Here is a 115,343-nt window from a genome sequence, read left to right on the forward strand (position 1 = left end):
TGTGACGCTAATACTGCATAATTTCAGCCCAAAAGCGTTTGGATTCCAAGTTTTCACAACTGATAAAAAAACCGACCCACATCTGCGGAATGTGGGATTTAAACTTACCATTAATTTTCCATTTACCATTTTTCCATCCTACCAATCCGCCCACAATTATTACAGCTAAAAGACTGAACAACAAGCTTGTTACGCCTGGATGCAGCCGATCGCCCTTTTGAGGTATCTTGATAACGAGGGGTTTGTCAATATCATTGGTAATCGCAGAGGAGACAATTCCTCCCGCCCCCAAGCCAGCACCTAATATTTGAATGGTTTTTTCTAAAGAGCGATCGCGTTCTGCTTGCTCAATCTCCACCCGTCCTCGGATAGCATTTAAAGCTTTTTCTAGTAAATCCGATCCATTGGCAAAATAGTCCAAGTCTGCTTGAATTTGCTCTGCAAAAATATGAGCTTTTTCATCTGCAAAAATTTCAAGAAAACTTAAATCTTCTTGTGGGTATTTTTTTTGGAGCAGCTTTAGCTCTCTTTCATAATTTTGAAGATTGATTTTAAGAGGGAGGCGGTAGTTATCCAAGTTTCTGATTAACTCAACGTAACTAAGATTAAGGCTAGGAATGCGGTTGAGTGCCTTTTTTAAGTCTTCTAAATTACTCGCATCTAAGGTTTTACGATCTGGCAAACTTTCAACAATAGCTATTTCTGCTTTTACTTCTTTATAGCTATTGGATAGGACTTTATAAACAGAGCGACTTAATTTATATGCCTGAGTAATTTTATGGCGATAGCAAAAAATATCAACTAAATTAGGGTATTCTTCTTGTAATTTTCTGTCTGTTTCAGGAGTCACGAATATCCAAACTAAAACGTGACAATAATTTTCTAACTCATCGGCAATACCATACTCAAAAATGGGACTACCAAATAATTCACCCGATCGGTAAAATGGAGGAGTGTCTAACTTGTCTGGAATAAAAGCTCTCAAACATCCATCTGCCAAAGATTTCAGCTTTTTTTTGTCTTCTCTTGAGTTCCAAAATTGCCAAGTTTTCTCTGGAGTGTACCAAAGAGTTAACAATAAAGTTTGACCGAGAGAAGAATTAACTTGGCTTGGCATCCAGCAGTCGCTGGGATGCAATCGTTTAAAAAAGTCTATATCTACGTCAGAAGTTTTGATTCCCTGTTCGTTTTTTTCGGGACGGCGGACATTTAATGCTAAGGCAAATGTGTCGTGAATTCGGACGGGATACGCAATGCCTGCGATCGGGGAATCTGACCATTTTTCAAAGAAAATGGAGGCATCGTCTTCGGTTTGTTGAGCAGAAAGTTCAACTCGATATCCGGGTTTGTCTTGGATATCAATTGTTTGATTAATCCCGAATTCTTTTAAGATATTTTCGCCTTTCTCAAATAGTTCTTTGAGATTATCTTTTTGAGGTTCAGATTCTTTTCGCAAATGATATGCAAACAAATGAACATTCGGCGCATAGATTTTGGAAGGAGACATAAAAGCTATTTCCCCTTTTCGATTTCTTTGAGTTTTTGTTTGACTTCTTTACTTAATTCTTGAAAGACGTTACTGACTCCTGCTTTAGGTTGTTGAGCTTTAACCTTAGTAACTTCTTTGTTATTTGGTACAAAGTTCCTAAGCTGTTCTCTGATATCTTTGTGTTTTCGTAACCATGTATTCAGAGTTTCCTCTATATTTTGCGAAGGTTCGCTGCTAACAGATTCTAAGGCTTGCTCCAATTCTCTTAAACAGTCTATTTCAATTGATTCGCTTTTCACAAAGTTTGGAAAAGCTAATAATAGAGGATTTGTAGTCATAATTTTTAGTTTCCTATAGCGCAAAATGCAGCCCAGTAAAATGGGCTTTCAAATGGTTTTTCGTCAGAATCGTAACTTCCAAGGAAACCTTTGATATCTTGGGTTGACTTTGAATCTAATTTTAATTCGCCAATCCATTCTAGTAATTTAGATTGGGTAGCATCTCGCAGCCAAATTTGGGCCGTATTGAGGGCTACTGCCATATCAGCGGTTGCCAGATTTTCGTAGCATTTAATCATTAGATAGGCAGTGGCGAAGTCATCGACTGACCACAAACTGGAGAGAACCCCCTGACTACCAGCATACAAAAAGCCTGTAGCCAAGCCAATACAGTCATCACTCTGCTTTGTTGTGTCTGTCAACCCCGTTTCGCAAGCGGAGAGGGTGACGAGGCGACATTTAGGTAAGTTCAGTGTAGCAAAGATGTCTTGCAGAGTTAGGCATTTGGCGGGGTTGGCTTGTCCCCCGGAACGCAATCGGAGGGATTTTTGCCCGGTGGGGGTGGGTGAGTCTGTTGATTCGATCGCTCCTGCTAAGATTAGGGATGAAATTAGGGGTGTCTGGAAATCAAAGGAACCGTGACAGGAAAAGTGGACGTAGTGCGCTTGGGCGAGGGTTTCCAGGTTGTCGATGAGGGCGGTTTTGGTGGCTTGTTGTTTGCTTAAAATGTCGGCGGGTGTAAAGTCGCGTTTGATGACTTCTACTTCTATATCCGTGTATTTAAGGTCTTCGGTAGGGTTTTGGATAGCAAAGAGGGTGCGGGTATCGGCGGGTGGGCGTTGTCGTTGCTGTACCCGTTGCAGGAGTTGACAACTGGGGGCGTATCGCACGCCTTTTTTGAAGCAATCTAGCAGACAAGGATTAGCGGGGGGTTGGAGATGCGGAGTTTCTTGGTTAAATCGCTTCCAAGTTTGTTGGCTAACAGATAGGGCATGAAGGGGGAATAGATGCAGGTAGCGGTGGGGAACTAAAAGTAGGGAGTCACAATTGGCTAGGGCGGGATGATTGAGAATTTCCTCAAGGCGCAATATTTGGGAAAGATTACTCAGCCACTCGGAAAGATTATCTTGCCAGGTTTCGGTGTTGTTAAATAAGGCTTCGAGATACTGTTTATTCCACACTTCCAGATTTTCTAATTCTGCTTTGTCAAACTGCACAACTTCCAAACTTGACTGAGTGACGATGAAAATTTGGAAACTGTCCGTGCCGATATACCACTCTAAAATAGCGGTGTGGGAGTCAATCAAATCGCGGATTTCGGCAACGGTAATAGGTTTGACTTCTTGAGTGAGGGTGAAGGCGGGATCTAGTTCCTGACACTGGGCGAAAACTACGTCGAGTTGACGCTGATATTCTTGCAGGAGTTCGCGCTGTTGGGCGATATACTCGCGGGTGTAGCTGGATGTTTCGCTGCTACGAAATCCCTGGAAACTGTCGCGATTAAAAGTGCTGTTATTATCTACTTGCGCTAATTGCCGTATTGATGAAATGGTACTTCTTAGCCTGCGTAATTCCTGTTTGAGTGAATCGCTAGCGTCTTTTGGGTAAAGTTCGGAATTTGCTAGCAGTTCGACTAAGTTGCGGGATTTGCTGCGTTCGACGGTTTCGAGAGCTTTTTCAATTTGTCCGTCATTGATGCAGGCTTGCACCATTTTGATGTAGACATCTATGGCATCCGATTGGATTTCTTGACGGGCTGCTTCGTTGGTTGCCCATTCGCGACGTTTTTCTACTGCTTCTATGGCTTTTTCATAACCTTGTATAGCTACTGTCCAGTTTTGAGTAATAAAAGCAGTGTCACCTAACAATAGAGCAGAGCCAAAACATTCTCTGGGTAACAATGCAGGAGTGAAAATTTCTAGAGACAATTGCAAACATTCAGTAGCAGATTTAATTTCACCCTTTTCTTTGTAAATAAATCCTAAAGTACGTTGAGTAAATGCCCATTCATAAGGATTTTTTTCACGAAGGAAAACTTGTAAAGCCTCTTGGCTATGAGTGAGTGCTATTTCTAAGTAATCTAGTCTTTCACCATTACTTATGAAGAGATAAATGGCTGCTAGGTTATGTTGGATATTTGCCCAATCTAGGGGAAACTCTTCACGGGTAACAACTTGTAAGGCAGATTGGCAATATTTAATTGCTATTTCCCCATTATACGCCTTATTTTTCGATTTTTTTATGGAGTTCTCTACTAAGTTATTTTGAATCATTGCCCATTGTCGGGGAAATGCCTCACGGCTATAAACTTCTAAGGCATCTTGATAATTGGCAAACGCCAACTCTTGATTATATGCTTTTTTCCCTCTAATCCTTTGAGCGTAAGCCATTGCCAGATTATTTTTAGTTCTTGCCCAATCTTCAGGAAACTCTTCAGGGGTGAAAACTTCTAAGGCATTGTGATAAAATGCTAATCCTTGTTTGATATTTTCTGTTTCATCGCCGAAAATTCTATCCCTATAAGCATTGCCCAAATTATGCTGATTTCTTGCCCAGTTTAAAGGAAATACCTCACGGCTATAAATTTTTTGCGTCATCTCAAGACCTGTAATAGAAATTTCTATGTTCTGGGCTCTGTTGCCTAAAGGGAACTCTTTGATTAAGCTACTAAAATTGCTAACAATATCAGTAATTATTAAAGCTTCTGGATAATCTTCTGTGTCTATAATTGCTGTTGTCCAGTCTCGCCATAAGATCCTAAACTCCTCATTTAGTTTGTCTTGATTTGCTGCTAATATTGGGTAAAATCCTTGGGGAGTATCATTGCCTTCTAAAATTGCTTGTAAGATTTCCAACCAAAAATCTAAATAGGTTTGTGAAGTTTTATTTGCTGCATCATTGTTCATAGCTATTTCCATTGCGTATAACCTTCAAAGTATCAGCCCTGATTTCTGCAAACTTCCACTCAGTCTCTTTTTTCGAGGTCAAACTACACAAACAAAGTCTGCCTACGGGGACTAAGAGATAACAAAATATTGCAACTTGTCAATATTTTTCTTAGTTTCTATACTGTAAACACTCTATTTAGCTGTTAGGCTTTCGATCGCATTTCTGTTTCGCTCGCACCAGCTCGCACCATAATTGTCCGAACAAGAGAACCAAATATCCTCCACCCGACAAGACTTAGGCTGGCGTGCCGTGTCGCTAACAGCAAATCATCAAGGCGTATCTGTATAATGCCATCAAATATGACAGTATTGCCCACAATATTGCGAGAGTCCCCTGGTAATGGTGGAAGATACATTCGCTTAGTCGATTTGAACTTTAGCAGTTCACCGAGGAGTTGCTTTGCATCAGGATCGTCAGAAAAAATTGGTTGCAATCGCAGCAGTGAGGCATAATCGCGGCGGCCCTGAACAAGGTCACAGGTTGAGCTTGCGACAGCAAACTTCATGTTAGTAATACGTTCTCCCAAGAAGTAGCCAGCGTCACTACTAATAATATCTCCCCGCAAAAGCGCGAAGGCATCCTCATCGTCGCCAACCAAACCTCTTGCTAGCATATCCCGATACTCAATGGGCTGACGCACCAGCGCTCCCTCTGCTCCGAAAACTTTCTGACGGTCTTTTGTCTTACCAAGTCGATCGGCAAAGTCCTGAATAATTGTGAAAACTCGATCATCGTGAGAAAGTTCGCGTAGCTGATTTTCAAGAGTTTCGAGATTATTAGGCTCATTATTTGCTACAGCCATCACGATCGATCTATCCTATTGTCGATCGCATTCTTAGATTCCAGAGGACGCTCAATTTCATCAGGATCGAGCATCACTTCATCATCTTCATCCAAGTCGAAATTCTCTGGAACTAATCGATCGAAGCTATTGCGGGTTGGAAGTTCAGGCAGATCTCCCAGCATCGCAACTGCTTCAGCAAGTAGATTCAGATTCTCTGGATCGGGGTGTTTTTGTGCCGCCCGCACAGCCAAGATGACGATACGCAATCCTCCCCTTAGCCGATCGACATCACGAGCTAGTCCATACATTGCTTGAAAGTCATTTTCCTCAATAATGCGGTACTGTCCTGTTTTTGTCTGGAGGGTAGCAATGACACCATTGGCGATCGAACTCAGTGCTTCTGCGCCCTTCAAACGAAACTTCTCAAATGATGTCCAATTTGCACCGCTTCGCAACCTAAATTTTTTATTTGTAATTTGCATAGTTTCACCTCTTTACTATATCCTAACGTAAATTCAACGAAAAAACAACGGCTTGCGAGAATATTTCGTGACAGGCGAAGAGATGGGGAAAAGCCGGTTTCTTGGATGGTGCGCGAGTGGCCAGAAACGGGTTTTTCGCTATGTTTTTATTTCTTGCAAAATGCGACTATTCAAACGCTCATACTCATCCTCTAGCAGCCACATTTTAGCAGATTCGTAATTGTCACTAGAAAAAATAACTTGATAGTTTTGTGCCGGGTTATGGATGCAAAATATCCCTGATTTTTCCTTAACTAACATCAGGATATAAGGAGGAGATATCAGAGTATCAGCCCAGATTTCCGCAAACTCCCACTCAGTTTCTTGCATGGTAAATTCCACTCATACTCACCAAATTGTCTGAATAGTGGTTAACGCTTGAATTTTCGCGTCGCGGGTGACTAACGGAAGACTTAAAGATAAAGCAGTGGCTGCAATAATCCTATCTGGCATATCTGGCACCACATCGCGGGGAATCTGACGCAGAGTTTGCGCTGTTATTACATCCAAGGGGGCGATGGCTAAACCAGTCCCCGGATCGGATAAGGCATTGATTAACTGCTCAAATGCCTCTTCGGGCAATCTATATCTTTCCACTAAATACCCTAATTCTACCACAGAAATTGCGGACACATAAATCGAATTCCCTCCTGCTAATGCTGTATCCAAAGCAGTCATTGCTGCTGGCGATAATCGAGCATTCTCCCGCAAATACCAGATAATTGTATGAGTGTCGGCGACAACGGCTGTCATTAAATATCGCCTCTAGGAAAATTTCCCCACATTTCTTTTCTAGCTTGGGCAATATCTTCTTCGGTGATATCCATATCTAAATTAGCCCACATTCCTTTGACGCTTTTCAGAGGTCGCTTGAGAATGTTTTTTTGATGAAGAAATTCAGCAAAGTCTAAAACTTCTTGCTGCTGATTCGGGGGTAATTCCCGCAATTTATCTAAAACTGCTTGCTCTAAATCCATTGTCTTTTTTGCTCGGTTTTTGGTGTAGTTGACATAACTTTGATTTTGCTCTGTTCTATTTTCATTATATACCTATCTTTTATACTTTGGATCTTAACCGCAGATGTCGGCGGATAAACGCTGATAAACGCTGATGAGGAGACATCATTTGATTAGTTCTTCAAGGGATGGAAAGAGCAATTTTTCGGCGCTCACTATTTCGCAATCGCAAGGTTGTTGAATTGCGGATATTGCTGATACTTTTCCCAGCAGCAATTGGATGCTTTCAATTAGCAATGGTAGGGTTAATAAAATGATTGATACCGAGACTAGCAAGCTAATCAAGCCATCCGCCCAATTCCAGTGCAGCCAAGCCACGGCGATCGCAGCTAAAATTACTCCAGCCGACGAAAATATATCGGCAACGGCGTGCAAAAAGGCGCTTTTGAGGTTCAAGTCGCCGTGACAGCAGGAGTGCAAGCAGCAAGCATTGATTGAGTTGATGCTTAAACCGACTATTGCGGTAATTAACATCGGGAGTCCTTCTACTTCCGGGGTTGGGGACAGCAAGCGGGCGATCGACTCTGCTGCAATCCAAAGCGCGATCGCTACTAAACTGATACTATTAACTAAGGCTGCTATGATTTCTCCCCGTGCAGGAATTGCCGATCGCGCGATCGCACAATCCACCGATTTACTGCTTTTTAGTGACGAATACCAAGTCGCAGTTAATGCGATCGCTAAAGCTGCTACATCAGACAAAACATGACCGGCATCTGCCAATAGGGATAAACTGTGAGAGCTCGTGGCGGCGATTAACTCTGCTACGAAAAAGCTACTAAGCAGTACCAAAGCTGTTTGTAAAAGTCGCACTTTGGCAATTCTGGGATTGGGATTGTCGCATTGTGCGAGATTCTTGGTGTTTTCAGGGTTAAAATTGTCCCCAACTGGAAATATCATGCAGCAATCCTTACAGCTAAACTCGATTTTCAATCAAACATTAGATGACTCATTATACGCCAAGTCCCGACCCGGAACCGCCGCATCCGATCGCAAATTCCCCAAATCCTGAAATCAACGATCGTCCAATTGGCGACAACCAACCAAATATTTTAACAGGCGAATCTTTAATTGATTTGCGGCTGTACAACCAGTCAAATTTCGATCGCGGAAGACCTGGTTGGCTAATTTTGCTGTGGTGGTTGGTGCAGGCGATCGCATTTCCCCTCACTCCACACCCTTGTAATAGCATCAGAAGCGGCTTGCTGCGGTTATTTGGTGCAAAAATAGGTCGCGGTGCGGTGATTCGCCCTACGGCTCGTTTTACCTATCCCTGGAAAATTGAAATCGGTGATTGCAGTTGGATTGGCGATGATGTTGTATTGTACAGTTTGGATCGAATTGCGATCGGCAAACACTGCGTCATTTCTCAAAAAAGCTACCTCTGCACCGGCACTCACGACCCCCAAGACCCAGCCTTTAGCTTAATCACAGCACCTGTTATCATTAATCATGGCGTTTGGATTGCCGCCGACTGCTTCATTGGCCCCGGTGTCGAAATCGGTGCAAATGCTTTAATTGGAGCTCGCAGCAGCGTCTTTAAAAATATGCCAGCCGGCTTTGTTTGCACGGGAACACCCTGTCATCCCCGCTATCGGCGAGAAATTCAAAAAAGTTCGTAGTGAGGACTTCAGTCCTTTCTTCTGCACTTCGTCAAGAAATAATCGAGAAATATTAAAGCCTTTGGTACAGCCATATATTTACTTAATTTACTACAAAATGACTGTAAATACAATCCCCCAAGAATTACTGACAAATATCTCCCAAGTCTTTACATCTACCTTATTTAAAATCGGGGATAATCCTGTATCGCTGCGGTCACTTGGGGAACTGATTGTATTGTTCGTGGTTGTCCTCGTTATATCGCGAGCTTTTACGGATTTTCTGAAGGAACGCTTGCTCGTGCGATTGGGAATTGACGAGGGAAACCGGGAAGCAATTGCCGTAATCTTGCGCTATTTGATAGTGGCTTTGGGAGTTATTGCTGCCATTCAAAGCATCGGCTTTAACCTCGCTTCTTTGGCAGTTGTCGCGGGGGGATTGGGAGTCGGAATTGGCTTCGGAATACAGGATTTAACAACTAATTTTGTCAGCGGCTTAACGCTGCTTTTAGACAGGCCTGTGAAAGTCGGGGACTTTGTGGAATTAGAAGGATTGATGGGAATTGTCAAAAAAATATCGATTCGCTCGACGATTATTACAACTAACGACGACTCCAGCGTTATAGTTCCCAACAGTACCATGATTAGCAACAAAATTGTTAACTGGAGTTACGACAACCCGCTACTATGTCTGCGACTATCCATAGAAGTAGCGGAGAATAGCAATCCGCTGTTAGTGACAGAAACTTTGTTAAATATTGCTTACGCAGAAGCAGGGGTTTTGTACGAACCGCATCCGAAAGTATTGTTTGTTGAGTTTGGGGATGATAGTTTTAAATTTGAGCTGTTAGTTTGGACCGATCGGCCGACGGAAAGAGAAGTAATTAAAAGTTCGTTGAATTTTGCGATCGAGTACAATTTCCGCCAGCAGGGAATCGATTTTCCGTTCAACGACCGAGAAATTTATTTGAAAAATCCCGAGGTTTTGTTGTCGGTGTTAAATCAAAAGGAAACTGCAATCGCTAGGAACAAAATACCTAAACAAAGCCCAAAAATGCCAATACTGGGAGAGGAAGCCAAAAAGCAACCGTCACTTAGCGGTTTGCTGCGAGAGGTGCAATACTTTGAAACTCTGACGGATCTAGAATTGCGGCAATTGATAGAAGTTGGATACCGCCAACGGCTGCGGCCGCAAGAATTCTTGTTTCGCGAAAATGACCCCGGAGATGCTTTTTACTTGATACTTTCAGGTTCCGTCGAAGTTTTTGTCGAAGCTATTGACAAACACCTAAATAACCTCGGTACGGGTCAGTTTTTGGGGGAACTTTCTTTGATGTTGGGAATCCCCAGAACTGCTTCGGTGAGGGCTTTGGAAGAAACAATTTTGTTTGCAATCAATAAGGAAGGTTTCCAGAAAGTTTTAACTGAACGACCGGATTTATCCGAACAGATTATCCAAGAAATAGTCAAACACAAAGAAGAGTTAAGCGAGAGACAGCAACTATTGCGAGAGATGGAATTAGTAGAGGCAGCGGAAGAGGATGAAAATCCTGTAGAATGGGTGAGGCAACGGCTGAAGAAATTATTTAGTGTTTGAAGTTAAAATTAACCTAAATAAATATCGCACATCTGCTATTATTAACGGATAAAGTTAATCGTAATTGCTATGACGCGATTTATTCACGATCGCTTTGCTAAAGAATTTCTGGAAGAATTGCTGTCGCCGATCGGTACGGTGAATGTCGGTCGCGATGTGACAAGCGAAGTCCGAGAAATCGATGTTTACTTCACTCCTGGTACCCCAATTCCCGAATACTCCGAAAATCTAGGATTGTTGGGAAAAATGGCTGGTACAACTGCTATTTTTGAACCGTTTCGCAATCCAGTAAATGTGGTCGAGGCGATTAGCTGTATCATTAAGCTGTGGAATTTGCGAGGTGAATTGCAGCGGGGGGCTAAAAGAAAAAATACTCCCTCTGATGATGCTGAGTTGAAGCATTGGTAGAGGGTTTTGGTGCGATACCGAACTCGCAAAATTGGGTTGAAGGAATTTATTTTTTGCCGGGGCATTGGGAATCGGCAATTGTGGTGATTCACCAGTTGCCAGAAACTCCCGAAACTCTGTGGTTGAGGATTTTGGGCAAAGGGAAAGTGCAGGAAAGGGCGATCGCCCAAATGAGCGTTTTAGCAACGGACGATCCGTTGCGGATTACTGCGCTAGAATTATTGTATCGGTTACAGTCAAATTTAGTAGCTGATATCCCACAGAAATTAGAGCCAGAAGAGCGGGAGTTAATTATGGCGATTGCACCACTTTTTCGAGAACAAATACAAGCTGCACAGCAACAAGCTAGGGAAGAAGGATTAGAACAAGGGCTAGAACGAGGGCTAGAACGAGGACTGGAACAAGGGCTAGAACGAGGGCTAGAACGAGGCAGACAAGAACAACAGCGGTTAATCTTGGAAAATTTTCTGCGAGTTCGCTTTGGAGAATTAAGCCCGAAAATGACGGTTTTTCTATCTCCAATATCCAAGTTGTTTGCTGCGGATTTTACGATTTTGTTGCTGGCAATATCGATGCTGACAGTCGATGAATCGGGGCGGGAAGAAGCGGTCAAGTTGTTAGCTGAAAGTGTCTTAAAAATGTTTGTTACTAACTTGGAGGAGATTCGGCCCCAGGCTGTGACTAATTTATTGGCTTTGCCGATCGCAGAATTGACATTGTTTGTAGAACAACTGCCACAGTTATCGGATGCTGAATTGAGGGAAAGGTTGGTTGACAGTTGACAGTTGACAGTTGACAGTTGACAGTTGACAGTTGACAGCAAAGTTTGAAAGCTCAAATGATGGGGGAAAGGGAGAGGGAAAGCGACGGGAGCATCTCTTTTTTGAAAAAAGCATTTTTATTATAGTGCGAGCGTCCCCGCTCGCGATCGGTGCAAGGCTAGCGAGCGGGGACGCTCGCACTATGAAATGCTAAACTGAGATACTCCCAAAACGACTACTCAAAACCTCAAAAATTAACCCCATCACCCATCTTCCCATCAACATTCGATCGCACTAGGAATTTAACTCCGCAGGCAAAATCAAGTGCAGCAGAGCATCGATCGCTCGATCGCGATCCATGGGCATAATATCTTTACCGTGCATCATCTCCTGGGTTAACTGGAAATATACCAGAGAGCCAATAAAAATCCGCGCCGTCGCCTCCGGATCGGACAATTTTAACTCTGGATGCAATGTTAAATATTCAGTCAGCCGATCGATACCCGGTTTAGCTAAGTTTCTCACAAAAGTCTGCGCTAGCTGCGGAAAACGCCCCGACTCCGCAATCACTAGCCTGACGAAATTGAGAAATTCGGGTTCGTGCGTCGCCTGATCCAATATAGTTGTGGCAATGAATCGCAGCGCTACGGCGGGTTCTTCATCCAGAATTGTAAAATGGACTTTTTTTCGCGCCAGCCACTGCACCAAGGCTGCAAACAATCCCTCCTTATCTTGAAAGTAGCTGTAAACCGTGGCTTTGGAAACTCCCCCCGTCTTCGCTACCTTGTCCATACTCGTGCCCGCGTAGCCGTGGGTTAAAAATTCTTGCATCGCACCTTTGAGGATTTGCTCGCTTTTATCACCTGCTGTTGCGTCTGGTTCGATTGGTTTTGTCCTAGCCATCTCTGGTTTCTGTAATTTTTGCTTCGGGTATTGACATCATTATACTGAACGGTTTAGTATTCAAATAGAAACTAAACCGTTTAGTTTTTACCTACCCAAATCATGAGGTGTGTCATGGTACACCGATTAACAGCAGAAAGCTTATCCTCCAATTCACCCTTAGTTAAACAACTCCTAGTTGTAGCAGCGTTCTTCACTCTGGCGGCTGGGGGAACTACAGGCTACACGATCTGGCGATCGCGCATTCCCGATCCCAACGCAGCCACCGCAGCCGCCACCGTCACAGCATCCCAATTAACCAGTGTGACAGCCTTGGGGCGATTGGAACCGAGGGGAGAAGTGATTAAAGTTTCGGGATCTGGGGCGGCGGATGGAAACAGGATCGATCGACTCCTGGTAAAAGAAGGAGACATGGTGAAAACAGGTGAAACGATCGCAATTTTGGACAATCGCGATCGCCAGCAAGCAGCCTTTGAGCAAGCACAAGAACAAGTGCGCGTTACCCAGGCAAATCTAGCAAAAGTGAAAGCTGGAGCCAAAAACGGCGAAATTCAAGCCCAGAAAGCCAGTATTGCCCGCTTAGAAGCCGATCGCAGCAACGAGATCGCAGCGCAACAGGCGATCGTTGCTCGCTTAGAAGTCGATCGCAGCACCGAAATTACAGCCCAACAAGCCACCATTGCGCGCTTGCAAGCTGAACAGCAAGGGGAAATTCAAACCCAACAAGCAGCAATTGCGCGCATAGAAGCCGAACTCCGCAACGCCATAAACGAACAGCGACGCTACTCGCAACTGTACCAACAGGGAGCAATTTCTGCCTCAACTAGCGACAGCAAAAGCCTCGCCGCCGAAACAGCCCAACAGCAACTCAACGAAGGAAAGGCAAAACTCAACCAAATTCGCCAATCCCGCCAGCAGCAGATTAACGAAGCCCAAGCCAAACTGAATCAAATTCAGCAATCTCGCCAACAACAAATTAACGAAGCGCAAGCCAAACTCAGCCAAATTCAGGAATCTCGACAGCAGCAAATCGACGAAGCCGAAGCAAATCTCGATCGCATCGCCGAAGTGCGCCCCGTTGACATAGAAGCAGCCGCCGCCGAAGTCGGTTCCGCCCAAGCCGCCGCCAAACAAGCGAAAGCCAATCTAGCTCTAGCTTACATCCGCGCTCCCAGAGATGCTCAAGTCCTGAAAATTCACACGTATCCTGGGGAAAAAGTGGGCAACGATGGCATTGTCGAACTCGGACAAACTCGCGAAATGCTGGCGGTGGCTGAAATCTATCAAAGCGATGTGGACAAAGTACGGATTGGACAGCCAGCCAACATTACTAGCGATTCTTTCCAGGGGGAATTGCAGGGAAAAGTAGAATATATCGGTTTGCAGGTGCAGCGGCAAAACATTGTTAACACCGATCCTTCTGCGAATATTGATGCTCGAATTGTGGAAGTGAAAGTGCGTTTAGATGCAGCTTCTAGTCAAAAAGTAGCGGGACTGACCAATTTGCAAGTCAAGGTTGCGATCGGCGGGAATTAAGAATTAAGATTTTTTTAACCGCAGAGAGCGCAGAGGACACAGAGAAAACAGAGGAAGAGAAGAGAGATATGATTGGACTAATTAAACCTTTACAACAGTTAAGAAACAGAACTCCTCTCGGATGGTTGCAACTGAGTCACGACAAAGGACGAATGGCGGTTGCAGTTGCAGGAATTGCCTTTGCTGACGTTTTGATGTTCATGCAGTTGGGATTTCAAAATGCGCTTTACAGTAGCAATACGCGCCTGCACCAAACTTTGCAAACAGACTTAGTTTTGATGAATCCCCAAGGCCGGAATTTGCTGAATTTATCTTCTTTTCCAAGACGCAGATTATATCAGGCGATGAATGTACATGGTGTGAAATCAGCCGATCCACTTTACGTGAAAATTGCCAACTGGAAAAATCCCGAAACTAGGCAGGAAACGTCGATTATGGTGTTGGGATTTAATCCCGATCGCCCTGCATTTGACCTGCCAGAAGTCAACAAAAATTTGAACTTGATTAAATTGCCGGATACTGTGTTATTTGACCGAGCTTCAAGGGGAGATTATCAAGGGTCTATCGCCCAAATTAATCAGGGACAATCTGTTAAAACTGAGATCGATCGGCGCACAATTGCGATCGGCGGTTTATTTACAGTTGGAGCATCTTTTGCCGCTGACGGAGCTTTAATCACCAGCGATCAAAATTATCTACGCCTGTTTCCCCGACAGGATTCTGCAAGCGTAAATGCCGGATTAATTCAACTGCAACCCGGTGCTGACTCGCTGCAAGTCCAACAAGTTTTAAAAGCATATTTGCCGTCGGATGTCAAGGTTTTGACCAAACAAGAATTTATCGAGTTAGAGAAAAATTATTGGGCTAAAAATACTGCGATCGGCTTTGTCTTTAACTTGGGTGTAGCGATGGGTTTCGTAGTAGGAGTAATTATCGTTTATCAAGTTCTGTCAACCGATGTCAGCGACCATATGGCAGAATACGCTACTTTCAAAGCAATGGGCTACCGCAATATTTACTTGCTCGGCATTGTTTTTGAAGAAGCTATTATTCTTTCTGTCCTCGGTTTTTTACCTGGAGTAGGAGTCTCTGTAGCACTATATCATGTGACTCGTCAAGCTACAAATTTACCCTTATACATGACCATAGGTCGAGCATTAGCAGTATTAATTTTGAACATGGTTATGTGCAGTATTTCAGGAGCTATTGCCACTCGTAAACTGCAAGCAGCCGACCCCGCCGACATTTTTTAATCCCAATTATTCATCTCTCTCTGATCTTTCTCTGTGTTCTCTGCGCCCTCTGTGGTTAAAAAAATCCGAATCCTTAACTTATGAAATCCACTCTTGTTAACCCCACAACCACCAACCTACAGATTTCCGAGCCTGTAATTTCCATGCACAAACTCGACCACTACTTTGGTCAAGGTCAACTGCAAAAACAGGTACTTTTTGATATCAACCTAGAAATATATGCAGGTGAAATTGTCCTGATGACCGGGCCTTCCGGTTCGGGAAAAACCACGCTTTTGACATTGATTGGCGGATTGCGATCGGGTCAATCTGGCAGTCTGAAAATTCTCGGTCAAGAGATGTGCAATGCCAGCCAAGATAAATTAGTAAAGACGCGGCGTAACATTGGCTATATTTTCCAAGCCCACAACTTGCACCGCAGTTTGACGGCGCTGCAAAATGTCCAAATGGGTTTGGAAGTTCACGGCAATTTGTCCCGTGTCGAAATGCGCGATCGCTCTGGGCAAATGCTAGAATTAGTAGGACTAGAAGATAGGCTGAACTATTATCCCGATGACTTGTCGGGCGGACAAAAACAAAGAATTGCGATCGCCCGTGCCTTAGTTAGTCGCCCACAAATTGTTTTGGCTGACGAACCGACAGCAGCCCTAGACAGCAAATCCGGGCGCGAAGTGGTGGTGTTGATGCAGCAACTTGCCAAAGAACAAGGTTGTACGATTTTGTTAGTTACCCACGATAACCGTATTTTGGATATTGCCGATCGCATCGTTCATATGGAAGATGGAAAATTAGCTTAAATTTATATTGGGAATGGGTAATTGGGCAATTAGATTAACAGAAGCTTTAGTCGTGCTATGGTATGTACTAGAACTATGCGTCTAGCTCTAGATGGAAAAACAGGAATTTCTCGACCTGCTTGAGCAGGGTGTAGATAGCTGGAACTTTTGGCGAGAAAAAAATCTGGATGTAGAGGTAGATCTCAGCCAGATTAGCTTCAGTGAAGACTTCAGCGGAATTAACTTTAGTGGGGTTAACCTCAGCGGTTCTGACTTGAGCGAGCTAGATCTCAGCAGGGCTAACTTCAATGGTGCTAACCTCAGCGGAGCTAACCTTAGCGAAGCTCAACTCATTGATACTGACCTCGGCGAAGCCGATCTAAGCAAGGCTAACCTTAGCGAAGCTTACCTTACCGATGCTAATCTGTATGGTGCTAACCTCGTGGGAGCTAATCTTACAAAGGCTCATCTAGGTAATGCTAACTTCCGTGATGCCGATCTCAGTGGGGCTAATCTCAGTGAAGCTTACCTTCTTGGAACTGACCTTCGTGAAGCTAACCTCGGTAAGGCTAACCTAAAATCTGCTGAGCTTATCGAGGCTAATCTTAGTGGGGCTAATCTTAGTGGAGCTTACCTCAATGGAGCTAATCTTAGTGGAACTGACTTCAGCAGGGCTAACCTCCGTAAGGCAGATCTGGGGTACAATGGGTATGATTTTGAGGGAATTAATACTAATGTGATTGAGAGTAACCTCAGTGGGGTCGATCTACATGGAGCTAACCTTACTGGAGCTAATCTTAGCGGGACTGAATTCTATGGAGCTAATCTGATCAGGGCTAATCTTTCAAAAACTCAAGCAGCAAATGCTCAATTCGCTTTTGCCAAGTTTACTGGAGCCTGTATTGAAGGTTGGCAATATAATCACGCTACAAATTTCAATGGAGTAATTTGTGAGTTTGTTTATTCGGATTCTAACAGACGAGAACCCTATCCCGTAGGAAGGAGATTTACTCCCGGAGAATTTACCAAAGTGTTTCAAAAAACTTTTGAAACAATTGATATAGTTATCTGCAATACCATTGATATAGAAGCTTTTGTTTACTCATTTAAAGCCATACAAGCTGAATACGAAGACGCTAGAATAGATATCCAGAGCACAGAAGAGAAAGGGGAGGATATTTATGTAGTTAAGGTGAGTATGTCTCCTGATGTAGATCGGGAGGAAATTCATACTGAATTTATGAAAGTTCATGAATTGATACGGGAAGCTATAGAAGAAAAATATAGAACAGAGATTCGTGTTAAAGAAACTCAAATCGTACAGTATCAGCAGGAAACTCAAACTTTAAGAGAAAATATTAATAATCTACATAACATACTTCAAGGGCAAACAGAGGTACAAAAACTCATGGCAGAAACTCCTAAATACGATCTTCGTGGTTCAAAGTTCGGTGGCGGCTTCGCTGGAGATGGAGGAACACAGATAGGTGGAATTTTAAATGATTATTCATCTAAGCAAAGCCTGGATGAAGCAGCAGCAGAAATTCAACAGCTTTTGAAGCAACTAGAAGAAACTAATCCTACTACAACTGAAACAGAAAAAATGATAGTTGCAGGAAAGGCTGCTGATGAAATAAAGAATAATCCCAGTTTGAAAGCACGAGTGATTGGCGCGCTAAAATCAGGAGGTACTGAAGCATTTAAAGAGGCGGTCGATAACCCGCTAGTTAATGTTTTGGTAGCAATTATTGAGGGATGGATGCAAGCAGATTAGAAACCGGGTTTTTGACCACCCATGCGTAAGTCATGTGCACAAACTCCAACTGCCAACTATCAACTATCAACTGTCAACTATCAACTATTAGATGCACCCAGCATTTCTAAAGTAGCTTTTTGGGCTGTAGTTAATCCTGTTACCCCTGCGATCTTCATCCCTTCATAAAGCCTGGTAGCCCTGAAGATTTTGATGCGATCGCCTGTTTTGACATCCCATAACCTTACCGTTTGGTCTTGAGAACCGCTAACCAAGCTTTCACCATCGGGGCTAAAGGCAACTGAACGTACCTCATTAGTATGTCCGGTGTAAGTTCCAATACACTCACCGCTGCGACCATCCCACAGTTTTACCTTGTGGTCTAAGCTGCCACTAGCAATGGTTTTACCTTGAGGACTAAACGCAATTGAATAGACCCCATTAGTGTGTCCGGTGAGGGTTTGAAGACACTCACCGCTACTGACATCCCACAGTTTTACCCTACGATCGAAGCTACCACTAGCAATTGTTTGACCATCGGGACTAAAAGCAACTGAGTAAACTCGATTGGTATGTCCGACGAGGGTTTTGAGACATTCCCCCGTACTGGCATCCCATAGCTTCACGGTACGATCGCCACTGCTACTAGCTAGAATTTGTCCGTCGGGACTCCAAGCTACTGACCAAATCCAAGTCAGATGTCCGACAAGGGTTTTCAGGCATTGTCCCGCGATCGCAGACCACAGCTTTACCGTACGATCGCCACTGCCACTGGCTATAATTTGACCATCGGGACTAAAAGCAACAGCATAGACCCAATTTTCATGTCCGCTCGCAGTTCTCAGACATTGACCCGTCTTCATATCCCACAGCTTCACAGTGCGATCGCCGCTACCACTAGCTAGAAGTTGTCCATCAGGACTCCAGGCGATCGCATAAACCTGTTTCGTATGTCCAGAGACGATTTGACGGCATTGTCCGGTTTCAGCATCCCACAGCCTCACCGCTGAATCAAAACTGCCACTAGCGATCGTGCGATCGATCGGAGATGTTGCACCATTCTCAATAAGCCTTTGATGAACAGGCAAGATGTCTGTTTCACAAGAAAATTCACTCTTTGTGGAACAGGCATCTTGCCTGTTACTGACATTGGTACAAGATGTCAGATCGATCGGACTCCAAGGAACTGAATAGATCCGATTGGTATGTCCGGCAAGGGTTTTGAAGCATTGTCCGGTTTCAGCATCCCACAGTCTCACAGTTTGATCGGGACTCCCGCTGACAATAGTTTTAGCGTCACTACTCAAGGCAACTGACCAAATTGCTTGATTGTGTCCGGCAAAGGTTTTGAGACAGATGCCGGTGGCGACATCCCACAGCTTGATTGTTCGATCGCCGCTGCTACTAATTAATGTTTGACCATCTCGACTGAGGGCGAGTGACATCACCCAATTTTGATGTCCGGTGAAGGTTTTGAGACATTTACCCGTACTGACTTCCCATTGCTTAACCAGGCGATCGGGACTACAACTAAATAGAGTTTGACCATCGGGACTAAAAGCGATCGCCAGTATCCAATTAGTATGTCCGGTACAAGTGTGGAGACATTGACCTGTATTGATATTCCACAACTTAATGGTTTGGTCGCCACTACCACTAGCTACGATTTGACCATCTCGACTGAGGGCGATCGCAAATACTTCTTTACTATGTCCGATGAAAGTTTTGAGACATTCACCTGTGTTGATATCCCACAACTTAATGGTTTCGTCGCTACTACCGCTAACTACTGTTTGACCGTCAGGACTAAAAGCAACTGAGTAGACCTCACCGTCATGTCCAGTACAAGTTTTGAGGCATTGTCCCGTTTGCACCGACCATAATTTTACAGTGCGATCGGCACTGCCACTGACTAAAGTTTCACCATTGGAATTGAAGGCAACTGAACGCACCCAATTAGTGTGTCCTTGAAAACTCAAAAGTTGCTGTCCTGTTTGCAACTGCCACAGACAAATTTTGCAATTATTATCCCCCGTAGCTAACAGTCGATCGTCCTGACTCAAAGCTACAGACCACACCTCATCTAAAGTCTCAGAAAACACCGATCGAGATAAATCAGAATCGGCAAAATTGACCTCTTGTAAATTCATGCCCTGGAGGTTAGCTTGCCATACAGTGAGACGAGAAAAGTCGCAGCCACTAACATCAACCTGTAACTGACGCAGCAAATTTAGAATATTGCCACCCGCATATCCAGTTTCTTGGGCAGATTTCCCCCGCAGCGTCGAGACAATAGCAGCCAGAGAATCTTCTAAAATTGAGGGACAACCTAAAATCGTATCCGCTCAATAAATCGGGGTAGACTACCGTGTTGAGAACGATTTTGCGATGTTTCAGGCTCGTCAGTGAGCGATTTACCCAGATTTATTGGGCGGATACGAGCTTTTTTAGGATTTTCGATCGCGACGCACCGTACAGCTAATGTTGCATAATTTTTGAGAATTAGTAAACTAATAATATTATTGCCGATCGACGAGCGGACATGACATGATATAATAAATAACTAAGAATAAATAACAAATAACCAATAACCAAGAACCAATAACTTCTAATTTTCCAAAAATAGACAGCACCCATAACTCCCCAAATTTCAATTTTGGAACTCAAAATTTAATCCAAAATCACAAAGTCCAACTCGTTCAAAGACTATTGACTAATTGTTAACAGCCAGCCCTTGGCGGTAAATCCCCAAATTCTTCTCATACATTGCTTCGAGTTTGGGCAGCGACGAGTCCACGGAACCGCCAAAACGCCGAAAAGAAGGCCAGATGTAGGCGAGTTTTCTGATTGCTGGCTCCAATCTACCCGCTTCTATATCTTCTAAAGCATCTTTTTCTCGGATCAACTCTACAGCTACAAAGTCTTGATTTTGTGGGCTGAAATCGGTGATGCTAAATTTTTTAGCAAATCTATCCCAAGTTGTGCTGAGAAACTGATATCGCCCCGCAGCGTCGGAACATAGCTTTTTCCCGTAGCGGCGGCCGCATCTCATTTCTCTGGGATGGTCGCTGAAACTGGCAAATTTGGTGCCTGTGTACTGGGTGCGGTAGCCGTCGGAACCAGCGGTGCCTTCGGCTGTGGCTATGGTGTCGAGAAATGCTTTTACCCGATCGCGCTCAATGTTATCCTCTTGATTCTCGTTATTTTTTCCTTTGTCTGGTGGGTCGTCAGTTGCAACTTTCGGCAGCGCTTCTGAGGCCGAAGCCGGCGAGCTTTCTGCCGAGGCAGTCAGGCGTTTTGGAGGCGGCGAGATTTCTGCTGAGACAGTTTGGCTCCAGAGTTTCGGGGTAATTCTACCCAAAAAAAAGCACAAACAAATGCACAAACTCCACCCCAGCTTTAAACGGAGGCGTTTGGACTGTTTGCTGCGCTGCCGCACCGGCCACGCATACAGGGGGATAACTGCGGGCAAGATTCCGGTTTGCTGGCCGAAGGCGAACAGCGATTTTACAGCTAGCAAGGTTTGCTTGTAGAAACGGGGTGGAACTCTGCGAACCCTCATTGCTGCGGCGAAAGTCTGGACATCTGTCAGAGTCACTTCTGCGAGCGGTTTGTCTACAAACAGCCGAAAACCGTTGGCGGCCTGCCAGCTAAAGTGCTTGCTGGGGGTAGATTTGCGGTTTACCCACAGACGAATTAGCTCTTGGTCGGACATACGAAGCAGATGGCTTCCCAGATGTTCTGATGCGTACAAGAGTACCTCCTCATATCACTTCTAGTTGAAGGTTCCCAGTTTATAGATGAGATGGATAGGGATCGAGGGAAACAGGCTTCAACCATACTAAGTGATACTACTAAGCGCTCACGGGGTCAAGTTTCATCGCCGCTTTTTCGAGCAGTTGAGTGTAAAGTTGACCGAGTTGGGAGGCCACACCGTCCCAACTGAAATAGGTTTGGACGCGCACTCGGCCTGCTTGTCCGAGTTGCTGGCGCCATACTGAGTCAACTAACAGCCGATCGATCGCACTTGCAAACAGTGCTTCATTTTTCGGCGGCGCCAGCAAACCGGTTTGTCGCGGCACTACGGTATATTTCAGCCCCCCCACGTCGGAGGCGACTACGGGCGTGCCGCAGGCCATCGCTTCAATGGCGACTAAACCGAAGGGTTCGTAGTGGCTGGGAATGACGCAGACATCGGCGGCTGCGTAGTAGGCGGGGAGAATGTCTCGGCTCAAGCCGCCGGGAAAGCTGGTAATGTCGCTCAAGCCTAATTCTTCAACGATGCTGCCGATTCGATCGCGCTCTTTACCGTCGCTTTCCCCCTCGCGCCAGCCGCCGCCAATTATCAGTTTTAAATCGCCTTTACCCCGCAGCGCTGACAGACTGACGGCGCGGACTAAGGTTTCGATGCCCTTGCGGGGGTCAAAACGGCCGACGTACAGCACGACTTTGGTTTCGGGGCCTATTTCCAACTGGCGGCGGGCGGCCGATCGCGCGATCGACCCAAACTGCTGAATGTCGGTACCGCAGGGAATGATGTCTGTATTGCCTTTTGAGGAAACCAGAGACCTCATGTGTTCTTTTTCTTGGGGACTGGTAGCTACCACGCGATCGGCTGTTTCCAGAAGTGTTTTTTCCACGTGCAGCCTGGTTTTGGCAATCATCGGAATTGTCGAAACCGACTTGTATTTAACTGCTGCCAAAGAATGATAAGTGTGAACTTGTCGCAGGGGTTGGGATTTTTTTAACGCCATTCCCACCCAAGAAGACAGCCAGTAATTCGTGTGAACTAAGGGATATTGAAAGCCTGAATCTAACTGAAACTTCTGAAATTCGCGAACAAAAATTGGCAAATATCCGTAAAGTTCGTCGCGGGGAATAAATTCTTGCGGCCCTGCTACGAGGCGAATTGTCCGGCAATTGGGGCTGTGCTGGACAATACTTGCTTGTTCGCGATCGGATGAGCGGGTGAACATATCAACTTGCCACCCCTGTTGCGCCAGAGCTTCCCCTACTTGACGCACGTAAACATTTTGCCCGCCCGCTTCTTCTTTGCCAATTTCCACAGCCGGATCGCCGTGTACCGAGATCAGGGCCATGGGTTTTTTTGTTAATGAAATCATGATTGTTTACCAAAATTTTAAAAAAATGCAGCCGATTAATGTGCGATTTTGGCTACTGCGCGGGGAATGCAAGGTAACTGCTAATTTTTATTAAAGTCAAAATTCGCGAGGGTTAAATCATCCCTCAGGGATAAGTTGCAGGGGGAAAATTGACATAGGACTTCCTTCTGCTGACAGAGACCAGCAGCAGCTAAAACTCTAGATAATCTAATAAATGGAAATGAACGAGGGTGAAGAGAATTTCCCGGATTTGAGCCGGGATCAAACTCGAACCTGCTTTCAGCTTGCTGTTCGAGATGATCCCGCCAGTCGCAGGTAAAATTTTCCCGATCGGGATAAATAGTTTTAGCTGTGGAGAAAGCAGAAGCAAATCTTCCCAAAGACAGAATTTTACAGGGTGCGCGAAAAGAAAGCTAAATTATTGCCTTCAAAATTTTTCTTTCCTTCCGCCTTCCGCCTTTCGCCTTCTACCTCCTTCCTGATGACTAATGACTAATGACTAATGACTGATGACTTCTTCTATCAAAGCCGGGGATAGACTTTAACCTCAAATTTCCCAATTGTCAAATGTTAAGAATTTTTTCGATGTTTTCGCGCGGAAGATTCCCCGTTTTGGCTGTTGAGGAGATTCTTTCGCGAACTTCGCATTCTGGAACCGTATCGGTTAGCCCAAACTTGGGTAAACTCGGCACCTAAGAAGAGAATTTGAGCCGAATAATTAATCCAAAGCAGGATAATCACGAAGGAACCCGCAGCACCGTAGGTAGAGGCAATACCGCTACCTCCGAGGTAAGCTCCAATTAGGGATTTGCCGATCGTAAACAGCATTGAGGTGATGGCGGCGCCGATCCAAACATCATTCCAGGCAAGATCGACATCGGGCAAAAGTTTGTAAATTAAGGCAAAAAGCAGCGTAACTACGCCAAACGAGATAGCAAAGTCCACAATCTGCCAAATACCAACAGGTAACTGCAACCAGCCGTTCAACCAATAGCTGACGGCAGCTAAAATGGCGCTAAGGACTAAAGATACTAGCAGTAAAAAACCGATGCCTAAAATCATCGCAAAAGACAATACGCGGTCTTGCAAAAATCCCCAAATGCCGCGTCCCGGAGGCGGTGAAACATTCCAAATAGTATTGAGAGCTTCTTTGAGGTTAGTAAATACGTTGGAAGCGCCCCACAAAAGTGTAGCGAGACCAACTATAGTAGCAATCATTCCCGACTTGGGTTCGGAAGCTTTAAGGATTAGTTCTTGGACAGTTTGAGCGCCATCTTTGCCGATTAAACTTTGGAGTTGGGCGACGATTTGACCTTGGGCTGCGTCTGCACCAAAGACTAAACCGACGATCGCAATTACGATAATCAGCAGCGGGGCGAGGGAGAAAACTGTGTAATAAGCTAGGGCGGCAGCTAGGGTTGGTGCTTTATCTTCTTGCCATTCAGTAAAAGTTTGTTTTAGCAGCGATACGACTGTTTTTAAGTTCACGACATTTGGTTTCCTTATACTTATCTTTCACCAATGAATCGTAATATGTTATGAGTTTTTTCTCGTCGGCCAGAAGATAGATTTATGGATGGCAAATTGCTTGTTTTATCTATTTGTAGGGTGTGCAATGCACACCTTACGAAGACCCGTAGTGCGGATATCCGATATGTGGAGCCGTCAATCTATCTGAATTGCAAGCTAAGATGAAATGATTAACCTAAACATCTATCAGATTAGATATCTATCTTGAATAACCTTACTTGTCTGGAAATAGAAGTCGCCGAAACACTGCTGAGATTAGCAATGTTGCTGGGCTTAACACTTTTAATCGCGTTTTTTGTGGCGTCAGAACTAGCATTAGTATCAGCCGATCGCCATCAAATCCGCCAACTCGCCCAGTTGTCCGACTCTCCAAAAACCGCCAAAACCGCCGAACTCGTCCATCAAGCGCAGAACAACATACCGCATTACCTGTCGGTGACTCAAACAGGCACAACCGCAGGAAGTCTGCTGTTGGGTTGGTTGGGCGAGGGTGCGACTGTACACTGGATCGAGCCCTGGATCGACAAATTGCCGATCGGTCATTTTCCCGCGATGCTGACGGCGCACTCGATCGCAGTTCCCGTAGCTTTCATCTTCGTAACTTACATCGAGATAGTATTAGGAGAACTCATCCCCAAAGTATTAGCAACCCACGCCCCAGAACGCACCGCTTTGCTGCTGATGCCCGCCCTCGAACTCTGCTCAAAAATACTGTGGCCGCTGCTAGCAATTCTCAACGGTACAGTGCGGCTGCTGACAGGTTGGATTACCAGTAAACAGTCGGAACCGCTGTTACCATCTTCCGAAGCAACTCTGATAGAAAAAGACGCTCATTCAGCACTAATTTCCGGCGTCTGGGAAGTAACAGCAGTCAACGAAAAACTCGGGTTAAACCTGCCGATTAACGAAGCTTACCAAACAATCGCCGGATTCGCGATCCACACTTTCGGTAAAATGCCAAATAAAGGCGATCGATTCTTGTGGGGAGAATTAGAAATAGAAGCAGCAGACGTAGTAGAAGGCAGTTTAGAAACAGTGCTGCTGCGCCAAGTAACACGCCCCTTATTTGAGCCGCAACATCCAGAACTCGTATTGAATTGAATTACTACCAATAGCGACAATGATTTCTCAACTCTTACTCTTCTCTTCCCTTCTATTCTCTTGCTTCGTGTCCTTCGCGTCTTCGCGGTTCATTTAAATCCTGAGATTTGAGATTAACCCATAATCCCAAATCTCACAAATTGCGACCTCAATCACCCAACAGCCACCTTAACCCCAACAAACTCCTCATAATCCTCAAACAACCATTCAGGCAAACAACTATCCGCATCCTGAACTTGCAACTGTCCAGCGCGACAAAACAGCCTCGCCGCCAACAAATAATTCACAGCCTTAGGCATTCCAAACCCTTTACTCAACTCAGCAACCAACGAATTCAAAACAGCACGTTCAGCATCAATCAGCGGCTCGTTAATAAACCCGCTCGCGAGCATTGTCTTGTAACCCTTGCCCAAATCGCTCCGGTACAAAAGTTCAAGTTGTTCGCCGGAAACCCTCAGCCACACATCAGCAATTTGCTTGCGAATTTCCTGCAAATCTGCTATTACCAATTCCGCCGTCGGGTCAATTTCATAAAGATTCACGGCGGCAGTTAATTGATTGAGAAACTGCGGCAGATAATCTTGGTTGACAATCGTTTGTTGATTGTCCGCGAAGGGGATTTCAAACACCTTTTCGTAATCCTCAATCAACCACTGCGGCAAGCGGGTGCGAGCGTCGGAAACCCGCATTTTTCCAGGGAAAAAATACAGCATTCCACCCAACAGAGCATTGATAGCTTGAGGATGCACCAACCCTTTGCTAATTTCGGTCAATTGCTGCAAAAAGTTTTGTTCAATTTCAGTCATTGATTCTGCTTGCAAGCCGCAGCTAAGTATTGCTTGATATCCTTTGCGAACTTCCCCTCGGTAAACATTTTCCAGTTTTTCTGTGGGAACAATCAGCCAAAAATCAGCCAGTTGTTTGCGGATTTGGCGGAGTTCCAAAACTACCGATGCGTCCGACGGATCTATCCGGTAAAGATTGACGCATCCTAATAGTTGATTTGCAAATTGTGGGGATTGAATGTATTTAGCGAGCAAGTCAGAACTTGACTCATTATCGACAGTATCTTCTGTTTCAAAAACTTGTTCGTAATCGCCGATTAACCAGTGCGGCAAGCGGTTTCGAGCGTCGGGAATTCGCATGGTTCCCGGCGGGAAATACAGCATTGCTGCGAGCAAGGCGTTGACAGCTTTAGGATGCACTAATCCTTTGCTAATCTGGGTTAGTTGCTGCAAAAATATTTGTTCGCCTTCCATCATCGCTTGATGTTGAAAGTAGCTGTGCAGCAGCATTTGATAGTTTTTTCCGGCAGCACTTTTATAGGTGGATTCCAGGTTTTCGGTGGGGACGTTTAGCCAGAAATCAGCGATTTGTTTGCGGATTTGGCGGAGTTCGGATATTGCTGAGATGTTTGATGAGTTTCTTTGGTAAAGCTGGACGTTATGCAAGAGTTTCTCACCCAAGTCTGGCTGTTTGGGAATGCTATCCTGCAAGCTGCGGGAGGCTTCTAGGTGGCTAGTTTGCCAGTTGCTAAAGAGTTTTTGGAATAATTTGCCGATCGCCCCCGAATATGCAACACTGTCAAAACAGGCGGGATTGGCTTGCATTTTTTGCTGAATTTCCTGGCGTTTTTGCTGCCGCAGTTGCGGGTTTGCGGCGAGATTGACGGCTAGCTGAATGTAGGATGCCTCGTCACGGGCGATTAAATCGGGCATCAAGAGCGATCGTACCACAGCCGCTCCCATGCGCGATCGTAAAGTATCACCATCCCTGACAACAGTTGGCAATCCCACCTCCAGCGGATCCACAAGAGAAGTAGTCCCCGCATAGGGGAAAGAATCCAAATAAACATCACCCAACTTCAAAACTTCCTTAACATCCGCACGGTTAGGAAAAGCCTTCACCACCCGCAAACGCTGACTTTCAACCCCATACTTAGCCAAAATTCCTTGCATATTATTCACAAAAGCCGCCCCTGGATAATAATTAGTCCAGCTAGGGCCAAAAGGCATTAAAAACAGCAGAGAATTAGGAACCGCCGCCAGAATCTTCGCCCAAGTTTCCCTTAACTCCGGCAGCAACTTATACAAATTAGCGCTGGAAACAAACACAACCGACTCCTCAGAAATCCCCAGACTATTTCTAGTCAGTTGAACATTAGGAGTATAGGGTTCGAGGGTATAGCTAAAACAGCAACCCAAGCCATCAACAGTTGCTAATTCCTCGCGATAATGCGCGCGTCCCTCCATAGCAGGTTCCATCAACTTGCCAGCAATATAATAGTCAACGTGGCGCATTCCCGTAGTCACAGGAGAATTAAAACAAGTAGTTTGTACCCGCGCCAATCGATGCAGCGCCAGCAAACTAATCGGATGAGTGACAGCAGTAATATTCGTAGCAACCAACAGAATATCTAAGTCATCAGCGCGGATAGCCTGAACTTGGCTTGGCAAATCACTCGGCAATTGCACCAGCCTGTCAGCCCGACTCTGGCAATACTGTTCTAGTTTATTGCCATCCAGATTGATAGCATACAAAATAATCTCAAACTGTTCTCGATTCAGATATTCAAAAGCAGGCAAAGTCGCGAAAGTTTCCGTCATCGCCCCGAAATGCTTAGTCAGAACTCCGACGCGAATTTTCTGTCTGTTTGCAGGCCTTGCCGGAAAAATGCAATCAATGGCAGCCCCGCGATTTTTCATCGCGAATTCAATAATTTCTGCCCGTTTGGTGTAGACTTGCTTGAGGTTTTCGCTATTGAAATACAAAGGGATAAAGTTAGCGGTTTGAGTGAAAAACCAGGCGATGTCCTGCCAAATTTGTGAATTTTGGTTTTGGAATATATTGCGGTGCACGTAACTAACCCATCCCTGCACGTAGCGGCAATAATTGTCAGCCTCTCCTAGTTCTTGAAAGAGCGTCGGCGCGGCAAACATAAACTTGAGATAGTCGTTAACAAACCAATTGGGTATAGCTGCATTTTCATACTTTAGCAATAACTGATCGGCACGACGGTAGAGAGCGGCTGCTAGTAAGTAGCCAACATCTTTCAGAGTTTTAATTCCCCGGGATAGATGTGTTTCTAGTTGACAGACTAAACTCTGTTCAGTATCTGTTATTGCTTCATATTTGATAGTGCTGTTTAGCAGCATTTGATGTGCCTTGCCTGCCTCGCCGGAGTAGGCAGTTTCTAGTTGTTCTGCGGGTAGATTCAGCCAATAATCGGCAAGTTGTCGGCGGCTGTGGCGGATGTGAGCGAGAGCAACTTGATTAGTTTGGTCTTTTTGGTATTCTCCCAAGTATTGAGGAAGGGAAGCTAAAAATTCTTCAGGTTTATTAAGCTGAGCTAATTCATCAGCAATCAAGTTGCCGTGTTGCTGAAAAATTTGTTCTGACCAATGCACTTCTTCTGGTTTGTAAAGTTGAGAGTGCAGGCGAACAATTGTAGCTCTCATCAAGTCTAATTTTGCGCGTTCTCCCGCCATTTTTTGGGTTCTGCTAGAGCCGTCGCCGTGTTGCCTGTAGTAGAGATAAGGCTGAGCTAAACGATGCCCCAGCCAGCCTTTTTCATAGGCAGAAATCCAAAATTCCCAATCTTCGCATCCCAGCTTCATCACTTTTTTCAAGCCGCCTACTTGCTCGTAAATTTCTCTTCTAAACAAAGAAGTAGCGGGGGCTTGATTGTCTCTCAAAAATTTATGGGGTTCAAAGTCGCCGTGGTTTACTAAATCGCAGTTTGCTCCGAAGTGCTGCACATCTGTATAGACAAAACCCACCTCCGGTTTCGCGGATAAAACTTCTACGCACTCCTCTAAAAACTTGCGATGAATTTTATCGTCAGCATCTAGGAATAAAATGAATTTTCCTGAGGAATTTTCAACACCAATATTTCTGGAATCAGCGGGCCCCGTGTTGGGTTTGTCGATGAGGCGCAGCGCTTTTTGAGAATACAATTGAATTAAATAATTTGCGAAGTTGCTGGTATCATCGGTGCTGCCGTCGTTGACAATGATGCACTCCCAATTTTGATAGGTTTGATTGGCAACACTTTCAACAGCTTCTCTGAGTAGATTGGCGTGGTTGTAGCAGGGGATGATGATGCTGACGAGTGCTGGTTCGGGGGTGCGGTAGGGCATGGCGTTTAGCTGTGACGGAGAGATTGCAACGGGGACGGTAGTGGTGGGTTTGATACCTCGGCGGATGATGCCGTATTCATTCCATATCTTAAGCGTTTCTTGTTGCGATCGCCCTGAACCGTGTTCTAAACCTTGTTGATTGGCGCAGTACAAACCGAGAATATCTGAGAGACGCACAATATTTTCGGTTTTGCCAATCCGCAGCCAAAATTCGTAATCGCCAGCCGCAGTCAATTCTGCTCGGAAATAGCCGTGTTTGTCGTGCAGCGATTTTCTCCACATCGGTTGAGAACCTGTAATGCAGCGGCGTTCCAGTTCGCTATAGGAAAATTCCGGCCAATTCCACCGCTTTTCGGCTTGGGTTTTGGCAAAAGTATCGTTAACTGCCGCGGTAATTAATTGGTCAGCATAAACCAGACTTACTTCGGCGTTTTCATCCAAGTATTTCGCCATGATTTCTAGAGCGTCTGGGCGGTGTCTGTCATCGGTGTTAGCATTAGTAATGTAAGCTCCGCGCGACATCTTGATGCCTCTGTTCCAGGCGGCATATAAGGTCTCGCGTTCAGGGGTGCGATCGCACACAATGTTCGGATATTTTGCTTGAAATTCCCGCACCACAGACTGTTCATTTTGTTGGGAAGCGCTGTCAATGACTATGATTTCCAGTTCGCCTTGTTTGTACAGCGTTTGATCTACCAAGTCTTGCAAGCAGCCGCGAATAAATTTTTCGGAATTGTAAGTAGAAACGATCGCAGATACTTTAAAAACCGACTGGACAGGCTGCAATGCGTCATAATTGGCTGATACGCTCTGCAAGCTTGCTTCAGCTTGTGGTTGAATGGAACGATCGGCTACTTGAACCAAAACAGAGCTAACAGTTGCAGCCATTTTCGACCAGGAAAACATCTTAGCTTGCTCTAACCCCGCCGCAATTAATGAGTTGCGGACAGCAGGCTTCTGTATTTCCCGCAAAGCATTGACAAGCCCGGTGACATCATCACCGCCTACATAAACCGCAGCTTGTCCTGCTACTTCTGGAATCGAACCGTTTGGACAAGTGATGACTGGACAACCGCAAGCCATGGCCTCGATGACTGGCAATCCAAAGCCTTCATATTTCGACGGATAAACTAATACCGCAGCACCCGAATAAGCAACTCTCATTTCGCTGTCACTGAGTTGCACCGTGCGGACAGCGATTCCAGAACAATACAATTGCAGTTCTGGTTCTAATACAGATTTGCCGCCTGTGCAGACTATATCAAAGTCAAACTTATTGGCAAGTTGAGAAAAGGCTTTGAAGAATAATATCCCATTCTTGTAACCGTGCCAGCCTACCCTCTCGCCTACCAAAAGAAAATAGGGTTTAGCAATACTGTACTTTGACTTAAAACCTGCGATTTCTTCGCTGTCGGCTGGCGAGAAATTGGCGTCAATTCCGCAGTGCGCTACAGCGACAGAAGCTGAGGATATCTGCGGAAAAATCTTAACTAAATCGCGGGCTGTATTTGCTGAAATGGCGATATAGGCTGAGGCGTGGCGGATACCGCAATGCTTTTCTCTCCACTCAGAATGAGCAATATTTTGTCCCATCAACTCGGGAATCATGTCATAGGCCATGAATACCGATCGCGTTGACAAGGGCGTTGTATAATACGTAGAAATAAATAAGTCTGCATTTTCTTCATCGCAGATTTGCTGTAGCATTTGGCGGTCTGCATCGGTTTTGTTGTAGTCGTAGCGGGCGACATTCTGGTACTGGATGCCGGGAATTTTGGGGGCTGTTCCCGCTCTGTCAAGAACTATAATTTGTTTAGCAAAACCATTTTCTGCCCAATTTTCTAGCAGCGATGTCCAGACGCGACCAATGCCGGTACTGTTGAGCTGATAAAATACGCCGTCAATCACAATCTTTTTTAAATTTTTAGGAGATAGGGCTGCTGGATTTTTCATTGATTTGCGGTTTTCTCTCTCTGCAATTTTTCTCAGAGCTTTATCGTAATCCTGTTGGAGTAATGAGGCTTTTTTCAATTCCGGCTCTTGACAATATGATAAGCTTTGAAAAAGTTGATGCGGGATTTCCTTGTCTGTCAAGAGGTGCAAAGAATCGCCGTTAGAGTAAAATTTTAAATTGAATCTTTCGGCAATTATAGAGAGTGCCTTGCTGGTATAAATAGAAATGTGCTGACCTTCATCTAGGGCATAGTACCACCATTCGCTGGGATGGGGATTGTTGGCTGGCAGCAGTCTGGTACTGAATAAAATATTGCGAGAATATTTGAAGATTTTTTCGATATCCGACAGCGGCTTAACAAAATGCTCAAATACTTCAAATGCTGTGACTAATTCGTAGGGATAGTTGCTGTTCTCGTCTGCCTCAAAGCCTTGTGAAAATATATTTTTGCAATATTTGTCGTGCCATAAGAAATCAAATCCTAAATCTCTCATCATCCGCACAAATACACCGTAGCCGCCCCCGTAGTCTAAAAATTTAGCGCGGTGATTAAACAAATTAAAAATAATATTATTGGCTGCGGTGGAGAACATCGTACTTCTCGATAACATTCCCACGTCGCTGCTAGCTATGGCTTCTGAATAAGCCTCTTCAAGCCAGTACGGTTCCTCGGTTTGAACAAATCCGCAATTTGAGCATTGAAAATACTCAACGTTATATTTTTTTAGTACCGTAGCCACAGCCAAGCTGTTTGTTGGGGAATCACAAATATTGCACTTCATTTTGATTATCTAAATTTACAAGGTTATTCAAGTGACTGTCTGTATTGGAATTTGGAATGCGGAATATATCTCTCTCTTAACTCAATCTCTAATATTCCTAAGTGATGGTAGTGCGCTAGGCTAGACTGTTTTAATGCTGAGGCTTGAAATCTTCGGACGGTTTTTCAAGGGTCGATCGTTATATATACAGAAGAGTGAATAAACAGGAACATCCTACACCAATGCAGCCCTGACTCAGAGATATTATCAGGAGTCCGCCCCCTCAAGATTACTTCGACTAAAGGCTTGACAATTTTTACTTTATACTATATGCAACTCCTAAGGACACCACTCCCATCTCCTGACGAAGTGAAGGAACGTTCGGTTTCCACGACCTCAGAGGAGCGATCGCCCTTGCCGGGATTCCTCACAACACAAAAACAGGTTATTGAGAAAATGGGTTGAAAGCCCTTGTGATTACCCACATCTCCTGAAACCTTTTCAGCGTAAAGGTATTAGACCAGCTATTATCATTAGTCAAGCACTATTGATAATAAAAAACAATGAATAACGAGAGAATAGGGGGTTTCAAAATTTGCTTTTTGAGAAATTTAGCAGATTTAAAAATGTGGGTAATGACAAGAGTTTAAAGTCCCGTCCTTTGTTAGACGGCTTTTATAGGTTGAGCTACCTTAAGAAACATCCTGGTATTTCTTAAACTAGCTATATACTAGAAGTTGGAGGAAATGCAAGTGCTTAATCTAACTTACGAATTCAAACTTAAGCCAACATCAGAGCAAGTATTTATTTTCACGGACTGGCTTGAACAGTGTCGCCGTGTCTATAACCACGCGCTGACTGAACGCAAAGATTGGTTTAAGTCCCGTAGTTGCCAAATTAACGCTTGCTCCCTCCGGTCTGAATACACAATCCCCGCCGAGACCAAACGACCAACTTATGCAAGTCAATGCAAGTCGCTAACCGCTAATCGAAAGACTAACTCAAACTTGCAACGGGTACAGTCTCAAGTCCTACAACAAACACTCTTGAGACTTGAGAAAGCATTTGTGAGTATGTGGGAGCAAAAACATGGATTTCCCCGATTTAAGAAGCCGGGAACTATGCGCTCTTTCGTGTTTCCCCAGTTGCGAAAAAACGTCGTTCAGGGCAGCACTATCAAACTACCTATGGTTGGCTGGGTTAAGTTTCGCCAGTCCCGTGAAATACCTGATGGTGCAACCCTACGCCAAGTTCGCATAGTCCGACGCGCCAGCGGTTGGTTTGCCATGTTGACGTTGCAGTGGGACGTAGTAATCCCTGATGTCATGCCTCATGGTGAAGGCATTGGAGTTGATGTTGGCATTAGCCATTTTGCTGCGGCTTCTAACGGTATATTGTTCCCTAATCCACGACCTTTTAAGAAACTCGAACGCAAGCTTAAATTGCTGCAACGGAGTGTATCAAGAAAGGTCAAGGGCTCAAGTAACCGTAAAAAAACTCAGGTCAAAGTCAGTAAATTGCATGAGCGAATTGCCAATGTCAGGAAAAACTATCACTGGCTTGTAGCCCACAATCTTTGTGACTTGGCGCGGATGATATTTTTAGAAGACTTAAACCTGAAGAGACTGGCGCGTGGCTTTTTAGGGAAGCACTGCCTAGATGCTGGATGGGGTCAGTTTTTCCAGATACTAGAGCAGTGTTGCCGTAAGCGCGGGGTGTTCTTCCTTTATGTGGACAGCAAGAAAACAAGTCAGATATGCCCTAATTGCCTCACTGAAACGGGTAAAAAGGAATTATCTGAACGGGTTCACTCATGCCAGTATTGCGGCTACACGACGGATAGAGATGTCGCAGCCGCTCAAGTGGTTCTCATTCGAGGGCTTGCAGCCGTGGGACACACGGTGAAGATGCTTTCTGAGGGTAAAGCGGTAGCGCTCCCTTTGACGAAAGAATCCCCTGGCTTTTAGGCGGGGGATTGTCAAAATTACGTTAAGATTGATTAAGATAAATAAAAAATCCCAAATCACAGGGACTAAATAATTAGGAGGATCGACCTCGGTGGATAAACGCTGGAGAAACGCTGGACTGTACGCACTGCTGGCTATTGTAGTCATTGCCTTAGCAACCGCATTTTTTGACAAACAGCCCCCAAGTCGGGAAGTTTGGAAGTACAGCCAATTCATTCAGGAAGTCGAAGGCAACAGAGTAGACAAAATAAATATCAGTTCCGATCGCAGCAAAGCTCTCGTAACCGCTCAGGACGGCAGCAAGGTAATCGTCAACCTGCCTAACGACCCCGAACTGATTAACATCCTGACCAAAAATAAGGTAGATATTTCAGTTCTGCCGCAAAACGACGAAGGCTTCTGGGTAAAAGCCCTCAGCAGCCTGTTCTTCCCGATCCTGCTCTTGGTGGGACTGTTTTTCCTGGTGCGGCGCGCCCAAAACGGGCCCGGCAATCAAGCCATGAACTTCGGCAAATCGAAAGCTAGAGTCCAAATGGAGCCTCAAACTCAGGTGACTTTCGGCGATGTAGCCGGCATCGAACAAGCCAAGCTAGAACTCGCTGAAGTCGTGGACTTCCTGAAAAATGCCGATCGCTTCACCGCAGTCGGAGCAAAAATTCCCAAAGGCGTGCTGCTAGTCGGCCCTCCCGGAACAGGTAAAACCTTGCTCGCCAAAGCAGTCGCCGGAGAAGCTGGCGTTCCTTTCTTCAGCATTTCCGGTTCGGAATTTGTGGAAATGTTCGTAGGTGTGGGTGCTTCCCGCGTCCGCGACTTGTTTGAACAAGCTAAAACAAACGCTCCTTGTATCGTATTTATCGATGAAATTGACGCCGTAGGCCGCCAGCGCGGAGCTGGTTTGGGCGGTGGTAACGACGAACGGGAACAAACCCTGAACCAGTTGCTGACCGAAATGGACGGTTTTGAAGGCAATACTGGCATCATTTTGATTGCTGCTACGAACCGCCCCGACGTGCTGGATGCTGCGCTGCTGCGTCCGGGTCGCTTCGATCGCCAAGTTGTGGTCGATCGCCCCGACTTCGGAGGCCGCCTCGAAATTCTCAACGTTCACGCCCGCGGCAAAACCTTGTCGAAAGACGTGGATTTGGAAAAAATCGCCCGCCGGACACCGGGTTTCACCGGTGCGGATTTGGCAAACCTGCTCAACGAAGCAGCAATTTTGGCCGCCCGCCGCAATTTGACCGAAGTCTCGATGGATGAAGTCAACGATGCGATCGACCGCGTGCTCGCCGGCCCGGAAAAGAAAGACCGCGTGATGAGCGAAAAACGCAAAACCTTAGTAGCTTACCACGAAGCCGGTCACGCTTTAGTCGGCGCTCTGATGCCCGACTACGACCCCGTACAGAAAATCAGCATTATCCCCCGCGGCCGCGCTGGCGGTTTGACTTGGTTCACACCTAGCGAAGATCGCATGGATTCTGGCTTGTATTCTCGCTCTTACTTGCAAAATCAAATGGCGGTAGCCTTGGGCGGCCGCATTGCTGAAGAGATTGTCTTCGGCGAGGAAGAAGTCACGACTGGCGCTTCCAATGACTTGCAACAAGTGGCAAGAGTAGCGCGGCAAATGGTGACTCGCTTCGGAATGAGCGATCGGCTAGGCCCTGTAGCCCTGGGTCGCCAGCAAGGGAATATGTTCATGGGTCGCGATATCATGGCCGAACGGGACTTTTCTGAAGAAACCGCAGCTACGATCGATGATGAAGTCCGCTTGTTGGTAGAAGAAGCTTATCGGCGCGCTAAAGACGTGCTGGTTGGCAACCGCCACGTGCTGAACGCCCTGGCAGATATGCTAGTTGACAAGGAAACTGTCGATGCTGATGAATTGCAAAATTTGTTAGCTAACAGCGATGTCAAGATGGCGACAATTGCCTAATTGATTTTAGATTTGGGATTTGGGATTTTAGATTTAATCTAAACCTGAAAATCGGTAATTGGGGTGTTTCTGGGATTGTCTGGAATCGCCCCGATTTTTTATAGTAGGGTGCGTCGCTGCGACAATTCTCGATATTTGAAATTATGCGATCGCGACGCACCCTACCGCTACCTACTAAATATTGATTGTCATGCCTTATTTTGGCTGGCGAGCTTTGGCAACAACGGCACTGCTCATACTTTTTACCATTAGCAATAACAAGCACGACAAACCCAGAGCTACTAAATCGTTAAGCAAGAACAGCCATAAAGGCTCTATTTCTGGACTCTCCCTCTGGATTCTTGAATATTCGCGGTTCAATATATTTGAGGTAATAGTTAAAGCATATAACCCTCCGTTCAGGGGATTTATATACTCGGCACACTTTGCTGATTCTCCCCCTTCCTGATTAAATCTGTTGGCAAATGTTGAGAGTGTATTCCAAATTCCCCAAATGCTGTATATAGGTATTATAAATCTTGCCACCGCTCCTCCTGGGGTGATAGGATAATCATTGAAAAGAACCTTGAGATCGACGTGCAGGCGATAGAGCCAGACTAGCAAAAGCACGATCAAAATCAAGGCGACAGGAATTGTAACAATCAACAAAATCTGCTGCAAACCTTGAAGCGGCGCTTCCATCGTTGGTGCAATTGCTGTCAGCGAAGTTAAAAGCAGGGAAACAATGTTTAACGATACGTTAGCCCAAGCGAACTGCATTAATAATCGACTAACTCGGTGGGACTTGAGAGGAGTAGCTGCATCTGAATTATTCATGAGGTCTCCCAGAAAATTTGCCGCAGGAGGCTGCACCTACAGCAGACACTACAATATTAGTTTACTTTTTTTTGTAGAGAGAAGCAACGTGGAGATGCTGTTAAACTTAGCCGTAGGGTGCGTCGCCACCGACAATCCTCAAAAAAGATGGACAATCTCATAGCGACGCACCTGTTTCATCGCTATCAGTAAATAGTAGGGTGCGTCGCTGCGACAATTCTCGATATTTGAAATTATCCGATGTCGGTTAAAAATTGAACGCCGCGCATATTGTAGTTTGGCATATATCAAAGTTTGTAATGTGTACTAAAATTATATTCTAGTCAGAATGATACCAATTTCCCAAAAAAGGCAACTGTACGCGCGTGAGCCAAACCATACCATAATAATTATTAGTGATTTCCAATTCTTCAATTCTTCAATTCTTCAATTCTTCAATTCTTCAATTCTTCAATCGCATGAATCATCAATCATGGTTGACACTACTAAAAAAACACCGGGCGATCGCAGTTATCCGTTCCTCCGAAAAGGAACTCGCTCGGCAGATGGCATCAGCGGTAGCAGCAGGCGGAATTCAGTTTATTGAAATTACTTGGAACACCCACAAAGCTGCTGAATTAATTGCCGAACTCCGCTCCGAATTTCCTACTTTTAGTATTGGCACCGGTACTTTATTAAACTTAGAACAGTTGCACCAAGCAATAGACTGCGGCGCTCAATTTCTGTTTACTCCCCACACGGATGTAACCATGATTAAAACAGCAGTTGACGCCGGAGTGCCGATCGTCCCCGGTGCTTTTTCTCCCACAGAAATTATGACGGCGTGGCAAGCAGGTGCTACCTGCGTGAAAGTTTTTCCGATCGCGGGTTTGGGAGGCGCTGCTTACCTGAAAAGCCTCTCTGGCCCTCTGGGCGACATTCCTTTGATTCCCACGGGCGGGGTGACGCTGGAAAATGCCAAGGTATTTATTGACGCTGGGGCGATCGCTGTTGGTTTAGCCGGAGACTTATTTCCCAAACACTTAGTGAAAAATCGAGATTGGGGGGCGATCGTCCAAATTGCCCGAACTCTCACCCAAAACTTAACAACTTGTTAAGCCCTGTTTCCAATCTTAAATCTACAATCTAAAATAGTACAACAAGGTGTGAAAGTCTACCAATCTAAAATCTAAAATCTAAAATCTAAAATCTAAAATCTAAAATCGTCTTGGGTGTGAGGAATGAACAAAATTATCAACTCAACTTACTTGCGCCGCGCAGGAACTTTCTGTGCAGGCTTTGCCCTAACAGTTGCTGCCTTCTGCGGCGGTTCAATGACCGCATTTGCCGGCGAACAGCGCAACATAATTGCCAATAGAATCATGCAGTTGCAGCAATCCAGTCAGCGCTGGATTGAAATTGATTTGTCAAGACAAAAACTCATAGCTTGGGAAGGAAATAAACCAGTTTATGCGGTAACTATTTCCAGCGGCAAATCATCGACTCCCACCCGCACGGGAACCTTTGCCATCCAAACCAAACATCGCGTTACTAGAATGACTGGGGATGACTACGACGTGCCCGACGTTCCCTATACAATGTATTACGACGGCGGCAATGCAATTCACGGCGCTTACTGGCACAATTTGTTTGGCAATCCCGTCACTCACGGCTGCACAAATGTAGCTGTAAATCACGCTAAATGGCTGTTCAATTGGGCCTCGGTGGGGACGGCGGTAGTGGTGCACAAATCGGAGATTTAACTAATAGGTTCGTAGTGAGGACTTTAGTCCTCAGAAAAGAAAGGACTGAAGTCCTCACTACGAACCTGTAATTAGAAATACACCTTAGAAAAGAAAGGACTGAAGTCCTCACTACGAACCTATAATTAGAAATACACCTTAACTTAACTGCACCACTGGTCTATCCTCTAACAACGTTTCATTGGTCAACAAATCTTCAACAGTAATCCGCAAAAATCGCTGTTCGTCAACGCGGAAGAAAATTTTGACGCGATCGCTCCCCGGATACCCAGGCGGCGTCAATTGCGCGATACTGCGAGCTCCGTCTTTGTCATTTAGCGGCTGTACGGATCTTTCCCCGGCGAGTTGGCGAGTAATTAACCTGTCGCCGTCAAAATAGATCTCCGTCCCGCCAGTTTCCGCTCCCAATTCGCCGATAATTAATTCTATACTCGGCTGATTTTCTAAAGAAGCTCCCAAAACTAATTCTACCGGTTCGGTCATCGGATAAGACTGACCGGATTTGATTAAACTGTGCCAACTGTGGCAATTTTCGCGGCGGTTCCAGTAGCGAATGCCGTAACTGTGATAGAGAAAATCTTTGATTTCTATGCCTTGACTTAATTGTAGAGCACCTTGGGCGATCGCCTCAAAGGGCTTGTCGCACCGAATTTTTGCCCGATCGAAATATTGCTGCACCCAACGCTGCACCGCCGGAATTTGGACAGTCCCACCAACCAGCAAAACCGCATTAATGTCGCCAATTTCTAAGCCTTGGCGCCGCGCTTGCTGCAATACTTGATTCATGCACTCGTCGAGGTTGTCAAAAAACTGATGTTCGGCGAGGATAGATTCAAAGCCATCTCGGTCTAATTCTAATTCGTAACTATCAAAAGTTTCATCATCAAAATAAACCTCAACAGCCTTATTTAGCAAAGATAACTGAATCTTTAACCGTTCTGCCAATCTCGTCGTAATCGGAGATTTTGCCAAGTTTTTCGTTTTAACAAAATAGTCAACCAACCAATTATCAATATCAGAACCGCCTAAATTTTGTCCGGCTTTAGCCAAAACCCTGGCAACTTTTGTCTTTTGTGCAGAAGATTCAGCTAACAACTTTTCGCCCCATTTCAGCAAAAACCCCAAAGGCTTTTTGTTGGCATTAACGTCGAGGCGCACCAATGAAATATCGAGAGTACCGCCGCCGAAATCAATCACTAACAGAATTTCGCGATCGGCTAAACCGTAACCCAAAGCAGCAGCCGTAGGTTCATCCAACATCCGCACCTGTTCTACTTGCAGAGATTCAGAAACTTTACCCAACCAATGGCGGTAAGCTTCAAAACTATCTACCGGCACAGTAAAAACCAAAGAATCTACCGACAAAGGCTGTTCGCGAATTGAACTGACAATTTGGCTCAAATACCACTCGCCGACTCGTTCAAAATCAACAATTTGCCCGTCAAGTTCCGGCACAAAACCCTGCACGGAAGTGCCAATTCCCCGCTTGAAATTGCGGAAAAACCGAGAATCTCCACTCAGATCGAGGCCTTTGTCGCGGACTTGCTGACCTAGTATGACTTTACTTTGAGCAGCGTCCTCAACGTAGAGCAAACTGGGAATTAGGGGCGGATTTTGCACCGAGATTGCCGACAATCCCGGTAATTTCAAAGTTTCCGGCTGCTGGAGGGCCTGATTCCAGCGAGCGACGACGGTGTTGCTAGTTCCAAAATCGATTGCGATCGCCATTGGGCCAAAATACACAGCTACTAGGGATTAAATCATATTATGATATTTAGAGCAGCAAATGCAAACATACAATCAAAATGTTCTTGCACGAACATTTTGTTGTTGCCGAAACGGCTTGAATCGCTGATTATTCAATTTTGTGCAACTGCATATTTTGGGATGTTATACCAATTTCCCAAATTTATCCAAAGCCGTAGTTGTAGGGTGTGCCGCCATCAACCATCCTCAAAAAAGAGCGAAAATCTCATGGATCCGCACCAATCAACAATATTTGAGCAAGCAACCCGGACAAACGATTTTCCATTTTTCGATTTGAGATTGAAGAATTGGAAATTACTGACTGCATAAGGATTTCGGGCTTGCCTACAGTTGCATTTTTTTGTGAAACTGGTATCACCTGTCATCAGCTACCAAGCTTTGAGCTTCGATCTCAATCCAATTTTTTAATGGAGCGTCAAAAATGCTGGAAATTGGCGATCGCAAAACAGCACTCTTAGCTCTCACACTGCTCGTCCCCGCTGCGAGTATTGGTATAATAGCAGGCTTGTATATTGCCCCCGGAAGCTGGGGACAAACAGTATCAGCCTTGTGTCAACTTTGGTTGCTCCTTTTGCCGATCGCCTGGTGTGTTTTAGTCGATCGGCAAAAACTGCATTTATCCCTCCCCAAGCACCGAGAATTGCGGGCTGGAGCCATTTGGGGAATAGTTATGTTTGCGGTAATTGTGGGTATCTACAGCCTTTTCGGCCAGCACTGGATCGACCCTGTAGCAGCCAAAGAAAAAGCTCGCCAATTGGGAACGAACAGCCAAAATATTTACTTAATTGTTGAAGCATATTTTGTGCTAGTTAACTCGCTGATAGAAGAATTTACTTGGCGGTGGTTTGTCTGCAACAAATGCCAGATTCTGACACCGGGAAAACCAGCAATATTTCTCAGTTCGCTATTTTTCACCCTCCACCACATTTTTGTAATCGCAGCCTACAGCGACTGGCGCGCTGTGATTTTAGGCTCATTCGCCGTCTTCACCGCCGGGATAATTTGGTCGCACTGTTATCTAACTTACCGTTCGCTGTGGCCTAGTTATATCAGCCATGCGATCGCCGATTTAGCCCTGGCAATTATTGCTTGGCAAATCCTCTTTAACTAGCCACTTTTTTAGCAACTATAGCCCAATACCCTTGGGCTAACACTTTTTGTCCGCAGCCATGGGGATCCAAAGCAATCTCCGTGTCTATTTTTCACATCGTTATGACTGCGGGGATCTCTTAACTCAACCGTATTCGACGCTGCTGGGATTTTAACTGATGCTGCACAACAATTGAAAGTTCATTTGTTCCCACCGAGAGATGCTTTGTGTGAATACATCTGTTTGAAATTAGAGATTTTGTTGCGCTGGCGATCGCATAATGTTTGCTGTGTAAAAACTGGCAAACTATATCGTTGTCACCATCAGCAGCACAACTCCCAAAATTACACCAATCGTGATTCAGAATCGCTAACTAAGGAATGAAAATTAAATAACTTATAGCACTTCTCAAAAAGGTTCGCGGACGTAGTTGGGCTTGGGCCCTCTTGGTTTAGTGGTTATAATAAGCTGTCAGCCATACCTCATCTTTCTGAAAACCGCTATACCTTTTTTATTGTGATTGTGGGATGGGCGTCGGGCCCGTCCTTTAAAGACGGGCTCTCCCGCCCATCCCACAAATATGTCTAAATTATTTAATTCGCGATCCTCAGGACAAATGATTCTTTCATAACAGGATTTTTTTGTAAGCAAACTCGTTTGATACATACCGCTAAGCTCGGCATACTACTTAAGAGTCAAGGTTGCCACGATCTATATCACTGTACCCTGAGAATTTATTTGATATTTACGCGGTCATTAGGTAATTGGGGGAACTTGTTTTTTACGGTAATTACTTAGACACCAGTTCCGCACGCTACATACTCGGTGGAGAAGTGGCAGTCACTTTTGGGGATACTTTCAGGCGATCGCCGGCCCTTAAAAAATTCAAAACTCAGGCAGTTAATTAAATTGATACCAATGAAACTATATATTCTGTAGCGATTGGAAAACCTACCTTTTTCAGCAGTCCCGGACGCATCGAAAGGTTTTTTCAGACATTTACGACAACAAAGAGCCAGGAATAGTTAAAAAACCAGGTTTTTCCTGATTAGCCTATCCATGACTGTCATTCCCGCGATCCCTTTCTGGATTAGCTCGCGTCCGTGCAGGTATTTGAGCAAATCACATCTCTGAATCCCGAAAGAAAACCATATTTTTTAATAAGCTATACGGAGCGTACAGTCACTTAAAAACCCGAGTAAAACCTCCTGATTTCTAGGGATGATAGCTATCGGAAATCAACATTTTATAACTAATAATTTAATTTAATAAATTTTTAGGAGAAAGTTTTCCCGACGGCGATTGTCAATCTCCGAAATATTGTGACGCTGGCTACCTTTCCCCAACACTAAAGTTGGGTGAGTTTCGGTTTACCGTACCTCTCTCTCGGTAAGGCAAGTGATGTTATGTTAGGCAGGAAGTGTTGTAGAGCTTCGTGTGTGGCGCGAAAAAAGCTGATGTTAGATCGGGTATCTGTCTTGAGAAGTAACTTTCGCAGACCGGAAAAAATATCCCTCCCGGAACTGTTTTAGGCTCGGATCCATCATTACTATAAATTGAATGACAGCGAAATTGTGGCTCGATAATGGGGTGTTGCGAACAGTCGCTAGGTTTGATTCTATGTCCACACCGGGAAAGCGGTAATTAATATTCACCCGCCCCTCTTTCCTGTCGGCTCTCACAAAGCGCGCTCATCGCAGCGTCGAAACCGAGTCGGATTCTCCAGCGGGAGTTAAACATGAAAATCACCTTTGTTCTTCCTACTCTGTGTCTGACTGGTGGAATACGAGTAGTATCTGTTTTCGCAGAACTTTTGAAACAACGAGGACACTCCGTGTTCGTCATCTCTGTACCCCACGCCCAAGCGAGTCTGCGCCAGCAAGTCAAGTCGCTGCTGCGGGGACGGGGTTGGATTTCGACACCTGAAAACGAGCCATCATTTTTCGATAATCTGAGTGTAGAACACAAAATTACGGATCGCTACCGGCCGGTAGAGGACAAAGATGTACCTGATGCTGACGTAGTAGTTGCCACATGGTGGGAAACCGCCGAGTGGGTAGCCAAACTCTCCCCGAGCAAAGGAGCTAAAGCTTATTTTATCCAGCACCACGAAGTTTTTGACTATCTACCTGAAGGTAGAGTCGAAGCAACCTGGATGCTGCCCATGCACAAAATTACGATCTCTGACTGGTTAGTTAAGCTAGCTCGGACTAAATACGGCGATCGCCAAGTTTCCTCAGCTCCTCCGAGCGTTGACACCAAGCAATTTTATGCCTGCCCCCGCCACAAACAATCGGTTCCTACCATTGGCATGATGTACTCTACAATTTACTGGAAAGGAACCGACATCGCGCTCAAAGCTTTTTCCCTAGCCGCTGAAAAAATCCCCAACCTGCGTCTGGTTGCCTTCGGTACAGAGGCCCCATCCTCGGAATTGCCGCTACCAGCCAATGCCGAGTATGTAATTAGACCAGACCAAGACAAACTCAAAGATTATTACAGTAAATGCGATGCCTGGCTGCTGGCGAGTCGCTCTGAAGGCTTCGGCTTGCCAATTATCGAAGCGATGGCGTGCCGCACTCCCGTCATCAGTACCCCAGCAGGCGCTGCTCCTGAAATTTTGAGTGGCGGTACTGGCATACTTGTAAGACCAGAAGATCCCGAAGAAATGGCAAAAGCCATAGAATCTATCTGTCAGTTGTCCAATGCCCAGTGGCAAGCCATGTCCGAAGCTGCCTATGCTAAGGTCACCAATTATACTTGGGAAGATGCCACGGATTATTTTGAAGCAGGATTGAAAGTTGCTGTAGAGAAATCTCAACAGCGTGAAGTTAACATAGTTTCCTGTTCTCCCTACTATGGCTCCCCAGCACTATGCGGAGGTCTCAGCGGCGCTGGAAAGAGTTAAGCTTTGATGTGTTAGCAGCAATTTGAAATTCTGCGCTAGCTATCCAAGCGATCGCGGGATTTTCCGTAGGAACTCAATGATCGTTTGGTGGGGTGCTTCTGCCAAAACTCAAATCGCCCGTGTCCTGTTTTCTACCCAGCAGTCTCGACACGAAGTCTGACCGCATGGATATAATAGTGGTTCAATGTTACCGCAGGCAAAAATCTCCAGCCCAGTGCAAGGGAGGTTTTAAAGCTAGCGCCGTTACAGGTTAGACTTGTCTATTCCTCACACATCTGGCAATTTCTAATTGCCAAAAGTGCCTGACGACAAAGTAGGAGAGGCAAGAACTCAAGTGACGAGACCCTCCAGCAGCAAGCAGCATCATTCAAAACAGCCAACCACAGGCTCGCAAGTGCGAAGTATCTGTTATGTGATGGAGATTTATTATAAACCAGCGTTCATCTTCAGCATCTACTCATGAAAATTACTTTTGTCCTTCCTACCCTTGCCCTTACAGGTGGCATGAGGGTTTTATCTATCTACACAGAAATTCTCCAACAGCGAGGACACAAAATATGTCTCGTCTCTACACCCCACGGACGACCAACTTTAATGCAACAATTGCGCTCTGTGGTCAGAGGTAAGGGCTGGGAACCCGCTCCGGTGAAAGAATGGTGTTATTTTGATAATGTAAAGGATCTCGAAAGTCGAGTGATCGAAACCTACCGTCCAGTTACCGACAGTGACGTACCTGATGCCGATATTATCATGGCTACTTGGTGGGAAACTGCCGAGTGGGTGTCTAAACTGTCCCCGAGCAAAGGAGCGAAAGTATATTTTCTTCAACACTACGAGGCTTTTGACTACACACCAAAAGATCGAGTAGATGCAACTTGGCGGCTGCCGATGCACAAAATTGCGGTCGCTAAGTGGCTGGAAGACAAGGCTAGGGATGAATTTGAGAATTTGTCTGTATCTCTGGTGCCTCCAACTGTAGACACCAGACAGTTTTACGACCCTCTCTCGCGATCGGGGCAGCGGCGGGGCAAGCAGTCAGTTCCCACAGTCGGGATGTACTATTCTCTAGCTCCTTGGAAAGGCTTTGCTCTTGCCATTGAAGCTTTCAAGCTAGCGGCCCAAAGAATCCCCAACCTTCGTTTAGTTGCCTTTGGTTCCGGCGAAACCGCTCCTCCGGATTTGTTGAAGGATAATATTGAGTATTATAGGATACCTAGTCAAGACGAACTCAAAGAACTTTACAGCAAGTGCGATGCTTGGCTGTTTGCCAGCAGCACCGAAGGCTTCGGCTTGCCAATTTTAGAAGCGATGGCTTGTGGCACTCCAGTCATCGGCACTCCTGCTGGCGCGGCTCCGGAACTCCTAGCTGGCGGGGGTGGAATACTTGTCAAGCCAGGAGACCCGAAGGATATGGCACTCGCGATCGAGCAGATTTGTCAGTTATCTGATGCCGAATGGCGGGCCATGTCGGAGACTGCTTTGGACACGGTGATACATTATACCTGGGAGGATGCAACCGATCTCTTCGAGGCTGCACTGTACACCGCACTCGAACGTCAGCCACAATTAACGGACAAGCTGCACCAATAGAGATCTATTTACTAAGATCGGGCAAAGAGGCGATCGTAAGAGCGAGAATTCAGATCCGGGAAATAAAGTAGTTTTTCTAGCATTTTACTGCCACAAAAAACCTATGGCTGCATTAATCCCAATTACGATGTTCGGTTTGATCCCGATCGTTCTTTACTTGTTTGTGAGGTTTCCGACTCAGCGGGCGGTAATTATCACTTTTGTGGCAGCGTGGCTGTTTTTACCACAAGTTTCTTATCCCATCCCCATATTTCCGGCGTATACCAAAGTTTCGGCATCTTGCTACGCCATTTTCCTGGGTGTTATTATCTACGATACTGAGCGCTTCACCAAATTTAAGCCTGGTTGGCTGGACGTGCCAATGGTAATTTTATGTTTGTCTCCAATTGTTTCACAAGTTACTAATGGCGGTAGCCCGATTTCTCCGACTTTCAACCAAATCGTTACTTGGGGTCTGCCTTATTTTTTTGGACGGTTGTATATGGGTAGTTTAGACGGGCTGCGACAATTGGCGATCGGGATTTTTGCAGGTGGTTTAGCCTACGTTCCTTTTACTTTATTTGAAGGGGTTAGGGGCCCACTTCTGCACCAAATGGTTTACGGCGTCAACGCCTTTGAGGACTGGGGTCAAGCAAGGCGCTTGGGGGGGTGGAGACCGGTAGTATTTATGCAGCACGGTTTGATGGTGGGCGTGTGGATGATGACAGCAGCCTTAATCGCAGTTTGGCTCTGGCAAACTGGGACGCTCAAAAAGTTTCAGGGCAAAAAGATTAAGACTCTAGCAATTGTATTAACAATCGCTTTTTTTCTGTGCCGTTCTACAGGCGCTTATAGTTTATTTTTTTTCGCATTGGTCATATTATTTTGTGCCAAGTGGTTTCGGACTTCTTTACCACTACTATTCGTAATTGGATATATAGCGTTTTATCTGTATGTAGCTGCATCGGGTCAATTTTCCAGCCAAGACGTGATGAGTGTAATCAATCCCATATTTGGTGAAGAACGGGCCGCCTCTCTGAAGTTTAGATTTGACATGGAAGAGATATTAGGAGATAAAGCGCGACAAAGATTTCTTTTTGGCTGGGGGGATGGTGGCGGAAACCGCGTGTACGACGGGTACGGTAAAGATATCTCGGTCACCGACAGCTTGTGGATTATTGCATTTGGCATCAACGGTGCAGTCGGTTTAGTTAGTTTATTTTCTTCATTTTTACTTCCTGTTGTCGCATTTACGTTCAAGTATCCGGCCAGAACCTGGTCTCATCCGAAAGTAGCGCCCGCTGCGGCCCTGGGAGTAGCCGTAACTATGTATATGTTTGACTGTGTTTTGAACGCTATGGCTAACCCGATTTTTGCAGTCATTGCGGGAGGAATATCGGGTCTGGTTTTAAAAGCTCCAGAAAGTCTCAAGGCCAAGAAAACCAGTTCGCCACCAAGAAGACAGTCGCTGGTTCACCAAAAATCAGGATGATTTTCAAGCTGTGAGCGCGCTCACAGCTTGAAAATCTATTGCATTATCTAGATACAAAAATTCAAAAATCTACTACCTTTGTATTAAATCTAGTTAGGAAGTTGCAATTTCTTTCTCAGTTTGCTCAAAATTAATGTAAAAAATAAAATATTGACTGCATTAATTGGCAAGGTTTCAAATATTAGCACGGGATTGTGTTTTCATTAAAACTGTGTTGCGAGTTGTAAACCAACTTAGCTTTATACATTTTTTCCTAAAAGCAGCAGATTCTTTACACAATCTTTAAACATTCTGACTGGACAGGTGGGGTGTAGGGCGATATACTGAAAAAAGTATATTCACCCCACCCCCAAGTAGTGAAAACACTGTTGCTGTAGTGTGGGTTTATGGTTTGAGTTGTAGTTGAATATCAAGGCTGGATGGGAATAACAAAATGAAAACAGTTAATTTATTGAATGTAGCGATAGATAACTTTACAATTACAGAGTTGTTTGAAAAACTAGACGACGAAGGCGGTGTGGTATTTACACCCAATGTAGACCACTTAATTAAGCTGCAATATGACCGCGAGTTTTATGAAGCTTACAATACATCTAGTTATAGAGTCTGCGACAGTCAAATCTTGATGTATGCCTCAAAATTTTTGGGTACTCCTCTCAAGGAAAAGATTTCTGGTTCTGACTTGTTTCCGGCATTTTATATGTATCACAAGGATAACGAGGACGTTAAAATATTTTTGCTAGGAGCGGCTGAAGGAATTGCTAGGAAAGCTCAGGAAAAAATCAATCAAAAAATTGGTAGAGAAATAGTTGTTGAAGCACTTTCTCCTTCTTTTGGGTTTGAAAAAAATGAGGAGGAGTGTGAAGCAATAATTGACACGATCAATAAATCAGGAGCTACAGTTTTGGCTATAGGAGTGGGAGCGCCGAAGCAAGAGAAGTGGCTGGTTAAATACAGGAGTAAATTCACACACGTGAAAGTTTTCTTGGCCGTAGGTGCAACCATTGATTTTGAAGCTGGTTGCAAAGCAAGATCTCCGAAATGGATGAGCGAAGTCGGCATAGAATGGGCGTACCGACTGTTAAGCGAGCCGAGAAGGTTGTGGAGGAGATATTTGATAGAAGGTCTGCCGTTTTTCCGATTAATAGTAGAACAAAAATTAGGGTTTTATAAAATGCCTTTCGTTGACAGTTAAACCACGAAGCTAGAAGGGGAAGGCGGTTCCGACCAGACAGATGGAAGCTGTGGAAAGCCCGATCGCACTTTCTGGCAATAATATTCATTTTTGGTTTCAACTCCCGGTAAAATCGGAAAGAAACCTTTGTTGCAAATCCCTAACTCGGGATTTAAATCATGAATCTGCCTTCTTTCTTGTGGTTGTGGAAAATAGCGGCGTGGTCAATGGGTGCGTCGCTTTTGGCTTACCTGTTGTTGGCCGTTACTGGAACCTGGATGTTTGCCGCCCGCAGCACGAAACAGCCTCGCCCAAAATGGCTGCGTCCCTTTCATTTGGTGACTGGTGCGGGGATGGCGACTCTGGTAATTTTACTGCTCTTAATTGGCGTAGTCGGTACGCTGGGATATTACGGCAATTTGGGTCACTCGGCTCATTTATCGGCGGGGTTAGCTGTGGTGGCTTTGGTTTTGGTTTCTGTGGGAAGCGGGCTGCAAATTGGCCCTAAAAATCCTTGGGCGCGTCCGCTACACATTGGCACTAATTTGGTTTTGTTTGCGGGATTTGCGATTGTTTTGTTAACCGGATGGACAATCGTACAAAAGTATTTGCCGAAAGTTTAACTTTGGTAGTGAGGACTTCAGTCCTCTTCAAATGAGAGAGGACTGAAGTCCTCACTACGAACCTGCTACTTTAGCTGTGAATTCTAAAATATGCTGCGCGGTAATCTGCGGTTTTTCTAAGTGGGGAACGTGTCCGCAGTCGGGTATCCAAATAAGTTGAGAATTTGCGATCGCACTTTTAAACTTTTCTGCATCCGCAGTCCCCAATATTCTATCTTGTTTTCCCCACAAAATCAAGGTCTGCTGCTGAATTTGCGCTAGTTTTGCCCCAAAACCTCCGTAACCGCCGCTTTTGGTAAACGCAATTAAAGCTTGATTCCAGTTGGGCATTTCTAAGTGCAAAGCAGCGCAAGTTTGAGCGTCAACAGAAGCCAAAGTTTTGTCGTAATAAGCATTGACGCTAATTTTTTGGCGAATTTTAGGGTTTCGCAAAAATGAAGTTGCCAGATATCCTAAAGGAGGAATTAAAAATTTGCCCTTATTAGATGTTACCGCAAAACCTGCACTATCTATTAAGACTAATTTTTTGACAGCTTCGGGATGAGCGAGGGTGAAATCTATTGCTGCTGCACCTCCCATCGAGGCACCGACTAAGATTACAGGCTGGGAAATTAGCGTTTTCCAGAAATAGTATAGGTGAGTGCCAATGGCCATCGCGCTGAATGGCAAATCCGGCGCTCTTTCTGTAAAGCCAAAACCCAACAAATCAAGCGCCCAAGTCTCATTGTTTTCGGCAAGCAGCGGCAACAGGCGGCGGTATTCAAACACGGAACTGTCGAAGCCGTGAATTAACAAGATCGGCGTATTTCCGCTGCCTTGGCACACGTAGCTTGTGGCAATTGGCCCCTCTGTTAGGGGAGTTGTAATTTCCTCGTGTTGAATGCTTTGGGCTAAGGCAATTGAGGTAGATTCTGTCAGTTGTGCGATCGATTTTGGCAGAAAACTTGCTGGCATAATTCTTGATAAATTGTGAATTCGTAGTGGCGGTGCCCCCGCGATCGCCCTAACACTTAATTATATATTGCTCGATCGCCTCCTATTTGAGGATTTAGGGCGATCGACCGCTTAAAATGCGATCGCTATTTAGTATCGCTTTGCCCCGCTAAGGCTGAGTTTGTTAACCCGAGGTCAAAATATTTGACAATTGTTGCTAATAATTCTTTTTAGTCTACTATACTTAAGGGCAGTAAGTCTTGCTTGGTTGGGGTTAAAGCGCAAATCGGCATCTAGCGCAAGATAGATTAAAACTAGGAACCGGCCAAAAACTCGTCTAATGTCTGGGCGCGGGGAATAGCGGCCTCGGAAATATTAAAGGGGAAAGAGTTCGCTAAAACGGGGAATTTAGCCCTGTCTGCGACTGCGAGCCGATCGTATTGAGAATTAATCTCAAGTTTCTCGCACAAGCAAGCCAAACAACTTGTTACTAAAGTCGATCGACCACTAAAACAGATGAAACAACAATACAGCCAACAGAACCAAGAGTCAAACCCCCCACAGTTCAAGGGTTTTACCTTTTACGGCGAGACACCTGAAGCCTCGAAAACCGAAGACAGCAGCACAGAAGCTCAGATTGAAGCTCAACCAGACTCAGCTAAGAGTAAATCATTCCCGCTAGCAATGGCAAGCATGGGCGAAAAACTGCGGATAGTCAAACTCAAGGGTTCAGATGGCACAGTGCGCCGCCTCATCGGTATGGGATTTGTCCCCGGCATCGAAATTCAAATCATCAGCAATTCTGACGGTTCCGTGATTGTAGCAATGGGCGACAACCGCATCGGTTTAGGGGCTGGTATGGCACAGAAAATTATGTGTACTAATTAGGGGAATTGGGAGAGCGGAGGCATTGGGAAGAAGGCCAAACAGGTCATTGGGAAGAAGGCCAAACAGGTCATTGGACATAAAAAAAGTTATTACCAATTACCAATTACCAATTACCAATTACCAATTACCAATTACCAATTACCAATTACCAATTATCAATTGAAAAAATGAACGAGAAGAAACAACTGGGAGATTTAGCTGTTGGCAGCACCGGTAGAGTAGTTGGCTATGAGAAAACAGCCCGCGCTTACAAAGGTAAATTGTTAGCAATGGGATTGACGCCGGGAACTGAATTTACTGTCACTCGCCACGCACCCCTAGGAGATCCCGTAGAAATCCTAGTCCGGGGTTTCAAACTCAGTTTACGGAAAGATGAAGCAAAAACCCTATTTGTAGAGGAGGTGAAATAATGGCCAAGCAAATTATTGGATTGGTGGGCAATCCCAACTGTGGCAAAACCACCTTATTTAATGCTTTGACAGGTGCTAACCAGCGAGTGGGAAATTGGCCGGGAGTAACAGTGGAACGTAAAGAGGGAAAATACACTCACGATGGTTTAGCAATTACTATTGTTGACTTGCCGGGAGTTTATTCTCTTGATGCCGAAGACGGAGATACTGGCCTTGACGAATTGGTAGCGCGAGATTATTTGCTAGGTGGCGAAGCTGATGTGATTGTTAATATTGTTGATGCTTCCAACTTAGAGCGCAATTTGTATCTCACTACCCAAATTTTGGAGATGCGGGTGCCGATGATACTAGCGCTAAACATGATGGATGTTGCCAAAGAACGGGATATCCGAATTAATGTTAGCAAATTCGCAGAACGCCTCGGCTGTATTGTAGTCCCGATGAGTGCTTCGTCAAATGACGGAGTGCCTCTGTTGCGCGATGCTGTTAATAAAGCGCTACAAAAGCCGATCGCACCATCTGCATACGTAGCTTATCCGGCTGTCATCGAAGATGCGATCGCCCAATTAGTACCACACATCGAAAAAAACAGCCCAAACCGCTGTGTAGATGCCCGCTGGACAGCACTGAAACTCCTAGAATACCAGGATGAAGTCGCCCCGGAACTCGCCGATACAGAACTCGAAAAAATAGTCGTTCCCCACCGTCGCCGAGTCCACGAAACCCTTGATGATGACCTCGATATTATCATCGCCGACAGCCGCTACACATACATCCGCACCCTAACCCAAGGCGTCGCCGAAAGTTCCAGGGAAGTCAAAACTAACGTTTCCGACAAAATCGACCAAGTTGTGCTCAACCGCTTCGCAGGCATTCCAATATTCTTGATAGTGATGTACTTAATGTTCACCATTTCGATTAACGTTGGAGGCGTGTTGATCGACTTTTTTGACATCTTTTTTGGGACAGTTTTTGTAGATGGTTTCGCTAAGCTTTTAGAAAGCATCAATTCCCCCGGATGGTTAATCGGACTGCTGGCCAAAGGTGCCGGTGGCGGTATTCAAACTACAGCTACTTTTATTCCCCAAATTGGGATGATGTTCTTATGTTTGTCTGCCCTCGAAGACTCCGGCTACATGGCACGGGCTGCCTTTGTCATGGACAGATTAATGCGATTTGTCGGACTTCCCGGCAAGTCCTTTGTGCCGATGATGGTGGGTTTTGGGTGCAATATTCCCGGAATTATGGCGACGCGGACATTAGAAAATAAGCGCGATCGCATGATGACAATTATGATGAATCCATTCATGTCTTGTAGTGCCAGATTAGCAGTTTACGCCTTATTTTGCGGCGCATTCTTCCAAGTCGGCGGGCAGAATATGGTGTTAGGACTTTACCTGTTAGGAATTTTAGCCGCAGTTTTCACTGGACTAATCTTAAAAAACACCATTTTGCAAGGAGAAGCTGCACCTTTTGTGATGGAATTGCCACCCTACCACATTCCCAAACTTAAAGGCGTGCTGCTGCGGACTTGGGACAGATTGCAAGCTTTTATCAAAAAGGCCGGAATTGCGATCGTAATTATGGTAATTATCCTCGGATTCATGAACTCCGTCGGCACCGATGGTTCCTTTGGCAAAGAAAACACCAAAGATTCAATTCTTAGTGCAGTTTCCCGCACAGTAACACCCGTCTTTACTCCGATGGGAATTACTCAAGAAAACTGGCCAGCAACCGTCGGTTTACTAACAGGAGTATTTGCCAAAGAAGTAATGGTCGGCACCTTAGACTCCCTCTACACAGAACTAGCAGACGAACAAAAAGCAGCAACAGGTGCAGAACCTGAAAAAGTAGAAGAGTTTAGTTTTTGGGGTGGCATGAGCAAAGCATATCTCAGCATTCCAGAGAATCTAGCAAAACTTCCCGGTCAACTTTTCGATCCCCTCGGTTTAAGTTCCGCCAATATTACAGACCAAAAAGCAGCAGAAGAGGAGCAAGGTATTTCTGACAGTACCTACGGACAAATGTCTCAACGGTTTGGTTCCAATCAAGCCGCCTTTGCCTACTTGCTGTTTGTATTGCTGTACTTTCCTTGCGTTTCCGCAACAGCAGCACTTTACCGCGAAACTAATTTAGGTTGGACAATATTCGCCGGTGCTTGGACTACTGGTTTAGCTTACTGGGCGGCAGTGCTCTATTATCAAATTGCGACATACGCAGAGCATCCAGAATCTTCACTTATTTGGGTAGTGAGATTGGTAATAGCTATGGCCCTGACACTTGTGGGATTAAAAATGGCTGGTGCAATACGCCCCAAGCGTCGCGAAGCAATAAGTCAATAGTTAGTATTCATTAGTTGTAGGGTGCGGATACATCGAAAATTCCTAAAGAAAGATCGCAATCTCACATATCCGCACCTTACAAAATAGATTGACTCGGACAAGCGAAGTTCTAGCTGAGAGAGCCTAAGAAATCAGTAATGATATTACCAATAAATCAATCGTACATATCGTACATTTTGATTGTCTGTTGGGTGGGGCGGGTTTACACTATTATTTATTTTTGCCATAAATTGTCTGTGAACCCGCCCCTACACACCATAAAATTATTCACCAATGAATTCAGAAAAAAAACATCCCAAGATTCTGTAGGGGCGGGTTCACCAACCATCTACAGAAAAGACAAAAAATCTCATAAACCCGCCCCAATCCCAATACTTAACACTATTTATGCGCCGGAGATCCCCCTCGCATCCCCCTCCCGGGGGACGCAAGAGAGCATTCTTGTCCCACCCCCTACTCCCCTTTTTGAAGGGGAGTAGGGGTCGAGTAGGGGGCAAGCTAAGGGGGGATCTCTTAAGTAAACCGTATTGGCCCCAATCCGACCACTATTCACATCAACATCTTACGACAAGAAAGGATAAAAACCATGATTTTAAGCGAAATCCAACAGTTTATTGCTGAAAATAAAAGAGCTTCTCTCGCCGATTTGAAACTCCATTTTCGCATGGACGGCGATGCTTTGCGCGGAATGCTAAACCGCCTCATCCGCAAAGGCCGCATCAGTAAAATGGCAGAAGCGAAAAAGTGTGGCGGATGTCACAGTTGCAGCGACGATGCTACGGAGATTTATGTGTGGGTAAATGCCGATAAATCAGCACCCGTAGAGGAACCAGTTTCTGCAAATTGCCATTAATCTCATGTTCGCTCAATTACCCGGAATCAACAAGGTTCGTAGTGAGGACTTTAGTCCTAAGATAAGGACTAAAGTCCTCACTACGAACAGCAATCGCCCTCAGTCCCTCTCCTTCCCTTTTCCTCTTTCTTATCCTCTCTAACTCTGCGCCCTCTGCGGCCTATGCGGTTAATTAAAAAAAATATTGTTGCCAAATTCAAGAAAATTAGGATACCATTTAATTAAATATCTGAATGTATGTTCAGTGATTGTGATAATCATTCTAAAATCTCAAAAGGATACTGAATAATGACTCAAACTCCTTCCCTCAAAACCCTACAAACTAAGATTGGCGGAATGGACTGCGGCAACTGTGCCAAAACCGTAGAAGCAGGCTTGCAAAATTTGCCCGGACTTACTGACATCAATGTAGTTTTTGCCACAGAAAGTTTGCGGTTAAATTACGACCCCGAACAAGTAACAGAAAAGGCTATTTTCGATCGCATTAAAAACCTAGGCTACACTATCGAACAGCCCACCGCAGGAGTATCCTCGAAGGAGGACTGTTGTTCGGGTGAACACCATCATCACCAGCATTCTACAGTCCAGAAAACTCAAAAACCCGATCCAACAAACTGGAAATTCTGGATTCGCAATCGCCGGGGACAAAGTGTAATCTTAGCAGGAATAGGATTGATTCTGGGATTGCTAACTCAGAATTTAGCCCTGGCAATTTGGATATCGCGGGCGTTTTACGGTATCGGTATTATTATAGCTGGATATCCGATCGCCCGCGCCGGCCTCATGGAGTTGCGGTTGCGCCGCGCCGACATGAATCTGTTGATGACAATTTCGGTAATTGGCGCGGTAGCTTTAGGCGATTGGTTTGAAGCGGCGTTAGTTGTATTCCTGTTTAGTCTGGGAACAACTTTGCAAACTTTTACCTTCAGCCGCACTCGCCATGCTATTGCTAGTTTGATGGACATAACACCACAGACGGCAACTGTCAAGCGCGACAATAACCGTGAAGTGACGCTGCGGGTTGAGGAAATTCAAGTAGGAGAAATTCTGACAATTCGCCCCGGACAAAGGGTAGCATTAGATGGAGTTGTTGTATCGGGGAATTCGGCGATCGACCAATCGCCAATTACGGGAGAATCTATCCCGGAAGATAAGGAAACGGGCGATCGCGTTTTTGCCGGAACCTTAAATCAAACTGGCTTTTTGGAAGTCCAAGTTACCCACACTGCGAATGATACCACGGTTGCGAAAATTGTTCACTTAGTCGAGTCAGCGCAATCGAGCCGCGCACCAACTCAGCAGTGGGTGGACAAGTTTGCAGAGATTTACACTCCAATTGTAATTGTAAGCGCGATCGCCCTTACAGTAATTGGGCCCTTAATTTTTGGTCAACCATTCAGCATCTGGTGCTACCGCGCCCTGGTAATGTTAGTCATAGCCTGTCCCTGCGCCTTAGTAATTTCCACTCCGGTTTCCATTGTCAGCGCCATCGGTGCAGCCACCAGTCAAGGCGTGTTATTTAAGGGCGGAAACGGCTTAGAAAATGCGGGAAAAATCAAGAGTCTGGCTTTTGATAAAACCGGTACTTTGACTGAAGGTAAACCTGTTGTGCAAAAGGTTTACGACTTGGGAGAATTGAGCGCCAGCACGGTATTGTTAATTGCAGCTTCTTTGGAACAAAAATCGGAACATCCTTTAGCTAAGGCAATTATTACCAAAGCTAAGCAAGAAGAAATTGAGTTAGAAACTCCTGAAAACTTTACGGCTTATCCGGGTAAAGGTATTGCGGCGAAATTTGGCAATAATCGGTATTTTGTCGGAAATCGCCGCTTATTTGCCGGCGAAAATATCGAACTGTCAAAATCAGCAGTCTCTCTGCTAGATGATATCGAAAAATTAGGGCAAACTCCTGTTTTAGTCGGCAGCAGGATCGGTTTGTTGGGAGTGATTGCTTTGGCTGACGGCTTGCGACTGGAAGCTGCCGAAGCCGTACATTTGCTGAAACAGATGGGTTTGAACAATTTAGTGATGCTCACGGGCGATCGCACTTTTGTAGCTCAGCAAATAGCTCAACAACTCAACCTATCTGAGTATAAAGCAGAATTGCTGCCATTCGACAAACTCCAAGCAATTCAACAATTGCGAAACTTGGGAAGCGCAGGAATGGTGGGCGACGGAATTAACGATGCCCCCGCTTTAGCAGCCGCCGATATCAGCTTTGCAGTTGGCGGCATTGATATAGCACTAGAAACCGCCGATGTGGTGTTAGTTGGTAGCGACTTGAGAAAACTCGCCTATGCAGTCGATTTGAGCCGCCGTACTGTAGCTGTAATTCAGCAGAATGTGATTTTTTCGCTAGTAACAAAAGCGCTGTTTTTGTTGTTGGGAACCTTTGGGTTTGTAGGATTAGCCGTGGCAGTTTTAGCAGACACGGGAACTTCATTAATTGTTACCGCAAATGGGATGCGGCTGTTTCGGTCAAAATAGTAGCCGTAGGGTGCGGATCCATCGAAAACCCCTAAATTCGATCGACAATCGAGCGAGCGACGCATCTGGGAAAATAGCTATAGATGATAGATGCACTGATTGATAAGCTGTACCACATTTCTTGCTCTCTCCTCTCTTGCTCTGCGCCCTCTGCGCCCTCTGCGGTTAATAAAAAAAAATCTCATTCACAAATAAAATACGATTGCAATAAATTCATGAATCTCTCTCGACTTCGGCAGCAACCAGAGCCTTATTTGATGAGTGTTTTACTGGTAAATAGATGGCAAATTCAGCACCATGACCTATTTCCGAATTCACTTCTATTCTACCCTGATGCTTATCAATAATTTGGTAGGAAATCGACAACCCTAAACCTGTCCCTTTCCCTACGGGTTTAGTCGTAAAGAATGGGTCAAATAGCCTGTTCATAACATCGGGGTCAATCCCTGCACCGTTATCTCTAATCTTGATAACTACTTGATTTTTCCCTGCTATTTCTGTGGAAATTTCAATCTGCTTGTTCCGCAGATTTGTATTGCTCAGCAACGCATCTGCAGCATTGGCTGTGATATTCATAAATACCTGGTTTAGTTGCGATGGATAGCACTCGACTAAAGGCAGTTTTCCGTAATTTTTAGTCACAGTAATGCTTGTTTTAATTTTGCTGTTCAAAATTAACAGTGTGCTGTCTATTCCTTCGTGAATGTCAACTGCTTTCATGTCGGCTTCGTCTAACCTGGAGAAGTTGCGTAGCGACACGACAATTTGCTGAATTCTCTCGGTTCCCATTTTCATTGAAGACAGCAATTTTGATAAATCTTCTGTTATAAATTCGAGTTCAATTTCTTCAATATAGTCTTGAATCGACGTGCTGGGATTCGGATATTCTACTTGATAAAGTTCTACAAGTTCGACCAAAGATTTGGTGTACTGATTGGCATGACAGAGGTTGCCATAAATAAAGTTGACTGGGTTGTTAATTTCGTGAGCGATGCCGGCCATCATCAGCCCCAAACCAGACATTTTTTCGGCTTGAATTAGTTGGGATTGAGCATTTTTTAAGTCGTGAAGTGCTTGTTGCAGTTGGTGCAACTGCAAGTTTAGTTCGCCATCGCGCTTTTCTACTTGTTCAATCATAAAGTTGAAAGCTTTAGCAAGTTGACCGACTTCATAACCGGAAGGAATGGGTAATTTACTAGAAAAATATTGATTTCTTGCCATCCAATTCACGTTTTGAGTTAACTCAAGAATGGGTTTAGCTATTTTTCCGGCAACTACCGCACCAACAACAGCAGCTAAAATGATTCCTCCAGCTAAAAAACTATCCAGATTTCTAGATAAAGTTAATTGCGTTTTTTGGACATCAGCCATTGGGTGAAATACGGCTGCGGTTACGTTGTCGCCAGTGTCTGACAATGCTACTGTTTTTATCATGTAGAAACGGCGCTCGAACTCGATTTTAACAGGTTGTGTTTGTCGCTGCGGTACTTGCCAAGATTTTGAGCGAATTTCTGGGAAGTTAGTAGCAATTAATTTTCCCGATCGAAAGATGGCAAAGTAATTCTGACTGTTAATATCAATGCTGATTTGCTGTAATTGTTCGTCTGTCACTAAGTAACCAATAAGTACGCCGCCAATTAGAGTGTTGTTAGTTCTAATTGGTGCAAATCCAACTAGCAGGGCTTGCGGTTTGCCGTCAATGCTGACGAAACTTGATTTTTCTAGGCTGTTAAGTGCTAATTTTATCGATTCCTGAATCAGCAAATTCTTGTCTGCGATCGACTCTTCTCGCAATTCTGCGACTATTTCGCCGCGTGCGTTGACGACTTTGACTAAATCTAGTTTAAAATTCCTTTGTAGAGATAATATATCTTGGCGTAAAATGTCTGTGTCTTTCTGTTTTATAGCGCGGATAATTTCTGGTTGTTCTGCTAGCTGTTTGGCTTGCATTGTCAGTTGGGTCGATCGACTTTTGAAGTCTCGCACGGCCAAAGCTGCTTGGTTTTCAACTTCCTTCTGTAGCCCTGCTTCGAGATTGTTGCTAAATCCGATTTTTACTGTGTGCATCACGAATAGCAATAAGCTGACGGATACACCTAAAAACGGCACAATGATTTTGAGGCTCAGCGGTGCTTGGGAGTATAGCTGTGGATGCTCCGAGGTGTTTTTGCGATCGCCCACCGGTTCAATATTTTTCATCAGCTTATTGCAAATAAGACTCATTAACTCATCTTAATACATTTCTCCATAATTGTCATCCTTGGGATGCGACACCTAAAATTTAAAATCTAAAACCCGTTGGCGAGTGTGTAGGGATAGCCAAAAATTCAGTATTTCTTCCCCGACTTGTTCCGGATAGAAGTGATGGAAAAAATGCCTACCATCTGGACATTCCCAAAAGCTATCCCCTTTTTTAAGAAATTTTGACCAGCGGCGCATCACAATAGGAGATACCACAAAATCCGTTTTGCTGCTGCATATTAACAAAGGTACTTCTACACCTTCATCGCTGGAATTACTCATCCTAAATAAGGAGTGAGGACAAGGAGAACAGGCTAAGTCGTCCTCAAAATATGGTATAAATTTTTGATTGATACTTGGATTTTGGAATCCCAGCATATCGCTCACCATTTGAGTTAAAACTTGTTTGCTACTCCAGGGAAAAGCTGAAAGATGGGTATAGTAATGTGCTTGCCAATTAACCGCAGATGGTATACCCACAGCTAAAAGTCCCAAAGAACTTACTTTGTGAGGATAGCGGCGCGCATACATTAAACCAACTAATCCGCTGGTACTGTGGCCTAGGAGGTGAATTGGGCGATCGCGCATTGTTAAAAAATCGTGCAAAAGTTCAACAGCCATATCTAAAGAGCAAGCTTCGTCTTCTGTTTGTTGGTATTCCCATATTTGCACGGGGACAGAATCATTTAAGTAGGAAAGCAGGGACCGATCGAAGCATTGCAAACTCGGACTTACACTTAACCAAAGCACGTCATCTGAACTGAATTTCATCAATTTTAAGTTGGATATAAAGTTACTTAGAACTTAGGAGACATAACGTTGAAATGTAGCGCGGGCATTGCCCAATTACCCTGAATAAATATGTAGATCGAGAGAGCAAGTCTGGATGTTTTGGCGCAAACAAGACTTATTTTTTTGAACCGCAGAGAGCGCAGAGAACGCAGAGCAAGAGATGTTCCTAGGTTAGCTGATTGTGGGGCGGGTTCAGAGTATCCGCCCCAAAAATACAGGTATTTTGCAGTTTACCAAACTGCTCTACCGTTAATCCTATATCCCAAATTCTTTTTTGAGTTGAGATACCCAAGCTTTGACGCGCGCTTCCGTCAGATCGGATTGGTTGTCTTCATCAATAGCAAGACCCAAAAACTTGCCATTAACTACAGCTTTAGATTCATTGAAATCATAGCCGTCTGTCGGCCAATAACCGACAGTTTCGCCGCCCAGTTCCGAGATTTTCTCAGCTAAAATCCCCATTGCATCCATAAAATTATCCGGGTAGCCTTCTTGGTCGCCCGTTCCCAAATAAGCTACTTTTTTGCCGCTAAAATCTATATCATCCAGTTCGGGGAAAAAACCTTCCCAGTCGCTTTGCAGTTCGCCGATGTTCCATGTCGGAGAAGCGATAATCAGACATTCGTATTCGGCGAAATCATCATTTTCAATGCTGCCAATCTCGTGCAAGGTTACGATATCGCCACCAAATTCATCTCGAACCATTTCAGCGATAGACTCAGTTTTACCAGTTGTAGTTCCGTAGAAAAGACCAATTGCTTTTGACATTTTTACTCCGAAGGTGAAATTTGATAGTGCTTGAGATTTCTTTTTTTTGAGTCATAACTTGGCATTTCTTGCCTGCAATTCAGACAAAACCAGTAGACTCGATTGTGGCTAACCTGAGAAATGAGGGAGTCAAGGCAGCAAGGACACTGTTTTTTCATCTGCTTAAAGTTGAAAATTCATCAACCAAGCTGATTCGCTCATATCGGGGTCGGCTTCGCAGTCAATTAGTAATAAATTCAGCGTCGTTGCTACTTTTAGTCGGCGCGGGATGCCGGCGGGTACAAACACAAATACTCCCGGTGTTAAAGTGACTGTTCGATCGCCCACCGTGAAAGTTCCGACTCCTTCTAAGACGGCTATGGTGACATCTTTGGAGTTATCGAGGTCGGGTATTTCGGAATTTTTACCCAAACTCATCAGTTTTTGGCTGTCGGCGGGTTGTCCGTCGCTGATTCGCGAGGCTGACGCGGAAACTATTGCTGCTGTCACGGTGATTGACCTCCAGGTACTGTTAACTTCCGGCAGTTATTGCAATTAATATTCAATAAGCTACCATGCACTTTAGATATATTGTCAAGAATTTAAGATTAAGATTTGTTACAAAAGGCTGCTGCACTAAAGATCCTGGCAGCGATAGCAGCCCCAAATTCATACATGGCGGTATTTAGGGGCGATCGAACTGCGAGGCGCGATGGCTTTACTTTTAAAATACTTGCTAAATATTTGCAATTAGCTTGCAAAAATCTGGGCGGGTATGAGGCGGATTTGCTCGATCGCACAAATCCGTCTCATACCCGCCCCTAATAACAGCAGTGAAAAATCAACAATTAACTGACTGCTTCTTCACCCCCACGCCCACATACATAATCGATGTATCCTCATTAATTTGGATTTTAAACAACCCAGATTTTTTGTAATCAACATAGTTGGCGATATTAGAGAGTAGCACTTGAGAAATTTGTTGGAAACTTACAAGGGAAGGAAATAGCTGATTTCCTGTTGTTAATTTTTGCCAAAAACCGTGCATCTCGCCTAAAACAGCGCCCATTTCTCCAAACATATCAAAACCTTTAATTTCAATCTTGCCAAAGCCCGTATCGCGCATTACCGCAGACAGTTCCTCGGGGGTAATAAACTTTTCCCAATCGTGGACGCCCCGCTTAATTTCCTGCAAGATATTTTCCATGAGTCGAATCATCACAATTTGCGAGGAAAAAGTTCGGTTTATTGTATCGAAAAAGAACAGTCCCCCGGGCTTGAGAATTCTGTGAACCTCTGACACAACTTGTTTGTAATCGGCAACGTGTTCTAAAACATCTACGCAGATTACCACATCGAAGGTATTGTCGGCGTAGGGCATATTTTCGGCAAAACCTTGTCTGTAGTCAATCTCAAAACCGCTGGTAACTGCGTGATTTTGAGCTGCTACAATGCACTTGTGCGATCGATCTATTCCCGAAACCACAGCGCCCCTCTCGGCCATAAACTCGCAGGAAAAACCGCCGCCGCACCCGACATCTAAGGTTTTCAGCCCCCGCCAATTAATCGCGTGTCTGTCGAAAAACTCAAATCTGGGTTTGTTGAGATGGTAGAGAGCATAGATTTTAGCATTTTCGTCCCACCAATTATCAGCATTTTCGTCGTAAAATTCTAGATCGTTTTTTACTTCTGTTTTCGTCGGCACGATTTTTTTAGTCCTGATTAGTTAGTGGAATATCAGATAAGACAGCGGTTGAAACCGCGTCTACAAAAAGCAAGTCTGCCTCCGCAGACTGGGGAAGATAACGTAATTTTAACCAGCCACTTTTCAACCCGCACTCCTCCGGTGAAAGTGTGTATAAACCTGGTTTCCACCGCCCGTTCTTCTTGATTTTATAGGACTAACGCCCAGAAACCCGGTTTCTGTGAAAAATCAGAGGTTCCGTGACGAGTTCCCAGCCAGAAACCGGGTTTCTGAATCAGCGCGCGCAAGTTCTATTTTGTCTCAAGTTGCGAATCGCCACAGTTTTTTATTATAATAGTTTTGGCATAAATTTCAACAAGATGGATCGCGTTTCTATTATCATCCCAGCCCTGAACGAAGCGACTTGTCTGGAACGCACCCTCCGCCAACTCAGCATTCTCAATCCTCCAGCTTGGGAGGTTTTGGTGGTAGACGGCGGCAGTCAAGACGAAACAGTGGCGATCGCCCTTGCTTCCACAACCCGTGTTATTTTTAGCAGTATGCCGGGACGTTCCGTGCAAATGAATTTGGGTGCCCAAACCGCCACAGGCGAAATTTTGTGCTTCCTCCACGCCGATACTCTAGTTCCCGACGACATCGTAGCAATCATCCAGAAAACATTATCCGATGCCGAAATTGTCGGCGGCGGATTTATTTCTTTAATGACAGGTTCGCAGCAAACAAGATGGGGTTTTTCGCTGCACAATTACCTGAAAACTTATTACGCGCCGCTGTTATTTCGACCTCATTTGTTTGTTAAAGGATTGCGATTGCTGTTTGGCGATCAAGTTATTTTTTGCCGCCGCACCGATTTTTGGGAATGCGCGGGTTTCGATGCGGCGCTACCAATTATGGAGGAGGCGGATTTGTGTTTGAAGTTAGCGCGATGCGGTAAAATTAAGTTAGTTCATCGTGTCGTTGAAAGTAGCGATCGCCGAGTGGCGCAATGGGGCGAAGTCAAAGCAACTGCTATCTATCTTGCGATCGGTTTATTGTGGGGGTTTGGCGTTCCAGCGAAGTATCTCAAGCAGTTTTATGAAGACATTCGCTGAAACACAAAATCTGATTAAATTCCCAGAATGTACTGGCTGTATTTTTTGGGCAAAACTTTCTGCAACAGGTAAATAATCGCCAAACAACCGCACAAAGTGCCTGTCACTAAAAAGCTGAGCTTCAGCAGCGGATGTACGGGATCGATAAATTTATAAAACACTAACAATACATATTGCACGACAGTTGAATCCAGCAGATATATCGGGAATGAATACGCAGCCAATAGTTTGATTAACCCCGAAACTCTGCTGGGAAGTGCGATATTTTTAGAAAATGCGAGGATCGACAAGACGAACAAAATTGCGTATCCTTGAGAATAGAGTTTAAAAAACGATCGCAAAAACCATCCGTCCGAATTAACTTTGCTCATCCAGTAATATTCCCAAATGCTGGCTAGATAAAAGAGGATTGTTGCTCCTAAAACTAGCATTTTTCTGCCTTCGAGAACTGGTTGAATTTTGTCATAGGCTGCGCCCAAAAACAGACCTGTTGAAAATGGTAAAATCCAACTAAAAATCCATCGCTCCATCAAAGGTAAAGGTATTGATATGTATTTGAAAACGGTTAAGTAAAAGAAGATGGTAAAAATTGTTTGAATTGTTAAACCCAATGCCAAAACTTTGATGGGTTCTAAAAATCGCGATCTCACTAGCAGCCACCACCAGCCGTAGCATTGAATAATTACAACGATGAAGTAATAGGGAGGCATCACGGAGCCTGTCAGAATATTTCTGAGCAATGACAGTAAATCAAAGTTTGGGAGTTTTCCCAAATTATTTAAGATGTACAAAGTTACTGACCAAAACAGGTAGGGTGGTATGATTTTTGACAGTCTTTTTTTGACTACCTGTCCGGGATTATTTTGATTTTCCAGTTTGTTGGTGAGAAAAAAACCGCTGAGGAGTAAAAAAGCTGGTACGCAGAAGAGTTGGAATGTATCGATAGAGACAAACAAAATTCGGCGATCGCGAAATGAGGCAAACCCAGCATGAGTAATCACGACACTGACTATGGCTAAAGCTCGGATCAAGTCAAATTCCGCAAACCGATTAGAAGCTTTTTGCATGGTAAAAAGTAGATTGCAAAAATTATGGTCAAATCAGAAATTTTGTGCCTGATGGATTTTCACCATAGCAGAAAATGTTATATTTGCCCCTATCTTCACAAAAATTATCAATATTCAAAAAAGTATTGCTACAATTCTCAATCTGATAGCAATTATTAAAATTCTCACAGTCACAGAGTTCTGCATCAAACACTCCACCGTGCGGTTTCCCTGCTACTGAGCCCGATTTCGCGCCAAGTAGGCCGGACACGGGAATACCGTTTCCCTGCCACTCGATCGCCCCGGAGCCCGTAAATTCACAAAATTACCGATAACTCACGCTTTGATTAAAAGCAGTTAATTAACCGTTGTTGTGATGGATGTGCGACGCAGAAACACTATCCAACTGATCGCGCCCGTTGCGGATCACGCGCAGCATATCGCTCAGCTTGTGCTCAATATTATCGAGCACTTGGTCGGCATAATCGTCGGCGCCGTTTTGAATTTCCTCGCATTCCGCCATCGCCCTGGCTCTCATTTCTTCCAGTTCCTCTTGAGCCTGGTAGCGAATTTGTTCGACTTCCGCCAGCGTCGCCTGCTGAATTGCTTCGCAGTCGAGCAAAACTTGCTGTCGCAACTGATCTGCTTCTATCTTCGCCTGCTGGAGCAGGCCCATATCATTTAAAAGTTCTGCCGCTCGCTGTTCTGCTGCTTCTATCACTTCTTGAGCGTAGAGTTGAGCTTCTTGGAGCAGTTCGTCTTTGTGCCGGATGACCGTTTCGGCTTCCCCAAAGGCGATCGGCAAATTCAGCCTCACCAAGTCTAACTGATCGAGCAACTGTTCTTCATCCACCAGAGTACGTCTGGTCATGGGAATTCGCGGGCTGTCGAGAACAATTTCCTCAAGCCGGTTCAATTCCCGCTGGATGTCTACTCCTGCGGTTCTGGTTTCATCTCCGAAGGCGGCGGTGTTCTGAGGTGATTCGTTCTCAGTGCTGCGTCCGGTAGAGTCGGGTTCGATGCGATTTGGTTCCTGCTGGCGTAACATTTGTAAATATCTAGGGCGACGTGTTTCGGAACAAGATGATCTACGGAGCCACCAAACTTGGCGATTTCTTTAACTACACTACTACTTAAAAAGCTGTACTCGTTAGAAGTTGCCAAAAAAACTGTTTCAATTTCCCCCAGAAGGGTTTTATTGGTGTGGGCCATCTGGAGTTCCATTTCAAAATCTGTTAATACCCGGATTCCCCGCAGCAGCACTTTGGCTTGTCGAATCTTAGCATAGTTTACTGTCAAACCCTCAAAACTGTCTACTTCTACGTTTGGCAGGTGTTTGGTAGAGCGCAGGATCTGCTCGATCCTTTGTTCTACGGTGAACAGAGGAGTTTTGCTGGGGTTTTTGACTACGGTAACAATTACGCGATCGAACAGTTTAGATCCCCGCTCGATAATATCTGCGTGACCGAAGGTAATGGGGTCAAAGCTGCCTGGATAGATTGCAATCACTTGTTTTGCGCGAGAGGGGGAGAGGGGGGAGGGGGAGAGGGGGAGAGGGAGAGTGGGAGAGGGGGAGATGTGGAAAACCTTCCTTTTTCCTTTTTCCTTCTGACTCTCAACTGTCACAGGTCAACTGTCCACTGTCACAGGTCAACTGTCCACTGTCAACTATCTTCTACTTTTTCATGGAATGAGCTTTGTAGAAAGTTTCCAGGCTTTGCCGATCGCCCACAAACCGCCAGTGCCAAGGCTCGTAACTGACGCCTTGGCGGTTGTTTTTGGGGAATGACATTTCAAAGCTGAAGGAGGCGGAGTTGGCTTCTAGCCACTTGAATGCTTGGGTATTTTCAAAGCTGGGACTGAGGTTGGTATCCGGGGAGGAACCGTCGCCAAGGTCGATCGCGTAACCGGTATGGTGTTCGCTGTAACCTGGAGGAGCGCTGACTTCGGCTCGCTTGCTGGCGTTTTGCCTGCGTTCGGCTTTTACGTCAAAAAATACGTGCTGTTGGTCTTCTACGGATCGAAAGCCGGATATGGGAGCAAAATAGATCCCTGATGCGGCGGCAGCGTTGGCCATTTCCTGATATTTTGCTGCTGCTGAAGTGCGGAGTTTGACGCTACCGTCGGAGGTGACATTTACCAAGTCGGCGGCTGGTGCTTCTGGGTAAGGCAAGTGTCCCAGCAGGTTGTCTGGGGTGGCGGCTTTGGAATTGCTAGCTGGACTCGCGGCCGATCCCGACGGCGAACTCGCTGCTACTGGGTTTTTTTGAGTTGGCTGTGTCCGACTGGTGGCTGGGAAAAAGTTAAAGTTGAGGTGCAGCCAGATGCTGACCACAAAGGCGACTGCGCCCAATCCTAGCAGTTTCCAAATCAGTCCTTTTTTCTTGGACTGACTCGCTCCTGCTTCTAGGTATGGGTGGTCTCGTACTGCTTCTGGAATTTCGTCAGCGGCAAGCTCGGAGGCTTGCGGGGTTTTTCTCGACAGACTAGCGTTATCCAAGCCAGCTCCACTCCTGCACTTCAATAAGGCTCAACGTTACAAATTGTATATCGATCGCGCGCGGGTAGCACAGCTACAATTGCCGCTGAGAATATATCATCTCTTCCTGACGGAGCCCCGTCCCATCCGCCAACTCTGGAATCTGTTATTTGGGCGATCGTCCGTTTTCGTCAAATTGGTTGGCGCTGATTAATTTTAAGTGTCATTTGCTACTTATTCCACAAAATCTAACAATTCTTCGATCGACACATCAAACGTCCGGGCCAATTTTAGCAAAATACCGATGTCAGCCATTGTCATACCGGGCGATCGGGCGTAGCTTTTGACGGTATTGTAGGATACGCCGGAGCGATCGGCTACTTCCTTTAGCGTCCAACCTTCTCTAGCAGCAAACTCTCGAATTCGCAATTTTATTAATTCGCCTCTTGACATAAGGGTGAAATCTCACCTATATTGTTTTATATTAATAAACGTTAGATATACTACTGAGGAGACGCTCGGAGCAACCTACTCTTCTACGACCTCAAACAAGTCTTCAATCAACACATCAAAAGTTCGAGCTAATTTTTGTAGATAAGTAACGTCAACCGTTGCTAATCCAGGCGATCGGGCGTAATTTTTCAGCGTACTGTAGTGGACTCCCGAGCGATCGGCAACCTCTGTCAAACTCCAGCCGTTTTCGGCAGCCAGCTCTCGAATCCGCAACCTCACCAATCCCATGCTTGACAAAGGGCAAGTATTTGCCTTAGAGTAAATAGATATTAAAGGGCGATCGCCCCCCGGCCTTGGAAACTAAAGGGCGATCGCTTTTTCAAACAAACTCTCATCAAATGAGACACACCTAGTTAAATCAGACGCACTTATTCAAGACGAACTCATTCAAGACGAACTCATTCAATCAGATGGACTCATTCAATCAGATGGACTCATTCAATCAGATGCACCCACTATGATAGCAACACAACACTCAGAAGCCAAGCAAATAAATCCACTTGCCCGATTTGTCACAAAAGAAGCAGTGGCCAAAGTCTTGAAAGTCAAGCCAGAACAGATTCGCGAGATTCGCCTGTGGCCCTATATCATCCACGTTGTGGGAGTTGGGCTTAGTAGGTTTGTGAGTTACGCAGATATGCCGCCAATTTTAGGAGTAGAACCGCCGACACTGCAAGACTGTATGCGGTGGTGGAACCGTTGGCGGAAAACTCAGCAGCAAGCACCGGCATTTTGGGTAGAGTTTTATGAGGGGAAATTTCGGCAGTGTCGCGGTGTGGAGGAACTTTTCAACTGGGGTAAATTGGTGGGTAAGATTAAGCACGGGTTGTCAGCATTGCAAGTGGAGTGGCTGCGAAAAAGTTATGTTGTTGTGAAAGACTGTATTCAGGCTTTTTGATTGGACTTTAGTTTGGCAAAAGTCTTAACTAATTTTATTCGTGAGTAGATCCATCTGGCATAATTGCACCAGTGAGTTTAGCATTTTCCAAGTTAGCACCTCCTATTTTTGCAGCGGTTAAGTTAGCGCCAGATAAGTCTGCATAACTTAAATTTGCTGCGCGGAGGTCTGCTGAAATTAGGTCAGCACCACGCAGTTTTGCAGAGTTTAATTCAGCTTGACGCAAGTCAGCTTCAGTTAAGTCTGCTGTAGTTAGATCGGCACTAACTAATCTTGCATCGTTCAAGTTGACCTGCTTCAAATTAGCCCGACTCAAATTACAGCCGTCTAGCCTTGCTCCCTGAAGTTTGGCCCCACTCAAATTCGCATCTCTTAAATTGGAATTATTCAATTGTGCCGAAATCAAATTAGCATCTTGTAAATTGGCTCCCATCAAGTTAACACTGCTCAAGTCCCTACCAGTTAGATCGGCATTTTGCAGCGATACATAAGGAGCAATTAAGCAAGCGCCCGCTTTCACGGGATCGAAATCAGTAGGAAATAAAGTTGCTTGATTGTAAATCGCTCCTTCAAGTTGAACTCCCTTGAGATTTGCTCGGTCGATGTTGGCTTCTAAAAGGTTAGAATTACTCAGATTTGCATTTGTCAAATCAGCATTGTTTAGGTCGGTTTTCCTTAAGTATAGCCCGCTTAAGTTAGCTTGACTGAGGTTTGCAGTTGTGAATTTTGTTTGTTGAGTAAGTTTAGATCCGCTGAGGTTTGCACTATTCAAATCAGCCTCACTGAAACTTGCATATTGTAGTTGAGCAGCTCTTAAAATTGCCTTCCTTAATTTGGCTTGTTCTAATTTAGCTGATTGTAAATTAGCCTGAGAAAGGTTGGCATTTACCAAGTTTGCTTGATTCAGATTGGCACTGGATAAATTAGCCTGAGAAAGGTTGGCATTTACCAAGTTTGCTTGATTCAGATTGGCACTGGATAAACTAGCCTTATAAAGGTTGACACCGCATAAATTAGCCAGACTAAAATTTGTGCCATCAAAACGCGCCTCCCTCATATCTGCTCCCTTCAAAATTGCCCCACTAAGATTTACAGCCTGCCAAGTTACACCGTTCAAATTAGCTTTATTCAAATTAGCATTACTCAAGTTAACACCAGAAGCTAAGTTTTTACCCCTCAAATCAGCACCAGCTAAATTAATCCCTGTAAAATCCTTTTCTCCCTCACTGTAACGCCGCACAAACTCCTCAACACTAACCACAGGTTCCCGACATTCCTCAGACTCATCCTCCACATCTTCACAGCTATCCTCTAAAGCAATATCTTCAGAATCCGCCGCTAATCCTTCCAAATAATCCGCTCGATTCAAGTAATCCGAAGTCGCTACAAACCGCCTCTCTATCTCCTCCTCATCTAATACTTCGCTGCTGTCAAATCGCTCAATCAATGCCTTGATAATTTGGCAGTCATCCGTGCGGATTCCTACTTCTTTTTCTGCACTTTGGTCGCTGTTAGTCAGAAAATTATGGCTACCCAACATAGCAAAAATGGAATCGCAGACTAAATAATTTTCGTGAGTTCCCAATAAAGTGAGACTAAATTGACCCGGATATTCGCTTGCTAATTCTTGCAAATCTGCTAAAGCATTGTAGCGCCATCCCTTGCCGATTTTCTGCCGATCGCCCAAATAACCCCAGCCAATATTTATCAAACATCCTCGGTTCAAGCAATCCCTAAATTTTTGCAGCAATTCATCATTAATGCTGTTACAATTGAGCCAAGGGCAAACAATAATCAGCCGCTCTTGAGCTAGTGATAGGGCTTCCATCAACACAGCGCGACTGTTGGGGCGATCGCATACTAACTGATACTGAAAGTCTGACTTTTGCTTTTCTGTCTCGGTGTCAAGCTCGATCTGTCGATCGGCAATGACAGACATATGGCCATTTCCCAAATCACACGGCTGTTGCAGGGACGCAATTTCAGCCATCAAACTTTCTAGCATTTGCGGTTCAGGGCGATCGTTAAATCGCTGTTCCTGTGCCTCTAACTGCCGCTTAAGTTTGGCTATATATTTTTTTAGAATAACTTGCTCTTCTTCAAGCTGCAATACTCTGGTGGCTATTGATACTAAATCTAGTTCGGTTTCTGACATAGTGCTACCCTAAAATAAAAAAAGACTGTAAAAGCTATATCTGGGAAGTTGGCGCCTCATCAAACATTACCAACTTCTGCCAACTCAGCAACATTAGCAGAAATTTCCTCATCCCCTGCATCAACCGCAACCGTTAACTTCAATCCCAAAGCCTTCAGCCAATGAGCCAAAGCATAAATTGTCGCACTTCCTTCTGACGACAAAGCATCTAACTTTTCCAAATGCAATGAGGCCTCATCAGCCGACATATTTGGTTTTCCCAAACTCTCAAATACATTGCTAAGTGCGAGTTCAAGCAAACCTGGTTCAGGCTCTTCGTCTTCCAAATGCGCTGTTAGATAAGCCGCAGCGTGCATTTTATCCTTGAGGGCTTCAATCAGATAATCCTGATAACTATCGCTCGTTGGCATTTTCCCGTTCTTCATATTCTTTCCAATACTCATACGCTTTACGGATATCTTGTTGTTGAGTGCTTTTATCTCCACCGCACAGGATTAGCACTATTGTTGACCCAAATTGTCCGAAGTACACGCGATACCCAGGCCCAAAGTCAATTTTTAATTCGCAGACTCCTTCCCCGACAGACTTGGTGTTTCCTAAATTGCCTAAGCGAACTCGGTCAAGCCTTTGCTCAATTTTAACCACTGCATTCAAATCCCGCAGGGAACTAAGCCACTCTGCAAAAGGATTTCTACCGTCTGGGGTAATATAACGCCGAATTTCCCTGGCTTGTACTTCCATAAAGTCGATCGCACTTACTCATTCATCATCATACGGGCGATCGGCCACCATCAAACATTACCAACTTCCGCCAATTCAGCAACATTAGCAGAAATTTCCTCATCCCCTGCATCAATAGCAACCGTTAACTTCAATCCCAAAGCCTTCAGCCAATGGGCCAAAGCATAAATTGTCGCAATTCCTTCTGACGACAACAAAGCATCTAACTTTTCCAAATGCAATGAGGCATCATCAGCGGACATATTTGGTTCGCCCAAAGCCTCTCATAGCTGAGAGCATAACTTTTAATTCCAAATCTCCCTCTTCCTCTTCTCCAAAGATCAGAGAAAGGTAAGCAGCAGAATAATTGGGATCTTTGAGATTGGAAATTTTAAAGGGATGATAGCTATCACTAGCCGGCATTTTGGCGTCTTTCATAATCTCTCCAATATTTTTTAGCTTTGCTAATGTCTTCGTCTTTCCTTTCTTTTATCCCCACCGCACAGCAGAAGCACGATCGCAGATCCCACTTGTCCAAAGTAGACTCGGTAGCCCGGGCCATAGTCGATTTTAAGTTCGCAAACTCCTTCGCCAACTGAGCGACAGTCTCCCAAATTGCCACTGCTAACCCGCTCGAGCCTCTTATCAATCCTGATTTTAGCGTTAACATCTCGCAGGGAGCCAAACCATTCGGCAAATGGAACTGTGCCATTTTGTTTAATATAACGCTTAATCTCTCTGGGTTGCGCTTCCATAATTTCAATTTTAGCGGGTCAGCGCTTTGATTATACAGTCGCGCCCGATCGCCCCTTGACTCCATGCGCTACAATTATTAAGAAATCTTTAGTTAAATCCGTTTAACGTCTCGGACGCATTATGAGTCTTCCCATTCGCAACGTCGCTATCATTGCTCACGTCGATCACGGCAAAACCACCCTTGTGGACGCTCTCCTCAGACAGTCCGGGGTCTTCCGCGAAGGGGAAGAAGTCCCAGATTGCGTCATGGACTCCAACGACATCGAGCGCGAGCGCGGCATTACCATCCTTTCCAAAAATACCGCTGTCCGATACAAAGAAACCCTGATCAACATCGTCGATACCCCCGGACACGCGGACTTCGGTGGTGAAGTCGAACGAGTTCTCGGCATGGTAGACGGTTGTTTGCTGATCGTAGACGCCAACGAAGGCCCGATGCCGCAAACCCGCTTCGTGCTCAAAAAAGCCCTGGAAAAAGGCTTGCGCCCGATCGTATTTGTCAACAAGATCGATCGCGATCGAGCCGACCCGCACAAAGCAGTCGATAAAGTTTTAGACTTGTTCCTCGAACTCGGTGCTGACGACGATCAGTGCGAATTTCCCTATCTCTTCGGTTCCGGTTTAAGCGGTTACGCCAAAAAAACCCTCGAAGACGAAGGCGTAGATATGCAGCCTTTGTTTGAAGAAATCCTCGACCACGTACCACCCCCAGTAGGCGACCCCAACAAGCCACTACAACTGCAAGTAACCACCTTAGATTACTCAGAATACGTCGGTCGTATCGTCATCGGCCGCATCCACAACGGCACAATCAGAGTCGGTCAACAAGCAGTTTTGATCACCGAAAGTGGCGCGCTTGTCAAATCAAAAATCAGCAAATTGATGGGCTTTGAAGGCCTGAAGCGGATTGATATTGCAGAATCTTCTGCTGGTAATCTTGTCGCCGTTGCCGGTTTTGCTGATGCCTATATTGGCGAGACAATTACTTGTCCCAACGACCCGCAAGCCCTACCTTTAATCAAGGTAGACGAACCAACTTTGCAGATGACTTTCTCCGTGAACGATTCGCCGTTCTGCGGTCAAGAAGGTAGTTTGGTAACATCTCGCCAAATTCGCGATCGGCTAATGCGAGAACTCCAAACCAATGTCGCCTTGCGCGTCGAAGAAACCGAATCTCCCGACAAATTCCTCGTATCCGGCCGTGGCGAACTCCACCTCGGCATCCTGATCGAAAATATGCGTCGCGAAGGATACGAATTCCAAGTATCTCAGCCGCAAGTAATCTTCCGCGAAGTCGGCGGTCGTCCCTGCGAACCCTTTGAATGTTTGGTATTAGACGTACCCGAAGAAGCAGTCGGCGGCTGCATCGAACGCCTTGGTCAGCGCAAAGCAGAAATGCAAGATATGCACGTCAGCAGCACCGGCCGCACCCAAATCGAATTTTCAGTCCCCGCCCGTGGTTTGATTGGATTCCGAGGCGAATTCATGCGCTTGACTCGCGGCGCTGGAATTATGAACCACAGCTTCCTCGACTATCGGCCCCTCGGTGGAGAAATTGTCGCCCGTCGCAACGGAGTATTGATTTCCTTTGAAGAAGGAACTGCAACTACTTATTCACTGAAAAATGCTGAAGACCGCGGCGTATTTTTCATTACCCCTGGAACCAAGGTTTACAGAGGGATGATTATCGGAGAAAACAACCGAGATGACGACATGGAACTCAATATTTGCAAGTCAAAGCAGTTGACAAACCACCGCGCATCTGGCGGTGAAGAATTGGCGCAATTGCAAGCACCAGTCGATATGAGTTTGGAACGTGCTTTGGAGTACATCGGCCAGGATGAATTGGTGGAAGTAACACCGAAATCAATTCGCTTGCGGAAGGTTTCTAAGAAGTTAGTCAAACGCTAAAACAAATTAAGGGCTGGCAAAATTGCCAGCCCTTAGTGTCAACTTCAAACTACTGTATTTAAAGGCAATATTAATTTTTATCGCAATCAAAAATAGGTAAAAACGATGTCAACAGTTTATCGTTTTAAAGCCAGGAAACTCGATCTTAATTTTTTAGAACAAATCAAAGCGACTTTTGGAAATAAAGAGATTGAAATAATTGTCTCAGAATGCGATGAAACCGAATATCTTTTGAAATCGGAAGTCAATAAAACCAAACTGTTGAAAGCTATTGAAAATCTTAAAGACAGACAAAATTTAGTTGAAGTCGATAAAACTTTAATGAAAGTTATGGCAGAAATTTCCGATCGGGCCCAGCAGCGAGGCTTAACACCAGAAATTTTACAAGAGGTTTTAGCAGATAATAATAATGGGTAGAAAACGCGATATTAAACAGGTTGATGCAATCGCTAGGGAGTTTAAGATGGGAGGTGAATTAAGGATTGCTTTTGGTTTATTCATTGAGGAAGAAAAGAAAAATGGTTATGGTGGAACTTTAAACCGTAGAGGCGATTTTACTTATGAACAACTCCGCCAGAAAGCAAAAGAATTTTTAGAGGATATTTAAATGGCTATTCAAACATCCATTGCTAATCAGAAGCCAAATATCGAGCAAATTATTTCAGTCATTACTAAACCGATGATCGGAGAAATTTGTCATCAGGTTATATTTAGTTATGGGGATGAATTACGGCTAGATTTCGGTGAGATGTCTGCCTATACTCACCCAAAATTAGCACATCTATGCAAAGGTAGTTGGCAATTGGGCACAAGGGCAACACCTTGGGTTTTTAAGCAAGGCGATCGCATTTTAACTTCTTCCTTGCCAGTAGATATAGATGAGGTAGAAATAGATGCTGTCAAAAAAGTTTTGCAGCAATTGGAAAATAAAGAATTGATTGATTTTGCGATCGATGCTCATAATATTAGTCTCACTCTAGTTTTTGAGAGTGATTACCAACTAATTTTACAGCCAGATTTGCAAGATGATTCTGGACTTCCCTATTGGGAATTGTTCATGCCAACAGAACAAGTTTTGACGGTTGGGCCTGATTTCTTTTGGGAATGTAAATCAATTCACGAAGGTTAATGGTTGGTTTTTCTGGCATGAATTTCGCTTCTAACTGCTTCTACTTCTTGGGCGACGGTTTCCAAGGAAAGTTCATCGGTTCTAAAGGACTCCAAAAGAACTGCTAATTTACTGTGTTGTCTCTTCAAAAGTTTAAAGATTCGATCGCGACTGACTGTTTCAGTATTTTCGCCTTCTTTGATAGCATTTTCCATCCCTATATCTTCTAGGGCTTCTGTTACAATTTCCGAAAATACTTCTTTGTGTTCTTTTACTAACTCAAAAATAGCTGCTTTGAGCAATTCTTTAAGCTTAGTTTTGTCTAGAGTAATTTCAGACATAGCTTTTTTCTGTGCTATTTTTTTTAGGCCTTAATTATATCACAAAACAGTGCAGATTTAGCCAAGTTTAGTTCACGGGTGGCCAGAAACCGGGTTTTTTCGAGAATACTTCGCCACACCTCGTAAAAACTGCGAAAAACCCGGTTTCTTAGATTTGCGGGGTGGCCAGAAACCGGGTTTTTTCAAGAATTATTCGCTGCGCCTCGTAAAAACTGCGAAAAACCCGGTTTCTTTGCTTCTCGCGGGGCTAGAAACCGGGTTTTTTCAAGAATTATTCGCTGCGCCTCATAGAAGTGGCCAAAAACCCGGTTTCTTTAAGACTCTAAATGAACTCTTTTGAGCCAATTTACAACAGTTTGAACTAAATCGGAGTCATGGGGCGAGAAGGTTTGCAAGGGTGGGTGAGGCGTGTCGGTGATGAGACAGATTGTACCGTCGAAGCGGGTAAGGGCTTCGAGGAAAGTAGGGCTCAAACCTTGGGTGGCGGGGGATGTGGGGTCTTGGTAAAAGATGAGGATGGGTGTTTTTCCCAGTCTAGGAGTTGCCAGTAGATTTTGAGTTCTGTGAGAGTGCGGGGTGTGCCTTCTGTCTGTGGATTTGGGGCAATGATATTTTTTTATTGGTTGCAGGTAAATGTTGACAGTTGAGCAGTCGTTATGCTACAATATTTAAAATATTTTTTTTTAGTGTTAGGTTTTGTTCCTTTAACCTAACCTACTAGATCGGTAATCACACTCAATTGTAGTAGAGGTTTCAATGTCAAACTTTGGACTTGGTTCTATTAAAAATGCTTTAAGTCAAGCATTGGAATATCTACCAGACTGGAAAAAATTAAACCCACTTGACAAAGGAAAAGTAATTGATAAATCTTTCAAAGCACTTTTGGAAGATTTGATGAAACAGTTCAACATGAAGCCAGGTGTTGATTATGTAGATAATTTAAAAGATAATGAACCGATTACTGATTTTGTAGCATTATCAAAAAATGCAGATGATTTAATTCAAGGATTATTAACTGGTAAGGTTGTGGCTATTTCAGGACATAGTAAAGTCAGTAAACTAGGAAAGGAATTTACTGTTGACGCTCATTTTCGCGATCTGAGAAAGTCAGCCTAGAAATTTTCTCTATTTCCGAAACTTATCTTATAAACACTTAGTAAAGTTCAATAGTTTCTTAAATCAAGCTTATGACATATTTTGTAGAGGGGAATTTTATTTACGAGTGTAAATCTTCCCCTGAACGAGCAGATGGGTCTGTCAATCAAGGAAGTCTTAAAAACTGGATATGTGACGTGAAAAAGTTATTAAAAAGGAAGCAGCCAACCGGGTTTCGTTATATTTTTCCTGTTAATCGTCTAGATGATAACAATAAAAATATTTTAGGAAAGCTTAAGGAAGAATTTCCTAATGTAGACATACAATATTATGATTGTGATTCAGTTGATCGCCTTGTTAGGGCTTTGGAAAAAGTCAATAGCTTACCTGAGTTAGTGGAATACATTAAACAAGCTAGGAACTAAAAATATGTCTCAATCTATTCATTTTGCCAGAATTAAGTATTTTTCTGAAGAGTTCACGAAAGAGCGTAAGCATGATGAAATTTTGCAAGAATTAAAGAAGATTTTGAAAGAAGAAGAAAAGATTGATGAAACGCTGAACAAAAAGTTTATTGAAGATATAGAGACTCAATATCTGACATTAAGTGCTAACACTTCTGAGATAGAAAAATTTTTGACTAACGGTTCAGACATTCAATTACATCCACAATCAAGGTATTACTTTGTCACTGAAAAATTGTGGCCGGTTTTGCAAGAAGAAATTTTTAAACAGTCTCAAGATATAAAAAAGGCGAAAGATTATTTTGATCTAGCCAAAGATTGCATCGAGATTGAGGGCTACTACAGCAAAAAAATGCTAGTCTTTGAAGCTTCTTGAGTCTGATTGTACATCTTTGGAGGGTGAAGTCGCCTCTGTTAAAATTTACTTAATTTGTAACGAGATTTTAAAAAATGTATGGAATATAAGACTGAATTTGGTATTCGTTTCGATAAGTTACAAGCCTCACCAGAAATGGAAATTTATCGGAACTTGCAAGCTTTAAGTGCAAGTTATCGGGTTTTTAATAAAAATTACGATGAGCTTGTATACCATCTGGATCATCTCAACAATCCAAGAGAATCTTTGTTTATGTACAGTTCTGAACAAAGAGAGAACCTTGAGAGTTTAATTGATGAAGCTTCAAGACTATTTCATAACTTTCTTGCATCTGCAAAATCGTTAGTTGATCACACAAGAAACATTGTTAAGAGGCTCTACTCTAATCAAGAGTTTATAAAGGAATATGAGGCAAAACTTGCTGGAAATATTGCTAATAATTCAGTTCAAAAATTTGTGCAGAGGTTGCGAAACTACACACAGCATTACATCTTACCTATCCCAGCGTTGCAAATCGAATTTGCGGAAGAAAATATAGAGATGAGTGTGCGTCTTGATGTTGAGATTCTGAAGCAGTGGGATAGCTGGGGAAGCTCAATGTCTTATTTAGAAAATTTAGGAGATAGTTTATGTCTAATTTCTTTATCAAATGAATACTTTGTTATAGTTCAAGAATTTTATCAGTGGCTTACAGAACGGCAAACACAACTTCATCGGTCTGACCTTGAGAATCTTCAGAAGATGAAGGATGAGCTTACAAGTTGAAAACATTAACTGATGGCAAAACTTTACTATCGTGGCATGGCGGAGCAAAATGGTAAGCCTAAAATAGGTCGCAGTGCTAGATTATTAGGGGTTAGGCCTGGTATTGACATAGATATTGAGCAAATGCCGACAGGTTATCTAAATGAGCAAGGCTATTTGTTAGCAGATTCAGAACGTGTGTTTCGAGGAGAGCTTGTTGTTGTTGCCGTCAGGAATACAAAAGGAATGTCTGTTTCCCTTTCAATTGAAAGTTTACCAGCTTTTCGCAGACCTGCAAAATTTGGTGGAACTGGAAAAGACTCCCTATGGCAAATTGATGACAGAAACATTATGGGAGATTTGCAGGCAGTCCAAGATAGCTCGACCCACGTTAGTATCTTGCCAAGAGTTACAATGTCTCTGGAAAGGTATGAGGTAGCATTGGCAAACACCCAAAATGATTGGGAAAGAGTTGATTAACTTTATATATCATAGGAGTCTATAACAATGGCGTGGATATTCAGTTTATCGGCAGAGTGTGGCTCTGATGAAGCCAAGGTTAATAAATTTGCTGAACACTTTGAGGGCATAGAATGGATGCTGTCAAATAATCGCCAATGTCTATGTCGAACAGATATTTTTCAAGATATGGATCGAAACTGGTGGTGTCGGGTTTATCCCAATAATATTAGTGAAGTGGGAATAGATAGCCCTGAAAGTGCTTATGTGATGACAGAGTTAGGTATTTTATTTTATCTAACTCTACGGTTTGCTCCTTGGTTTCGCTATGCTTTGGTTGGGGTTGAAGTTGATGAATTCAGAACCTATAGTGAACTTATGGAGGATTTATCTAATTTATCTATTCCTGGATTAGTTTTAGCAAAGGAACTTATTCATGGGCTAGAAATATCACCTGTTTTTCGACCATTTAGTCCTAGTTATATGTGGCAACCATACGAGGGGGAAGTCTATAATCCATTAATGGCATCCCCAGAGTTGAAAAATAAGCTGAATGAGCTTCTGGCTGTGAGTTGAATAGTGACAATTTACTATTGATTATAGTCTTTGTCAAAAAAAGGAAGCTATTTGAGCTTGACAAATTGCGATCGCCCTTCAATGAGACACAAAGGTCGATGCGATCGCCTTTTTCACAACTTACTCATTAGAGTTGCTTCTGTTTTTCGGCTGGTTTAGCTTTAGCTTCAGACCATTTTTGGTATTTAGCGGTATTAGCCGAGATCATTTGACACATTTCTCTAGCTTTCTGTTCGCTGTCTCTTGTTAATTCCAAAATTTCTAGCAATTCCTTCTCATCGAGTTCTTTTTGTGTCATTGTAAATTCTCCAAACGGGCTTTAACACTACTAACTCTTATTTTAGTTTCCAGCACTCGACCTAGCTCCATTGCCAAGTCTTCCCCCACCTCTTCTATTCTATCATTTGTCAGGACTTCAACTGCTGAGAGATATTCTATGCGTTCCTGAATTTGTGATTTCGAGGTGTTTGCGAAAAATATACAGGTGTTTAAGAATCCCGAAATCTGAATCACGGTAAAATTGTTTGGAAAGCTCCCTAGGATAGCTCTACAAATATTTAGTCCCTCACCTGCTTCCTGCTCAATTTGGGTTAGCTCCTGCTTTATACGCTCAACTAGAACGGTTATTTCTGATGGAATTGACATATGATACGACTTACTATTGATTATAGTCTTTGTCAAAAAAAAGAAGCTATTTCAGCTTGACAAATGGCGATCGCCCTTCAATGAAACACAAAAGCCGATCGCACTTCGAGGGCTGCGCTAACGCACTTCACGCAAAAAAGTGCGATCGCTTTTGGGTTTGTACATCCTGAGTCTAGTTCAACCCCTGCCGCTTGTCAAGCGTTGCGGCAATTTATATTGCCGTAAAGGCAATATAAGAGATGATCAAGGTTGCAGAATGCTAACATCAGCTTGCAAAGTAATGGCTAGCAGTTGAGCGTCAGCAGTGATCCGTTGGAAATTGGCAGTTGTGATGGCCGATCGCAATATCAGCAATAAAGAATTGGCTGTTTTAATTGGGATGCACCCCACATCTGTGTCGAAAATCAAAACCCGCCGCCGACTCACCCGAATCGACGAAGCAACCCTTAGCGCTTTGTGCAGAGCACTGAACTGTCAGCCGGGGGATTTAATGGTATATGAAGAGGACAATCCCGATGGCTTAAAATGACATAGTTAAATTGACTGTATTTCTATCAAGATTTACTTTTTATTTAAGAGCTAATGTGTAAAAATTGCGGCTCGATCGCACTATTAGAGAGATTTTTCGGTTGGTAGTTCAGTTCAAGACTTCCAACGGTAAGAAGAAACGTTGATTTGACATCAGTTCATGTTCATTTTATTATTTGTTTCTCGATCGCACTTTCCTTTTGATGTCAATTGACATATCGGGCTGCGATCGCCCTCTCCGCTAACCACCACAATATGTTTTAATTTATATTTGAGCAAAATCCAAACAAACCCAGCCATGAGTCCAAAATCCATAGCCGTAATCAACTTCAAAGGCGGAGTCGGAAAGACCACCGTCACCTGGAGTCTGGGAAATATTATATCCCAAAGCACAGACCTAGAAGTCCTTATGTTAGACTTAGACCCGCAAATGTCGCTCACAGAGGCGATCGGGCTTAACGAAAATACGGGTCATTTAGATGACAAATTTGGTAAGTGGTACGAAAAATCTCTCAAACACAGACTCACAATTTACGACGCCCTCGAAGTCTTTAAAAAAGCCGGACAAAACTTTAAATTTCCCGTTGGTTTCGACACCATTTATCAGATTGACGAACAGTTGCATTTTATCCCTTCAGTTGAAGAATTGTATTGGTTAGACCTCGATGGATTTGAGGGGAAAAGTGTTAAAGACTTCATCCGTCAGTTTAGCGGCAAAATCGCTAACTCTCCCAATCTCCCTAAATACGATTTGATGCTGTTTGACTGTTCGCCTTCCTTCAGTCTCCTCACCTACAGCGTACTTTCTTGCTGCGACTTAATACTGATTCCTGTCAACCCAGATTATTTTGGTTCTCGGGGATTGAGTTTAGTTTTAAACTCGCTCCAAAAACGGATTGAACCTTACCCGTTTCCCAAGATTGCAGTGTTTATGAATAAAGCTAAAATCTATGGAGGATTGCTGACAAATGAAGTTCAGTTTTACATGAGAGAAGTCAAGAGACTTTGTGCTGAAATCTCAAAAGACAATAACATAGAAGTGAGATTTTTAGAATCCACGATTCGGGAAAGCGTTGGGCTAAAGCGGGCGATTAATGAGGGAGAACTGCCGCGAGAATTGGTTAGAGAGTTTGAGCAACTTTGGCGCGAGTGTGAGGAGTATCTCAAATGATTAAAAAAGAGATTTTGGCGGATGGCGAGCAAAAAAGCGGCGGGTTAGTTGATGAAATTGCCGAACTTAAGGAAATCTTGCGGGAGGTTTCCAAAAAATTAACCAGAATTGAGGCTCAAGTCAAGCGGGGAGGGCTTTCTGCTGGGTCAAAAACTTCTGAATTACAGGCTGTTGCTGTTGCTGATGTTGAGAAACCTGCTAATTTATCTACTGACAATGTTCTAGAAGTTTATGAAGAATTGCGTTTGCAAGCTAAGAAGGGTCATGAACTAGAGGTGAGGCAAAAATTGGCGGCTATGAGTGCAACTGATTTGAATTTGATGTGTTGCGAGTTAGGGATGCCGCCCAGCAGCAAGAATCCGTCCCGCAAAAAAATGTTTGAGCTAATTATTGGTAGAATTAAGCAGAGTTTGATGCTGTCGCGGCATATCGATCGCCAAACACTGTAAAAATTAGCCTCTGAATCGAGAAAATGGGTTTTAATTTGCCTTTCCCGCTGGGATTTGTAACAGGCAAGATGCCTGTTCCACAAAAGAGTTTTCCAGAAAAGCCTGTTCCACAAGAGTTTAAGTTAAGTGTGGGGTGGGCATCTTGCCCGCCCCTGAACAACTGGTTGCAAATTCTGCAACTTTTCAGGTTCAATCAATTAAGGCGGTTTTGGTCGATCGCCCTTATCGCCCTAACACTCTCGATCGCCCTGTTTTCAACCCTTCTGGGCTCTCCGACAACCGCAGCCCAAAAACCAAACATACTGGCGTTTACAGCTCTCCAACAGCGCGGCAGCGAGATCAAAAACAGTTTATTTACCGTCAACGCTACCAGTTTGGCCCGCCGCGAACTTGCACCCAATATAGATGTTAGCTATACGCTAGTTTGGTCGTCCAAGGGCGATCGGCTGGCTTTCGTGAGTGGCGATACCGACATCTATACAGTTAATAGTGACGGTTCCGGGTTAACTAAACAGTTTGCTGGGGAGTCTTGCAAAGCATCTAATTTTGAAATAGCTTGGTTTCCCAACAGCAAAAAACTTATTTTTGCCCGCTCCTGCGACGGTTTTACCTCGGATTCTCCCGGCAGTCAATCACTTTATACGATCGATATTTTTGGTATTAAAGGAACTAAATTAGTTAGGAATTTGGAAGTAGGCGGACAACCAGCTAAAACAGAAATTTCCTCGCCATTCTATCTTTCTCCTGATGGTGAACAGGTAGCATTTGTCAAGGATAAAAATATCTACAAAATGAATGCGGACGGTTCGGGCATGACTAAATTAACCAAAAGTTCCGGCGAGTATACATCTGGCGGTAGCGAACTTGTCTGGTCGCCCGATCGCGCAAAAATCGCTTTTTTGTCCGGCACCTATCCCCAACAGCAAGTTTACACGATTAATGCCGACGGCACCAACCTCAAAAATTTGACTAACAACCCGCAAAATCAAGTCTACAACGTCAAGCTGTTTTGGTCGCCCGATAGCAGCCGCATTGCTTACTATCAGGGCAAAACGGGCGATTTGAGCGGGGACGAGCAGGATATTTGGGCGATCGACCTTAACAGCGGAACCGCCAAAAACCTCACCCAAAAACCAGGAAACTACGATGCACTTTCCTGGTCGCCCGATGGCAAACTTATCGCCTGCGCCACCGGAGACTTCAACCAGCAAAAATTATACACAATAAATGCTAACGGTGACAAGCTAAATCAACTAGCTCCTCGCCTAGGAATGTCGGGAATTTCTGAATTAGCTTGGTCTTCTGACAGTCAGCAAATTGCTTTTGCTTTTAATGAAATCACAGGCGATAAAAGCAATTTGTATGTAATTAATCGCAACGGTTTGGAATTTGCTAAATTGACAAACGACAAGGATTTAAATGCTGGCACTCCGGTTTGGCAACCGCAGTAAAATTACAATTTATCTCCTGTCCGATCGATTAACCGCAATCAGATTAGTTCGTTCGTAGTGCGGACTTAAGTCCGCAAAAAGCTGCGGACTTAAGTCCGCACTACAAACCGTTTTTGTTAGGCTAAGCGACCGGACATTATATTATACGCTCTCTGGTGAAACTACCACAATTCAATAGGTTTGTAGTGAGGACTTCAGTCCTCTCTCGTTTGAAGAGGACTGAAGTCCTCACTACCAACTTTTGTCAAATTGGAGCCGATGCAATAATCTTTTTCTCCTTAAATTGGTTGTGAACTTCCAATTCATCTCCCTCAAGTTCCTGGTGTTTTTCCTCCTGCACCTGTTTGTCAATTTTGGGCAACTTTAAAATCGCCCCAGCCAAAACCCAGTAATAGACAGACACTGGATCTACATCCAGCGGATAATATTGAGGATTGATCGTAATAAATCCCACAAACACCCAAAAACTAGCTCCGTAACTCCGCAAACTTTTGTCCTTGACAGAACGGTAAGCTCGAAAACTTAAAAAAGCTAAGTGTAAAAGCATGATTTGAAAAGCAATCATTCCCGGATAACCGAGTTCGTAGATCAACTTAGGATGGAAAGTTTCAATGAGTTGCGTAGTACCAAATATCCGCGTTGAATTAGTCGCTCGTCCCACACCTCTACCGAGAGGTCTGTCAATGATAAAATTGTTGCTCTGCTCCAACTGATTCAAGAAAAACTGCTGAGGCGGTGCAGCATTCCAGCGGTTAACAAAACTCTCCCACCGCTGCTCGATAATTCCTGGGTTAATTGCCGCACCCACAAATAGCAGAATCGCCAGTCCTGCACCGATGGGAATAAATCGTTTTAAATTAACTAATTGACCTGTAAGAATTAGCAGAATGCCCGTGGCAACTGGAACCAGAACTAAAGCAGCTCTTTGCCCGGAAATAACCGCATTGGCAAAGACTAATGCCATGCCTAATAAACCAATAACTCTCCACCAGAATGAAGGGTCACAAAAGGCAGAGGCAAAGGTTAAAAAAGCATTAGAAATTAAAAACCACGCCCACTGCCAAGGTGCGACAAAAGTTCCCGGCAAGCGGATAAACTTGACTTCTGGACTGAATACCAAAGAACCGCCGACCAAACATCTAGCTTGCAGAGTTGCTTTATATAATTCTTCTCCAATCATGCCTCGGGTACCCGCGCATTTTCCGCTTTGCAGCAAGAGGTATTGAATCAAACCGAGAACGCAGCAAACGATCGCCAAAACTACGTGCATTCTACCAAAAAACACCAAATCCTTCTTAGTGCGGAGCAGATAATAGGTACAAGCAATCAGCGGTATGTAACCTATCAATACTTTTAAGCCGAGAATTCCTTGTAGAATGGGTTTGTCGCCCTTCATCGGGTTGAGCTGCATCTCCCCGTTGACAAAAATTAAAGTCAGCATTGCCATCATCAACAGGATGCTGAAGGTAGAAAGCATTTGTTTGGGAATGAACAGAGGCAACTGTTTCTTTTTGCATCTTTGAATGAGGGCGATGAGGGCTGGTATGTAGAAAGCGTCTTTGGCAACTTGAAATGCAGCATTCCCGCCGCCAATTGCGTAGGTAACTGTACCGCTTAAAGGCAGGTAAATAAAAAAAGCCCAGAAAGCTTGACGGGGGTATTTGTAGGAAAGCAGCAAAATGGCTGCGGCGGCGCCTCCGGCAATAGCAATCTTAGCGCGAACCACGAACAACAGGCCGATGCTGACAGCAGCACTGATTAAGCAGCTTATGACGATCGCCTGCGCTAATTCATTGCGCTTTTGTGAAGTTTTGCGTTTTTGTGCAGCTACTTCTTTTTTGCTGGACGTTGTTGTTTTTTCGCTGTGCTTTTGTTTGGACTTCTTAGATTTGCGCTTGGTTTTAAACATAACTTCTATAAGGCACTTATAGCTTTTCAAGCGAAAGATTCGCGGACGACTGGGAATAGGGAATAGGGCATAGGGCATAGGGCATAGGGCATAGGGCACTCGGAAGTAGAAGGCGATCTTATGTAGAATGTAGAAGGCAAAATGTATATAGCAGTTGACAGTTGACTGTTGGGAATCAAACCGTTTAGGGGACAGGGTTTCTGGTTCTATTCATGAGGTTATTTATGTCTGAAAAGCCAAGAATGTTGCTATATAAGAAAAAAATTATGTAGGTGTGGTTACTTATTCTTGAAGTCCAGAACGCGAAAAAATCTGGGTCAAGATGCTGGGTGCGAGGCGGGCAGAAATTACGCTCGCGACCTTGTAGAATATAACTGCTGCATCTATAATGTACAAATCGCGAAAAAATAATTTTAATCGATCGCTCAAATCGATCGCAGAAACTCAATATGAAGTTAACAAAATTGGTATCGATCGGCATTGCCCTATTTGTAGGAGCAAGCGCGAGCATATTATCTAGCAGCAGAGCCTTCGCTGCGGAAAAAGTTGTACTCACCTTTGGCCCGATCAGACAAGCCGTCAATATCAGCGATTTAGAAGACTTTGCTAAAGACGGCACGACGACACCAACCCTCCAACAAATTATCGGGTTCTCCAAAATGGACCCAAAAATATTGCAGGGGTTGATCGGTTTACAAATCGGTTTAAAGCCAGCTAATCTCGCCCGGATAGTTTACAGCACCCCAGGCGAAAAAATTACTGACGAAATCGGTCAAGCAATTCGGACTCAACGCCGCACAGAAGGTGGCAAAGCCCTGCGGGCGGCGGTGATTCTGGCAGCCGGCGACGACGGTAAGGTATCGCTGCTGGAAATTTTGAAAAAGTATCCTCTGCCCGAGGTTTACGTAGATATTGCCAGCGTTGCTGCGACTGTTGGGAAAATTCAGAGTTTGGCTGGAAATATGGGCACCCTGCTACAAGATTCCAAGGGCGAGACAAGGGGTACAACTCAGACAAAATAGTACCGAAAGTTCGACGGTATCAACAGGTTTGTAGTGAGGACTAAAGTCCTCAGACTTTTTTGCGGACTTTAGTCCTCACTACAAACACTGACTTTTTTGCGGACAGGTTTGTAGTGAGGACTAAAGTCCTCAGACTTTTTTGCGGACTAAAGTCCTCACTACAAACCAAGAAGCAATTAATTTTTCTCGAGCAACTTTTTCAGCAACTTAGGAACCTCCGAAGGCCGAGCAGCTACGGGTATTTGGGCCTCTTCAAAGGCAGCCATTTTGTTCTCTACCTTGACACCAAAGGCTTTCTGGGCGGCAGCCCGAGAACTGATCAGGATGCCGGCATGGCCCAATGATGGGCCTTTGGGAGCGTAGCGGCCTGCCAAATAAGCAACCACCGGTTTGTCGATCGCCGAAGCGATGTAAGAAGCAGCAGCTTGTTCGCTCCAACCGCCAACTTCCCCGATCAAAACCATCGCCTCCGTACTGTCGTCTTCGTCCAAAAGTTGCAGCCACTGCATAAAAGAAGAACCAACAATCGCGTCGCAGCCAATACAAACCGCCATCGACTGTCCCAAACCCGCCTCAGTCAGTTCCAGAGCAACTTCGTAAGTCAAAGTGCTGCTGCGGCTGATTACTCCGATCGAGCCTGGAGTGTAGAATTCCTTGGGGTGAGTTCCCAGCAGCAATTTATCGGGCACAATAATCCCCGGACTGTTGGGCCCGATCACTAAAGTTTCCGTAGCCTCTGCTTTTCGGACTAAGCGCACCATATCCAGAGGAGGCACTCCTGGAGTGACGATCGCGATTTGCCGAATTCCTGCCGCGATCGCTTCTAGGGCCGCATCCAGCACCAAGTAAGCATCAACCAAAATTACCGCAGTGTCAACGTGACCCACTGCCACCACAGCTTCTTCTACCAAATCAAAAATAGGAATTCCCTCCAACTCCTGCCCTCCCCTACCGGGACTGACACCGGCGACTACATTAGTGCCGTATGCTTTCATCATCAGGGCGGCGCGGGTTGAGGCTGGAGATTCTGTAATGCCCTGTACTAGGACTTTGCTTTCTGGAGTTAAATTCATTTTTTCCTAGTTAACACTCGATCTTTCAAAAGCAGAAGGCTTTCATATATTGTCCAGAGTTCTCGTTTTGCCGATCGACTGTCGCTATTTGGCAGATGATACAGCTTGAGCCGCAGCTTCATCTAAAGTGCTAGCTAGCTGCACCGGCAACTGTCCGAAACGCTTTTTAACAGCATCAGCATCGATCTCTACCAGGCGCAGCACAACTTGAATGTGCCGGTTGGCGCGAGCTTTCCGTTCCAAATAGCCCGCTACGGCGGTGATGATTTCCTCGCTCTTGGAAGCGCTGCCCAAAATATTTACAAGTATTACCTTAACGCTTTTATCCTGAGCGACTAACTCCAGACCCAATTCCGTGCGATCGCGCAGGGCATTTACTGCATCGTAACGATCTAAAGAACCCAGGTTCACAAAATTAGCCGGTTTTCCTCGTTGGTGAGCTACAGCATCCAGAGTTGCCATTGTCAGGCCCACTCCGTTGCACAAAATCCCGACATTCCCGTCTAGTTCCACTAATTCGAGAGATTCGGAATTCGAGCTCGGGGATTGAGGTTTGGAGTCAAACTGATCCGGCGACTGCTGCGCCTTTGAGTTGGATTTGGGGCGATCGCCCCCATAGGGATTTCTCCTGCCCCCTCCCATCCCGCTGCTTTGCGTTTTACCCGAGAGTGCTGCCAAGTCTGGATGCCGCCCCAAGGCATCGTCGTTGGCGCTGACTTTACCGTCTAAAGCCATTAACTCTCCTGTTGGACTGATCCCGAGAGGATTGATTTCTACTAAATCTAAATCCTTTTGGACAAACAACCGATACATTTTTTCGACAATGGTACTCACCGATTGAATCAAATCTCCCTGCAATCCCATTTTCAGCATGAGACGCCTCGCGTAGAAAGGCGAAAATTCCTGATCTACGGCAACTTGCTGCATTTGTTCGATCGACCCTTCGACATCCATACCTCCTTCTCTGGATCCCAGAAGTACCGGGCGGCGGGCGATCGGGTCTAGGAGTACCGCCAAGTACAATTCTCGATCGGCGTTGTACTTTGCTTCTGCTAACAGGACTTGCGGATATTCATCTTCGATCGGCAAATTAAAAATTGTTTGAGCCGCAGCAACTGCATCGATCGTATTTTCCACAAATTTAATGCCGCCCGCCCGGCCCCGTCCCCCAGCCCGCACTTGCGACTTAAGTACAACTGGGTAAGGAATTTTCAGCCCTTTGAGGTCGGCGGGATTGTCAATCCGCTGCGACGGCAAAATCGGAATTGCCATCTGGCGAAATAAAGATTTGGCTTGGTACTCTAACAAATCCATTCTTAATAATTGGTGACGGGTAGTTGGCAACAAGCAATTCGTCGTTTTTTGCAATTCATAATTAATAAATAATAATTGGCTTTTTGTCAAGTTAAAACTTAAAAATTATGGCTTTTATCTTTTAATTCTCAACTTTTATATTCCTTCTGACTTATTCGATATTGCTGGCATATCACCTATTACCTAAGCTATTTTGTACTTTGTGTTTGGCGATATACAATTGCCAGACTTGACTGTTGGCTCGGGCTGGGACACAGTATGGAGATGGTTAGTAGTTTTTTTATCTTAGGAGTTTTGGCCATACTGTTTCCAGATATTTCTGGGAGCTAATTATCAATTGATTCCAGTAAATTAAGCATCAAATACGACTTGCTTTTAAGCTGGTCATGTGTATTTTATCCCTTTTTCCTGATAACTCATGACTCCTTACTAATAACTCATGACTTTTTCCCAATAACTCATGGCTCCTTCCCAATAACTCATGACTTTTTTCCAATAACTAATGACTCCTTCCCAATAACTAATGACTGATGACTAATGACTAATGACTAATGACTAATGACTTCTAATTAGCAGTGCCTTGATGGACAGTTTTAACCCATTTCAGCCGCTTGGGACGCACCGAAATCCGAGCCGTCACAATCCCTACCAGCAGCCAGTGCAACATATACACAGTACCCCGCAGCGTTTGCAGCAAGGTGACAAAAACTCTTTTAATGTCAAATTTAGTCTCTTTGCGAGTGCGGCGCAAACCGACAAACATTCCCACCACTGACAAGGTAAGAGTCATCACAGTTATGGGACTGGCGATCGGCATCCGGCGCAGCGCAATTGACATCAAAAAGTCCGGCAGCGCTACTGTCGGCAAGAAATATTGAGATACCCAAAATCCAAATAAATCCCAAGTTTTCCCAGTTCCCATCCGATTGCGTAAAATTAGCTGCCAGTAGTCAAGATAACGCTGATAGCCGCCTTCTGCCCACCGATTGCGCTGGTGCCACAGGGCCGTCGCGTTGGTAACTCCTTCTTCTGACACGGCTGGGAAAGCCAAAAATTCAATGTCCCACTGGTCTAGGTGCAGCCTCACGGTCAAATCCAAGTCGTCGGTAATGGTTTCCTCGTTCCAGCCGCCGCAGCTTTCTAAGGCGGTGCGCCGCATGAATTGGCCGTTACCGCGCAATTCTCCAATGCCGCCGATCGCAATCCGCTGCTGTTGGAAAAAACTATCGAGAGCCATTTCTGCTTCTTGGCCGCGAGTCCACACATTTACCGCTGCGTTAGCGATCGCTTTTCTGACTTGCACCGCCCCTACCTTTTCTCTCTCGAACACCGGCAGCACCCGGCGCAGCAAATCTGGCGTTACCGTCGCGTCGGCGTCAAATATTCCCACAAATTCCCCGCGAGTCAGCGGCAAAACTTCATTCAGGGCTCCCGACTTGCCACCGCTGGCATTTACTCCTCTGCTAAATACTTTGAGCTGCGGGTACTGTTTGGTTAGGGCCTCCAATACTAGCGCCGTGCCGTCGCTGCTGCGATCGTCGATCGCCCAAACTTCGTAGCGGTCGATCGGGTAATCTACATTGCAGATGGATTGTACGAATCGGGCAATCACCGCTTCCTCATTTTTCGCCGCCACCAGCAGCGACACGTAGGGCCAATCCTCTCGATTTTCATCGGCAAGAGGCGGCCCTGCGGGCTTGGGAGTCGCAAACAACACTCGAAATGCTTGCATCCACAGCAGTCCCGTCAACCCCCACACTACCCACGCACCCCAAGAAATCAAGTGCAGGGCGATCGTGCCGCCCCAAATCGCAGTCAGCAGCGCGGCCGCTTTTCCCCGCCTTCCCCGGTACAGATTTTGAGGAAAAGAAGGAGATCCCGGCACAGACACCGCCACCGGGAGCTTTGATGAAGTTTCCGCGTCAAACACCCTGTCGCCAATGTCTGGTATGGCAAATATTTTGCCGAGCTTGGAGTTCGAGGTCAAACTCTTGAGCTCTTCTTGAGCTAGATCTGGGATGTCCAACTTAAGCTCGCTGCTGTCGTTTTCTGGCCAAGAACTCTCCTGCATAGGTTACTTGATTCAACCACCAATAGTTTTTGATTTTTAGAGATAAGTATTTACTGTATCAGGTTCTGAGCTTTTCTCGAAAGCCGGTGGGATCGCGCACCGCAGGAGGGATCTATGCTGGTACGGCAAAGGTAAACTGGCATTGTATAGAGTCTTTGGGATGACCCCCCAAAAAAAACGGATACCAGCCCGCGACTTAAGTCCTTCGCCACCCCAAATTTTAGACTTTTGTTCAAATTCGCCACTTCAGCAGATTCATCTGCCCTTGTAAATCTAAAATCTAAAATCCAAAATCCAAAATAGAGTGAGTTTTGCTTGCGATCGACCAGGAATATCTGCTAGTTTTTGCAGATGATCTCAACCCACTGTCAGGATGCGGAAATATGTCTCTTCCTCAACTGAAACCAGCCGACGACAAAGAAGTGAAAGTCTACGCGCCTTTCTATCAAGAGCCCCGGCGCAAGTTTTTGCCGCACGCTATTGGTCTCTACAAGCTCAAAAGCTTGGAGGGGGCAAGAAAAATTGACGGAGGCGAAGACGTACCCTTTGTCGCTAGTTGGAATATCTCGTCGCTGCCGATGGATTTGACCCGCTGTCGGGTGTTGTTTGACGGTAATGCTGAACTCAGCTACGAAGTGACTCTGCAAAGCTCTGAGTTTGTCAGTTGCTTAATTGAGGTACTCCTGACTTTTCAGCGGACTCGTACCGTCGATTTTTCTAAAACGTTTTACCGCAAGCTGATGCGTATGGATGAGTAAATTTGACCGCACCCGCCATCTCAAAAGTTTGTAATTGATTGCGGCCCAAAAATGCGCGCTAATAATGTAATGCCATCGAGAAGGCGAGATTATATTATTGGTGCGCTATTTCTATTTTGAGGAGTTACCAAAAAGAATTGGTTTAAAGCCCCAAGCCCGATCGCCCTTGAGAAATAAAAAGAAGATGATTTATTACTCCAATCCTCAGACTTTCAGGTAGAGTTGGCACTCCTTTCGTCAACTGTCAAGGGGTCAACTGTCAAATAAATTTTTCGTGATTGGTAATTTATTCCTGGACGTAGGGGTTGACAGAAACCGGGTTTTTTCACGAAAATTCTAGCCAGAAAACCTCATATTTTGTGAAAAATCCAGTTTCTTGATGTTTGTGTTTAAGCCATATAATTAAGGAGCGCAAATTAAATAATTTACACAAGTATGTGGGATGGGCGTCTCGCCCGTCCAGAAAGGAGGGGCGAGACGCCCATCCCACAAGAAACATCAAATTGTAAGTTATTTAATTCTCATTTCTAAGGAACCCGCGTGCCTCACGGAAATTGAGAACCGCTATAACTGAGTTGTTGCGTCATTAGAAAAGAGTGCAAAAATTGCTTTACTATATTGAAAGGCATCTGGATCTAACTACGTTGCATAGGTCTTTAAAAAGCGGCATTTATATCAATTAAAGATTGATAAGATTATTCTTAAACAGTTGTTTGATAGTTAATAAAAACCTAAAGCCGCAAAAAAAATATGAAAATAAAGATGTCAAAAAAAAGCTAACTAAAGGGTGGCGAACAAATGAATAAAAGTTCCCCTTAAAAAATCGATCGGCGCAAAAGTGACAAAATCGAGTATAATCATATTGCGAAATTGACTCGCAATGCTGAAATACTGTTGAATAAACTAAATTTATTTAAATAGACAGGTCCAAATTGAGGAGAGAAGGCGTACCCAAATTGACTAAATATTTGCTGATCGGTTCGACAAAAGCTTACAGCGGCAAGTCCGCGATCGCCCTGGGGATGGCGCTGGCACTCCGGGAACAAGGAATGGCAATCGCCTACGGCAAACCGCTGGGAACCTGTTTCAGCTCGGAGGGAGCTGGAGTGGCGGAGGAAGATGTGCGGTTCGCGGTAGAGACGCTTAAACTCTCAGAAAGTCAGATGCCGTCAACACTGCTGTATTTGGACGAAGAGACGGTTCACAAGCGTTTGCGCCAAGAAGACAAGACAGATTACCGCCAGTCTCTGGCGCAATATTTGCAAAATCCCAGCGGAGACTTGGTGCTGTTAGAAGGCCCTGCTAATTTGGAGGAAGGCAGTCTGTTTGACTTGTCTTTGTCTCAAATCGCTGATGCCATTGATGCCTCTGTGCTGCTGGTAGTGCGCCCGATCGATCTTTATATAGACGATTTGCTGTCAGCGAAGCGGCGCTTGGGCTCGCGCTTGATAGGCGTCGTGCTCAACGATGTTCCCTCCGACAAACTTGAATCCGTAACTGCGACTGTGCGCCCTTTTCTGGAAGCTAGCGGTATTCCAGTTTTGGGAATGCTGCCGAGAAGCGCTTTGCTGCGGAGTGTCAGCGTCAAAGAATTAGTCCACCAATTGAAAGCTGATGTTCTCTGCCGTCGAGACCGCTTGGATTTGATGGTGGAAACCTTGACAATTGGTGCGATGAATGTTAGCTCAGCTATGAAGTATTTCCGCAAAGCCAGAAATATGGCGGTAGTCACCGGGGGCGATCGCACGGACATTCAGCTCGCGGCTCTGGAAAGCTCGACTCAGTGCTTAATTCTCACAGGCCACTTGCCTCCTTCTCCCTTGGTAATCGGCAGAGCAGAAGAAATGGAAATTCCAGTTTTATCTGTTGATTTGGATACCTTAACCACGGTGGAAATTATCGACAGCACCTTTGGCAATGTCCGCCTGCACGAACGCATCAAGGTGGAATGCGTTACTCAGCTAATGGCAGAACACTTTGACCTTAAGGCCATGATGGCATCATTGGGTTTGGGCGATCGAGTTCATTAACAAGGCCACCGGATCTGAAGGTATTCGGCAGCGGGAACTGGGCGAACAACATATTCGGCAGAGGCAAGAAGGCAGAGAGGATTTTTGGTTTAAAAAATAAAAACTCAAAATTCTTAAATCCTCAATTTTTATTGAATCGTACCTTCTGCTCTGGCTGCCGAATGCTTTTAGACATTCTGCCTTCTGGGTTCCTCAAATCTCCCGCTCCTCTAGTCAGATACCGTTAATCAGCAATTCTTAACTTCTTTTTGGTGGCAATTGCTAGTTAGTCTGCTAGAATCCACAACGTAGTTTTATTTAATTTAATAAATTCTTTGAGTCAATCAATTGAGCTACCCAGAGTTGATGATTTTTTACAAGAACTTGCGGCGATCCAGCAAACAAGCTCCAAGCGGGTTGCTCTTTTGGGTTCTCGCCACGTTCCTATTACCCACCAGCAGCTAATTGAGATGCTGAGCTACGCCTTAGTTCTGGGAGGCAACCAGCTCATCACATCGGGGGCTACAGGCACCAATTCAGCCGCAATTCGGGGGGCAATGCGAGCAGATCCTAATCTGCTGACGGTGATTTTGCCGCAAAGCATGAGCCGCCAGCCTCGGGAGTCCCGCGAGCAGCTCGAACAAGTCATACATTTGGTAGAAAATCCCAAAAATGACAGCTTGTCTCTCCCGGAAGCCAGCGCCATGTGCAATCAGGAGATTATTTCTCGCTGTCAGCAACTGATCTGTTTTGCTTTTCACGAAAGCCACACTTTGCTGAAAACTTGCCAGGATGCGGAGGAACAGCGCAAAGTTGTTACTCTGTTCTATTTTGATTGAAATGCGAGGTGGATAATGCTGTTGGGATTGCCTGTGTCGGTTATTCTGCTTGATTCTGTTGCTGCTGCTGCTGCGCTGGTTTACGCACCGTTTTTGGTGGTTGCCCTTGCTCGGTTGCAGCTAGGCTATGACCAAGCAGCACCTCGCGCTATGTTTGATAGGTTGCCCGGTTACGCTCAGCGGGCAACTTGGGCTCACCAAAATTCGTTTGAGACGTTTATGCTGTTTTCAGCGGCGGCTTTGATGGCTTTTGTGACAGGAATAGATTCGGAGGCGGCGGGCTGGGCTGGAATCGCTTTTCCTGTAGCCCGATTGTTGTTTTCGGTTTTCTATATTCTGAATGTGCCTCTGGGGCGATCGCTCATGTTTGCGATTAGTTCTACTTGCACTTTCTCTTTATTCTATTTCAGTTTGATGGCTGTTAATGGGTAATTGTCAGTTGTCAGTTGTCAGTTGTTAGTTGTTAGTTGTTAGTTGTTAGTTGTTAGTTGTCATTAGTTGAGAGACGCTTAATTAATGACTAATTACCAACTACGAACTACTAACTACCAACCACCCATTCCCCATTCCCCATTCCCCATTCCCCATTCCCCAATGCCCTGCGCGGGCCAATGACCTGCGCGGGCCAATTACCAATTTACCAATTACTAATTTATGGCTGCTAATTATTCATTTGATATTGTCAGCGAGTTCGACAGGCAAGAATTAGTTAACGCCGTTGACCAAACAGTGCGGGAAATTCAAAGCCGCTACGACTTGAAAGATACCAAAACCACCGTGGAATTGGGCGCAGAATCGATTACTGTCAATACGGACAGCGAATTTACTCTCGATGCCATTCACACTGTTTTGCAAACAAAAGCCGCTAAGCGGAATTTATCTCTGAAAATTTTTGATTACGGCAAAATTGAAGCTGCTAGTGGTACTAGAGTACGCCAAGAAATCAAACTCAAAAAAGGGATTGATCAGGAAATTGCCAAAAAAATCACTAAATTAATTCGAGATGAATTTAAAAAAATTCAAGGCTCGATTCAAGGTGATGCAGTCCGCGTTTCTGCCAAGGATAAGGATGATTTGCAGTTGGTAATTCAACGCTTGAAGCAAGAAGATTATCCGATGGCTTTGCAGTTTACCAATTACAGGTAGGTTTGTGAAAGCTAGGTATTGGATGCCCGGTTGTGCGATCGCATCTTTGAGCGCGATCGAACTTGCGTTGCGCTTGCTGGGATTCGGAAATCCTGCTTTGCTGCAAGCTGATGCTGAGGTTGGGTATATATTTGCACCAAATCAACTTGTATATCGTTTTGGCAATAGACTTCAGTACAATCAATTTTCTCAACGGTCTGAACAAATCGATTCAGCCAAGCCTGAAGGTACTATCAGAATTTTGATGACAGGAGACTCGGTTCTCAATGGCAATAATAGCACGGATCAGGCAGAAACTATTACAGAATTGTTGGCAGCGCGTTTGTTGGGCATCAAAAAGCAGGTTCAGGTGCTAAATGCTTCTGCGGGATCTTGGGGAATTGGCAATCAATTGGGATATATTCGCAAGTTTGGCACTTTTGAAAGCGATGCTGTGATTTTGCAAATTGGTACTCACGATTTGCTGCAACCTTCAAGTACCAGCGCCGGGATCAAAAATAATCCCCTGATGCCGAATCGCAAACCGTTATTGGCAATGCAAGAAGTGTTTGATAGATACGTTGTGCCCCGATTTTCGAGTGTTTTTGTGCCGAATTCCCCTGGGGCGGGTGTGCCTGTGCCGGAAGCGCAACGGTTTAGGGAAAATATGCAGCGATTTGAGGAAATAGTGGCTTTGGTGCGAGCTCGCAATATTCCATTGTTTGTGTTGTATACTTGCGATCGCTCGGATTTACTGCCAGTACCGAATCAGCCGAGGTTTAAATCTGAGTTTGTCGATCGGCTAAAAGCTTTGAAAATTCCAGTCACAGACACTCATGCAGCCTGGTCAAAATTGCCGAAAACCACGGTAGAAAGTTATTTTCGGGATGGCGTACACCCCACAGCCCCAGCCTATGAATCTATCGCAGATTTATTGTTTCAGCAGTTGTGTACTGAGAAAAAATTAGCTGCTTGCTCATTAACCAATACCAATCCTGAAAAATAGTGCTACACATATATTTTATGCGATCGTCTGTAAACAAATGCGATTGCCCTGTCCCGAGATGGAACGGCGAATTTCAATAAGTGATAGACAATTTAATTGTGTAGCAAAATGCGATCGCAATTATTATTAAATATCTAAACTTGTGACTCTTTTTGTCACAAGTTTAGCGGGACTTGCTGCAAGTCTATCGCACTTAAAGAACGTAAATCCTGCGATGCTGACTGCCGGTGAAAAACCAGGTTTCTCCGTTCAACAGAACTTAAAGTAATACCAATTTGTCAAATTAATCCAAAGCCGTAGTTGTAAGGTGTGGAACCATCAGCAATCCCTAAAAAATATCGACAATTTAACAGATCCGCACCCGCTCAACAGAGTCAGTGTAAACAAACACAACATTTATTGTGTAGCAATCTTTTATTAAAATGGTATTATATTGTAACTCTAATTGCGTACAAGGAGCAGAATTTATCCTGGAGATTCCCATTACCAATTAAATGTTAAGTAAGGACTTACAACTAATATCAGTTTGCCAAAGTGTTGCTACAATTCTCAATTTTATAATTTTTTTTATTAAAAAGAATTGTACTATGTCCGGTCGATTACAATGACAAAAACGGTTTGTAGTGCGGACTTCAGTCCGCTCTTTGGGTGAGGATGCGGACTGAAGTCCGCACTACAAACGAATCTTAGTGTTGTCAATCGATCGCACACGATCTTATCCCAACTGATATTTAGCAATATTTTTCAGAATTGATATAAGCTGTAGCTGGCGCTACAGCTTGTATAGCGTAAATTATATTTAAATATCTAAACCAATGACTGTTAACTCGGGAGAATGTTCGACAACAAACTGGTAATATAACTCTTGCTTGGCTTGCGGTGGCAGAGATATTATCCATTCTAGCAGTCCCATTTCACCTGCTACTATCTTTGGATTAGTCTGAGTTAAACGCACTTTTATTTGTTCTTTGCGAGGGACTGGCAGTTGCTCTTTTAGTGTCAACTTAGCAGGCACTTGCTGCAAGTTTGTCAAAATTAACCGATAGGCGTAAGTCGTGCGCCGCTGGTTGCCGATCAGTTTTTTATCGACTTGTCTTTCCACTAATTCCCGCTCTATTTTTAATCCTTCATCTATTCCTAAATTAAGTTGGAATTCTTCGCCTGGGGAAATATTGTCTAACTGTAAAGTACCGACAAAAGTGTTGTCGCGAAAGATATTTGCTTTCCCGGGCAGCAGAGTTGCACCTGTCGTCGGATTGGTAATTATTGCTTGTAAATAGGCGAAACTGACTAAACGCGGAATGGCGATATATTCAGGTTTTGAGGGATAATTCTCACTGAAAATAGTGACTTTGTGCGGCGTGCCGTCGCTGGGAATATTGGTATTTCCTCCTACTTGAAATGAGACGGTGCTACCTTCTCTGGATACTGTTGCTGTGGCGGTTTGAGCTACTATGGGTTCGGGTTCGGGAGCAGCACTACGCATAGCTATGATTGCAAATTGTGGCTCATTTTCCATCTCAAATCCCCCATATGTTTCCATTTCTGCTTTCGCAGTCTGTCGGTACTGTTTTCTCATAAGTTCTGCGGGTTGAGCAGATTGTGGGCGAACAATGTCGATAAACCAGGGTTGGAGTTTTGGCGGCAAAGTTCCCATTCCGGGTTTGGCTGTGGATAAAGTCAGCGCTACTCCCCTCCAATCTTCGCCGGTGTTTTGGTTGACTTCGGCTAGGTAATTGAGATTGATTTGATTGTTGGTTGTGTTGACTCGCAAGTCGTACAGGGGAGTCCAGCTAGCTCGCATTACTACATAGGAAATTTCTAGTTCAAAATTGCCGCTTCCGCTGGGTTCGATCGCCACAATGATGTTAAAAGTTTGCTGGGAATGGGGAGTTTGTACTTGGCGCAACTGCTGGCGCAATGCTTCTATTTGCTTGTTTAATTCGCGCTGCTGTCTTTCGTGTTGGGCGATCGCACTTATGTACTTTTTATAATTACTGCCTAAAAAATTGAGCAATTCGCCGGCTTCATTCAAACCGATCTGCTGCTTGGAAATGCTGCTAGCAAAGGAACCTACGCTTTTTTCGCTCAAATTCTCGACAAAGTTGAGTTGAATTCTTCGGGAGGCGATTTGCTCGTCAATTCCGCGTTTTTGGGTTTCTAACTCTTGGATTTGTTGGGTTAATTCGGCGGTGCGATCGCCCGCAGGTTCGCTGTGAAACACGGTTTCGGTGTGCACTCCCAGCAATCGCACGGCGACGGTACCCGCACCGGTAGCCCTGACTGACTCGGTTTCGAGGGTTGTGGGGAGAGAGGCTACAGTCAATTCGCGCTCGTTTCCCGTCAGGGCTACTGTGCCGCGGCGGGTGATCAGGGCGCGATCGGTGTACACAGTAACTTCTGAAATTCGGGATTCTACTATTTTGCTATTATTGCGATCGAGTAAATCTGAATCAGTCATTGCTACTAATCCCTCTACGAAACTCTTGTAGTGCTGCCGGGGGCGAAGCCAACAAAATGCAGCGCTTCCACACAGATAAGTCTAACTCAGACAGCAATTCGCTGTTTGTAATTCGCTCATAACCCTGCTCTCGCAAATGGTAAAGCTCTAGCGTTCCGTCTTCCCAAAACCAAACTTCCGGCACACCCATCACCCGATATTTCTGAAGTTTAATCGGACTGCCGCTAGTAATAACTACCTCAACGCACAAGTCAGGAACATCCTTATCTGTCCCGAAACAATAAGACAAATCTGCCTGATACTCGACTTGACCTTCACCAATCTGGCTGTAAGCACCGCTGGGGAAAAACTCAATTTCCGTAACTTCAAAGTAGATCGCAAGCAATACGCCAATTATCGATTTAAATGCTTCATGAGGTTTATTAATACCGACAATCTCTAACACTCCTTGACAATAAAATAACCGCACTCCCGGCACATTCTCAAAGCTAGCTTGAATTGCTTTGAATTGATGCCATGTTAAGCCGCGCCAAGTGAAATGCTGCTCGGCGGCGGGAGAAACTGTGGGATTGTCTATAGTTTGAACCATGACTGTCCTGTTTATTTCAATATGTTAGCAGTAATTCAATTTTAGCTCAGCGGCTCGATTCCCGCCAAATCCAAAATTTGTCAAGTTTCGCGATCGCCCATACCTCTTGAAAACTCGTCAAGCGCATCCAAAGGCGAAACAAACAAAATGCAGCGTTTGAGCAAAGATAAGTCTAACTCAGGCAGCAATTCGCTGTTAGTAATTCGCTCGTAACCCTGTTCTCGCAAATGGTAAAGTTCTAGCGTGCCGTCTTCCCAAAACCAAACTTCCGGGACACCCATCACCCGATATTTCTGAAGTTTAATCGGACTACCGCTAGTAACAACCACCTCAATACACAGATCGGGAACATCTTTTCTATTCCCGATACAATAAGATAAATCTGCCTGATACTCGACTTGACCCTCAACAATCTGGCTGTAAGCACCGCTGGGAAAAAATTGTATTCTTCTGAATTGAAAATAATTTATCAGTAGCGCTGCTATCAGACATCTTGTTTCCTCATGAGGTTGACTAATGCCCACAATTTCTAACACTCCATCACAGTAAAATAAGCGTACATTCGGCACTTTCTCAAAGCTAGCTTGAATAACCTTGAATTGATGCCATGTTAAGCCGCGTACAATAAAATGCTGCTCGGCTGTGGGAGATGACGTTGGATTGTCTATAGCTTGAACCATGACTGTCCTGTTTATTTCAAAATGCTAGCGGGGGAGGGCGGGTTTATTATCTTATTCATTTTAGACAGGGATGGTTGGTAAAACCCGCCCCTACGGTATATTGTTTTTTCCGCTTGCTTGCTCAATGTTAACTCAGCGGCTCGATGCCCGCCAAATCCAATATTTGCGGAATCAAATCTTCTCGCTTGACAGCCATCATGTGAACTCCTTGACATAAATGTCGCGCTAGCTTGACTTGTTCGGCTGCAATTCTGATGCCTTCCTGCAAGGGTTCCGGAGATTTTGCCAAACGATCGATCGTTTCTTGCGGTATGTGAACTCCCGGTACGTATTTTTTAATAAATTCAGCATTTTTAGCTGATTTAAACAAAAAGATTCCTGCTAAAATTGGTTTGTTGCAGCCAGCAGCAATTTGCTGCATAAACTTATCTAAAACGTCAAAATCTGTAATTAATTGGCTCTGAAAAAACTGGGCTCCAGCTTCTAGTTTTTTCTCAAATCGGCTTTGTAAACCCGACCAACTGGGGCATTGCGGATCGACAGCGGCACCGACAAATAAATCGGTAACTCCGTCTGTTAAAGCTTTGTCGTTCCAGTCAAAGCCGCCGTTCATTTTTTGAATTACTTGCAGCAGGCGGACTGATTCTAAATCGAATACACTTTTGGCTTTGGGATGGTCGCCGGCTTTGACTGGATCGCCGGTGAGTGCCAAGATATTATGGATGCCTAAGGCGTGGGCTCCCATGAGATCGGCTTGCAGGCCTATTTGATTGCGATCGCGACAAGCAACTTGACAAATCGGCTCAATTCCCCGCTGCAATAGAATTGCGGAAACGGCTAGGGGACACATTCGCAGCACTGCGCGGCTTCCGTCTGTGATGTTGATGGCGTGAACTCTGTTTTTTAGAAGTTCAGCCATTGCGATTGTATGAGTCATGTCGCCGCCTTTTGGCGGGGCTACTTCTGCGGTAATTATAAATTCTCCGGGGGTGGTGCAGGCTGTACGAAAACGGTTCATAGTTAGTTGACAGTTGACAGTTGACAGTTGACAGTTGACAGTTGTTATTTTTGAATATCTCGCAATAATCAATAACTAATAACTAATCAGGGCTGTTTCATTCTCCCGACAGTCCGCCAGGGACTAAAGTCCCTGTCTCAGAGCAGCAAGTCGTCTGAAGACGACTGAAAGAGTCATTTATAGTTCTATGCAAGAGGATTTTAGCTTGGAGACAGGGGTTTCAACCTCGCTTAGGACTGTCGGACTGTCGCACTGGGGCTTTGAGAGAATGAATCAGCTCTGAATAACTAATGACTAATAGCGTTCGATTGCGGGGACAGCAAAACATGACTAATGACTAATGACTGATGACTAATGACTGATGACTAATTAGGTAGAGAATAACCAAAAGCAGTTTTAACCTTATTCAAAGTTTGGTTGGCAATAGTTTCTGCTTGTTCTCTTCCTTCACGGAGTACAGATTCTAGATATCCCGGTTCGTCCATTATTTCTTTGTATTTATCCTGAATTGGTTTGAGGGCATTAATTGTCGTCTCTGTCAACAATGGTTTGAAATCTCCCCAACCCATGTTTTCACATTCGGCTGCGACTTCTTCCTTGGATTTGCCGGAAAGCAGGAGGTAAAGTGTTAGCAAATTTCTCGCTTCGGGGCGATCGGGGTCGTCGAAAGTTAAGCCCCGCACGGCATCTGTTTTGCAGCGCTTGATTTTTTTGGCGATCGTATCTGGCGAATCTAATAAGTTAATTCGACTTTGTTCGGAAGGGTCGGATTTTGACATTTTGCGCGTGCCGTCAGTCAAACTCATCACCCTCGCGCCGTCTGTGCGAATTAAGGGTTCGGGTAGTTTCAAAACTGGTTTTTCTGGTGTGCCAAATTGGTGATTTAATCTGATGACGATATCGCGGGTGAGTTCCAAATGCTGTTTTTGGTCTTCTCCTACTGGCACTTTGTCGGCATCGTAAAGCAAGATGTCTGCTGCCATCAACACGGGATAGTTTAGCAAGCCTGCGTTGACATTTTCGCCTTGTTTAACTGCTTTTTCTTTAAATTGAATCATATCTTGGAGCCAGTTAATCGGCGTAATGCAGTTGAGCAGCCATGCTAGTTCTGTGTGCGCCGAGACGTGGGATTGGACGAAAATAGTAGAATATTCTAAATCGATGCCGCAAGCTAAATAGAGGGCGGCGATGGTGTAAGTGTCGGAGGCTAGGGTTGCTGGATTGTGCGGTGCGGTAATTGCGTGCAAATCTACTACGCAAAAGTAGTTTTCGTACTGGCTTTGACCTTCTACCCAGTTGCGAATGGCTCCGAGATAGTTACCGAGGTGTAGATTGCCTGTTGGCTGAACTCCTGAAAGAACGCGCTGTTTGCCCATGAGGAAAGAATAGAATTGAAGTCTCATTTCTATATTGACACGTTATTTAGATTTAAGATACTTTTGGTTAAAATTTACATTTTGCACCATTGTCAGCAACGCTGCTCAAAGCCCGTTCCACTTTTCAGACATCTTTCGGGAGACGGCATTGTTCGTTAGTGTCAATTTTAGGTCTTATGTATTACAGATCTACTGGCTGACGATTAAGGTTAGATCCCCCCTAGCCCCCCTTCTTAAGGGGGGGACAAGAAGCGATCGAAGTCAACCCCTACTCCCCTTTTTAAGGGGGATTTAGGGGGATCTGGCCTCGGGTGAAAGCGAAATTTCTAAGGTTTAAGACTTAAGTTGACACGACGAAAGGCATTGGCGTGTCCTTAGCTTGAAAGCAATTACCAATCTGTCAGCAACCTTGCTTTTCGCAACACAAATGTGAGGACGGTTTCTTGGCCGGTAATAATATCGGCTCTGCCCTCCATTCCCGCTTGAATTGAATACTGGCGGGGGACATTTGCCTGGGAGTTTCCTAAGAATTGACCGCTGGTGGAGTTGAGTTTTGTTAAATAGGTTTGTTGGGGTTTAATTGCTACTTCGTAATATGCTGTACCTAAATTGTTACCGGGATTTTGAGGGGCGATCGCATCTGGGGCGATCGCGCTGACTGTTCCTTTGAGTGTCCCGTAATCTGGGAAGGGTAAGGCGGAAATCCTGATCTGTACGGATTGGCCGATTTGGATGCGGGCGATGTCTTGGGAGGTGACTTTGGCTTTGACTACTAAGGGTACGTCGCTGGGGACGATTTGGGCGATCGCAGTACCGGCTTGTACGGTTTGACCGGTGTTTTGTACTTCCAATCTGAGAATTGTACCATCAGCGGGGGCGCGGATAACGCTATTTTCGAGTTTTGACTCAATTTGATTGAGTTCTTTTTTAGCTTGAATTAATTGTTGTTGAATGGACGATCGCTTGACAAGCAAAACCCGCCGACTTCTGCCGAGTCTCTCGGCGACATCGGGCTGCGATGTGGCGATTTTGACAAGAGCGGACTCGACTACTTCCTGGGCGGCAGAATTTTGTGTTTGGATGGTTTGAAATTGGCCGCTGGCTAAAATTTGATTTTCTAAGTCCCGCAGTTGTTGGTTGATTTGCCCTGCTGCTGTTTGAGACTGATTGATTATGTCTTGGAACTGCTTTTTTTGAGCGCCCAAACGCGAAGCGTCTACAACTGCGATCGCATCTCCGGCTTTTACTGTCTGATTTTCGGTGACAGCAATGCTTTCGACGCTTCCTTCGGTTGCTGCTTGCACGACGCGCACTTCTCCTGCTGGACGGACGATCGCGTCTGCTTTGACTGTAGCACTGTATTTGGTGACGCTGGCAAGGGCGATCGCCCCACCAAACGTGGCCACCATCAAAATTCCCCCCAAAGTCGTCCAGCGGCTGACAGGGGGCAAAAACTGGTCGTTATCAAAGGTTTCTGCGGGCATGGGTTCGGTAGTGCGAGGCATGGCGGCTGTTGGGGGTGAGGGGAATTGTTTTGAATTTTAAGTTTTGAATTCGGGGAAAGAGAATCGTTGTGAGTTTTAATGCCAGTTCCAAAAAAGAATGCAACTCGCTGCCAACTCCAAAGCCTTATTAAATAAGTCATTCTCAAACCTCAAACGGTATGAGTTGGAAGAAGGAGAGATCGATCGCCTATTTCTTCGATCGCATTTATTTTCGAGCTTTCCGGACACCAAGCATAAGTTTAGAAGTCTCAATCAAAATTCACAGGGTTAAGGTCAAAATCCGCACAGCTTTGCCTTCGCCACCCGGAAATTTTCTCAAACATCAAGAATCGTGCAGCCAGCGGGCAACAGTCAGAAAAATAGAGCGTTTCCGCCATGATTTTTGGCGCTGTTACCCGGTTTTTCTGCGACGTGTACGTAAGTAACTATATATGTCTTAATAGGAGTTCCTTATGCCGGACAATCAACAAAATTCACTTTTTAGCGAACTAACCGATCGAGAATCAGAAATGGTCAACGGTGGCAGCACTACCAGCGGTTTCAGCAGTGATAACAGTAACAGCGATACCAAGAACAGCAGCAATGGCATCAATACGCTGTTTTTCGTGCCACAGCCGAGCCAGCTTTTCCTTTACGATCCGATTCGCGATCGCCCTTACAAAACCCTTGTAGTCTAGATAGCTAAGTCAAGTAGTGCGATCGGATAAATCTTAAAAGTTTCTCAGTAATATTCCGGGCGATCGCAGAGGCATGGAGAAGTATTAGTTAGTAATCATACGAGGCTATCGAAATTATATAAAGTTTCTAGTTTTCGTTCAATATCATCAACTTAAATGGAGTCAAATCATCATGCAAGAAACAAAGGAAAATTCACTATTTGCTGAACTCACCCCTGAAGAATCAGCTAGCGTTAACGGCGGTTGCTACTCTTATTCCGAGCGTGGCGACAACTATCGCCGCCGGCGCCGTTGGGTCGTGTATCGCCGCAATTGCGACGGTTCCTTCAGAAGAGTCGTTCGCTACGGCTACTGGTAAAGTTTAGTGCTGTGAATGCCGCGATCGCCCTGATTACAAAACCCTAATAGTCTAGATAGGTGAGTCAGGTAGTGCGATCGGGTGAATTCTCAAAACTTCTCAGTGGTATTCCGGATGAACTCAGAGGCATTGAGAAGTATTAGTCAGTAATTACACGAGGCTATCGAAATTAGATAAAATTTCTAGTTTTCGTTCAATCTCATCAATTTAAATGGAGTCAAATCATCATGCAAGAAACAAAAGATAACTCATTGTTTGCTGAACTCACCCCTGAAGAATCAGCTAGCGTCAACGGCGGTTACTACTATGCCGATCGCTATTATGGTGGCGACAACTGTCGCCGTCGGCGCCGTTGGGTCGTGTACCGCCGCAATTGCGACGGTTCATACAGAAGAGTAGTTCGCTACGGCTACTGGTAAAGTTTAGTGCTGTCAATTCAGCTCTATAACTGTGGAATCGAGAAAGCACCCATAACTTTATGGGTGCTTTTTGCTGATTGGGTAGTCGGTGATGAGTAATCTTCTGTATGCTCTACCATTATTCATTTTGCAAAATGTTAAAGAACATCCCTTTTATCGGCAAAATGCCCTTATTCGGACAAGTCAACAGGTTTAAGAAATATCAGGTTGTACTCCAGCAGAGCGAGGAAGACTGCGGGGCGGCTTGTTTGGCTTCGATCGCGAAATTTTACGGACAAAATTTTACTATTAGCCGTTTGCGAGAGTCTGCGGGTACAGGTCAAAAAGGGACGACTCTGCTGGGCTTGAAACAAGGTGCTGAGGCGGTGGGCTTTAACGCTCGATCCGTGCGAGCAGCGGCTGCTATTTTAGACAAAATTGATGAAGCACCTTTACCCGCAATTATTCACTGGAGCGGGTACCACTGGGTGGTTTTGTACGGAAAGCAGGGCGACAAATATGCGATCGGCGATCCGGCTGTCGGTATGCGCTATATTTCCAAAGAAGAATTAGCAGCAGGTTGGACAGATTGGCTGTGCTTGCTAGTAGACCCAGATCCCGATCGATTTTTTGCAGAAGCAGACGGCCAACCGCCCGCCAATTCCTTGCAAAAATGGATGCGCCGGGTTTGGATTTACCGCCAGCTTTTAATGGAAGCACTGTTGATGAATGTGGTGTTGGGTTTGCTGTCGATTGCTTCACCTTTTCTCGTACAACTGCTCACCGATGACATTTTGGTGCGGGGCGACACGCAACTTTTGGCAAGTGTGGCGATCGCAGTTATAGTTATGAACCTATTTAGCAGCAGTTTAGGATTGGTACAGTCCAACTTAATTGCTCAATTTTCCCAGCGTTTAGAGTTGGGATTGGTCATGGAATTCGGGCGCAAATTCCTGCGATTGCCTTTAAGCTTTTACGAAACCAGACGCAGCGGCGAAATCGTCAGTAGATTACAAGACATCCAAGAAATCAATAAATTAGTTTCTCAATTTGCGATCAGCTTACCAAGTCAATTTTTTATAGCTGTAGTTTCTTTTATTTTCATGTTATTTTACAGCAAAGAACTGACGCTGGCAGCTACAGTCATCGCTGTGTTCATGACTGCCTCTACAATAGTTTTTCTGCCCGTATTGCAGCAAAAAACGCGGAATTTATTTGTACTGGAAGCAGAAACTCAAGGCGTTTTAGTAGAAACCTTTAAAGGCGCGCTGACAGTCAAAACGACTAGCAGCGCCCAGCAACTTTGGGAAGAATTTCAAGGTCGCTTCGGTCGCTTAGCGAGTCTGACTTTTCGCACTACACAAATCGGCATTCTCAACAACATTTTTTCTGGCTTTGTTGCTTCAGCGGGTAGCATTACCCTGTTGTGGTTGGGCAGCACTTTGGTAATTGACAAGGCATTGAGTATCGGTCAGTTGCTAGCATTTATTAGCATGAATCAAAACGTTACTACTTGGGTTACTTCCTTAGTCGAATGTACTGATGAAATGGCTCGCGTTCAGACAGCAACTCAACGGCTTTCCGAAGTCATAGATGCTGAGCCAGAAAGTAAAAGCGATATTAATAAACCTGTGGTAACGCTTCAAGACCGCGACGAAATTGTTTGCAAGAGTGTGAATTTTCACTACCCAGGCAGACTTGACTTGCTGGAAAATTTTTCTGTGACGTTTCCGGGCGGTCACGCAATTGCTTTAATCGGTTATTCTGGTTGCGGCAAAAGTACGCTAGCTAAGATAATTGCTGGTTTGTATCCGCTGCAATCTGGTAATGTGAGAATTGGCGGTTACAATTTGCAGGATTTGTCTCTCGATTGTCTCAGACAGCAGGTGGTTCTTGTTCCCCAAGAAGCTCATTTCTGGAGCCGTTCGATTCTCGATAATTTTCAATTGGGGAGTCCCGATGTTACTTTTGAACAGATTGTGAAAGCTTGCAAAATTGCCGGGGCGGATGAATTTATCAGCCAATTACCTGATAAGTATCAAACTGTTTTAGGAGAGTTTGGGGCGAATATTTCTGGGGGACAAAGACAGAGATTGGCGATCGCCCGCGCCATTCTCAACAACCCGCCCGTATTGATTTTAGACGAATCTACCGCAGGGCTAGACCCCGCCAGCGAAGCAGAAGTGTTGGAGAATTTGTTGATGTACCGGCAGGGGAAAACTACGATTTTTATCAGTCACAGGCCGCGAGTGATCGATCGCGCCGATTGGATTATCATGTTAGAACGTGGTCGGTTGAAACTGCAAGGATCTGCTGCAAAATTGCGATCGATTCCCGGAGATCACTTAGAGTTTTTGGAACCTTAAAAACTTGTAGATAAGATAAGACGGCGGTTAGAAACCGCGCCGACACAAACGAAGTTGAATAAGATAAGACGGCGGTTAGAAACCGCGCCGACACAAACGAAGTCCGCCTCCGCGGACTGAAGAGAATAAGGTAATTTTAACCGCAGACTCTTCATCTTCAACCCGCGCACCATCCGGGTTTTGTTTGTATCGACGCGGTTTCCAACCGCCCGGTATTTTTATCTTCAACCCGCGCACCATCCGGGTTTTGTTTGTATCGACGCGGTTTCCAACCGCCGGGTATTTTATCTCACCGCCCGTCTTCTCAATTAATGAACCCGACAAACAAGCGGAATCGCCTCCTGATTTTCCAGCACCAAACCGTACTCCAAACCCTCAACAACAGCCTGACAAGAAGCATCCAAAATATTACCAGAAACCCCAACCGTCGTCCAACGATCGTGGCCGTTACTAAACTCAACCAACACGCGAGTTTTAGCAGAAGTACCCGCACCAGAATCCAGAATTCGCACCTTGTAATCTGTTAAGTAAAAATGCGCTATCGCCGGATAAAAATTCACCAAAGCTTTCCGCAAAGCCGCATCCAAAGCCGAAACCGGGCCGTTTCCTTCCGCGCATTCCAGAATAATTGTACCGTTGACTGACAATTTCACAGTTGCCAAAGCCGTACAATCTTCGCCAACCTTATCGCAGTGGACTTGAAATCCCGTAATTTCAAACCAGCGCTGTCGCTGCGACAAAGCCTCCCGCATCAACAATTCAAAAGACGCCTCAGCGCCCTCAAATTGATATCCCTGACTTTCCAAATCTTTCAATTTTTGCAGAATTTGGCGGCAAGCAGGATTTTTGCGATCGAGTTCAATACCAAAAGTCTTAGCCTTCGCCAAAACATTACTCAAACCCGATTGATCCGAAATCACAATTCGCCGGATATTGCCGATTTTTTGCGGTTCCAAATGTTCGTAAGTTAACGGATTTTTCTCAACCGCCGATACATGAATTCCGCCCTTATGAGCAAAAGCCGAAAGACCGACAAAAGGAGCGTGATCGTCGGGAGCAAGGTTAACAATTTCGCTGACAGATCTACTGACTTGAGTTAATTTCGCTAATTGCTCATCTTGAATGCAATCATAACCCAACTTGAGCTGAAAATTAGGAATCAAGGAACACAAATTAGCATTACCGCAGCGTTCGCCATAACCGTTAATAGTTCCCTGTACCATCGTCACGCCTTCCCGCACACCAGCCAAAGCATTAGCAACGGCAACTCCAGAGTCGTTGTGAGTGTGAATTCCTAACTGTAAGGATTGGGCGCGCTCTGTTCCCAAAGCTGCTAAAACATCGCGAACAACTTGACTGACTTCGTGAGGCAAAGTGCCGCCGTTAGTATCGCAAAGTACCAGCCATTCTGCACCGGCATCCGCCGCCGCTGCTAAAGTTTTAATTGCATAATCGGGATTGTGCTTGTAGCCATCAAACCAGTGTTCCGCATCGTAAATAACGCGCCTTCCCTGACTCCGCAAATATTCAATTGTATCTCGAATCATCGCCAGATTTTCTTCTAGCGTCGTCTTCAAACTTTCAATTACGTGCAAATCCCACGACTTGCCAAACAGCGTTACCCAGCGAGTCCCCGCAGACAAGATAGGCTGCAACATTTCATCATTAGCTGCCGTTTTTCCCGGTCGTCTGGTCGAACAAAAAGCGACAACTTCTGCTTGAATTAATGGCTGTTCTTTGAGCCGCCAAAAAAATTGTACGTCTTTAGGATTTGCTCCCGGCCAGCCACCTTCAATAAACGGAATTCCTAAACTGTCTAACTGTCGAGCAATTCGCACTTTGTCTTCGAGAGATAAGCAGAGTCCCTCGCACTGAGCGCCGTCTCGCAGCGTGGTATCGTAGATCCAGAGCCGATTTGTCATGGGATTTTGCGATCGAGAAATTGGTAATATATGACTTACCATGTTAGAGGAATTTATGGGAAATTAATGCGATAATATATAGGAAAATTAACATAAATCTAATCGGGGTAATTTACTGTGGTTAAGGTACAAGCGCAAGGAAAAACATTTGAGTGCGATCGCGGATCGAATCTCCGTGAAGTCTTGCTCAAAAACGGCATCGATCTCTACAACGGCAACGCCCAAGTAATCAACTGTCACGGTTTGGGGACTTGCGGCACCTGCGCCGTCACCGTCGAGGGCGAAGTTTCCGAGTCCGAGTGGCGTGAAAAAGCGCGACTTTCGATTCCTCCCCATTCTCCCGCATCAAACCGCCGTTTGTCCTGCCAGACTAAGGTTTTGGGCGATATTAAGGTGACAAAATATGACGGTTTTTGGGGCCAGGGCTCGGAGACTGTCTGGAAACCATAGGCGGAGATTTTTTGTGCAGGAAGATCGATCGCACGATCGCCTTGCAAGATAATATGTAAGACTTGCCCAAAAATTCTCAATATAAGGTGCGAACACCAGCCGTTAGTGTTAACAAATACGTCAAATGTAGCATGAGTCTGTTGTCTGACGATTAGGCCTTCGATCCCCCCTTAGCTTGCCCCCTACTCGACCCCTACTCCCCTTAAGAAGGGGGGGACAAGAGTATCTTGAGTTCCCCGTATCGTTGCATAGTATGAGTCTGCTGGCTGACGATTAAGCTTTCGATCCCCCCTAGCCCCCCTTCTTAAGGGGGGGACAAGAGTATCAAAGTCCCTCTTAATCAAGGGGGAACAAGAGTATCAAAGTCCCTCTTAATCAAGGGGGAACCAGAAGCACTCAAAGTCCCCCTTCTTAAGGGGGATTTAGGGGGATCGGGCCTCGGTTATAAACGAGAGATAAAAAGGATTTTAAGCGATTGTTGAAACCAATCCATACCAGCACCTTACCCTCAAGAAGGCTTTGAGGTAAAACGAGCCAGACAGTCCATAGAAAAGTCAATGAATTCATCTCAAGATATTCTGATTATTGGTGGCGGAATTATCGGCCTTTCCCTAGCAGTTGAACTGAAGTTGCGAGGGGCTTCTGTCGCCGTTCTGAGTGCCGATTCTCAACAACCGACGGCCCGGGCCGCGGCCGGAATGCTCGCGCCCCAAGCCGAACGAATTCCCCCGAGTCCGATGCTGGATTTGTGCTTGCAAAGTCGCTCAATGTATGCTTCCTGGGTGGAACGGCTGGAAGAGATTGCGGGGTTGAAAACGGGATATTGGCGATCGGGAATTCTCGCACCTGTTTGTCAAAATGAGCCTCAACAACAGCCGCTTTTGTCAAACCTTAATTGTCAATGGTTGGACAGAGATGCTGTTCGCCAGCAGCAGTTTGGATTGGGTGAAGAAGTAATCGGCGGTTGGTGGTATCCAGACGACGCTCAAGTTGACAACCGCGCTTTATTTCGGACGCTTCAAGCCGCAACTAAAGAATTGCAGATTGAGATTGTTCAAGACACAGCCAAGGAAATTATTCGGCAGGGAAACCGAGTTTTTGGGGTTGAAACAACGGCAGGAAAATTGCAAGCAGATTGTTATGTTTTGGCTGCCGGGCCTTGGTGTGAGAAGTTATTGAATATTCCAGTGTTTCCCAGAAAGGGGCAAATGCTCTCAGTCTGCGTACCAGAAGATTGTGCAGTTAGGCAGCCGCTGCAAACAGTTTTATTCGGAACTGGCATTTATATTGTGCCGCGTCAAGATGGTAGAATTATTATTGGCGCAACTAGCGAAAATGTGGATTTTACCCCAGGAAATACGCCTGCGGGAATGCAAAGTTTGCTAGCAGGAGCGATTAAGTTATATCCTGAATTGCAGAATTATCCGATTCTAGAGTTTTGGTGGGGATTTCGGCCTGCTACTCCTGACGAATTGCCGATTTTAGGCGCTTCTGCTTGGGATAATTTGACATTGGCAACTGGGCATTATCGCAATGGCATTTTGTTGGCTCCGGTGACTGCTAAGTTGTTGGCTGATTTGATATTGGAGCAAAAATTAGATCCGTTATTGTCTGCTTTTAATTATTCGAGGTTTGCACCTTCTGTTGGGGACGCAAAATCTCTATCTTTAGGGTGATTTCCGGTCGCCTGTTTGTAGTGAGGACTTTAGTCCTCTCTTTGTGAATGAAGAAGGACTAAAGTCCTTACTACGAACTTAAAAATTGCTAGAATATAAAAATATTGGGTTTGTTTATAAGCTGCCCAGTTTATCAGGTGCATCGCTATGAAATTGTCCTTGATATTTGTGCGAGTCCCCTCCAAAATATCCTCGCACAAACAGTGATTGTAAGGATTCAGGTAACATAACTCCTTGCTGGGCAAAGACTTTAGATTTGGATCTCGATCGTAAATCAATCTCTATTCTCCATAAACCACCAAAAAATGTCATTCTTCGTCGTTTATTGACAATCGATCTCGAAATACAAAAACCCTTATTTTACCCTAAAACCCTTGCTAGACAAGCGTTGGAACCGCAAGTTTTTAGACCTGAATCCTTAGGTGATTCAGCGGTGGCAAGGAGGCTTCATAGTTGATTTTGGCAAGGAAAGGGATGTCTAAAGTCTTTGCCTTGCGAGTTTTTAGTGTCGTTTACATCAGGATCTCCTTGATAAAGTAAGGTGCGTGGCGATCGACAATTTCCTGCATTCAATTGTCGCTTGCTGCGTCGCTATGAGATTGTCGCTCTTTGTTCGGGCTTTTTGAGGGCGATGCACCCTAGCAATAATGTTGCAAGAGTTTTAAAAATTGGTATCAGTTTGCATTCTTTTTTTTAGGTTGGTTCAATTCCTTGCATTTAGCTAAAGCCAAATCGTAAGCATTTTGGTAATCGCTCCCGCCTAACATCAAATCGCCGTAATATTCATAAGGTTGCTTCCCATAAACCGGCAGCGGATCGTCTTCTGGATAATCTTCTTTTGACTCATCTAAAATTGCTTTAAGTTTCTTCACGTTCAAGCGCTGGGCGGGGAAGTAATGAATGTCACCTGCACTTTGACCGAGATGGGGAAAAGTTGGGTCAACAATTCGATCGCCTAATTCAATCCAGCTATACTCAATGGGTTTATAGGGCGCTCCCGGTGCAGCTAAAAATCCTTGGACGTAGATTGCGCCCTCGGTTGCTAATGCTGCTTTACAAGCATTATCAAAGCAGTTTTTAGAGTTGCTTTTGAGGCGAGTTGCGATTTCAATAGAAAGTGTCTCATCTAAGAGTTCGGTCATAATTGCTTGGAGTCGCGTGTGTGATTAGATTGTAGCAAGTCACAGCTCCGAACACAAAGAACGATCGTTCTTTGTGTTCCCCTACGAATAGAGCCCATACCCCCTCACCCATAAACAATTTGATTCCCGCGCGCAGATGGTGGCACAACTTTTTGCTACAAAATACTATTTGCCAAGTATACAATAGTCTGGATCGGATTTGGTGCTGAACGCCGATCGATAAAATTTTGCTTGCGCCCTCACCGATCGACCAGCCGTATAGGAGTATGGTATGGTATGATTTGATGTGCCGTCAATCAACTGCAATCTAAACTATATTCTCAGCTAAGCACTTATCCACACTACAGACATACTGAATGAAAAGCGCGATTAAAAAGTCGGATTTTGTGCTATCTCCTTACATGAAGAGCAACAATTCCAAAGCTACTTACCAACTACTCAATACAGTCATACCCTACATATTTTTATGGTTTTTAGCATTTAAAGCTGCGGCTATTTCTGTATGGCTTATGCCGCCGATATTGGTGTTAATGACACTCTTTTCAGGACGTTGTTTTTCATTGATGCACGATGGCGGACACTATTCTCTCTTTAGTTCCAAAAAAGTCAATCGTACCGTAGGCTTTCTGCTGGGTATCATCAATGCGATTCCTCAGTACCCCTGGTCTAGGGGACACGCTTACCATCACAAAAACAATGGTAATTGGGATATGTACCGAGGGCCTTCGGCGTTAATTTCGACCGAAAAATTTGCGGCGCTAAGTCCATTTAATCAAAAAATCTATCAGTTGCTCAGACACCCGCTGATGCTGTTTCCTGGGGGTTTTTTCTACCTGATTATCAAACCCAGACTCGCGCTAATGTTGGGAAGTGCTGGTTTTGTCAGACATACTTTTGAGTGTCTGAATCAAGATTTGGGCATGGGTTTATCTAGAATAATTGCTTCTTATAAATCCAAACATTGGTATACGACGGCTGAGTTTTGGGATTTACTGTTCAACAATATTTGTGTTGTTGGTAGCTGGCTTTATTTGGGTAACTTACTTGGGTTTGGGTTTTTCTGGACTGTTTACTCAATTGTGATGACTTGTTCGGCGGCGATCTTTATCTGTATTTTCTTTGTGCAGCACAACTTTGAGGGTTCCTACGCTCACAAAACAGAGGGCTGGGACTATCTGCTTGGGGCGATCGAAGGCAGCAGTTATCTCAAATTACCAAGAATTCTCAATTGGTTTTCGGCTGATATTGCTTACCACAATATTCATCATCTTTCTGAACGCATCCCTAATTACAATCTTCGGGCGTGTCACAATGCTAATCTGCATCTGCTTGGTAATTCAAAAATTCTGACAATTAGGGAAATCCCTGATTGTTTCAAGTTGATTCTTTGGGATGCTGATTCTGATAGCTTGCAATCGATCGCCTTATTTAGACAACAAGCACAAAGAAAATTCGTTAATGTAGAAGAATCGGCGGTTTAAACCGCGTCTACCCATAGGAAACCCGGATGGTGCGCGGGTTGAAGAACCAGTTCTTGAAATTGTGTTGTTTTATTCAGTATGTGGAGGTGGAGATAGTTGGGTGGAGGCGGTTGAAACCGCAGTATTATCTTATAATTGTTCAATCGCCCCATTTTTTTTGGCAATTTCAGCCTATATTCTGCTCTGGAGAAAAGGTAAAAAATGAATTTATTTGTTGTTGTACTTGGAGTTTTGTTTGTACTGCTGGCGATCGCCCTTCTGGTCTATTTAATCACGGCTCGCCCCTATCAATCATCCGACTCCGTGGCGAATTCCTACGACGAATGGACGGAAGACGGGATTTTGGAGTTTTACTGGGGCGAACACATCCACTTAGGGCATTACGGTGCGCCGCCACAACGGAAAGACTTCCTCGCGGCTAAATCCGATTTTG

General features: G+C 44.8%; 108 protein-coding genes (1 of these 108 running past the window's edge). 57 read left to right on the forward strand and 51 right to left on the reverse strand.

Annotated features, from left to right (window positions below):
- Positions 1–7: 7 nt before the first annotated feature.
- From JGK39_RS00100 to JGK39_RS00140, 9 genes are all read right to left on the reverse strand, one after another.
- Positions 8–1,507 (reverse strand): hypothetical protein, encoded by a 1,500-nt coding sequence (locus JGK39_RS00100; RefSeq protein ID WP_293295378.1) that lies wholly within the window; start codon positions 1,505–1,507, stop codon positions 8–10.
- A 5-nt stretch (positions 1,508–1,512) separates the two neighbouring features.
- Positions 1,513–1,827, reverse strand: a complete 315-nt coding sequence (locus JGK39_RS00105) for a hypothetical protein (protein WP_293295379.1) — start codon at positions 1,825–1,827, stop codon at positions 1,513–1,515.
- A 5-nt stretch (positions 1,828–1,832) separates the two neighbouring features.
- The gene (locus JGK39_RS00110; RefSeq protein ID WP_293295380.1) at positions 1,833–4,673 is read right to left on the reverse strand and encodes a CHAT domain-containing tetratricopeptide repeat protein; all 2,841 of its coding nucleotides are present in this window, start codon (positions 4,671–4,673) and stop codon (positions 1,833–1,835) included.
- Positions 4,674–4,858: 185 nt separating this feature from the next.
- Positions 4,859–5,518, reverse strand: coding sequence for a hypothetical protein (locus JGK39_RS00115; protein WP_293295381.1), 660 nt, complete (start codon positions 5,516–5,518; stop codon positions 4,859–4,861).
- Positions 5,518–5,982 (reverse strand): hypothetical protein, encoded by a 465-nt coding sequence (locus JGK39_RS00120; protein ID WP_293295382.1) that lies wholly within the window; start codon positions 5,980–5,982, stop codon positions 5,518–5,520. The genes JGK39_RS00115 and JGK39_RS00120 overlap by 1 nt, the downstream gene beginning before the upstream one ends.
- Positions 5,983–6,120: 138 nt before the next feature.
- Positions 6,121–6,351 (reverse strand): hypothetical protein, encoded by a 231-nt coding sequence (locus JGK39_RS00125; RefSeq protein ID WP_293295383.1) that lies wholly within the window; start codon positions 6,349–6,351, stop codon positions 6,121–6,123.
- An 18-nt stretch (positions 6,352–6,369) separates the two neighbouring features.
- On the reverse strand, positions 6,370–6,774 hold the full coding sequence (locus JGK39_RS00130) for a type II toxin-antitoxin system VapC family toxin (protein WP_293295384.1): 405 nt from the start codon (positions 6,772–6,774) through the stop codon (positions 6,370–6,372).
- On the reverse strand, positions 6,774–6,998 hold the full coding sequence (locus JGK39_RS00135) for a DUF2281 domain-containing protein (RefSeq protein WP_293295385.1): 225 nt from the start codon (positions 6,996–6,998) through the stop codon (positions 6,774–6,776). Before JGK39_RS00135 ends, JGK39_RS00130 begins: the two co-directional genes overlap by 1 nt.
- Before the next feature lie 144 nt (positions 6,999–7,142).
- The gene (locus JGK39_RS00140) at positions 7,143–7,937 is read right to left on the reverse strand and encodes a cation diffusion facilitator family transporter (RefSeq protein WP_293295386.1); all 795 of its coding nucleotides are present in this window, start codon (positions 7,935–7,937) and stop codon (positions 7,143–7,145) included.
- Positions 7,938–7,981: 44 nt separating this feature from the next.
- Between JGK39_RS00140 and hpsU the strand changes: the two genes are divergently transcribed.
- From hpsU to JGK39_RS00160, 4 genes are all read left to right on the forward strand, one after another.
- The gene (gene hpsU / locus JGK39_RS00145) at positions 7,982–8,659 is read left to right on the forward strand and encodes a hormogonium polysaccharide biosynthesis acetyltransferase HpsU (RefSeq protein ID WP_293295387.1); all 678 of its coding nucleotides are present in this window, start codon (positions 7,982–7,984) and stop codon (positions 8,657–8,659) included.
- 97 nt (positions 8,660–8,756) lie between these two features.
- Positions 8,757–10,235 (forward strand): mechanosensitive ion channel domain-containing protein, encoded by a 1,479-nt coding sequence (locus JGK39_RS00150; protein ID WP_293295388.1) that lies wholly within the window; start codon positions 8,757–8,759, stop codon positions 10,233–10,235.
- A gap of 69 nt (positions 10,236–10,304) precedes the next feature.
- On the forward strand, positions 10,305–10,643 hold the full coding sequence (locus tag JGK39_RS00155; RefSeq protein WP_293321924.1) for a hypothetical protein: 339 nt from the start codon (positions 10,305–10,307) through the stop codon (positions 10,641–10,643).
- A complete protein-coding gene (locus JGK39_RS00160; protein ID WP_293321926.1) occupies positions 10,637–11,425 on the forward strand; it encodes a hypothetical protein in 789 nt (262 codons plus the stop codon). Before JGK39_RS00155 ends, JGK39_RS00160 begins: the two co-directional genes overlap by 7 nt.
- A 273-nt stretch (positions 11,426–11,698) precedes the next feature.
- On the opposite strand, the gene JGK39_RS00165 is transcribed toward JGK39_RS00160, so the two are convergent.
- On the reverse strand, positions 11,699–12,307 hold the full coding sequence (locus JGK39_RS00165; protein ID WP_293295392.1) for a TetR/AcrR family transcriptional regulator: 609 nt from the start codon (positions 12,305–12,307) through the stop codon (positions 11,699–11,701).
- Positions 12,308–12,421: 114 nt separating this feature from the next.
- On the opposite strand from JGK39_RS00165, the gene JGK39_RS00170 reads away from it, so the two are divergent.
- From JGK39_RS00170 to JGK39_RS00185, 4 genes are all read left to right on the forward strand, one after another.
- Complete coding sequence (locus JGK39_RS00170; protein ID WP_293295394.1) at positions 12,422–13,843, forward strand: HlyD family efflux transporter periplasmic adaptor subunit; 1,422 nt, start codon at positions 12,422–12,424, stop codon at positions 13,841–13,843.
- Between the two features lie 68 nt (positions 13,844–13,911).
- Entirely contained in the window at positions 13,912–15,096 is a 1,185-nt protein-coding gene (gene devC, locus JGK39_RS00175; RefSeq protein WP_293295396.1) for an ABC transporter permease DevC, read from the forward strand.
- Positions 15,097–15,176: 80 nt separating this feature from the next.
- A complete protein-coding gene (locus tag JGK39_RS00180; protein ID WP_293295398.1) occupies positions 15,177–15,893 on the forward strand; it encodes a DevA family ABC transporter ATP-binding protein in 717 nt (238 codons plus the stop codon).
- Positions 15,894–15,984: 91 nt separating this feature from the next.
- Positions 15,985–17,646, forward strand: a complete 1,662-nt coding sequence (locus JGK39_RS00185) for a pentapeptide repeat-containing protein (RefSeq protein ID WP_293247570.1) — start codon at positions 15,985–15,987, stop codon at positions 17,644–17,646.
- Positions 17,647–17,726: 80 nt separating this feature from the next.
- Here JGK39_RS00185 and JGK39_RS00190 read toward each other — a convergent pair whose 3' ends face one another.
- The 4 genes from JGK39_RS00190 to JGK39_RS00205 form a co-directional block, all read right to left on the reverse strand.
- On the reverse strand, positions 17,727–19,853 hold the full coding sequence (locus JGK39_RS00190) for a WD40 repeat domain-containing protein (protein ID WP_293247567.1): 2,127 nt from the start codon (positions 19,851–19,853) through the stop codon (positions 17,727–17,729).
- A gap of 485 nt (positions 19,854–20,338) precedes the next feature.
- A complete protein-coding gene (locus tag JGK39_RS00195; protein ID WP_293302008.1) occupies positions 20,339–21,379 on the reverse strand; it encodes a glycoside hydrolase family 104 protein in 1,041 nt (346 codons plus the stop codon).
- A 100-nt stretch (positions 21,380–21,479) separates the two neighbouring features.
- Positions 21,480–22,748, reverse strand: coding sequence for a glycosyltransferase family 1 protein (locus JGK39_RS00200; protein ID WP_293247561.1), 1,269 nt, complete (start codon positions 22,746–22,748; stop codon positions 21,480–21,482).
- A gap of 570 nt (positions 22,749–23,318) precedes the next feature.
- Positions 23,319–24,236: a YihY/virulence factor BrkB family protein gene (locus JGK39_RS00205; protein WP_293247558.1), complete on the reverse strand. Its 918-nt coding sequence runs from the start codon at positions 24,234–24,236 to the stop codon at positions 23,319–23,321.
- A gap of 246 nt (positions 24,237–24,482) precedes the next feature.
- Here JGK39_RS00205 and JGK39_RS00210 point away from each other — a divergent pair, with 246 nt between their 5' ends.
- A complete protein-coding gene (locus JGK39_RS00210) occupies positions 24,483–25,379 on the forward strand; it encodes a CNNM domain-containing protein (protein ID WP_293247555.1) in 897 nt (298 codons plus the stop codon).
- 152 nt (positions 25,380–25,531) lie between these two features.
- Here the strand turns inward: JGK39_RS00210 and JGK39_RS00215 are convergent, their stop codons facing one another.
- The gene (locus tag JGK39_RS00215; protein WP_293247552.1) at positions 25,532–32,254 is read right to left on the reverse strand and encodes a glycosyltransferase; all 6,723 of its coding nucleotides are present in this window, start codon (positions 32,252–32,254) and stop codon (positions 25,532–25,534) included.
- Between the two features lie 725 nt (positions 32,255–32,979).
- On the opposite strand from JGK39_RS00215, the gene JGK39_RS00220 reads away from it, so the two are divergent.
- Entirely contained in the window at positions 32,980–34,200 is a 1,221-nt protein-coding gene (locus JGK39_RS00220; RefSeq protein ID WP_366048275.1) for a transposase, read from the forward strand.
- A gap of 91 nt (positions 34,201–34,291) precedes the next feature.
- Positions 34,292–36,130: an ATP-dependent zinc metalloprotease FtsH3 gene (gene ftsH3, locus JGK39_RS00225; protein WP_293247546.1), complete on the forward strand. Its 1,839-nt coding sequence runs from the start codon at positions 34,292–34,294 to the stop codon at positions 36,128–36,130.
- A 195-nt stretch (positions 36,131–36,325) separates the two neighbouring features.
- Here the strand turns inward: ftsH3 and JGK39_RS00230 are convergent, their stop codons facing one another.
- Positions 36,326–36,946, reverse strand: coding sequence for a hypothetical protein (locus JGK39_RS00230; protein ID WP_293247543.1), 621 nt, complete (start codon positions 36,944–36,946; stop codon positions 36,326–36,328).
- A gap of 458 nt (positions 36,947–37,404) precedes the next feature.
- Here JGK39_RS00230 and JGK39_RS00235 point away from each other — a divergent pair, with 458 nt between their 5' ends.
- Both JGK39_RS00235 and JGK39_RS00240 read left to right on the forward strand, forming a co-directional pair.
- Positions 37,405–38,043 carry a bifunctional 4-hydroxy-2-oxoglutarate aldolase/2-dehydro-3-deoxy-phosphogluconate aldolase gene (locus JGK39_RS00235; RefSeq protein WP_293247540.1) on the forward strand — a complete coding sequence of 213 codons (639 nt, stop codon included), beginning with the start codon at positions 37,405–37,407 and terminating at the stop codon, positions 38,041–38,043.
- A 123-nt stretch (positions 38,044–38,166) separates the two neighbouring features.
- Positions 38,167–38,688: a L,D-transpeptidase gene (locus JGK39_RS00240; RefSeq protein ID WP_293247537.1), complete on the forward strand. Its 522-nt coding sequence runs from the start codon at positions 38,167–38,169 to the stop codon at positions 38,686–38,688.
- A gap of 138 nt (positions 38,689–38,826) precedes the next feature.
- On the opposite strand, the gene JGK39_RS00245 is transcribed toward JGK39_RS00240, so the two are convergent.
- Positions 38,827–40,416 carry an Hsp70 family protein gene (locus JGK39_RS00245; RefSeq protein ID WP_293247534.1) on the reverse strand — a complete coding sequence of 530 codons (1,590 nt, stop codon included), beginning with the start codon at positions 40,414–40,416 and terminating at the stop codon, positions 38,827–38,829.
- 460 nt (positions 40,417–40,876) lie between these two features.
- Here JGK39_RS00245 and JGK39_RS00250 point away from each other — a divergent pair, with 460 nt between their 5' ends.
- The 6 genes from JGK39_RS00250 (at position 40,877) to JGK39_RS00275 (ending at position 49,311) form a co-directional block, all read left to right on the forward strand.
- Positions 40,877–41,566 carry a type II CAAX endopeptidase family protein gene (locus tag JGK39_RS00250; RefSeq protein ID WP_293247531.1) on the forward strand — a complete coding sequence of 230 codons (690 nt, stop codon included), beginning with the start codon at positions 40,877–40,879 and terminating at the stop codon, positions 41,564–41,566.
- A gap of 1,717 nt (positions 41,567–43,283) precedes the next feature.
- Positions 43,284–44,453, forward strand: a complete 1,170-nt coding sequence (locus JGK39_RS00255) for a glycosyltransferase family 4 protein (RefSeq protein WP_293247528.1) — start codon at positions 43,284–43,286, stop codon at positions 44,451–44,453.
- A 459-nt stretch (positions 44,454–44,912) separates the two neighbouring features.
- Positions 44,913–46,043, forward strand: a complete 1,131-nt coding sequence (locus JGK39_RS00260) for a glycosyltransferase family 4 protein (RefSeq protein WP_293247525.1) — start codon at positions 44,913–44,915, stop codon at positions 46,041–46,043.
- Between the two features lie 103 nt (positions 46,044–46,146).
- Positions 46,147–47,514, forward strand: a complete 1,368-nt coding sequence (locus JGK39_RS00265; RefSeq protein ID WP_293247522.1) for an O-antigen ligase domain-containing protein — start codon at positions 46,147–46,149, stop codon at positions 47,512–47,514.
- A 433-nt stretch (positions 47,515–47,947) separates the two neighbouring features.
- Entirely contained in the window at positions 47,948–48,709 is a 762-nt protein-coding gene (locus JGK39_RS00270; RefSeq protein ID WP_293247519.1) for a WecB/TagA/CpsF family glycosyltransferase, read from the forward strand.
- 158 nt (positions 48,710–48,867) lie between these two features.
- Positions 48,868–49,311 carry a DUF4079 domain-containing protein gene (locus JGK39_RS00275; RefSeq protein ID WP_293247516.1) on the forward strand — a complete coding sequence of 148 codons (444 nt, stop codon included), beginning with the start codon at positions 48,868–48,870 and terminating at the stop codon, positions 49,309–49,311.
- Positions 49,312–49,365: 54 nt separating this feature from the next.
- Here the strand turns inward: JGK39_RS00275 and JGK39_RS00280 are convergent, their stop codons facing one another.
- Positions 49,366–50,265: an alpha/beta hydrolase gene (locus JGK39_RS00280; RefSeq protein ID WP_293247513.1), complete on the reverse strand. Its 900-nt coding sequence runs from the start codon at positions 50,263–50,265 to the stop codon at positions 49,366–49,368.
- 495 nt (positions 50,266–50,760) lie between these two features.
- On the opposite strand from JGK39_RS00280, the gene JGK39_RS00285 reads away from it, so the two are divergent.
- The 5 genes from JGK39_RS00285 (at position 50,761) to JGK39_RS00305 (ending at position 57,224) form a co-directional block, all read left to right on the forward strand.
- Entirely contained in the window at positions 50,761–51,132 is a 372-nt protein-coding gene (locus JGK39_RS00285) for a FeoA family protein (protein WP_293247510.1), read from the forward strand.
- A gap of 167 nt (positions 51,133–51,299) precedes the next feature.
- Positions 51,300–51,542 (forward strand): FeoA family protein, encoded by a 243-nt coding sequence (locus tag JGK39_RS00290; protein ID WP_293247507.1) that lies wholly within the window; start codon positions 51,300–51,302, stop codon positions 51,540–51,542.
- The gene (feoB, locus tag JGK39_RS00295) at positions 51,542–53,884 is read left to right on the forward strand and encodes a Fe(2+) transporter permease subunit FeoB (RefSeq protein WP_293295401.1); all 2,343 of its coding nucleotides are present in this window, start codon (positions 51,542–51,544) and stop codon (positions 53,882–53,884) included. The genes JGK39_RS00290 and feoB overlap by 1 nt, the downstream gene beginning before the upstream one ends.
- A gap of 586 nt (positions 53,885–54,470) precedes the next feature.
- Complete coding sequence (locus JGK39_RS00300; RefSeq protein ID WP_293247501.1) at positions 54,471–54,737, forward strand: FeoC-like transcriptional regulator; 267 nt, start codon at positions 54,471–54,473, stop codon at positions 54,735–54,737.
- A gap of 288 nt (positions 54,738–55,025) precedes the next feature.
- On the forward strand, positions 55,026–57,224 hold the full coding sequence (locus JGK39_RS00305) for a cation-translocating P-type ATPase (protein ID WP_293295403.1): 2,199 nt from the start codon (positions 55,026–55,028) through the stop codon (positions 57,222–57,224).
- A 213-nt stretch (positions 57,225–57,437) separates the two neighbouring features.
- Here JGK39_RS00305 and JGK39_RS00310 read toward each other — a convergent pair whose 3' ends face one another.
- From JGK39_RS00310 to JGK39_RS00325, 4 genes are all read right to left on the reverse strand, one after another.
- Complete coding sequence (locus JGK39_RS00310) at positions 57,438–59,423, reverse strand: ATP-binding protein (RefSeq protein ID WP_293295405.1); 1,986 nt, start codon at positions 59,421–59,423, stop codon at positions 57,438–57,440.
- Between the two features lie 75 nt (positions 59,424–59,498).
- The gene (locus JGK39_RS00315; protein ID WP_293247492.1) at positions 59,499–60,236 is read right to left on the reverse strand and encodes an alpha/beta hydrolase; all 738 of its coding nucleotides are present in this window, start codon (positions 60,234–60,236) and stop codon (positions 59,499–59,501) included.
- 276 nt (positions 60,237–60,512) lie between these two features.
- Complete coding sequence (fldA, locus tag JGK39_RS00320; RefSeq protein ID WP_293247489.1) at positions 60,513–61,025, reverse strand: flavodoxin FldA; 513 nt, start codon at positions 61,023–61,025, stop codon at positions 60,513–60,515.
- Between the two features lie 162 nt (positions 61,026–61,187).
- The gene (locus JGK39_RS00325; RefSeq protein ID WP_293247486.1) at positions 61,188–61,514 is read right to left on the reverse strand and encodes a cupin domain-containing protein; all 327 of its coding nucleotides are present in this window, start codon (positions 61,512–61,514) and stop codon (positions 61,188–61,190) included.
- A 165-nt stretch (positions 61,515–61,679) separates the two neighbouring features.
- On the opposite strand from JGK39_RS00325, the gene JGK39_RS00330 reads away from it, so the two are divergent.
- On the forward strand, positions 61,680–61,829 hold the full coding sequence (locus tag JGK39_RS00330; protein ID WP_293295407.1) for a hypothetical protein: 150 nt from the start codon (positions 61,680–61,682) through the stop codon (positions 61,827–61,829).
- A gap of 16 nt (positions 61,830–61,845) precedes the next feature.
- Here the strand turns inward: JGK39_RS00330 and ubiG are convergent, their stop codons facing one another.
- Positions 61,846–62,709, reverse strand: a complete 864-nt coding sequence (gene ubiG / locus JGK39_RS00335) for a bifunctional 2-polyprenyl-6-hydroxyphenol methylase/3-demethylubiquinol 3-O-methyltransferase UbiG (RefSeq protein ID WP_293247483.1) — start codon at positions 62,707–62,709, stop codon at positions 61,846–61,848.
- Between the two features lie 359 nt (positions 62,710–63,068).
- Between ubiG and JGK39_RS00340 the strand changes: the two genes are divergently transcribed.
- A complete protein-coding gene (locus JGK39_RS00340; RefSeq protein WP_293247480.1) occupies positions 63,069–63,800 on the forward strand; it encodes a TIGR04283 family arsenosugar biosynthesis glycosyltransferase in 732 nt (243 codons plus the stop codon).
- Between the two features lie 14 nt (positions 63,801–63,814).
- On the opposite strand, the gene JGK39_RS00345 is transcribed toward JGK39_RS00340, so the two are convergent.
- From JGK39_RS00345 to JGK39_RS00370, 6 genes are all read right to left on the reverse strand, one after another.
- Positions 63,815–64,867: an acyltransferase gene (locus JGK39_RS00345; protein WP_293295409.1), complete on the reverse strand. Its 1,053-nt coding sequence runs from the start codon at positions 64,865–64,867 to the stop codon at positions 63,815–63,817.
- Between the two features lie 340 nt (positions 64,868–65,207).
- Positions 65,208–65,894, reverse strand: a complete 687-nt coding sequence (locus JGK39_RS00350) for a DivIVA domain-containing protein (RefSeq protein ID WP_293247474.1) — start codon at positions 65,892–65,894, stop codon at positions 65,208–65,210.
- Entirely contained in the window at positions 65,777–66,355 is a 579-nt protein-coding gene (gene coaD, locus JGK39_RS00355; RefSeq protein ID WP_293247471.1) for a pantetheine-phosphate adenylyltransferase, read from the reverse strand. Before coaD ends, JGK39_RS00350 begins: the two co-directional genes overlap by 118 nt.
- 166 nt (positions 66,356–66,521) lie before the next feature.
- A complete protein-coding gene (locus JGK39_RS00360; protein WP_293247468.1) occupies positions 66,522–67,346 on the reverse strand; it encodes a M15 family metallopeptidase in 825 nt (274 codons plus the stop codon).
- Between the two features lie 213 nt (positions 67,347–67,559).
- The gene (locus JGK39_RS00365) at positions 67,560–67,778 is read right to left on the reverse strand and encodes a helix-turn-helix transcriptional regulator (protein ID WP_293247464.1); all 219 of its coding nucleotides are present in this window, start codon (positions 67,776–67,778) and stop codon (positions 67,560–67,562) included.
- Positions 67,779–67,853: 75 nt separating this feature from the next.
- Complete coding sequence (locus tag JGK39_RS00370) at positions 67,854–68,066, reverse strand: helix-turn-helix transcriptional regulator (RefSeq protein ID WP_293247585.1); 213 nt, start codon at positions 68,064–68,066, stop codon at positions 67,854–67,856.
- Between the two features lie 229 nt (positions 68,067–68,295).
- Here JGK39_RS00370 and JGK39_RS00375 point away from each other — a divergent pair, with 229 nt between their 5' ends.
- On the forward strand, positions 68,296–68,736 hold the full coding sequence (locus tag JGK39_RS00375; protein WP_293247460.1) for a hypothetical protein: 441 nt from the start codon (positions 68,296–68,298) through the stop codon (positions 68,734–68,736).
- Between the two features lie 34 nt (positions 68,737–68,770).
- Here JGK39_RS00375 and JGK39_RS00380 read toward each other — a convergent pair whose 3' ends face one another.
- Genes JGK39_RS00380 through JGK39_RS00405 form a run of 6 tightly spaced genes read right to left on the reverse strand, consistent with a single transcriptional unit; the run spans position 68,771 to position 72,366 of the window.
- Positions 68,771–70,891, reverse strand: a complete 2,121-nt coding sequence (locus tag JGK39_RS00380; RefSeq protein WP_293247457.1) for a pentapeptide repeat-containing protein — start codon at positions 70,889–70,891, stop codon at positions 68,771–68,773.
- A gap of 59 nt (positions 70,892–70,950) precedes the next feature.
- Positions 70,951–71,301: a transcriptional regulator gene (locus JGK39_RS00385; RefSeq protein ID WP_293247454.1), complete on the reverse strand. Its 351-nt coding sequence runs from the start codon at positions 71,299–71,301 to the stop codon at positions 70,951–70,953.
- Positions 71,285–71,632, reverse strand: coding sequence for a type II toxin-antitoxin system RelE/ParE family toxin (locus JGK39_RS00390; protein WP_293247450.1), 348 nt, complete (start codon positions 71,630–71,632; stop codon positions 71,285–71,287). Before JGK39_RS00390 ends, JGK39_RS00385 begins: the two co-directional genes overlap by 17 nt.
- 50 nt (positions 71,633–71,682) lie before the next feature.
- Positions 71,683–71,874 carry a hypothetical protein gene (locus JGK39_RS00395; protein WP_293247447.1) on the reverse strand — a complete coding sequence of 64 codons (192 nt, stop codon included), beginning with the start codon at positions 71,872–71,874 and terminating at the stop codon, positions 71,683–71,685.
- Positions 71,864–72,049, reverse strand: a complete 186-nt coding sequence (locus tag JGK39_RS00400) for a hypothetical protein (RefSeq protein ID WP_293247444.1) — start codon at positions 72,047–72,049, stop codon at positions 71,864–71,866. Before JGK39_RS00400 ends, JGK39_RS00395 begins: the two co-directional genes overlap by 11 nt.
- A 26-nt stretch (positions 72,050–72,075) precedes the next feature.
- Positions 72,076–72,366, reverse strand: a complete 291-nt coding sequence (locus tag JGK39_RS00405) for a type II toxin-antitoxin system RelE/ParE family toxin (protein WP_293247441.1) — start codon at positions 72,364–72,366, stop codon at positions 72,076–72,078.
- A gap of 121 nt (positions 72,367–72,487) precedes the next feature.
- Here JGK39_RS00405 and typA point away from each other — a divergent pair, with 121 nt between their 5' ends.
- From typA to JGK39_RS00425, 4 genes are all read left to right on the forward strand, one after another.
- Positions 72,488–74,278, forward strand: a complete 1,791-nt coding sequence (gene typA / locus JGK39_RS00410; protein ID WP_293247438.1) for a translational GTPase TypA — start codon at positions 72,488–72,490, stop codon at positions 74,276–74,278.
- Positions 74,279–74,383: 105 nt separating this feature from the next.
- Positions 74,384–74,695: a hypothetical protein gene (locus JGK39_RS00415; protein ID WP_293295411.1), complete on the forward strand. Its 312-nt coding sequence runs from the start codon at positions 74,384–74,386 to the stop codon at positions 74,693–74,695.
- Positions 74,688–74,885 carry a hypothetical protein gene (locus JGK39_RS00420; RefSeq protein ID WP_293247434.1) on the forward strand — a complete coding sequence of 66 codons (198 nt, stop codon included), beginning with the start codon at positions 74,688–74,690 and terminating at the stop codon, positions 74,883–74,885. Before JGK39_RS00415 ends, JGK39_RS00420 begins: the two co-directional genes overlap by 8 nt.
- Entirely contained in the window at positions 74,886–75,407 is a 522-nt protein-coding gene (locus JGK39_RS00425; RefSeq protein ID WP_293247432.1) for a hypothetical protein, read from the forward strand. It abuts the gene before it with no gap.
- On the opposite strand, the gene JGK39_RS00430 is transcribed toward JGK39_RS00425, so the two are convergent.
- Entirely contained in the window at positions 75,404–75,727 is a 324-nt protein-coding gene (locus JGK39_RS00430) for a hypothetical protein (protein WP_293247430.1), read from the reverse strand. The genes JGK39_RS00425 and JGK39_RS00430 overlap by 4 nt on opposite strands.
- 756 nt (positions 75,728–76,483) lie before the next feature.
- Between JGK39_RS00430 and JGK39_RS00435 the strand changes: the two genes are divergently transcribed.
- From JGK39_RS00435 to JGK39_RS00460, 6 genes are all read left to right on the forward strand, one after another.
- Positions 76,484–76,843 carry a hypothetical protein gene (locus JGK39_RS00435; protein WP_293247428.1) on the forward strand — a complete coding sequence of 120 codons (360 nt, stop codon included), beginning with the start codon at positions 76,484–76,486 and terminating at the stop codon, positions 76,841–76,843.
- Positions 76,844–76,914: 71 nt separating this feature from the next.
- On the forward strand, positions 76,915–77,247 hold the full coding sequence (locus JGK39_RS00440) for a hypothetical protein (protein ID WP_293247426.1): 333 nt from the start codon (positions 76,915–76,917) through the stop codon (positions 77,245–77,247).
- 4 nt (positions 77,248–77,251) lie between these two features.
- On the forward strand, positions 77,252–77,662 hold the full coding sequence (locus JGK39_RS00445; protein ID WP_293247424.1) for a hypothetical protein: 411 nt from the start codon (positions 77,252–77,254) through the stop codon (positions 77,660–77,662).
- Between the two features lie 78 nt (positions 77,663–77,740).
- Positions 77,741–78,427, forward strand: coding sequence for a hypothetical protein (locus tag JGK39_RS00450; protein ID WP_293247422.1), 687 nt, complete (start codon positions 77,741–77,743; stop codon positions 78,425–78,427).
- 12 nt (positions 78,428–78,439) lie between these two features.
- Positions 78,440–78,886: a hypothetical protein gene (locus tag JGK39_RS00455; RefSeq protein WP_293247420.1), complete on the forward strand. Its 447-nt coding sequence runs from the start codon at positions 78,440–78,442 to the stop codon at positions 78,884–78,886.
- A 27-nt stretch (positions 78,887–78,913) separates the two neighbouring features.
- Complete coding sequence (locus tag JGK39_RS00460; protein ID WP_293247418.1) at positions 78,914–79,441, forward strand: hypothetical protein; 528 nt, start codon at positions 78,914–78,916, stop codon at positions 79,439–79,441.
- Between the two features lie 127 nt (positions 79,442–79,568).
- On the opposite strand, the gene JGK39_RS00465 is transcribed toward JGK39_RS00460, so the two are convergent.
- Positions 79,569–79,739: a hypothetical protein gene (locus JGK39_RS00465; protein ID WP_293247416.1), complete on the reverse strand. Its 171-nt coding sequence runs from the start codon at positions 79,737–79,739 to the stop codon at positions 79,569–79,571.
- Entirely contained in the window at positions 79,736–80,086 is a 351-nt protein-coding gene (locus JGK39_RS00470) for a hypothetical protein (RefSeq protein WP_293295413.1), read from the reverse strand. The genes JGK39_RS00465 and JGK39_RS00470 overlap by 4 nt, the downstream gene beginning before the upstream one ends.
- Before the next feature lie 304 nt (positions 80,087–80,390).
- Between JGK39_RS00470 and JGK39_RS00475 the strand changes: the two genes are divergently transcribed.
- Positions 80,391–80,615, forward strand: a complete 225-nt coding sequence (locus JGK39_RS00475) for a helix-turn-helix transcriptional regulator (RefSeq protein ID WP_293295415.1) — start codon at positions 80,391–80,393, stop codon at positions 80,613–80,615.
- A gap of 152 nt (positions 80,616–80,767) precedes the next feature.
- Here JGK39_RS00475 and JGK39_RS00480 read toward each other — a convergent pair whose 3' ends face one another.
- On the reverse strand, positions 80,768–80,914 hold the full coding sequence (locus JGK39_RS00480) for a hypothetical protein (RefSeq protein ID WP_293295417.1): 147 nt from the start codon (positions 80,912–80,914) through the stop codon (positions 80,768–80,770).
- Here JGK39_RS00480 and JGK39_RS00485 point away from each other — a divergent pair.
- The 3 genes from JGK39_RS00485 to JGK39_RS00495 all read left to right on the forward strand — a co-directional run bounded on the left by JGK39_RS00485 (position 80,913) and on the right by JGK39_RS00495 (position 83,685).
- The gene (locus tag JGK39_RS00485; protein WP_293262033.1) at positions 80,913–81,785 is read left to right on the forward strand and encodes a ParA family protein; all 873 of its coding nucleotides are present in this window, start codon (positions 80,913–80,915) and stop codon (positions 81,783–81,785) included. The genes JGK39_RS00480 and JGK39_RS00485 overlap by 2 nt on opposite strands.
- A complete protein-coding gene (locus JGK39_RS00490; RefSeq protein ID WP_293295419.1) occupies positions 81,782–82,234 on the forward strand; it encodes a hypothetical protein in 453 nt (150 codons plus the stop codon). Before JGK39_RS00485 ends, JGK39_RS00490 begins: the two co-directional genes overlap by 4 nt.
- 68 nt (positions 82,235–82,302) lie before the next feature.
- On the forward strand, positions 82,303–83,685 hold the full coding sequence (locus tag JGK39_RS00495) for a DPP IV N-terminal domain-containing protein (RefSeq protein ID WP_293295421.1): 1,383 nt from the start codon (positions 82,303–82,305) through the stop codon (positions 83,683–83,685).
- 244 nt (positions 83,686–83,929) lie between these two features.
- On the opposite strand, the gene hpsL is transcribed toward JGK39_RS00495, so the two are convergent.
- Complete coding sequence (hpsL, locus tag JGK39_RS00500; RefSeq protein ID WP_293262042.1) at positions 83,930–85,594, reverse strand: hormogonium polysaccharide biosynthesis protein HpsL; 1,665 nt, start codon at positions 85,592–85,594, stop codon at positions 83,930–83,932.
- A 449-nt stretch (positions 85,595–86,043) separates the two neighbouring features.
- Between hpsL and JGK39_RS00505 the strand changes: the two genes are divergently transcribed.
- Positions 86,044–86,616: an alpha/beta hydrolase gene (locus tag JGK39_RS00505; RefSeq protein WP_293262045.1), complete on the forward strand. Its 573-nt coding sequence runs from the start codon at positions 86,044–86,046 to the stop codon at positions 86,614–86,616.
- A gap of 176 nt (positions 86,617–86,792) precedes the next feature.
- Here the strand turns inward: JGK39_RS00505 and JGK39_RS00510 are convergent, their stop codons facing one another.
- The 3 genes from JGK39_RS00510 to JGK39_RS00520 all read right to left on the reverse strand — a co-directional run bounded on the left by JGK39_RS00510 (position 86,793) and on the right by JGK39_RS00520 (position 91,074).
- Positions 86,793–87,689 (reverse strand): CoA-binding protein, encoded by an 897-nt coding sequence (locus tag JGK39_RS00510; RefSeq protein WP_293249939.1) that lies wholly within the window; start codon positions 87,687–87,689, stop codon positions 86,793–86,795.
- Positions 87,690–87,773: 84 nt separating this feature from the next.
- Positions 87,774–89,003, reverse strand: coding sequence for a succinate--CoA ligase subunit beta (locus tag JGK39_RS00515; protein WP_293249942.1), 1,230 nt, complete (start codon positions 89,001–89,003; stop codon positions 87,774–87,776).
- Positions 89,004–89,568: 565 nt separating this feature from the next.
- Positions 89,569–91,074, reverse strand: a complete 1,506-nt coding sequence (locus tag JGK39_RS00520) for a glycosyltransferase family 2 protein (protein ID WP_293249945.1) — start codon at positions 91,072–91,074, stop codon at positions 89,569–89,571.
- A gap of 383 nt (positions 91,075–91,457) precedes the next feature.
- Here JGK39_RS00520 and ebsA point away from each other — a divergent pair, with 383 nt between their 5' ends.
- The 6 genes from ebsA to JGK39_RS00550 all read left to right on the forward strand — a co-directional run bounded on the left by ebsA (position 91,458) and on the right by JGK39_RS00550 (position 96,811).
- Positions 91,458–91,832, forward strand: coding sequence for a type IV pilus biogenesis protein EbsA (gene ebsA / locus JGK39_RS00525; protein WP_293249948.1), 375 nt, complete (start codon positions 91,458–91,460; stop codon positions 91,830–91,832).
- A gap of 932 nt (positions 91,833–92,764) precedes the next feature.
- A complete protein-coding gene (locus JGK39_RS00530) occupies positions 92,765–93,862 on the forward strand; it encodes a phosphotransacetylase family protein (protein WP_293249951.1) in 1,098 nt (365 codons plus the stop codon).
- A gap of 314 nt (positions 93,863–94,176) precedes the next feature.
- Positions 94,177–94,680, forward strand: a complete 504-nt coding sequence (locus JGK39_RS00535; RefSeq protein WP_293131869.1) for a DNA recombination-mediator protein A — start codon at positions 94,177–94,179, stop codon at positions 94,678–94,680.
- A 15-nt stretch (positions 94,681–94,695) separates the two neighbouring features.
- Positions 94,696–95,112 carry an MAPEG family protein gene (locus JGK39_RS00540; RefSeq protein WP_293184317.1) on the forward strand — a complete coding sequence of 139 codons (417 nt, stop codon included), beginning with the start codon at positions 94,696–94,698 and terminating at the stop codon, positions 95,110–95,112.
- Positions 95,113–95,334: 222 nt separating this feature from the next.
- Positions 95,335–95,826: a YajQ family cyclic di-GMP-binding protein gene (locus tag JGK39_RS00545; protein WP_293184314.1), complete on the forward strand. Its 492-nt coding sequence runs from the start codon at positions 95,335–95,337 to the stop codon at positions 95,824–95,826.
- A 4-nt stretch (positions 95,827–95,830) separates the two neighbouring features.
- Entirely contained in the window at positions 95,831–96,811 is a 981-nt protein-coding gene (locus JGK39_RS00550; protein ID WP_293295423.1) for an SGNH/GDSL hydrolase family protein, read from the forward strand.
- Positions 96,812–97,610: 799 nt separating this feature from the next.
- Here the strand turns inward: JGK39_RS00550 and JGK39_RS00555 are convergent.
- From JGK39_RS00555 to JGK39_RS00580, 6 genes are all read right to left on the reverse strand, one after another.
- Entirely contained in the window at positions 97,611–99,272 is a 1,662-nt protein-coding gene (locus tag JGK39_RS00555) for a mucoidy inhibitor MuiA family protein (protein ID WP_293295425.1), read from the reverse strand.
- A complete protein-coding gene (locus JGK39_RS00560; RefSeq protein WP_293249960.1) occupies positions 99,265–99,861 on the reverse strand; it encodes a Uma2 family endonuclease in 597 nt (198 codons plus the stop codon). The genes JGK39_RS00555 and JGK39_RS00560 overlap by 8 nt, the downstream gene beginning before the upstream one ends.
- Before the next feature lie 80 nt (positions 99,862–99,941).
- On the reverse strand, positions 99,942–100,541 hold the full coding sequence (locus tag JGK39_RS00565) for a Uma2 family endonuclease (protein WP_293249963.1): 600 nt from the start codon (positions 100,539–100,541) through the stop codon (positions 99,942–99,944).
- Positions 100,542–100,668: 127 nt separating this feature from the next.
- Positions 100,669–101,559: a methylenetetrahydrofolate reductase gene (locus JGK39_RS00570; protein WP_293249966.1), complete on the reverse strand. Its 891-nt coding sequence runs from the start codon at positions 101,557–101,559 to the stop codon at positions 100,669–100,671.
- 365 nt (positions 101,560–101,924) lie between these two features.
- Positions 101,925–102,935 (reverse strand): tryptophan--tRNA ligase, encoded by a 1,011-nt coding sequence (trpS, locus tag JGK39_RS00575; RefSeq protein WP_293250249.1) that lies wholly within the window; start codon positions 102,933–102,935, stop codon positions 101,925–101,927.
- 389 nt (positions 102,936–103,324) lie between these two features.
- A complete protein-coding gene (locus tag JGK39_RS00580; RefSeq protein ID WP_293249969.1) occupies positions 103,325–104,440 on the reverse strand; it encodes an HlyD family efflux transporter periplasmic adaptor subunit in 1,116 nt (371 codons plus the stop codon).
- A 158-nt stretch (positions 104,441–104,598) separates the two neighbouring features.
- Between JGK39_RS00580 and JGK39_RS00585 the strand changes: the two genes are divergently transcribed.
- The 5 genes from JGK39_RS00585 to JGK39_RS00605 all read left to right on the forward strand — a co-directional run bounded on the left by JGK39_RS00585 (position 104,599) and on the right by JGK39_RS00605 (position 108,239).
- Positions 104,599–104,865 carry a hypothetical protein gene (locus JGK39_RS00585; RefSeq protein ID WP_293249973.1) on the forward strand — a complete coding sequence of 89 codons (267 nt, stop codon included), beginning with the start codon at positions 104,599–104,601 and terminating at the stop codon, positions 104,863–104,865.
- Between the two features lie 27 nt (positions 104,866–104,892).
- Complete coding sequence (locus JGK39_RS00590; protein ID WP_293249976.1) at positions 104,893–105,117, forward strand: secretion protein HlyD; 225 nt, start codon at positions 104,893–104,895, stop codon at positions 105,115–105,117.
- Between the two features lie 172 nt (positions 105,118–105,289).
- Positions 105,290–105,475, forward strand: coding sequence for a hypothetical protein (locus JGK39_RS00595; protein WP_293249979.1), 186 nt, complete (start codon positions 105,290–105,292; stop codon positions 105,473–105,475).
- Positions 105,476–105,702: 227 nt separating this feature from the next.
- Entirely contained in the window at positions 105,703–105,894 is a 192-nt protein-coding gene (locus JGK39_RS00600) for a hypothetical protein (RefSeq protein ID WP_293249982.1), read from the forward strand.
- A 134-nt stretch (positions 105,895–106,028) separates the two neighbouring features.
- Positions 106,029–108,239 (forward strand): peptidase domain-containing ABC transporter, encoded by a 2,211-nt coding sequence (locus tag JGK39_RS00605; RefSeq protein ID WP_293249999.1) that lies wholly within the window; start codon positions 106,029–106,031, stop codon positions 108,237–108,239.
- 308 nt (positions 108,240–108,547) lie between these two features.
- Here JGK39_RS00605 and cimA read toward each other — a convergent pair whose 3' ends face one another.
- The gene (gene cimA, locus JGK39_RS00610; protein ID WP_293250016.1) at positions 108,548–110,161 is read right to left on the reverse strand and encodes a citramalate synthase; all 1,614 of its coding nucleotides are present in this window, start codon (positions 110,159–110,161) and stop codon (positions 108,548–108,550) included.
- A gap of 117 nt (positions 110,162–110,278) precedes the next feature.
- Here cimA and JGK39_RS00615 point away from each other — a divergent pair, with 117 nt between their 5' ends.
- Together JGK39_RS00615 and thiO are read left to right on the forward strand one after the other, a co-directional pair.
- The gene (locus JGK39_RS00615) at positions 110,279–110,611 is read left to right on the forward strand and encodes a 2Fe-2S iron-sulfur cluster-binding protein (RefSeq protein WP_293250030.1); all 333 of its coding nucleotides are present in this window, start codon (positions 110,279–110,281) and stop codon (positions 110,609–110,611) included.
- A gap of 557 nt (positions 110,612–111,168) precedes the next feature.
- Positions 111,169–112,287 carry a glycine oxidase ThiO gene (gene thiO, locus JGK39_RS00620; RefSeq protein WP_293250041.1) on the forward strand — a complete coding sequence of 373 codons (1,119 nt, stop codon included), beginning with the start codon at positions 111,169–111,171 and terminating at the stop codon, positions 112,285–112,287.
- Positions 112,288–112,961: 674 nt separating this feature from the next.
- Here thiO and JGK39_RS00625 read toward each other — a convergent pair.
- Positions 112,962–113,429, reverse strand: a complete 468-nt coding sequence (locus JGK39_RS00625) for a hypothetical protein (RefSeq protein WP_293250055.1) — start codon at positions 113,427–113,429, stop codon at positions 112,962–112,964.
- 356 nt (positions 113,430–113,785) lie between these two features.
- Here JGK39_RS00625 and JGK39_RS00630 point away from each other — a divergent pair, with 356 nt between their 5' ends.
- Both JGK39_RS00630 and JGK39_RS00635 read left to right on the forward strand, forming a co-directional pair.
- Positions 113,786–114,910, forward strand: coding sequence for a fatty acid desaturase (locus JGK39_RS00630; RefSeq protein ID WP_293295427.1), 1,125 nt, complete (start codon positions 113,786–113,788; stop codon positions 114,908–114,910).
- 201 nt (positions 114,911–115,111) lie between these two features.
- Positions 115,112–115,343, forward strand: partial view of a methyltransferase domain-containing protein gene (locus tag JGK39_RS00635; protein WP_293250080.1) — the 5' end (the start) only. It continues 761 nt past the right edge of the window; only the first 232 of its 993 coding nucleotides appear in the window; its start codon is at positions 115,112–115,114; the stop codon falls past the right edge of the window.

It is taken from the genome of Microcoleus sp. PH2017_12_PCY_D_A, from assembly GCF_020738565.1.
In the GTDB taxonomy this organism is placed as follows: domain Bacteria; phylum Cyanobacteriota; class Cyanobacteriia; order Cyanobacteriales; family Microcoleaceae; genus Microcoleus.

Bases quoted from the DNA above. Each gene is read 5' to 3' on its own strand.
- JGK39_RS00100 (WP_293295378.1), bottom strand. From the start codon at position 1,507: ATGTCTCCTTCCAAAATCTATGCGCCGAATGTTCATTTGTTTGCATAT.
- JGK39_RS00105 (WP_293295379.1), bottom strand. From the start codon at position 1,827: ATGACTACAAATCCTCTATTATTAGCTTTTCCAAACTTTGTGAAAAGC.
- JGK39_RS00110 (WP_293295380.1), bottom strand. From the start codon at position 4,673: ATGAACAATGATGCAGCAAATAAAACTTCACAAACCTATTTAGATTTT.
- JGK39_RS00115 (WP_293295381.1), bottom strand. From the start codon at position 5,518: ATGGCTGTAGCAAATAATGAGCCTAATAATCTCGAAACTCTTGAAAAT.
- JGK39_RS00120 (WP_293295382.1), bottom strand. From the start codon at position 5,982: ATGCAAATTACAAATAAAAAATTTAGGTTGCGAAGCGGTGCAAATTGG.
- JGK39_RS00125 (WP_293295383.1), bottom strand. From the start codon at position 6,351: ATGCAAGAAACTGAGTGGGAGTTTGCGGAAATCTGGGCTGATACTCTG.
- JGK39_RS00130 (WP_293295384.1), bottom strand. From the start codon at position 6,774: ATGACAGCCGTTGTCGCCGACACTCATACAATTATCTGGTATTTGCGG.
- JGK39_RS00135 (WP_293295385.1), bottom strand. From the start codon at position 6,998: ATGGATTTAGAGCAAGCAGTTTTAGATAAATTGCGGGAATTACCCCCG.
- JGK39_RS00140 (WP_293295386.1), bottom strand. From the start codon at position 7,937: ATGATATTTCCAGTTGGGGACAATTTTAACCCTGAAAACACCAAGAAT.
- hpsU (WP_293295387.1), top strand. From the start codon at position 7,982: ATGACTCATTATACGCCAAGTCCCGACCCGGAACCGCCGCATCCGATC.
- JGK39_RS00150 (WP_293295388.1), top strand. From the start codon at position 8,757: ATGACTGTAAATACAATCCCCCAAGAATTACTGACAAATATCTCCCAA.
- JGK39_RS00155 (WP_293321924.1), top strand. From the start codon at position 10,305: ATGACGCGATTTATTCACGATCGCTTTGCTAAAGAATTTCTGGAAGAA.
- JGK39_RS00165 (WP_293295392.1), bottom strand. From the start codon at position 12,307: ATGGCTAGGACAAAACCAATCGAACCAGACGCAACAGCAGGTGATAAA.
- JGK39_RS00170 (WP_293295394.1), top strand. From the start codon at position 12,422: ATGGTACACCGATTAACAGCAGAAAGCTTATCCTCCAATTCACCCTTA.
- devC (WP_293295396.1), top strand. From the start codon at position 13,912: ATGATTGGACTAATTAAACCTTTACAACAGTTAAGAAACAGAACTCCT.
- JGK39_RS00180 (WP_293295398.1), top strand. From the start codon at position 15,177: ATGAAATCCACTCTTGTTAACCCCACAACCACCAACCTACAGATTTCC.
- JGK39_RS00185 (WP_293247570.1), top strand. From the start codon at position 15,985: ATGGAAAAACAGGAATTTCTCGACCTGCTTGAGCAGGGTGTAGATAGC.
- JGK39_RS00200 (WP_293247561.1), bottom strand. From the start codon at position 22,748: ATGATTTCATTAACAAAAAAACCCATGGCCCTGATCTCGGTACACGGC.
- JGK39_RS00215 (WP_293247552.1), bottom strand. From the start codon at position 32,254: ATGAAGTGCAATATTTGTGATTCCCCAACAAACAGCTTGGCTGTGGCT.
- JGK39_RS00220 (WP_366048275.1), top strand. From the start codon at position 32,980: ATGCAAGTGCTTAATCTAACTTACGAATTCAAACTTAAGCCAACATCA.
- JGK39_RS00230 (WP_293247543.1), bottom strand. From the start codon at position 36,946: ATGAATAATTCAGATGCAGCTACTCCTCTCAAGTCCCACCGAGTTAGT.
- JGK39_RS00235 (WP_293247540.1), top strand. From the start codon at position 37,405: ATGAATCATCAATCATGGTTGACACTACTAAAAAAACACCGGGCGATC.
- JGK39_RS00240 (WP_293247537.1), top strand. From the start codon at position 38,167: ATGAACAAAATTATCAACTCAACTTACTTGCGCCGCGCAGGAACTTTC.
- JGK39_RS00245 (WP_293247534.1), bottom strand. From the start codon at position 40,416: ATGGCGATCGCAATCGATTTTGGAACTAGCAACACCGTCGTCGCTCGC.
- JGK39_RS00250 (WP_293247531.1), top strand. From the start codon at position 40,877: ATGCTGGAAATTGGCGATCGCAAAACAGCACTCTTAGCTCTCACACTG.
- JGK39_RS00255 (WP_293247528.1), top strand. From the start codon at position 43,284: ATGAAAATCACCTTTGTTCTTCCTACTCTGTGTCTGACTGGTGGAATA.
- JGK39_RS00260 (WP_293247525.1), top strand. From the start codon at position 44,913: ATGAAAATTACTTTTGTCCTTCCTACCCTTGCCCTTACAGGTGGCATG.
- JGK39_RS00265 (WP_293247522.1), top strand. From the start codon at position 46,147: ATGGCTGCATTAATCCCAATTACGATGTTCGGTTTGATCCCGATCGTT.
- JGK39_RS00270 (WP_293247519.1), top strand. From the start codon at position 47,948: ATGAAAACAGTTAATTTATTGAATGTAGCGATAGATAACTTTACAATT.
- JGK39_RS00275 (WP_293247516.1), top strand. From the start codon at position 48,868: ATGAATCTGCCTTCTTTCTTGTGGTTGTGGAAAATAGCGGCGTGGTCA.
- JGK39_RS00280 (WP_293247513.1), bottom strand. From the start codon at position 50,265: ATGCCAGCAAGTTTTCTGCCAAAATCGATCGCACAACTGACAGAATCT.
- JGK39_RS00285 (WP_293247510.1), top strand. From the start codon at position 50,761: ATGAAACAACAATACAGCCAACAGAACCAAGAGTCAAACCCCCCACAG.
- JGK39_RS00290 (WP_293247507.1), top strand. From the start codon at position 51,300: ATGAACGAGAAGAAACAACTGGGAGATTTAGCTGTTGGCAGCACCGGT.
- feoB (WP_293295401.1), top strand. From the start codon at position 51,542: ATGGCCAAGCAAATTATTGGATTGGTGGGCAATCCCAACTGTGGCAAA.
- JGK39_RS00300 (WP_293247501.1), top strand. From the start codon at position 54,471: ATGATTTTAAGCGAAATCCAACAGTTTATTGCTGAAAATAAAAGAGCT.
- JGK39_RS00305 (WP_293295403.1), top strand. From the start codon at position 55,026: ATGACTCAAACTCCTTCCCTCAAAACCCTACAAACTAAGATTGGCGGA.
- JGK39_RS00310 (WP_293295405.1), bottom strand. From the start codon at position 59,423: ATGAAAAATATTGAACCGGTGGGCGATCGCAAAAACACCTCGGAGCAT.
- JGK39_RS00315 (WP_293247492.1), bottom strand. From the start codon at position 60,236: ATGAAATTCAGTTCAGATGACGTGCTTTGGTTAAGTGTAAGTCCGAGT.
- fldA (WP_293247489.1), bottom strand. From the start codon at position 61,025: ATGTCAAAAGCAATTGGTCTTTTCTACGGAACTACAACTGGTAAAACT.
- JGK39_RS00330 (WP_293295407.1), top strand. From the start codon at position 61,680: ATGGCGGTATTTAGGGGCGATCGAACTGCGAGGCGCGATGGCTTTACT.
- JGK39_RS00340 (WP_293247480.1), top strand. From the start codon at position 63,069: ATGGATCGCGTTTCTATTATCATCCCAGCCCTGAACGAAGCGACTTGT.
- JGK39_RS00345 (WP_293295409.1), bottom strand. From the start codon at position 64,867: ATGCAAAAAGCTTCTAATCGGTTTGCGGAATTTGACTTGATCCGAGCT.
- JGK39_RS00350 (WP_293247474.1), bottom strand. From the start codon at position 65,894: ATGTTACGCCAGCAGGAACCAAATCGCATCGAACCCGACTCTACCGGA.
- JGK39_RS00365 (WP_293247464.1), bottom strand. From the start codon at position 67,778: ATGTCAAGAGGCGAATTAATAAAATTGCGAATTCGAGAGTTTGCTGCT.
- JGK39_RS00370 (WP_293247585.1), bottom strand. From the start codon at position 68,066: ATGGGATTGGTGAGGTTGCGGATTCGAGAGCTGGCTGCCGAAAACGGC.
- JGK39_RS00375 (WP_293247460.1), top strand. From the start codon at position 68,296: ATGATAGCAACACAACACTCAGAAGCCAAGCAAATAAATCCACTTGCC.
- JGK39_RS00380 (WP_293247457.1), bottom strand. From the start codon at position 70,891: ATGTCAGAAACCGAACTAGATTTAGTATCAATAGCCACCAGAGTATTG.
- JGK39_RS00385 (WP_293247454.1), bottom strand. From the start codon at position 71,301: ATGCCAACGAGCGATAGTTATCAGGATTATCTGATTGAAGCCCTCAAG.
- JGK39_RS00390 (WP_293247450.1), bottom strand. From the start codon at position 71,632: ATGGAAGTACAAGCCAGGGAAATTCGGCGTTATATTACCCCAGACGGT.
- JGK39_RS00395 (WP_293247447.1), bottom strand. From the start codon at position 71,874: ATGTCCGCTGATGATGCCTCATTGCATTTGGAAAAGTTAGATGCTTTG.
- JGK39_RS00400 (WP_293247444.1), bottom strand. From the start codon at position 72,049: ATGAAAGACGCCAAAATGCCGGCTAGTGATAGCTATCATCCCTTTAAA.
- JGK39_RS00405 (WP_293247441.1), bottom strand. From the start codon at position 72,366: ATGGAAGCGCAACCCAGAGAGATTAAGCGTTATATTAAACAAAATGGC.
- typA (WP_293247438.1), top strand. From the start codon at position 72,488: ATGAGTCTTCCCATTCGCAACGTCGCTATCATTGCTCACGTCGATCAC.
- JGK39_RS00415 (WP_293295411.1), top strand. From the start codon at position 74,384: ATGTCAACAGTTTATCGTTTTAAAGCCAGGAAACTCGATCTTAATTTT.
- JGK39_RS00420 (WP_293247434.1), top strand. From the start codon at position 74,688: ATGGGTAGAAAACGCGATATTAAACAGGTTGATGCAATCGCTAGGGAG.
- JGK39_RS00425 (WP_293247432.1), top strand. From the start codon at position 74,886: ATGGCTATTCAAACATCCATTGCTAATCAGAAGCCAAATATCGAGCAA.
- JGK39_RS00430 (WP_293247430.1), bottom strand. From the start codon at position 75,727: ATGTCTGAAATTACTCTAGACAAAACTAAGCTTAAAGAATTGCTCAAA.
- JGK39_RS00435 (WP_293247428.1), top strand. From the start codon at position 76,484: ATGTCAAACTTTGGACTTGGTTCTATTAAAAATGCTTTAAGTCAAGCA.
- JGK39_RS00440 (WP_293247426.1), top strand. From the start codon at position 76,915: ATGACATATTTTGTAGAGGGGAATTTTATTTACGAGTGTAAATCTTCC.
- JGK39_RS00445 (WP_293247424.1), top strand. From the start codon at position 77,252: ATGTCTCAATCTATTCATTTTGCCAGAATTAAGTATTTTTCTGAAGAG.
- JGK39_RS00450 (WP_293247422.1), top strand. From the start codon at position 77,741: ATGGAATATAAGACTGAATTTGGTATTCGTTTCGATAAGTTACAAGCC.
- JGK39_RS00455 (WP_293247420.1), top strand. From the start codon at position 78,440: ATGGCAAAACTTTACTATCGTGGCATGGCGGAGCAAAATGGTAAGCCT.
- JGK39_RS00460 (WP_293247418.1), top strand. From the start codon at position 78,914: ATGGCGTGGATATTCAGTTTATCGGCAGAGTGTGGCTCTGATGAAGCC.
- JGK39_RS00465 (WP_293247416.1), bottom strand. From the start codon at position 79,739: ATGACACAAAAAGAACTCGATGAGAAGGAATTGCTAGAAATTTTGGAA.
- JGK39_RS00470 (WP_293295413.1), bottom strand. From the start codon at position 80,086: ATGTCAATTCCATCAGAAATAACCGTTCTAGTTGAGCGTATAAAGCAG.
- JGK39_RS00485 (WP_293262033.1), top strand. From the start codon at position 80,913: ATGAGTCCAAAATCCATAGCCGTAATCAACTTCAAAGGCGGAGTCGGA.
- JGK39_RS00480 (WP_293295417.1), bottom strand. From the start codon at position 80,914: ATGGCTGGGTTTGTTTGGATTTTGCTCAAATATAAATTAAAACATATT.
- JGK39_RS00490 (WP_293295419.1), top strand. From the start codon at position 81,782: ATGATTAAAAAAGAGATTTTGGCGGATGGCGAGCAAAAAAGCGGCGGG.
- JGK39_RS00495 (WP_293295421.1), top strand. From the start codon at position 82,303: ATGCCTGTTCCACAAAAGAGTTTTCCAGAAAAGCCTGTTCCACAAGAG.
- hpsL (WP_293262042.1), bottom strand. From the start codon at position 85,594: ATGTTTAAAACCAAGCGCAAATCTAAGAAGTCCAAACAAAAGCACAGC.
- JGK39_RS00505 (WP_293262045.1), top strand. From the start codon at position 86,044: ATGAAGTTAACAAAATTGGTATCGATCGGCATTGCCCTATTTGTAGGA.
- JGK39_RS00510 (WP_293249939.1), bottom strand. From the start codon at position 87,689: ATGAATTTAACTCCAGAAAGCAAAGTCCTAGTACAGGGCATTACAGAA.
- JGK39_RS00515 (WP_293249942.1), bottom strand. From the start codon at position 89,003: ATGGATTTGTTAGAGTACCAAGCCAAATCTTTATTTCGCCAGATGGCA.
- JGK39_RS00520 (WP_293249945.1), bottom strand. From the start codon at position 91,074: ATGCAGGAGAGTTCTTGGCCAGAAAACGACAGCAGCGAGCTTAAGTTG.
- ebsA (WP_293249948.1), top strand. From the start codon at position 91,458: ATGTCTCTTCCTCAACTGAAACCAGCCGACGACAAAGAAGTGAAAGTC.
- JGK39_RS00540 (WP_293184317.1), top strand. From the start codon at position 94,696: ATGCTGTTGGGATTGCCTGTGTCGGTTATTCTGCTTGATTCTGTTGCT.
- JGK39_RS00545 (WP_293184314.1), top strand. From the start codon at position 95,335: ATGGCTGCTAATTATTCATTTGATATTGTCAGCGAGTTCGACAGGCAA.
- JGK39_RS00555 (WP_293295425.1), bottom strand. From the start codon at position 99,272: ATGACTGATTCAGATTTACTCGATCGCAATAATAGCAAAATAGTAGAA.
- JGK39_RS00560 (WP_293249960.1), bottom strand. From the start codon at position 99,861: ATGGTTCAAACTATAGACAATCCCACAGTTTCTCCCGCCGCCGAGCAG.
- JGK39_RS00565 (WP_293249963.1), bottom strand. From the start codon at position 100,541: ATGGTTCAAGCTATAGACAATCCAACGTCATCTCCCACAGCCGAGCAG.
- JGK39_RS00570 (WP_293249966.1), bottom strand. From the start codon at position 101,559: ATGAACCGTTTTCGTACAGCCTGCACCACCCCCGGAGAATTTATAATT.
- trpS (WP_293250249.1), bottom strand. From the start codon at position 102,935: ATGGGCAAACAGCGCGTTCTTTCAGGAGTTCAGCCAACAGGCAATCTA.
- JGK39_RS00580 (WP_293249969.1), bottom strand. From the start codon at position 104,440: ATGCCTCGCACTACCGAACCCATGCCCGCAGAAACCTTTGATAACGAC.
- JGK39_RS00585 (WP_293249973.1), top strand. From the start codon at position 104,599: ATGAGTTGGAAGAAGGAGAGATCGATCGCCTATTTCTTCGATCGCATT.
- JGK39_RS00590 (WP_293249976.1), top strand. From the start codon at position 104,893: ATGCCGGACAATCAACAAAATTCACTTTTTAGCGAACTAACCGATCGA.
- JGK39_RS00595 (WP_293249979.1), top strand. From the start codon at position 105,290: ATGCAAGAAACAAAGGAAAATTCACTATTTGCTGAACTCACCCCTGAA.
- JGK39_RS00600 (WP_293249982.1), top strand. From the start codon at position 105,703: ATGCAAGAAACAAAAGATAACTCATTGTTTGCTGAACTCACCCCTGAA.
- JGK39_RS00605 (WP_293249999.1), top strand. From the start codon at position 106,029: ATGTTAAAGAACATCCCTTTTATCGGCAAAATGCCCTTATTCGGACAA.
- cimA (WP_293250016.1), bottom strand. From the start codon at position 110,161: ATGACAAATCGGCTCTGGATCTACGATACCACGCTGCGAGACGGCGCT.
- thiO (WP_293250041.1), top strand. From the start codon at position 111,169: ATGAATTCATCTCAAGATATTCTGATTATTGGTGGCGGAATTATCGGC.
- JGK39_RS00625 (WP_293250055.1), bottom strand. From the start codon at position 113,429: ATGACCGAACTCTTAGATGAGACACTTTCTATTGAAATCGCAACTCGC.
- JGK39_RS00630 (WP_293295427.1), top strand. From the start codon at position 113,786: ATGAAAAGCGCGATTAAAAAGTCGGATTTTGTGCTATCTCCTTACATG.